Here is a 112,220-nt window from a genome sequence, read left to right as displayed (position 1 = left end):
TCAGGGCGGCCGTCGCCGACCTCGACCCGGTACAGTCGGTCGAGTTCGCCCCCATCGACGACGACACGTTCTACCTCTACGCCGAGATGGAGACGACGCCCGCCGACGTGGCCCTCTGGGAGACGTTCGAGGAGCGCCGGCTCGTCGTCGTCCCGCCGGTCGTGTATCTGGACACCGACGTCGTCCGGCTGACCGTCCTCGGCGACCCCGACGCCCTCCGCGGGGTCGTCGCCGACCTCCCCGACGAGGTCGGCGTCGAGGTCGACCGCCTGAGCGACCATCGCCACCCCGCGACCTCGCTCGCGGGGCGGCTCACGAACCGACAGTTCGAGGCCGTCCGGACCGCCCGCGAACTCGGGTACTACGAGGTCCCGCGCGAGGCGTCGCTCGCGGCGGTCGCCGACGCGCTCGACTGCTCGGAGAGCGCGGCGTCGACGCTGCTGCGGAAGGGTGAGCGGGCGCTCGTCGACGCGGCGTTCCCGGGGTAGAAGCGAAAAAGGGTGCGGTGAGGAGTTACTGGGACGCCTCGACCGTCTGCTGGTCGAACTGCTCGGTGAGTTCCGCGACCTCGTCCAGCGCCTGCTCTTCCTCGCGGAGGATGCTCTCGAGGGTATCGGCGGCGTCGTCGTGGCCGAGCTTCTCGGCCAGCGACGTGAGCGTCCCGTAGGAGGCGATTTCGTAGTGCTCCGACTTCTGTGCGGCGAGCATGTTGTAGCGGTCGAGCGCCTCGGCGTCCGGGTCGCCGTCGACGAACTCCTCGTGCTGCCGAATCATCGCGTCGACGACGGGGTCCTCGTGCGCCTCGGCCTCGTGGCCGATGGAGTCGAAGACCTCCTCCAGCCGCTCGACGTGACGCTGCGTCTCCTCGCGGTGCTCGGAGAAGGCGTTCTTCGCGTCTTCACTCGACGAACTGGACTCGAGGTCCTCCAGCGCGTCCGTAAGCTGCTGTTCCGTGTAGTACATCTCCTGCAGACCTTCGACGAACAGGTCCTCGATAGACTGAGCGGACATTGCGATAGAAACCGCGCGCGAAACGTGCTTGGACGCGGGGGCTGTGAGTATCGGGGATTTATCCGTCTCCCGACGCAGTCTGTCGATTTCGACTCGGCACCCCCGTCACTCCGTCCGCGACCGAACCCGGACCCGAACTGGCTCCTCGGGCCGCATCGTCCCCGCCGCGACGAAGTCGGGGTCCGGGTCCGAACGAAGGTCGAACGCCCATCGACGGACGAACGTCGCCAGTGCGAGTTTCATCTCCAGCGTGGCGAAGCGCATCCCGATGCAGTGGCGCGGCCCGCCGCCGAACGGGAAGTACGCGTACTCGGGGAGGTCGGCCTCCATCTCGTCGGTCCAGCGCTCGGGACGGAACGCGTCGGGGTCGTCGTACCAGCGCGGGTCGTTGTGGATGCGAAACGCCGGGAGCGTGAGCGTGGTGCCGGGGGCGACCCGGTAGCCGCCGACCGTCGTCGGCTCGACCGGTTCGCGGAACAGCACGGCGGCGGGCGGGTAGCGCCGCAGCGTCTCCGTCAGCACCCGGTCGGTGTAGTCGAGGTGACGAACGTCGGCGGCGCCGAGTCGGCCGTCGCCGGCGACCGTCTCGACCTCCTCGCGCAGTCGGTCGGCCTTCTCGGGGTGTTGTGAGAGCAAGAGAATCGCGTACGACAGCGCCAGCGAGGAGGTCTCGTGGCCGGCAAAGAGCATCGTGACGAGGTGGTCCCGGAGTTTCCGGTCGGACAGCCCCGACCCGTCCTCGAAGGAGACGGCGAGCAGGAGCGAGAGGAGGTCCTCGCCCGGCGGGTCGCCGGCCTCGTCGCTCGTCGAGGCGCGCCGTTCGGCGATTAGCTCCCCGACGAGGTCGTCGAACGCGGCCGTCGCGCGGTCGAACCGCCGGTTCGCGGGCGTCGGCACCCAGTTGGGGAGGAACGCCGTCAACGAAGAGGCGTCGGCGCGCTCCTGTACGGCGAGCGTCGCGTCGTGGATGACCTCGGCGCGTTCGTCCATCTCCACGTCGAACAGCGTCTTCGTCAGCACGTCGAGGGTGAACGCCGACAACTCCTCGGTCAGGTCGAGCACCTCGCCGTCTCGCCACGAGTCGGCGCGCCCCTCGGCGATTCGCGCCATCGACTCGCCGTAGGCCTCGATGCGCTCGCGGTAGAACGTCGGCTGCATCGCCGTGCGGTTCCGACGCCACTCCTCGCCGTCCTGCAGGAACAGTCCCTCCTCGATGAACGACCCGCCGGAGCGTCGCAGGAGGTCCGGCTTGCGGAACTCGGCCACGTCGTTCTCGAGGACGCGCTTGACGTACTCGGGACGCAGCAGGGTGACGAACTCGTTGCCGGCGATGCTGTAGCCGGCCACGTCCCCCTCGCGGGCGAGCGTCTCGTAGTAGCCGTACGGGTCGCGCAGGAACTGGAACGTGTTGCCGACGAGGGGCCACCCGTCGGGTCGAGGCGGACGCGGGGCCGACGGCGGGTCGAGGCGGTCCGAGTCCGCCGCATCCGGGGCGGGCCGTTTCGCGTCGCCGATGGTCGCGTCGTCGTCGCCGATGGTCGCGTCGTCGGCGGGAGCCACCTCGTCGGCCCTGGTGTCGGCGTCGGGGGCAGTCTCGTTCATACACGTGTGTTCGTCGCTCCGGCCCTTCGACGTTCGGTCGTGCATGTGGGGTTATTTATCAGCCACCTCCTATCACCGAGCCGTGAAGTACCTGCATCTCACGCTCCGGGAACCGCCGGAGACGCGTCACCCGATGCAGAGCTTCCTCGTCGAACACGACGGGATGGAGCGCGAGGACCTGCTCATCTGGAACTTCGGCGCCGACGAGGACCACGAGGACGCGCTGTTCTACGTGGTCGGCGATATCGACGCCTACGAGGCGGCCATCGACGACGTGGAGTCCGTGGCCGACTACGACCTCACGCCCGTCGACGACCGTTCCTTCTACTCGTACGTCCACCAGCGAACCCGCGAGAGCGACCTGGCCTTCCGGGAGGCGTTCGCCCGGCGCAACCTCGTGGTCGTCCCGCCCGTCGTGTACGCGAAGGACGGCGCGACGAAGTTCACCGTCGTCGGCGAGGGCGAGGACCTCTCGGCGGTCGTCGACGCTATCCCCGACTCGATGGCCGTCGAGGTCGACCGCGTCGGCGAGTACGACCGCCGACACGCCCGCGTCGGCGCCGCGCTCACCGACCACCAGCGCGAGGTCGTCGCGGCCGCGGTCGACCTGGGGTACTACGCCGTCCCGCGGGAGGCCACCCTGGAGGAGCTCGGGGCGGCGCTCTCGCTCTCGCCGAGCACCGTCTCGGACCACCTCCGGAAGGCCGAAGCCGCGGTGATGGAACGGTTGGTGGAGTAGCACGGCTCGGTCCGGTGTGTCGTCACGCGCCGAGGCGGTGGCACCCGGCGACTCACCGCTCCTGGCGGTGACGACGACCGGTGGAGCAGCCGGCAGGGCGGGAGTTTTCGAGAGCGCTCTCGTGGGCTATCGACCCGGCTCTCGTACTACCGACACGCTCTCAGTCGGACTCCGAAGCCACCGAGACGACCGAATCGCCGACGGCTATCTCGCCGCTCTCGACGATTCGGGCCCGCAATCCGCCCCGGTGGACCAGCGCGTCCTCGACGCCCCGCTTCGACAGACTCCGTTCGAGGTAGTTACAGGGCTCACAGAGTTCGACGCCCTCGCAGACGGCCTCGCCCACGCGGAAGCGTCGACCGACGAGGTGGTTGAGCGCGACGCCGCGGACGGTCACGTTCCGTCGGTGTTCGCCCGGTTCCAGCCCGATGTCGTAGTCGTCCTCGACCGCGTCGAGCGCCTCGGCCTCGATGAGGGTGACCGCGCGGTCGGCGGTGTCGTCGTCGCTCCCCTGCGAGAAGGCGCCCTCGGCGCCGAAGTAGCGGTCGCCGCGGAGGCCGCGACCAGCGACGGCCTCGACGCGCTCGCGCGACTCGACGGCGGCACCGCTCTCGGGTGCCAGGTGGACGTGCTCGACGATGCCGGTCATAGTGGTGTCTACTCGTGAGAGGCCGTTACGGGGTGATAAGACCTCGTGTCGTTCGAAGCGGTGGCCAGTCGAGCAGGCGGAGTACGACGGTCGATTTCGTCCTCCACGGAAGCCCCCGGTCCTCCACGGAAGCCCCCGGGTCCTTTCCGGAGCGCCGCCCGTGACGGTCGTCGGGTCCGTCGTCTGCCAGGTATCCGGCGGGTCGTCGCCGCCGCTCGGGGGGTCGCCGAATCCACCTCGGGTCGTCAACCCCGACTGGGTGTGAGTTGACGTGAACCCCTCCGCTCCCCCTCCACCCCCCACCGAGGACCGATAGAATCAGGTGGGCCATGCATGAATTGGATTCCAAGGAATGTTCAGCAAGGTTCTCGTCGCCAACCGAGGGGAGATCGCCGTCCGGGTGATGCGCGCCTGCGAGGAACTGGGCGTCAGAACTGTCGCCGTCTACAGCGACGCCGACAAGCACAGCGGCCACGTGCGCTACGCGGACGAGGCGTACAACGTCGGCCCCGCCCGCGCAGCCGACTCGTACCTCGACCACGAGGCCGTCATCGAGGCGGGCCGGAAGGCCGGCGCCGACGCCGTCCACCCGGGGTACGGGTTCCTCGCCGAGAACGCCGAGTTCGCCGCGAAGGTCGAGGAGTCCGAGATGACGTGGGTCGGCCCGTCCGCCGACGCGATGGAGCGCCTCGGCGAGAAGACCAAGGCACGGAAGCTGATGCAGGAGGCAGACGTGCCGGTCGTCCCCGGTACGACCGACCCCGTCGAGTCCGCCGAGGAGGTCAAGGAGATAGCCGACGAGTACGGCTACCCGGTCGCAATCAAGGCCGAGGGTGGCGGCGGCGGCCGCGGGCTGAAGGTCGTGCAGAACGAGGCGGAGGTCGAAGAGCAGTTGGAGACGGCCCAGCGCGAGGGTGAGGCGTACTTCGACAACGCCTCGGTCTACGTCGAGAAGTACCTCGAAGCGCCGAAACACATCGAGGTGCAGATTCTCGCCGACCACCACGACAACGCCCGCCACCTGGGTGAACGCGACTGCTCGCTCCAGCGCCGTCACCAGAAGGTCATCGAGGAGGCGCCGTCGCCCGCGCTCGACGAGGAACTCCGCGAGGAGATCGGTAACGCGGCTCGCCGCGGGGTGAAGGCCGCCGACTACACCAACGCGGGGACGGTCGAGTTCCTCGTCGAGGACGGGGAGTTCTACTTCATGGAGGTGAACACCCGCATCCAGGTCGAGCACACCTGTACCGAGCAGGTCACCGGCATCGACATCGTGAAGTGGCAGATTCGCGTCGCCAGCGGCGAGGAACTGGCCTTCTCGCAGGACGACGTGGAGATAGAGGGCCACTCGATGGAGTTCCGCATCAACGCGGAGAACGCGGCGAACAACTTCGCACCCGCACCGGGTGGCAAACTGGAGACGTACGACCCACCGGGCGGCATCGGCGTCCGCATGGACGACGCCATCAGACAGGGCGACGACCTGGTGACGGACTACGACTCGATGATCGCGAAACTCATCGTCACCGCCTCCGACCGCGAGGAGTGTCTCGCGCGTTCGGAGCGCGCGCTCGCCGAGTTCGAGATCGAAGGCTTCCACACGATCATCCCGTTCCACCGGTTGATGCTCACCGACGAGCGCTTCCGCGAGGGGAACCACACGACGAAGTACCTCGACGAGGAACTCGACAAGTCCCGCATTCAGGCGGCCGTCGACGAGTGGGGCCCACAGGGTGGGAGCGACGGCGACGACGAGGACGAGGAGGTCACGGAGCGTGACTTCACCGTCGAGGTGAACGGCAAGCGCTTCCAAGTCTCCCTGGAGGAGCGCGGCGCCCCCGCCATCCCGACGGGCAGCGGCGGTCGCTCGGGCGGCTCCGGCGGTCGGAAGCGCCCGCCGCAGGCGACGAGCGACGACGACGGCGGGAGCGACGCCGTCGAAATCGAGGGCGACGGCGAGACCGTCGAGGCCGAGATGCAGGGGACCATCCTCTCCGTCGAGGTCGGCGAGGGTGACGAGGTCGAATCCGGCGACGTGCTCTGCGTGCTGGAGGCGATGAAGATGGAGAACGACGTGGTCGCCGAGTCCGGCGGCACCGTCACGCAGGTGCTCGTCGAGGAGGGCGAGAGCGTCGACATGGGCGACGTGCTGGTCGTCATCGAGTAGTCGATTCCGACCCGACTCTCGTACTCCGGGACTCGTCGGTCACCTAGACTAAAACCGTTCTTTGACCGTACGCAGGGGCTATATCTTCGTCCGGCGTAGCGAAGCGTGCATGGTCGGCGGGCCTCCCCCCGCTCGTCGTCCGGTGCCCCGCCGACGTGCGGTCCGGCCCTCCCTCCGTTCTGCCCCGTCCGCTCACGGACGGGACCCCCTTCCCGAAACCACTACAAACCGACCTATCGAGTATCCGACCGATGGTCCCCTCCTCCCGACGACGGCTCCTTCGACTCTCCGGCGTCGCCGCGCTCCCGCTGCTCGCCGGCTGTACCGACACCCCGTTCGAACAGCCACGGGGCGCCCAGGTGGTCAACGACGACGACACCGACCACGAGGTCACGGTTACGGTCGTGGTCGACGGTGACACGAAGATAGACGAGCGCCTCGACGTGGCCGCCGGCGAGACGGCGACCGTCGACCGGCAGCTCCCCGGACCGGGCCTCCTGTTCGCTCGGCAGTTCGAGGCGGGCGCCCGGCTCGAAAACGGGGAGACCGCGAGCGCCTCCGCGGGGTTCTGCGGGAGCGACGGGTTCGACGAGGTGGAGGTGTACGTCGACGACGGGTCGGTGTCGGTCGAGTTCGCGGACGGCGTGTAGGCGCGTCGTCGCCGACGAGGCCCCATGGTCAGCGCACCAACTGCTATACCCCCGCCGCCCCGAGTCCCGACCATGACCGGCGTCTACGAACGTGCTCTCGGCGGCGAGGCCGAAGCCCTCCACCCCATGGTCCGCGACCGCTACGCCCTCGACTCCGACGACCCCGCCGTCTGCGTCGGCCGCGGGGAGATGGACATCAGTCGCGGCACGCACGTCCTCCCCGCGCTGTACGCCATGACCGCGGAGGACCTGCTCTTTCCCGAGGCCGGCCACGACGTGCCGTTCGCGGTGACGACGGCAGGCTATCGGAGCGAGGCGGGCCACGAGGTACTCACGACGCGCCGGGAGTTCGTCTTCCCCGGGCGGCGCCGGCGCTTCGACTCCTCGACGGTGTGGGACGCCGGGAACGACCGCCTGCTCGACTTCCTCGGCCGGATGGGGCGCATCGCCACCGAACTCCACCCCCGCGTGGAGGCCGGCGCGCTCGTCGTCGAGGCGGGGCGACAGTGGCTCCACGTCGGCGACCGGTACGTCCCGCTCCCGGAGGCCCTAGCCGCCTCGGTCGAGGTGCGCGACCGCTACGACGAGGCCGACGAGCGTTTCCACGTGCTCGCGACCGTCGAGAACCCGCTGGCCGGTCATATCCTCAGTTACCGGGGAAGCTTCACACAGGAGACGCGCGCGGTCGACTCGGTGCCCGACGACCTCAGACTCGACCCGGGACTCTCGACGCTGCCGCCGGCGTGAGGCGCCGTTCGCTTCGCACCGGCGGGACCGACGCTACCGCGAGTCGATTCGCGTCCCCGGCGAGCCGCCGTCGAGGAACTCGTCGATGGCGTCGGGGCCGAACACGTGGGCCGGGACGCCGGTCTCGAGGAGGGTGCGGACCTTGCCGGCCATCCCGCCGGTCACGTCGGTGGCGTCGCTCCCGCCGAGGTAGTCGTGGACGTCCTCGAAGGCGCCGATTTCGGGGACGACGGCGCCGTCGAGGTCGAGAACGCCCGGGACGGTCGAACAGAGGCCGACCCGGTCGGCGTCGAGGTCGGCCGCGAGTCGGACGACCAGTTCGTCGCCGGAGAGCACCGACACGCCCTCGCCCGCGTGGACGACGCCGTCGCCGTGGAGGACGGGGACGAACCCCTCGCCGAGCATCGTCTCGACGGTGTCGACGGCGTACGAGAGGGTTCCGTCCTCGTCGCGGGCCGCCGCCGAGAGCGGGTGGACGGGGAGCGCGGGGACGTTCCGGTCGTGGAGTCGGGAGAGCACGGCCTCGTTGAGCGTCAGCATCGCGCCGTGGATGTCCATGGCGGCGCGGAAGTCGCTCGTCCCCTCCGCGGTCGTCACGCCGTGTTCCTTGGCGTGTGGGTGACCGAAGCTCCCGCCGCCGTGGACGAGCACGAGGTCCGAAGTCGCCGGGTCGGGGCCGACGACCGCCGCGGCGACGGCGTCCGCCGCCTCGGTCAGCGTCCGCTCGTCGACCGTCTCCGGGCGCTCCTTTCGCGTGATGACGCTCCCGCCGAGTTTGAGGACGGTGACCATCCTACGGTGCCTCCACCCGGACGCCCTCCTCGGCGAGTTCGGCCCGGAAGGCGTCTTCACAGCCGGGAGTGAACTTCAGCGCCGTCTCGGTCTCCTCGGTCGGGTCGAGCGCGACGATACAGCCCCCGCCGCCGGCGCCGGTGAGCTTCGCGCCGTGGGCCTCCGCCGTCCGCGCGGCCCACACCATCGCGTCCAGCGAGCGCGAGGAGACGCCCAGGGCTTCGAGCAGGCCGTGGTTGAAGTCCATCAGCCCGCCGAGTTCGGCGAGCAGGTCGGCGCTCGCCGGCTCGTCCGGGTCGGCGTCGGCGAGGAGAGCCTCCCCTTCGCGGACGAGGTCGCCGATGGTTCTCACGGTGTCGGCGGCGAATCCGTACTCCTCGCGGAGTTCGCGCACGCCAGCCACCAGTTCGCCGGTGTCGCCCGCGCCGCCGTCGAAGCCGACGACGAGCGGGAGCGAGGGAGTGTCGATGGGGTCGCAGTCGTCGCCTTCGACTCGCACTGCGCCGCCCATCGCCGAGCAGAAGGTGTCGGCGCGGGAAGCCTGTCCTTCCTGCACCTCGTGTTCGGCGCGGTAGGCCCGGTCGGCGAGTTCGCGGTCGTCCAAGGGTTCGCCGCAGGCGCGGGTCGCGGCGTCGATGCCGGCGACGACGACGGCGGCGGAGGAGCCCAACCCGGCGCCGAGGGGGATGTCGCTCTCGACGGTGATGTCGAACCCCTTCTCGGGGGCGTCGAGCGCGTCGCGGGCCTGTGCGACTGCTTCGTCGACGTACCCCACCGCGGCCTCGACGAGGGGGGTCGGGACGTCGACGTCGGGACGCTCGCCGGTCGAGCCGGCGTACTCGACGGTGAACCCGTTGAGCGAGAGGTCGCGGGCCTCGACGCGGATGCGGTCGTCGTCGCGCGGTTCGACGGCGACGGTCGCCCGGCGCTCGATGGCACAGGGGACGGCGGGCTCCCCGTAGACGACGGCGTGCTCCCCGAAGAGGTAGACCTTGCCCGGGGCGCTGCAGACGGTCATTGTTCTATCCTATCGAGGAGACGGCGGGCGCTTAAGGGTACTGTACTGGGTGTTCTGATTCTTCGGCGTTCACGACGGAGTTGATGGCTTCCACGTCGCCGGAATCGCTGTACCGAAGAAGACCCACGAAAGCCCCCGCACGCTCGGCGGTTCTGTCTCGCTGCGCGCCTCGGTCGCTTCGCTCCCTGCGGTGCTTACTTCGGCAGAACCGCCGACCGCACGGCCCCTTTCGGAGCCCCACCCGACAGCAACCCCCCTCGTCCTCCCCAACCGCTTCCTTCGCTCACTTCGTTCGCTCAGTCAGCCCTCGCACGGGTGCGGCAGCCAACGCGAGACTCGCTTTGCTCGCCTCGCTGGCTCCCGTTTCGCCTTCGGCTCACGGGAACCACGGAGGGGCTGCCGGCGCGCGCCGACGCGACCCCCGTGTCGCGTCGGATTCGCGTGAGGGACCACGGCCGCGCTCCGTCGCGGCCGCTCGGAGGTTGGGGAGGCGTGAGGCTGTGCGGTGTGGTGGGCGGGGCTCCGAAAGGGGCCGGTCGCTGGTCGAAGCACGGCGACGTAAGCACCGCAGGGAGTGAACGAAGTGAGCGACCGAGGCGCGCAACGAGCCGCGCGAGGCCAGCGGCCGGGGGCTTTCGAGGGTCGTCTCCGACTCCGTCTCAACTGCCCCCGAGCTAGCTTCAGTCACGCCGAACCCACATCACCCTGAATACACGGACACAACCGACTTACGCACGGAATCCTACGACACCAACAGATACGTGATGAACGGACGGGAGCTGTTGGTCGACGCCGCCTCGGACCCCGACACCGACTTCGACTTCGACCCCGAGACGGTCGCCATCGACGACGAACCCGTCCTCGACCTGCTCGAACCCGCCACGCGGGAGTGGTGGGTCGACGAGTTCGGCGAGTACGTCGGCGGCAACGACGGCTTCTTTACCCCCCCGCAGCGCGAGGCCATTCCCCTCATCCACGAGGGGCAGAACGCGCTCGTCTGTGCGCCCACCGGCTCCGGCAAGACGCTGGCCTCCTTCACCGCCATCATCAACGAACTGTTCCGCCGGGACAGGGAACAGGAGGAGGGCCTCGACAACGCCGTCTACTGCCTCTACGTCTCCCCGCTGAAGTCCCTCGCCAACGACATCCACCGGAACCTGACGGTGCCCCTCGAAGGCATCTCCGAGCGCATGGCCGAGCGCGGCGTCGACACCGAGATTCGCCACGCCATCCGCCACGGCGACACCGCCTCCAGCGAGCGCCAGAAGATGCTTTCGACGACGCCACACATCCTCAACACGACGCCGGAGACGCTCGCCATCCTGCTCAACTCCCCGAAGTTCAAGGAGAAACTGCGCTCGGTGGAGTACGTCGTCGTCGACGAGATACACAGCCTCGCCGAGAACAAGCGCGGCACGCACCTCTCGGTGTCGCTCGAACGCCTCGAAGCGATGGCCGACGGCTCCCCGACCCGCATCGGCTGCTCGGCGACGGTCGAACCCCTCACGACCGTGGCGGAGTACCTCGTCGGCCGCGACGAGCGCGGCGACCCGCGAGAGTACGACATCGTCGACACGCGGTTCGTCCGGGACCTCGACGTGCGCCTCGAGTGCCCGACGGACGACCTCATCGGTACCCCGAGAGGGGAGGTGCAGGAGGAGTTCTACGACGGCCTCCACGAACAGATTCAGAATCACACGAACACGCTCGTGTTCACCAACACTCGCTCGGGCGCCGAGCGCGTCCTGCACAACCTCCGGGAGAATCATCCGGACGTCTACGACGAGTCGAACTCGGGCTGTCACCACGGCTCCCTGTCGAAGGAGCGCAGACAGGAGGTCGAGAGCCAACTCAAGGCGGGCGACCTCGACGTGGTCACGACCTCCACCTCGCTCGAACTCGGCATCGACATGCCCCACATCGACCTCGTCGTGCAGGTCGGCTCCCCGAAGTCCGTCGCCTCCCTCCTCCAGCGCGTCGGCCGCGCGGGCCACCAGCTCGGCCAGACCGTCGAGGGCCGCGTGGTGGCGCTCGACCGCGACGAACTCGTCGAGTGCGCGGTGATGCTCAAGAAGGCCACCGAAGGGTTCGTCGACCGCGTGTTCGTCCCCGAGAACGCCTACGACGTGGCCGCCCAGCAGGTGTACGGGATGGCCATCAACGCGATTCGACCCGAGTCCGAAGTCAGAGACATCCTCTCTCGGGCGTACCCCTACCGGAACTTCGACGACACCGACTTCGAGCGCCTCTTCTCGTACCTCACCGCCGACTACGAGGGGTTGGAGGAGAAGAACGTCTACGCGAAGATATGGCGCGACACCAACGACCCCCCTGACGGTGAGTTCCACTACGAGGAGTTCCCGGTCGGGGAACCCCTCGTCGGCAAGCGCGGCCGGATGGCCCGCGTCATCTACATGACGAACATCGGCACCATCCCGGACTCGTTCACCTGCGACGTCTACATCCGGGGGGAGAAGTCCTGGGTCGGTAACTTAGACGAGAACTACCTCGACACGCTCGAAAAGGGCGACGTGTTCGTCCTCGGGGGAGACAACTTCGAGTTCCGGTACCGGAGGGGGTCGAAGGTGTACGTCGACCGCACCGCGTCGCGCCCGACGGTCCCCTCGTGGTTCTCCGAGCGCCTCCCGCTCTCGTACGACCTCGGCCGCGAGATACTCGCGTTCCAGGGTGACCTCCTCGACCGCCTCGAATCGGGCGGCCAACCGGCAGTCCGCGACTGGCTCCGCGGGTTCCCGCTCGACGAGAACTCCGTCCGCGCCGTCTCCCGGACCTTCGACGAACAGGTCCGCTACACGGGTCTCGATTCGGTCTCCACCGACGGGCGACTCGCCGTCGAGGAGGAGTTGAACCGCGAGGAGTACCGCCGGCACTTCTACGTCCACTCGAACTACGGCCGGCGGTTCAACGACGGCCTCTCCCGACTCGTCGCGTACCACTGCGCCCGACAGGCGAACACGAACGTCCAGGTCGCCGTCGCCGACAACGGGTTCTCGGTGTCGATGCCGCTCAACAGGAAAGTCGACGTGGCGGGCGTCCTCCGGAGCCTCGACCCCGAACAGGTGAGCGCGGACCTCCGCTCCGCCCTCGGCGGCACCGACCTCCTCAAACGCTACTTCCGCATCAACGCGACGCGGTCGCTGATGATTCTCAAACGCTACAAGGGGTACGAGAAGTCCGCCGCCGAACAGCAGGTGTCCAGCGAGATGCTGCTCTCCTTCGCCGAGGGGCTCGACTCCTTCGCCGTGATGGAGGAGACCTACCGCGAGATTCTGGAGGACAAACTGAACGTCGCGGGTATCCGCGAGGTGCTCGAGGCCGTCGGCGACGGCGAAATCGAAGTCGTCCACCGCGAGGTCGACTCGCCCTCCCCCCGAGCGTTCGGCCTCGCCACGCTGATGGCGAGCGACGTGGTGCTCGCCGAGGACGAGTCGGCGGCCCTGCAGGAGTTCCACGCCCGCGTCGTGGCGGAAATCGGCGACGACGAGGAGGGTGAGGACCGGGCGTTCGCGAACGCGGAGTGAGCGGGTTCGGTTCGACGGGCGGCAGTCTGCCGCCCTCGGTCGAATCGGCGAGGACCGCCTCTCGGCACCTCCCGAGTCGGCACACTCAAGGGACGCTCCGGATACGGTGGGTCGTGAGACGCCCCACGTCGGACACGCTGCCCGCCCTCGGCGGGTGTGGGCTGTATCTCGCCGGTCTACCGCTCGGTGCGTCGATATGGGGCCGGGGGAACCTCATCTACCCGTTCCTGGCGCTCGCGATGGGACTGTCGCTCCTCGGCGTCGTACCCGCGATTCGGCTTCTGCCGGCCGCCCCTTCGAGCGAGCGGGCCGCCCGCGGACTGCTGGCCGTCTCGGGGGGGACTCTGGCCACGAACGGGCTGTATCTGGCCGGCGCGGCGCTTCTCGGGGGCGGCGAGTTGGCGCCGCTGGCTCTCTGGGGCGGCGTTCTCGTCGCCGCGGTCGGTGGTGCCGTTCTCGGATACCATCGAACCAGACCCGAACTGTGACGACGGCGACGGCTCCGAGGGGACGAATCGGCCGAGTGTCGGCGTCGTCGCCGGTCCCGTCCCGTCGAAGCAGTAGGTTCAGCCGGTACCCACACCCCCGGCGGACTCGGAGCCTGCGACGGCTCGCGGTCGATGCGGACGCGAGGTCCATGTGTTCCGACTCGGTCGGGTTACCGGCTCACGTCGACTGTCCCCTCCCGCGGGGAGTGGGAGTCGAGCGACGGACCGCTGATTGGGGTCGTAGTGCTTCGCTCCGTCACGAAGGTCGTCAACCCGTTCGGCGTCGGCGTCGCCGTGGTGATGCTGTTCGGGCAGTTCCTCGCGGTCGGACTGGAGCCACAGTTTGCTACCTGGGAGGTACTGACGGCGGCGTCGCTCCTTTCCGTTTCGAGTCGGGTGTCCGGCGACGTCGCCGAGAGCCATAGAGCGGCCGCACCGCCGGAACCCGACGACCGCCCTTCGACTCGACCGGACACGGTCGGACGGCCCTGCTCCCGCTCAGTTCAGTTCCCGTCGAGCGGGACGAACGGCAGCGAGGCGAGCGCCTCGGCGTCGTAGGCGAGCGCCGCCGACTGGCTCACGTCCTCGGGCGTGGCGAGGTCCATGATTCGCGGGGCGTTACCCACCGCACCGGCCTTCGCACCGCCGAAGACGAACCCGGACGCCTCGACGTCGACCGCGCGGAGGCCGCCGAAGTCCTCGGACTGGACCATCGGAATCGCTTCGAGGGCGGTCGTCTCGACGTCGCCGAAGGCGCTCCGGTCGAAGGTGAGGGTGACGGTTCCGGCCTCGGTGTCGGCGGCGACCCGCGGCGTCACGCGGTTCCCCTCGTCGTCGGTCACGGCGCCGCCGGCACTGTTCACGAGGTCGACGTTGAAGCCGTCGACGCGCAGACGGTAGTGCCACGGCTTCTCGAAGGTGACGTTCGCACCGAGGTCGTCGAGGCTCTCGGTCGACCCGCCGGCCTTCGTCGGGTCGCGGACCCAGACGACGAACATGTGCGGCGAGAAGCCGTTGGTACCGCCGAAGGTGTTGTAGAGGGTGTCCACTTCGAGGGTGAACTGGAGCAGCGACGCCGTCTCCTTGACCTCGGTCGACCGCAGGTCGAACGCGCCGGGTCGGAACGCCCCGTCCGTCGGGTACGTGTACTCGCCGGGGCCGAAGTCGTCACCCGCCGGGTCGGACAGGGTGGCGACGGTCGCCGGCGGGGTGATGGTCACCGTTCGACTGGCGAGCGTCCCGCCGCTCGCGCGTCGGACGGCCACCCGGTACTCGCCGGGCGAGTCGATGGCGAAGTCGAACTCGACGGTCACGTCGTCAGCGTTCGGCGGCAGGCGGACGTTCTGCTCCGCCTCGACTTCGCCGTCGACGAGGATTTCGACGTCGGTGCCGCCGACGAAGTCGCTGTCGTTCGACCCGGTCGCGGTCACGAACGGCTCCTGGACGAACGCCTCGCCGTCGATGTCCACGTCGAACTCCTGTGTCGGCCGCTCGTACTCGGGGAGGTCGTCGACCTCGCCCGACTCGGGCGGCCGGATGCGGACGGCGGTCCCGCCGCCCCGGACCATCGACGCCAGCAGCGTCGTCGAGGGGTCCACGACCGCCTCGTCGATGCGCACGTCGGTGAGGTTCCGCTCGCTCGCCCCGTCGAGACCGTCGGAGTAGATTTCGGCGACGTACTTCGGCCCGCTCGGGACGCGTCCGTCCGACGGCCCGGCGTCCTCGGGTGGCCCGGCCCGTTCGGGCCGTCCAGCGTGTTCTGGCGGCCCACCGTCCGACGGCGGCCCGGCGTCGCCGTTCGCCCCGGACTTCCCTCTCGGCTTGCGGTTCCCCTCGGGCGTCCCGTTGCCGTTCCCCGTGGGCGTTCCGTTGCGCTTCCCAGGGGAGTCGGGCGGCCCCTGCCCCTCGCCGGGTCGGTCGTCGCCGCCACGGTCGGGTGCGAGGAAGTCGAGGGGTACGTCGAGCGCCCGCCCGAACTCGTCGGTCATCGCGCCGACGAACCACTCGTCGTCCTTCCGGCGGGCGGTGACGACGTAGTCGCCGATGGCGGCCGAGAGGACGCTGGTGTCGTCCCAGCCGCCGGCCGGAACGTCGCTGATGAACGCGAACTCCGGTTCGGCGTCGAAGTTCTCGTTCTCGGGGGTGTACCCCTCGTACGCCGCGGGTACCGGGGACGGCTCGCCCGTCTCGGTGACGGCGACCGTGTTGACGTTCAGCCCGCCCACGTCGCCGGTGAACTCGCCCTCGTCGTCGTAGTCGAGTTCGATGGCGACCTCGTTGTCGCCGGCGTCGAGCGTCACGGACGTGGTGTACACCTGCCAGTCGTCCCAGTAGGACGTGAACTCGGGCGCCACCGTCCGCGTCTCGTCGTTCACGCGGAGCGTGAACTCCGGTCCGCCGGCCTCGACGACGCGCGGCGAGTTCTCCTCCGGGGCGCTCGCGTAACGCAGGTGGAGGTCGTACTCGCCGGCCGCGGGCACGTCCCGAACGGTGTAGGAGACCGACGACCCGGACGCCACGCGGTTCGGGTCGACGGGGACGTAGTGAGCACCGAAGGCGTTGCGCCACACGTCCGCGGTGATGAACCCGTCCAACTCGCCGGCCTGCGCCTGGAGACACTGGCCCACCTCGAACTCGGGGCTGATGTACGCCTCCAGTCGGTCGGCGGCCATCTGGATGCCGGCGAAGTAGTTCGGGTACATCGCCAACTGCTTCGCGCGGGTGGTCACGATGCGCCCGCCCGTCGAGTCGTTGAACGTGATGTCGAAGATGCCCGGCTGGTAGCTCATCGGACCCGCGAGCATCCGGGTGAACGGGAGGGTGACGTGGTGGTCGAAGTCGACGTCGGACCCCAGCGCGCCGAACCCGTCGTACTCCTGTGCCTTGACGACCTCGGCGGCCGCCAGGCTGGGGTACTGCCGACGCCTGCCCGTCGGCTTCACCGCCTCGTGGCGTTCGAGGAGCTGTCTGTTCGCGGTGGCCTCCTTCGTCACCAACTCGTGGTGGTTGACCGCGAGCTGGCTGTGCTGGTTGGTGTCGGGAGCGACGTCGCCCCGGACGTTGAGCCCCTGGTTCGAGACGTACCCGTTCTTGATGGAGCGGATGTGGTTCTCTTCGTACCCCTCGAAGATGTCGTCCTCGAGTATCTGCTCCTCGTAGTTGACGGCGTTGCCGGCCGTCTCGTTGTGGATGGTCATCTCGACCGGGGTGTCGAGGGACTGCCCGTAGTCCGTCACCGCCGGCACGTCGAAGTCCGGCGTGGAGCCGTCGACGGAGAAGTCGAATCCGGACCCGTCTCCCGGGTAGGTGTCCCACCCCTCGTTCCACCCCTCCACGAGCACGGAGTCGATGTTCTGCTGGCTCGCGAAGCTCATGTACCGCTTCATCCGCTCGGTCTTCGCGCCGTGGATGTACTGCGCCGGGTTGCCGCCGGCCGCGCGGACCTCCGCGTCCGTCTTGTACTCCCAGTTGGCGCTGCCCGCAATCATCAGCCACCAGATGCCAAGATACTTCTTCGGCTGCGCCCAGTCGGTCGAGGGTTCGCCGCCGACCGTCGGCAGGACGGACGTGTCGAGGTCGTCGTTGAGCAGCGGGAGCAGCGACGACTCCACAAGGTCGCCGGGGTCGCGACCGAGCTGAATCGTCCGCCACGGCGTCACGTGCGGCGCCCTCGCCGACACCTTCGTCCCGTCGGGAAGCGGCGCGAGCGTCGCCGAGAACGTCGTGCTCCCCGCCGACTGCGGCGACAGCGAGAGCGTCGCGTAGTCGACCAGGTCCGCCTCGTGGACGCTGAGATAGGCGTCCTCCGCGGCTCTCATCGTCAGCGGCGTGTGAGCACCCTCCTTCGTCGGCGTCCCGCTCGGAATCTGGGGTTCGGTCCCCGACGGAATCTCGCTCAGGGGGGTCTCCTGGTACTCCGCCTCGAACCGGCCCGGCTCCCCGTCGGGCTGTGCGAACCGGTTCTCTATCCACCAACTCGTGTAGTCGCCGGCGAAGTCGAACTCGGTGTTCTCGGACGTGACGACGAACCGGTCGTCGCTCGCCCCGAAGTCCTCGGTGAACCAGAACCGGAAGCCGAGACCGTCGTCGAAGACTCGGAGTTCGAGCGTCCCGCGGCGCCCGGGCGAGGCCGTCTCCTCGAGCCCGAGGCGGAGGTACGAGTAGTCCTCGGAGACGCGGTCGTACTGGTCCCACACCGGCGTCCAGCGCTCGGTCTCCACCCCGCTCTCGCTGCCGGTGACCCCGACGGGCGCTACGGTCCCGGACCCGGCGGTGGCGCCGAAGGCGGGTTGTCGACGGAAGTCGAATCCCAGCGCGGACGACCGTACCAGGGTTCGCCCGTCGAAGGTGAGGTCGTAGCTCGGGCGGCCGTCGGAGACGTCGACCGTCACCGCGACTGTCCCGTCGGGGGAGGTGACGGTCCGTGTCGGCGCGTCCTCGTCGTTCACGACGACCGACGCGTCCTCCGCGGATACGTCCCGAGAGAACGCCGCCGCCGCGAGCACCCCCGAGAGGCCACCGAGGAAGCCGCGACGACTCTGCTTCAGGAATGGTTCGTCATTGCGTGCCATTACGTGAGCACTTGAAGAAGCATTACATTAAACTTCATGGTTGTTCTCAGCATTCATCCACACACCGTCGAGGGCGCGACACGCTCCGGCGGAGACGAGGCGGCGTCCCGGCGCCACCGCGTCGGCAGTCGAGTCGGCGCCCGCGCCGGGCCGATCCCCCGCGTCGAACCCGTCCTCGGCGTCGAGTTCGGTGCCGCGGACCGCGAAGGTTCAAGTCACTCCGCCGACTCCCGACGGTCGTGTCCGGCACGCTCGCAGTCGACATCGAGACGGTCAGTCCCGGCCGCGAACCGCGGGGCGAGCAGTTCCGCGACTCGACGTTCTTCGAGTTACTCGCGGTCGGCCTCGGCCACCGACCCGCGCCCGGAGAGCCCGTCGAGACGACCGTCCGCTTCCGCGAGGACGACACCCCCGAGTCGGAACTCGCGCTCCTCGACGCGGTCTGTGACTGGGCGGAGAAACGCGACCCCGACTCCCTCCTCACCTACAACGGCACCGGGTTCGACTTCCTCCACCTCCCCGGTCGCGCCGACCTCGCAGGTGAGGAAGTCGGCGACGCCGGCCCCGGCGACCGCCTCGACGCGCTCCTCGCGCTCCCGCACGACGACCTGATGGACGACGTGCGCGAGGCGTGGGGCCACAGGCTGAAACTGGGCGACGCCTGCGCGGAGCTGGGAATCGACTGTCCGGAGACGCTGTGGGCCGACTACGAGACGGGACTCGACCCCGAGACATGGCGCTTCGGTCGGGCGCGCGGGGCGGCGTTCGTCACGAACTCCGACGTGCCGCAGGTGGGCGAGCGCTACCTCGCGCTGGCGAGCGTCGACGCCCGCGAGACGCTCACGTTCCGGGAACTCCACGGACTGCTCGAACACTACACCGTCGCTGACATCGAACCGCTGTACGAACTGGCTGACCGGCGGCCGTTCGCGGTCGAGTAGCTCAGTCTTCGTTCTCGGGTTCCCACTCGCCGCCGACCCGGTCGTACCCCATCATCTCGTCGCCGTCGTGCTCGGTGAAAGTGACCGTCATGTTCGGCTCGGGCACCTTCCAGCGGGCCTTCGCGGCGTCCATGACGGCGCGGGCGAACTCGCGGCGCCGGTCGGTGGGGCGCCCCCGCCGAACGTGGGCGTCGAGGAGGAGAATCGGCCCCGGCTCCGCCCGCCCCAGGTGGAGTTCCGCGTCTTCGCGGGCGCGGATGCTCACCACCACGTCCTCGCTCGTCGTCTCGAACAGCTCGGTGTACAACTCCGTCACCTCGTTCGCGAACGACCGCTTCTCGCCGGCCGTCATCGCAACCGACGTGTCGAACTGGAGGAGAGGCATGGTCGGGGGTCGACGCTCCGGACACGTGAATCCTGTCCCGGGGTCCGCGTCGCCTTCTCACCTCGTCGACCGAGTGGGTTCCACAGCGACCGGTGCGGGCGCGGGCCGGGAGAAGCTGTCGTCGAACGGAGAACGTCGGTCGGCGGCTACCCTTCCACTCGGCCGAGGCTCACGCCGTCCTCGGTCACGAAGCGTGCGGTCCCCCGCTCGACGAGGGAGGGGAACCGGTCCATGACCGCCATCCCGAGTCTGGTGGACCAGTCGGCCGCGACCACCGGCCCGGTGGATTCGATTTTCGCCGCCAGCTTCCGACCGACTTCGGCGGGCTCCTTGACCGCGTACGACGGGTAGCCGAGGCGGGCCGCGGAGCGGGTGTTCGTCGCCGGCGGGTACATCAGCGTGACCGAAATCGGCTCGTGGCGCAGTTCCAGCCGGAGCGACCGAACGAGCGCCTCTATCGCGGCCTTCGAGGAGGCGTACCCCGACAGCCCCGGGTGACCGGTGGAGCCGACGCCGGAGGACACGCAGTGGACGATGCCGCCGCCCTGCTTCCGCATCTGGGGGAGGACGGCTCGAATGGCGCGGAGGTAGCCGAAGTAGTTCACCTCGAACTCGCGTCTGGTGTCGTCCAGGCTCCGGTCCTCGACGGAGCCGAAGCTGAACACCGCGGCGTTGTTGAGGAGCACGTCGATACGACCCCACTCCGCGACCACGGCGTCGACCGCGCTCTGTACGTCTCCGTCGACCGTCACGTCACAGCGGTGGTAGCGCGCGTGGTCGGGGTAGGCGTCTTCGAGCGCCTCGAACCCCTCACCGTCGACGTCGAACCCGGCGACGCGGTACCCTCGTTCGAGCAACGCCGCCGACGTGTGGTAGCCGATGCCCTCGTTCGCGCCGGTGACGACGACGACGCGCCCCTTCCCGGAAGTTCCTCGCTTCATCGGCGGGCGTATACGCTCGCTGTAGCAATTAGGCTGTTGACACAAACGGGAGGGAAGAGCCAGGTTCGGCGGGAAGGGACGGTGAGCCGGGCGTGGTTCGGAACCGAAGTCGTCCGACAGTCAGATTTCGTACACCGGAATCGTCGCCATCCGGCCGTAGATGTAGCCGAGGACGGCGCCGTAGACGACGTGGGCGACGAAGGTCAGCGCGAGGTACAGCGCGAGCGCCGTCCCGGTCTGTCCGGAGTAGAACGCGATGGCGAACCCGGTCCAGACGATGACCGCGTGGACGACACCGCGCCGCGGGAGCGTCTCTCCGGGGAAAAACAGCGCCCACGCGACGAAGAGGAGCGGGAGCGTGGTCGCGCCGCCACCGAGGAAGATGAGCGCGCCCAGCGGGAAACTGGAGCCGAGGCCGACGATTTGGGCGAGGCCGGCGAACGCCGAGGGCTCCAGCGCGCCGAGCGCCCAGGCGAGCAGGAGGACGGGCGACATGGCGAGCATGCCGAGCAGACCCGCGAAGCCGGCGATGACCGCCCGCCCGACCGCGGAGGACTCCTTGCGGTCCGCGTCGAGGAGGGCCGATTGGAAGGTGGAGAGGTCCATACTCCAGTGTCGTCGGGAACTCCCATAGCCGCGGCGGCCTACCAGTAAGGTGGTCGGTCAGAGGTTCGCGGGGATGACCGCGAACTGGCCGTAGACGTAACCGAGGACGGCGCCGTACACCCAGTGAGCCACGAGCGTCAGAGCGAGGTAGACGAAGAGGAGCGTCCCCTGTTGGCCGGAGTAGAACGCCAACGCGAATCCGGTCCAGACGATGGTGGCGTACACCATTCCGCGGACGGCGAGGGTCCGGCCCGGGAGGAAGCCGGCCCACGCGAGGAAGACGAGCGCCAGCGGAATCGCCCCGCCGCCCAAGAAGATGAACGCGCCGACGGGGAGACTCGGCCCGAGGCCGACGAGGGTCGACAGCCCGGTGAACGCCACCGGGTCGAGTGCGCCGGCCCGCCACGCGAGCACGAACAGCGGAGCCATCGCGACCGTCGCGACGGCGCCGGCGCCGACCGCGATGGCGACTTCGCGAACGCCGTACTGCTCGACAGTCTCGAACGTTGCCGCCGTCTCCGACGGCTCGAACGAGTCTTCCACGTCGGCGACCCCAGGGACGACGCTCTCGGGTTCGGATGCCATGGGGTACGTTAGCGTCCTTCAGAGATATAGTTCGCTGCCGGTGATGGCGTCGGTCGCGGCGTCTCAGTCGACGTACGTCGGGCGTTCGGCGTACTCGATGGGGTCGCGGACGCCGACGGACTGGAACGCCTCCAGCCGGTAGGCACAGGAGTCACAGGTGCCACAGGCGGGCGCCTCGTCGCGGTAACAGCTCCAGGTGTGCTCGAAGGGGACCGACAGCGAGACGCCGCGCTCGACGATGTCGCGCTTCGCGTCCTCCACGAACGGCACCTCGATTCCGATTCCCGTCTCCGGCTTCGTCCCCTCGTCGACGACGCGCTCGAACGCCTCGAAGAACTCGGGGCGACAGTCGGGGTAGCCGGCGTAATCCTCGCTGTGGGCGCCGACGAAGACGGCGTCGGCGCCCTGCGCCTCGGCGTAGGAGACGGCCATCGACAGCAGGTTGGCGTTACGAAACGGGACGTACGTGTCCGGAATCTCGTCGCTCTCCGTGTCCGCATCTTCGACTTCGATGCCGTCGTCGGTGAGCGCGGAGGCGCCGATGTCGGCGAGGTGGCCGGTCTCGACGTGGAGGAAGTCGCGCACGTCGAGTTCCGCCGCCAGCCGCCGGGCGCACTCGTACTCCTTCGTCTCCGTGCGCTGGCCGTAGGAGGTGTGCAGGACGTAGAGGTCGTACCCCCTATCGGCGGCCTCGTAGGCGGTCGTCGCGCTGTCCATCCCGCCGGAGAGGAGGACGACGGCCGTCTTCGGTTCCGTCTCGTCGGTGGTGTCGTGGTCGGTGTGTTCGGTCATGGTTTTGCGGTTGTGATGGGGTCGCACCGCGAGGGCCGAAGGCCCGAGCGGACTCGGAACCCTCCCGTTGGTCGGGTTCCGGAGCTTTGGTCCAGGTTTTGCCAGCGAGGGCGCTTCGCGCCGCGAACGCAGCAAAACGCGGGTCTCAGGTGTTCGGCGCGTCGTTCCAGAGGTCGACGTGCAGGCGCGGCGTGTAGCGGTAGCCGTGTTCGAGGGCGAGGTCGGCGACGACCCGCCGGGTCGACTCCAACTCCTCGCGCGTCTGGCCCTCGGGCATCAGGAGCACGTCGGTGTCTCGCACCTCGGCGGTCGCCGCCTCGCGCACGTCGGCGACGAGCGACTCGATTTCGGGGAGGTCGTCGGGGCCGGTGACGACGAACTTCAACTGGGTCTCGTAGCGGTCGACGAGCGTCGCCAGCGCGTCGAGGTCGAGCCGGCGGGCCTCGTGACGTTCGGCCCACGTCTCGGCGTCGACGTTCTCGGCTCCGTCGCCACCATCGCCGCCGCCGGAGGGCGGCCGCTCGGGACCCGGCGTCGACGACGCCAGCTTCGGGCTGACGCTCGCGAGGTCGACGGGGACGGGACCGTCGTCGTCCTCGGGCAGAATCGTCCCGTTGGTCTCGACGGTGACGTGGTACCCTCGGTCGTCGAGCTCGCGCAGGAGCGTCGTGCTCGCGTCGTGAATCAACGGTTCGCCGCCGGTGAACACGACGTGGTTCGGGCCGCGAGCGTCGATTTCGTCGAGAATTTCGTCGACCCCGTACCACGCGCCGGTGGGTTCCCAGGACGTGTGATAGGAGTCACAGAACCAGCAGCGGAGGTTACAGCCGCTGGTGCGGACGAAGGTAGAGGGGACGCCGGCGAGGGTCCCTTCACCCTGGAGCGAGGTGAACAGCTCGTTGATGGGGAGGGCGGGCCCCTCGGGTCGCGACCCGGCGTCGTCGTCCGCTCCGGTTCGCTGGCCGTCGACCGACGAGGAGACCGGCATCAGTTGGTGCAGAGCTCGCTCGTCTCGCGCACGGAGACGGACACCTCGTGAACGGTGTCGGGCAGGGTGTCGGCGAGCTTCCGTTCGAGGACGACGGCCATCACCTCGGCCGTCGGCGGCGCGTCGAGGACGACCAGGGCGTCGCCGTCGCCGCTCGCCTCGAACGCCTCGACGAGAGGGTCGCCGCGTTCGAGCAGGAAACGGTGGTCCCACTCGTCGACGACCGCCGTCACGTCGCCCTTGTCGACGACCCACCCCTCCTCGGTGAGGTCGCCGACGACCGTCACGTCGACCTCGTAGTTGTGCCCGTGCGGGCGGCTACATTTCCCGTCGTGGTGTTGCAGCCGGTGGCCCGCACTGATGCGCAGCGGCCGGTCCCGACCCACGTGGAGGGTCCGCGACCCGACGTCGGCGAGGAGCGGTCGTTCCTCCTCGGATATGCTCTGGCTCATACTGAGGGATTATCGAGTCGGCACTTAGGTATGTCGGGCTCGCTGTCGGAGACGACTCTCCGGCGGGACAGTTTCCGCGCGGCCCCAATTCTCAACTCGAAATAATTTCGGGCGAGCTTTTATGTTTGGCCACTGCGGAGCTACGCGGAAATGCCGGCACGTGTCCTGATCGTCGACGACTCCGCGTTCATGCGCTCGCATCTCCGGCAGATTCTCGAAGTGGAGTACGAGGTCGTCGCGGAGGCCGAGACCGGCGAGGGAGCGGTGACGGCGTACGCCGAGCACGACCCGGACGTGGTGACGATGGACATCGTCATGCCCGAGGTGGACGGCATCGAGGCGACGCTCCGCATCAGGGACGCCGACCCGGAGGCGTGTGTCGTGATGTGTACGAGCGTCAGTCAGGCCGAGAAGATGCGTGCGGCCGTCGACGCCGGCGCCGCCAGCTACGTCACCAAACCGTTCGACGGCCCGGAGGTGCTCGACGCCGTGGGAGAGGTGGTGTGAGGGTTCTGGTCGTCGACGACTCGGGGTTCATGCGGACGCTCGTCCGCGAGGCGCTCGAAGAGGCCGGCCACGAGACACTGGAAGCCGAAGACGGACGCGACGCGCTCCGGACGGTGCTCCGGGCCGAACCGGACGCCGTCACGATGGACGTGGAGATGCCCCGGATGAACGGGCTGGAGGCCGTTCGAGCGATCATGTCGAGCCGGCCGACGCCGATTCTGATGCTCTCTTCGCACACCGAGCGGGGCGCGTCGGTCACCCTCGACGCCCTCTCGGCCGGGGCCGTCGACTTCCTCCCGAAGCCCGACGACGCGACCGCCCGGGAGGCCCTGGACGAACGGCTCGCCGCCAAGATTTCGGCCGTCGCGTCCGCCGACGTCTCGGTCGTCGGTGGAGGAGACGTCGGCGGGGTGGACGGGACCGGCGGCTTCGAGTTCGGACAGGGCACCGACGGGACGGGCGACACCGACGAGAGGGGTGGCGCCGCCGTGGCGGGTGACGCCGCCGTGACGAGCGGCGTCGACGTCGACGACGGAGGACCGGTCGACGGCGACGACCCGGCGGGCACCGACTCGACGACGGACACCGATTCGACGGCCGTCCGGGAGGCCGGCGCGGGCGACGTCGCCGCGGCGGTCTCGGCGGTCGAGTCGGGCGCAACTCCGGCGAGGCCGGGGACTTCAGGCGGCGCTCCCGCCCCGACACCCGCGGCGAGCGAGCGGTCGGTGCCGACGGTCGTGGTCGGCGCCGGCACCGGCGGCCCTCGGGTACTCGCGCGACTGCTGTACGACCTCCCGCACGGGCTCGACGCCCGACTCCTCGTCGTCCAGCAGATGCCGGCGGGGTTCACCGCCGGGTTGGCGGAGCGACTGGACGACGTGTCGGCCTACGACGTTCGTGAAGCGCAGGCCGGCGCGAGCGTCGGGCCGGGGGAGGCGGTGCTCGCGCGCGGTGGCGAACACCTCGTCGTCGCCGCCGACGCGGGCGGTCGACTCGCGGCCGACCCGACCGACGACCCGCCGGTCGCGGACGCCCGACCCGCCGTCGACGTGACGATGTCGAGTGCGGCCTCGGTCGTCGACGGGCCGCTCGTCGGCGTGCTCTGCACCGGGATGGGAACCGACGGGACCCGCGGACTGCGTGCGGTCTCCGAGGCCGGCGGCGCGACGGTCGCACAGGACGAAGCAAGTTCGACGCTGTCGGAGATGCCGACGGCGGCCGTCGAGGCCGGACACGTCGACGCCGTCGCCCCGGCGGCGGAGCTCGCGACGGCGGTCGAACGCGCGGTGGTAGCGCTCGCCGCCGACGAGCGGTGACCGGCGTGGGGTAGCGCGGGTTGCCGTGAGTATCGTCGCTACTGGGGCTGTCGAGACTCCTCGGTCGTCTTCAGCCGGTCGCCTTCGAACTCACGAATCAGCTCGCGCCACTCGTCGGGAACCGGCCGAGGTCGACCGTCGTCGCCGACGACGACCTGCGTCGTCTCGGCGGTCGCGGCCACCTGGTCGCCGTCGCGGACCGCGTAGCACATCCGGAGGCTGGAACGACCCATCGAGGCGACCCACACCGTGACGCGGAGGTCCGACTCGACCGTCAGCGAGCGCTCGTAGTCGACTTCGAGGCTCGCGACGACGTTGTCGAGGTCGTCGACCCCGAGGCCCACGACCTCCCGGAAGTAGTCGACGCGCGCCTGTTCGAGGTAGGTGACGTAGACGGCGTTGTTGACGTGGCCCATCTCGTCCACGTCGCGGTACCGGACGTCGAGGTCGGCGACGAAGGTGTCGTCCGAGTCGGGAACGTTCATCGGCCGATTCGGCGCGGCCCGACGGGTAAAGCCCCCCGGTTCCCGTCCGCGGTCGGCGTACTCGTTCCCCGTTCCGGCGCCGTCCGCCTGCTCCGTCCGCGCTGGCTACCGACCGCTCGCCCGCCGAGGCTCGGGTGCGCCGACGCGCCAGACGTTCGCCCGACCCTCGATGGGCGTCATGAGTACCCGGAGGGCCGACCCCTGTGGGAGCGCCGCGAGCGTGCGCTCGACTCGGTCGGTGTCGTACTCGACGATGTGTCGTGTCGAATGCTGGTCTGCGACCTCGACGGTCATCGACCGGTGGTCGTTCATCGGGCGAACGACCTTCGCGACGACGGTCCCCTCCTCGGAACGGACGCTGGATTCCGGCATGGGGAACGACTCGACGGGCAGACACTTAATATCTCGTGTCATTCATTATATTCGGACAGTTTCGACACACTTCGGTCGCTCGCCCGTTACGGCCTGCTGAACTGAAACGGCTCGGTGGATTTCGTGCCGCACGGCTCACTCGCTCCGCTCGTTCGCGTAGTCTACTGGAGAAGTCCGGGTTCCACGATTTGAACTCGTCGAGACGGTCCGACTCACTCCCTTCGGTCGTTCGTCGGCTGCGGCTCGCCTGCCCAAATCGGCCCACGTCTGATTCTGCGGTGGACGGCTCGGTCGCTTCGCTCCCTCGCGTGGTCCACTGCAAAAGTCCGGGTTCCCCGATTTGAACGGAGTCAGACGTTCCTGCTCGCTTCGCTGCGCGGGCTGCGACTGACAGGCTCAAATCGGCTCACAGAGGCTTCACAGTCGCCGCTGGCTCGGTCGCTACGCTCCCTCGCATAGCGGCGACAGAATCAGTCCGGGTTCCCCGATTTGAACGGGGGACAAGCCGATCTACAGTCGGCTGCTCTGCCAGGCTGAGCTAAACCCGGTACAGTACAACGTAGTCCCCGGTTCGGACTTAAAAATTCCCATTCGGTGACGGGGTGGGAGACGGAACCACGCCTCCCTCGGTCGCTCCACAGCGGTTTTCCCCGGGGACGCCGACGGGCGAGCTATGGGCGAGGACCGACAGGCCACGTTCGGCACCGACGGGGAGGTACGCGCCGACACGCCGCCGGAGGCGGCCGGGACCGACGACTTCGGCGAGGAGAAGGGCGCCGACGCGACCGACGGCGGCTACAACCGCTACGTCGTCTCGAGTCTGCTCCAGAAGGCCGTCCGCCGCTCCGACGAGGAGATAGCCGCGTGGGCGGCCTGGGAGCTGGCGCGCTCCGGCTACGGCTGGAACCTCTGGGAGCGGCTCAACCTCTTCGTCGTCGAGGACCTCCGCGCCGGCGAGGACGCCGCCCTGACGGTCGCCCGTTACGAGGAACTCGCCGACGAGTGGGGCGAGGAGTCCTGGCGCGGCCGCCTCTGTGCGATTCACGCCGCGCTGGCCTGCGCCCGCGCCCGCTCCTCGCGGGAGGCGGCCAACGCCGACGAGTACTTCCGCCGTGTCGCGGAGGGTCGCGCCGAGGCGAAGGCGGCGGGCGAGGAGCCGGCTCACGACTTCCCCGTCGGCGACCTCGAACCGGGCGGCCCCTACGACGTCATCTTCGATACGCACACCGCCGAGGGGAAGCGCCTCGGCCGCGACACCGAGTTCTTCAAGCGGTTCGGCGCCCGCGTCGGCCCCGAGGGAGAAGACGACCGGAGCGCCCGCTGGCAGCGACTCGCGATGCTCCTCGCCGACGAGGAGTACACCCAGGAGGAAATCGACCACGCGGTGGAGCCCGTCTCGGAAGACAGCCGCTGGGACGACCCCGAGGAGCCGACCGACCGACGCTGAGCGGGACCGGTCGCCCGACGCTCGCCGAACGGCCGGCACGGGTGGGGGTCCGGAAGGGCCGGCTTCCGTAGTGTTCTCTAGCGGGACTCGACCAGCGAGCGGTACGGTTCTCCCCGTGCGGTCACTTCCGGATACTCACTCCCAAAGCGCGTACATGCCGTCCTCGACCGCTTCCGCGCGCAACTCCCCGTCGAGGAGGACACCCGGTCCGTCCCCTCCGGCCACCGCTTCGACCCGCCCAACCTCCGCCGCCTCGATTCCTTCGCGCTCCAAGGCCGAGAGCGCCTCGTCGGCTTCGGCCTCGGGAACCGCCGCGAGCATCGCCCCGGACCCGAGCACCGAGAGCGGGTCGAGGCTCATCGCGTCACAACAGTCCCGGGTCTCCTCGCGGACGGGCACCGCCTCGCGCGCGATGTCGAGGACGACGCCCGAGGCGCGGGCGAGTTCGACGGCCCCGCCGAGTACGCCGCCCTCGGTCGGATCGTGCATCGCGGTCGCGACCGCCGAGAGCACGACAGACTCGGGGAGGACGCTCAGGTCGTCGAAGTACCCTTCCGCGCGGTCGACGACCGCGGCGTCGACACCGGCGTCGAGCAGGTCTCCACGGAAGTCACTCGCCAACACCGCCGTCGCCTCGACGCCGGCGCCCTTCGTCAGGAGGACGCGGTCGCCGGGCTCGGCACCCGAAGTCGGGACGTACCGCTCTGCCGGCCCCATGCAGGTCAACGAGAGGAGCGGGCGCTCCAGCCCGGAGACGGACTCGGTGTGCCCGCCGACGACCGTGATTCCCAGGCGGTCGGCCTCGGCGTCGACCTGCGCCGTAATCGTGTCGAGGCGCTCCGGGTCGAGGTCCGGGAGCAGAATCGTCGAGACGAGCCACTCCGGCATCCCGCCACAGGCGGCCACGTCGTTCGAGGCGACGACGACGCCGAGTTGGCCGATGCGCTCGGCCGCGAGCGAGATGGGGTCGCTGCTGACGACCATCGTTCCCTCGTCGACGCGGACGGCGGCGGCGTCCTCCCCGTACGCCGGTCCGACGAGCAGGTCCTCGTTGGTCGCCCCCGTCCGTGAGAAGACGTATCGGTCGAGGTCCGCGGGCGTGAGTTTGCTCATGGCCCGAGCGTCGGCGCGGCGGTGGTTGTAGGCTTCGCTCTCGGGTCGGAGGCCGACGGATTCTCTGGCGGGGTCGGTGGTCGAGGCCACCGGACTCATCCCGTCCCCCGGCGACGATACGGTGTGAGCTATCGCACGACCGCCGGCTGGTCACTCATCGTCTCCGGAATCGTCACGCTGGCCCTCGTCTATCTCCCCTACGACTCCTTCTACTGGGGAATCGGCTTCATCGTCGTCGGCCTGCTCGTGTTCGTCACGCGGCGAATCGTCTGAAGGAGAGTCGGCGACGGCCGCAGTCGCCCCGCTTACGGCTCGCGCGTCCAGACCACCGCCGTCGCGTTCGTCAGCGTCACCGGGTCGTCGGCGGTCGTCTCTTCCCCGGCTTCTACGTCGAGCGACGGTGCCGCGAGCGCGACGGTCCAGCCGTCCCGTGGGAGGTCCGGCACGTCGAGGCTCTCGGGCGAGACGTCGACCGGGACGCCCTCCATGTTCGCGGCGAACAGCAGCTGCTCGTCCCCGTCGGGCGATTCGCGCAGACCGAAGTAGAGCACCGTCCCGTCGGTCGGATGTCGATACGTGAAGAACTCCGACTCGGAGACGTCCTCGCGGAGCCACGGGCGCTCGTGGCGGAACCGTCGCGTCCGGAGACGGAACGCCGTTCGCTCCTCGTCCTGGTCGTCGGCCCAGTGTGCGAGGTTGGCGAAGTCGTGGACGTCCTGCATCCACGCGTAGGCGAACGCTTCGAGGTCGGTGGCGGTGGGGCCGCCGGTCCCGTCCTCACCCGTGAACGGCGTGTCGAGCGCCGACAGCATCTCGGCCATCGCGTCGAGGTCGTAGTCGGTGGCGTCGACCGCCGCCGAGAGGGCGTTCATGAACGTGCCCAACTGCTCCTCGTCCTCGAAGCCGAGTCCCTTCACGCGCGTGAAGTGCTCGGGGTCGTGGAACTCCTCCGGGCGCAGTTGCCAGTCGACGAAGCTCGACTCGTCGGAGACGACCTTCACGTTCCAGGTCTCGTCGGTGTCGCGGACGAACCCCCACGGGGCGCGGGCGTTGGCGTGGACGAAGTCCATCGGGACGCCGGGCGAGGCGCAGTAGAAGAACATCGCCGCCGCGGCGTTGTCGTACGCCTCGTCGAGGACGTTCGGCAGCGACTCGCCGAGGTAGGGGTTCACCGGCGACTGGTTGAACTCGACGTGGGGGTCGATTTGGGTGCCGCGCCGGATGGTGTCGTGGTTGGCGACGCCGGTGAGCCAGTGACCGCCGAAGTCGAGCACCTCGCGGACGCGCCACCACTTCGTCGCCCAGAACGTCAACAGCGCGGGCGTGTTGTGCGCGAACGTGATGGGCGACCACTGGAACGAGTGGGGGTGTTGCTCGATGAGCGACCGGTAGGTGGCGGCGAGTTCCCAGTCCTCACGGGGCCACGGCCGGCCGTCCTCGAACACCATCCACGGGCGGTACTCGGTGCCGGCGACCTCCTGGGTGACGGCGTCCATCTCCGCGAGGAACGCGTCGTCGTGGACGTTCTCGTCCAGCCCGGGGTCGTAGTAGGTGAAGTCCTGCGCGCCGTCGACGCGGATGCCGTCGGCGCCGAAGTCCATCTTCCGGCGCTGCATCTCGAGCAGCATCGCCCGGACGGTCGGATGCGGGTAGTTGAGGTGCTGGCCGTACATCCCCGGCCCCTCGAAGAACGGGGAGGGGAGGGTGTTCAGCCCGCCGTTGTCGGCGTGACCGAGCGCCACGTCGAAGACGACCCGGATGGGGTCCGGCATCGCGTGGCAGGCGGCGATGAAGTCCACCAGTTCGTCGGGGCGGCCGGTCTCCAGAATCGCGGGGTTCACCGCGGAGAACGCGGAGACGACGATGTCGTACCCCCAGTTTATCATGTCCGGATGGGAGACGGTCACCTCGACGGTCTCGGGGTCGTCGTCTGCAGTCCCCACCGGCGTCGGGTCGTTCGAGCTACTGCTGTCCCCCGCGGGTCGCCAGAAGTCGTGGATGTCGGGGTTCTCCGTGATTGGCTCGACCGGCATCAGCTGGATGCCGTCGTAGCCGACGAAGTTGCGGTCGGCGGGGTCGAGTTCGTCGCCGCGGTGGAGCTTCCCGCCGATGTCCTCGTAGCGTTCCGCCAGCCCCTTCAGCGAGCCCGACTCCGTGGCCGTGCCGGGGTGAATCTCCAGCATGCTGTTCGCCGGAGAGACTCGCGGGAGGCCGTCGTGTTCGGTCGTCTCGACGCGCTCCTCGTCGGTGCCGAGCGTTTCGAAGTAGGCGCGGTCGGGACGCTCGTCGTCCAGCCGCTCCATGTCGTAGAACTCGGCGGGCGCGAACGCGCCGAAGGGCACCGAGTACGCGAGGGGGTCCGGGACGGCGTGCCAGCCGTCGTCGTCCTCGTAGACGAGTTGGTACAGCGAGCCGACCACGTCCCGGGTGCCGGCGCGCATCCCGGCGACGACCCCCCAGTGGAACTCGCCCTTCCGGCGCAGGGGGACGCGCTCGCGCTGGAACTCGGCGGTCGTCTCCTCGGCGGCGAGGTCCACCGGCGTCGTCGAGGTGAGCACCTCGAGGTACACGTCGGTCTCGGGGACGCCGGCCTCGACGAGGTCGGGCGTCCAGAAGCCGACGGCGGCGGCGACTTCGCCGTCCTCCGTCTCGGTGACGTGCGCCCCGAGGCGGGTCGCGAGTTCCTTCGCCGCCTCGAAGTCGTCCTCGTGGGACTCGCGCACGTCGTCGTGCCACGCGAGCAGGTCGGCGGTCTGTTCGTCCAGCAGTCGGCACTCCTGTGTCGTGTCCATGTCTGTGGTCGGGTGGGTGTCCGTGTGGTCCGGTGTCGGCATCGTCGGCGTTGGCGGCGCCGACGGCGTCGGCGTCGGTCGGCATCGGTCGGTGTGCGGTTCGAAGGAGCCGGCGAAGCGGCGGGTGGCGCGAGTCGGCTCAGCCCGTAATCGGCAGGACGGCCACGTCCTCGACGGTCAGTTCGCCGTCACGCAGGACGCTCTCGCCGGAGACGAGGTCCGTCGTGTCGACCTCGGGGCCGGTCTCGAACGTCGCCGGGTCGTCGCCGAAGTTCAGTGCGACGAGGTGGCGGTCCCCCTCGTCGCCCCGAACGAAGCACGTGACGGCGTCCGAGTCGGACTCGTAGTCGACGCGCGCGAAGTCGCCCTCGTACTGGAGCGCCGGCGTCGACCCGCGGGCGTCGATGAGGCGTTCGTAGTGGTTCTGGATGGTCTCGTTCGCCTGGTCCCAGGCCAGCGGGTCGCGCCGGCCGAGTTGGCCGATCTCCTGGCCGCCGTACAGCATCGGGACGCCCGGGAGCGTGAACAGCGCGCCGGCGGAGGCGCGGGCGGCGGGCTCGCCGCACTCGACGACGAAGCGCGTCTCGTCGTGGTTCTCCTGGTACAGCATGAACGCCGCGTGGTCCGGGAAGCCGACCTCGGTGCGCTGTTCGATGGCGTCGAGGATGGCGTCGGCGGGCTGGTTCCCGTTGCCGACCTGCCGGAGCGTGAAGTACAGCGTCGTGTCGAAGTGCATGTCGAACATCCCGTCGTGGAAGTCCGCGATGTACGGGATGGTCTCGTCGAGCAGGAGGAACTCGGGGTCGGTCTCCTTCACCCGCTCGCGCATCTCCTGCCAGAACGACTTGGGGACGGCCCACGCCATGTCACAGCGGAACCCGTCGACGTACTCGGCCCACTTGTCGACCGCCTCGAGGAGGTGCTTGCGGACCCGCAGGTTGTCGAAGTTCCAGTTCGCGATGTACTCCCAGTCGAAGTACGTGCCCGGCTCGCCGCTGTCCTGCCACTCGTACCAGTCGTAGTACTCGGATTTGGGGTTCTTGTAGGCGTCCTGGAAGTACGGGTGGTCGCGCGCCGAGTGGTTGAGCACGAGGTCGAACAGCACCTTCATCCCGCGGTCGTGGGCGGCGGCGACGAACTCCTTGTAGGCCTCGTCGTCGCCGAGGTCCTCCGCGATGGAGAAGAAGTCGACGATGTTGTACCCGTGTGGCGCGTGGTCGTTCTGCAGGACGGGCGTGAGCCAGAGGCAGTCGACGCCGAGGTCGGCGAGGTAGTCGAGTCGCTTCGTCAGCGCCTCGAAGGTGTTCTCGGCCTCGTCGTCGTCGGAGGCGTAGCCGCGGACGTAAATCTCGTACAGCGTCACCGACTTCGCCCACTCGGGCGGGTCGTTGAGGCGGACGCTCTTGAGGTCGCCGCGTACCTCGCGCTCGGCGGTCGCGCCGCTCTCGGCGCCGTCGTCGGCGACGACGCCGCCGTCGGTCCGCGTTGCTTCCCTCCCTGCTCCCGACTCGCTCCGCTCGTCGGGACCGCCGTCGGTCCGCGGACTCCGTCCGCTCCTCGACGAGGTCCCGTTCGCGCCGCTCACGGGACCGCCGTCGGTCCTAAAATCCGAACCCCCGTCCGTGGCGAACCCCTCGCTCCCCTCGGCGTCGTCGGGTTCGATGGAGATGGCGTCGGGCACCGAGTACGAGTCGTCGATGGCGACGGCGTGGACCCGCACCCGCCCGCGGAGGTTCTTGTAGGGGATGCGCAGTTCGCGGTCGCCCTTCTGTACGTCGCCCTCGCTCACGTCGTCGCGGTCGTCGAGGAGGAACTCGACGCCGATGTCGTCGGGGTCGGTCGACGCGTTCGGGTTCGGCTTCACGTGCGCCTCGACGACGACGGCGTCGTCCTCGAACCGGGCGTGGAGCTGGATGCGCGGTCGGCCGCCGCCCTGGCCCTCGCGGCTGGCACCGAGCGTGCCGCTCCCCGAGCCGCTGACGCCGGAGAGCCCCGACATCCCGGAGACGCCCGAAACGCCCGAGACGCCGGACATCCCGGAGAAGCCGCTCATCCCGGAGACGCCGCCGGCGCCGGCGACCGGGCTCATCTCGCCGGGGAACACCCGAATCGTCAACTCGTGGAGCCCGTCGGGGGCGTCGAGCTCGACGGTGTAGCTCCCGGCCTCGTCGGGGGTGAAGTCGATTACGTTCTCGGTCCCGAGCGAGACGCGACTCGCGACGGGGGCGCTCTTGATTCGCCAGCTGTACGTCGCCTCGGGGTCGGGGTCCCGCGGCGCCAGTTCGACGGACTCGCCCGCGGCCATGAACCGCGGCGGGCCTGGGTGGTGCATAGAGGTAGCATTCCGCCCCACGACTTTGACTTTTCTCATTCGGCGACTTTTTACACTCGTCGTAGTAAACACGGGACGGCGTGGGGGACGAATGCCGACGCCCGGTGTCGCCTCGTCGACAACACAACGGCCGTCACGGACTGTCTCGTCGGCACTGAGGGCCGGTGGCGTAGATTGCGGAATCCGCCAATACTTATGTTCCCTCCGGCGGGGGTAGTGATATGAGACTACGGACGGCGTTGAACGACTACAAGCGGGCACGAGGCACCCGCTTTCCGGAGGAGTGTCCCACCCAGTGGGGTGCCTTCTCCGGCCACGGCGACCGCCTCGTCTACGTCGACCCCGGTGGGTACATCCGCGACTACTCCTCCTCGTTGTCGGGACTGTACGGCATCGACCGGTCGCGCTTCGGCATCGAAACCGAGGACCGGACGCTGTGGTTCGACGACCTCAACCCGGTGCGCCAGCACTACTACCGGGAGACGAACGTCGTCGAGACGGAGTACGACGCCGGGAAGTTCACCGTCCACCAGTACGACCTCACGCTCGGCCGGGCACACCTCACGCACGTCGAACTCCGCGGGGCCATCCCCGCCGACGCGCACCTGACGGCGTTTCTCACGTTCGCCCCCGGCGGCCGCGAGACCCGCGTCGGGCGGCTCATCCACGAGGGCGCCGGCCCGAACGGCTCGAAGGCCGTCGAGGTGTTCCACCGGAAGGAACACGACTACGTGACGGCGTCGACCGGGCTGACGGACGTTCGCGGGCAGATTCCCGAGCGCTTCGAGGAGATTCTCTCCGACGAGTACTTCGAGTTCCCGCGGGAGGCCGTCCTCCAGCGCTACGAGGACACCCACCTGAGCGGCGACGTGGTCGTCAGCGCGCCCCTCGAACGGAAGGGCCGGGCCGCCCAGACGACGCTCGTCACCCAGCTGTCGAACCACGACGAGGTCGGTCGGGGCGAGGCGCTCGCGGACCTCAAACACTGCGCCCAGCACAACGCCACGGCCGACGCCCTGCGCGACGCCGGCCGCGCCCGCGCCGAGGTGTCGGTGCCGGAGAACGCGCCCAACTCGGGTCTCGTCCGCTCTGACCTCCGGGTGCTCTCGCTGCTCACTGCGCCGACGGGCGCCCACATCGCCGGTCCCGAGTTCGACCCCTTCTTCTCGCACACCGGCGGGTACGGGTTCACCTGGTTCCGCGACGACTCCGAGGTGGCGACGTTCCTGCTCGAGTCCGACAACCTGCTCGACCTCGACATCGACGACCAGCTCCAGACGAGCGCGCAGTTCTACTGTGACACCCAGCTCGACGACGGCACGTGGCCCCACCGCGTCTGGGCCTCGGACGGCTCGCTCGCCCCCGGGTGGGCACACGCCCGCGTCGAGGGCGCGGAGAAGCCCGAGTACCAGGCCGACCAGACCGCGAGCGTCGTGACCTACCTCGCCACCCTCCTGCGCGACCGGGGGAACGGCCTACCCCACGCCCTCGCCAGCGACGTCCGCGGGACCATCCACGACGGCATCGGCGGGCTCGACGACACGCTGGAGTCGGACGGGCTCCCCGAGACCTGCCAGAACCTCTGGGAGAACATGAACGGCCGCTTCGTCCACACCGCCGCGACCTACCTCCGCGCTTACTCGGCGGTCGCCCGCGCGCCGGTCGAGGAAGGCCTGCGCGAACACGCGCTCTCGCAGGCAGAACAGGTCCGCGAGGGCCTCGACGCGCTGTGGGACGAGGGCGAGGGCGTGTACGGCCTCCGACTGACGGGGGGCGACCTCGACACCCGCGTCGACTCCGCGTCCTGTGCGCTCGCCGACGCCTACATCGAGTACGACGGCGTCGCCGACGGCGAGGACCTCACGGAGGAGGAGCTCGACCGCCTCGACTCGCACTTCGGCATCATGCTCGACCGGCTGTACCGGGACCCGCCGAACACCCCCACGGCCGGCCTCATCAGGTTCGAGGAGGACTTCTGGCGCTCGGGGAGTCAGGACTTCGAGAAGGTGTGGTCGGTGTCGACGGGCTGGGGGGCGAACGCCGCCGCGAAGCTCTCGACTCTGCTCGAACGCTACGGTCGCGACGGCTCCGACTACCTCGGCTGGGCCTCGGACCTCTACGACCTGCTGAAGGCCGACGGCCCGTACGCGACCAACGCCGGCTACCTCGCCGAGCAGATATTCGACGACGGAACGCCCGACAGCGCGACGCCGCTCGGCTGGTCGCACGCCATCCGCCTGCACACGACGGCGTACCTGCGCGAACTCGACGCGCTGCCGGCGACGAAGCCGGCGCCCTCCGGGCCGGAGACCCGCCCGCGCTGGACCACCGGCGAGAAGTACGGGGTCGGCACCGTCGCCGACCACACCTCCGACGACCCCTCGAAGGTGTGGTACACCCTCACCGAGGGTGCGCTGACGGAGGTCAGGTTCCCGCGCGTCGACCTGATGAACATGCGGACGCTCGACTTCCTCGTCGTCGACGCCGACGAGGACTCCTCGTACACGGCCCGGAGCCACAACGAGACGCGTCGCGACGACGACGCCGACACCGTTTCGCGCCGGACGGAGATGGTCGAGGACGACGCGCTCGTCTTCCGCCAGACCGTCGCGGAGCGGGGTGACGGCCGCGGCCACGAGTGGACGCTCACCGCCGAGTACGCGACCGACCCCGAACACGACGCGCTGCTCGCCGACCTGACGTTCGAGGCCGACGACGACAACGAGTACGAGGTGTACGTCGTCGGCGACGTGGCGCTCACGAACACCGGCACGCAGGACCGCGGGCTCCGCCTCGGTCGGGAAGAGGATTACCACCTCGTCGCCCGGGACTCGGAGGCCCACGACGCCGGTCACAGCGAGGACCCGCTGCTCGTCGACGAGGACGGGGAGCGATACAGCATCGCCGTGGCGCTGACGGCGAGCGACCGCTTCGAGTGGGCGACGGTCGGTGTCGGCGGTTCGGACTACCTCGGCGGGCTGTTCGGCGCCGGCGAGGTGCCCGACCCGAAGGAGCGCGTCGACGACGAGAACGTCGTCCTCATCGGCCGCGTCGGGGAGGGCACGAGCGTCTCCGAGACGCTCGCGCTTGGCTTCGCCCGGAACGCCGACACCGCGGCGGCGCTCGGGGAGGCCGTGGGGGCGCTCACCCGCGGCTACGAGACCGTACGCGAGGCGTACGTCGACTCGTGGGACGAGTTCCTCGCGGACAAGGAAGTCCCCGCCAGCGCCCGCGAGGAGCCGGCGCTCGAACGCCAGTACAAGGCGTCGCTGATGGGACTCCGCGCGGTGGAGGACAAGACGTTCCTCGGCGCCGGCATCGCCTCCCCCTCGGTGCCGTGGGGCGAGGCCGTCTCCGCCGAGGAGTCGAAGGGGTACGGCTACAACTTCGTCTGGTCGCGCGACCTGTATCAGGTGTTCACGGTGTTCGAGGCCGTCGACGACCTGGAGACCGCGACGGCGGCGCTGGAGTACGTCTACACTCTCCAGCAGGACGACCGCGGGTTCATCCCGCAGAACACCTACGTCAACGGGAAGACCCGCTGGGGCGGCGAGCAGATAGACAACATCTCGTTCCCGCAGGTGATGGCCTACCAGCTCTACGAGAAGGGCGTCACCTTCGACGAGGCCGACTACGGCTTCGAGAACGTGAAAGCCTCCGCGGACTACGTCGCCCGCAACGGCCCCGCGACGGCCCAGGAGCGCTGGGAGGAGGAGGCCGGCTACTCGCCCTCCTCCATCGCGGCCGAAATCGCCGGCTTGGGCTGTGCCGCCGCGCTCGCCCTCGAAGAGGGGTACGACGCCGACGCGCTCGTCTGGCTCGCGCTGGCCGACGACTGGACCCGCGGCGTCGAGGGGTGGACGGCGACGGAGACCGGCACCGACCTCCACACGAACACGCCGTACTACGTCCGCGTCACCCGCGACGGCGACCCCGAGGCGGGCCACCTCCGGACGCTCGCGAACAACGGGCCGACGCTCGACGAGCGAGAAATCATCGACGGCGGCTTCCTCGAACTCGTCCGCCTCGGCGTGCTCCCCCACGACGACGAGGTGATTCTGAACACCCTCGCCGAGGCCGACGACACCATCCGCGTCGACACGCCCCCCGGCCCCGCCTTCTACCGCTACAACGGCGACGGCTATGGCGAGCAGGACGGCGACAACGAGGGCGCGCCGTGGACCATCGAGACGAAGGGCAAAGGTCGTCTCTGGCCCATCTTCACCGGCGAGCGCGGCGAGTACGAACTCGTCGCCGGGACGGAAGACGGCGAACTCGCCCCCCGGAACCTCCTCCGGACGATGCAGGGGTTCGCCAACTCCGGGCGCATGCTCCCCGAGCAGGTGTGGGACCGCGAACACGAGACGAACTACAACTGGGAGTTCGGCAAGGGGACCGGCGCGGCGACCCCGCTCGCGTGGTCGTTCGCGCAGTACTGTCGGCTCGCTCACGGCATCGACGCCGGCCAGCCGGTCGAGATGCCGACGTTCGTCCGCGAACGCTACGTCGAGAGCGAGCGCCCCGACGGCCCGTCGCTCCGGGTGAACACCAACTTCGCCGGCGACCAACTCGTCGTCGACGGCGAGACCGAGGGCGTCCTCGTCGCCGTGCGCACGGAACAGGAGACGACGCTCGTCGAGCCCGAGGACGGCGCGTTCGAGACCCGCGTCGACATCGACTACGGCGAGAACCAGGTGACCGTCGCGGCCGCGACCCACGAGGACCTGACGCAGGCCGGGACGAGCGTGAAGCGGTTCACGCTGTAGCGGTCGGCGCCTCGGTCTCCTTCTCGCGGACGTAGATATAGAACAGGTAGAGGATAATGCCGGGGACGAACCACATGAGGAAGCCGCCCGTGACGGCCAACCCCCAGATGGGGGCGTGGTCCATCCCGTGTGCCTTCGCGTCGTTGTACACCCAGATGCCGACCCCGAGCGGGAGGAGGAAGACGAGGCCGAGAATCAGGAACTCGGGGCCGCCGGGAATCGCACCGAACAGCGGTCGGAGGGGAACCATACGAAACGCTGACGTGTTCGGCCGATAGCTCTTGTGGTGCGGGCGCCGGTCGTGTTTCGTTTGTGAGGACTTAGTGTCTGAGTAGCTGTGGCAGGGTTTCACGGAAGCCCCCGGTCGCTCGACTCGGGCGGCTGGCGAGACTCGTTCCACTCGTCTCGCTGCTTCCCGTTCGCAACGCTCACGGGAATCTCGCTGCGCTCCTCGGCTCGCTCACTGCGTTCGCTCGCCTGCGGTGCTTGCGTCGCCGTCCTTCGCCGAGCGACCGGCCCCTTCCGAAGTCCCTCCCAACACCGGCTGTTCGGCCGGTTGTCGCCCCTCTTTGCTCGGTGAGTCGCGTAACTAAACACGACCCGGACGCCGGGTCGGCGCCGTAGAGGGCTGGAGCGCCGGGTCGACGCCGACCGAGGTCGAGCCACCGCGCGACGAACCGGCGAGTGGCCTTTTGCTCCTCGCGTCCCTACGACCGAACAGATGGCGAACTACCACCGGCAGGTCCGGGTGGCGGCGCCGCTCGACGAGGTGTGGGCGTTTCACTCCCGCATCGAGGGACTCACCGAGCTGACGCCCGAGTGGATGAACATGCGCGTCGAGGGCGTCCGGGGGCCGGACGGCGACCCCGACCCCGAGGTGCTGGAGGCCGGGTCGCAGGCTCGGCTCTCGGTGCGGCCCCTCGGCATCGGTCCGCGCCAGCGCTGGACCTCGAAGATCGTCTACCGCGACGAAGACGAGGAGAGCGCCGTCTTCCGGGACACGATGGAGGACGGCCCGTTCCGGGAGTGGGTCCACACCCACCGGTTCGTCGCCGCCGGCGGCGACACGATTGTCCACGACGACGTGGAGTACCGGCTCCCGCTCGACGGGCTCGGCGACCTCGCGTCACCGTTCGCCGTGGTGGGCTTCGAGCCGATGTTCCGCTACCGGCACCGAAAGACGAAGGAGCACTTCGAGGGTGGTGGCCGTGGCTGAGGACGCCGACGAATTCGACGGTGCAAGCGCGGGCGACGGCGAGACCGGAGACGGGAGCGACGGTCTCGACCTCGACGTCGTCGACCTCGACCACGTCGCCCTCCGCGTCTCGGACCTCGACCGGGCGCTCTCCTTCTACCGCGACCTGCTCGGTCTTCCCGTGCGCGACCGCGAGCGTTACGAGGCCGGCGAGGTGCCCTACGTCGCAGTCGTCGCCGGGGGCCGGCACCTCCACCTCGTGCCGACCGACGAGCCGTTCGACGTCGACGGCGAACACGTCTGTCTCCTGCTCAGGGGGAGCGCGGTCGACACCGAGGACGAAGTTCGTGCGCTCCTCGACGACCTCCGCGAGCGGGGGGTCGAAGTGGAGGACGGCGAACCGTACAAGCGATACGGCGCCTACGGCCGGGCGTGGGCCGCCTACGTCCGCGACCCCGACGGCCGGCGGGTCGAGTTGAAACTGCACTGAGCGGGGACGTCGTCGCGCGGTCGACCGGGGTGGACGCTCGACCCGGCGGCCCGGTCGGCGGAACGACCGGCCCTCAGTCGTCCGTCGATTGCTCCGGCGCGTCCTCCGTCACGTGTGCGTCCCGCAGGTCGTCGGACCCGGCAGACCGCTCCGGCTCACCGGGTGCGTCCGGGCTCGCGACCCCCGAGCCTTCCGACCCCGCCGACTCCCGAGCGCCGCCGGTTCGCACCTCGAAGCGGGCGCCGCCGTGCTCGCTCGCCTCGACGGCGACGCTCCACCCGTGGGCTTCGACGACGCGGTCGACGATGGCGAGGCCGAAGCCCGTCCCGTCCTCGCTCCCGGTGTGGCCCCGGTCGAACACGCGTGCCCGGTCGGCGGGCGGGATGCCGTCCCCGTCGTCGGCGACGAAGAACCCGCCCGCCGAGAGCGAGCCGACGGTGACCGTGACCGTCGGGCCGGCGTGCTCGACCGCGTTGCGAAAGAGGTTCTCGAACACGGCCCTGAGTCGCGGCTCGTCGGCGGAGAGCCGACCGAGGTGAGGCTCCGCGTCGAGTGTCGCCTCCCGAGTGTCGACCGCGTTCCAGGCGCGCTGGACCGCTCCGTCCAGTTCCACGGCGCTCGTCTCGCCCACCGCCCGTCCCTGCCGAGCCAGCGAGAGGAGGTCGTCGACGAGGAGCTCCATGCGGTCGACCGCGGTCTCGACGCGGTCGAGGTGTGAGAGCTCCCCCGTCTCCTGTGCGAGCGAGAGGAAGCCGGCGGCGACGTTGAGCGGGTTCCGGAGGTCGTGTGAGACGCTGGAGGCGAACTCGTCGAGCTGTCGGTTCCGGCGTTCGAGCTCGCGCATCCGCCGCTGACGGGCGAGGGTGTGTGCCACCATGTCGGCGAGCCGGCGGAGCGTGTACACCTCGTGGTCGTGCCACGCGCGGTCGGCGTCGGTCACCTCGAAGGCGAGGGCGCCCACCAGCTCCCACTCGCTCACGAGCGGAACGACTAGGAAGGAGCCGATACCGGCTTCGGCACACCGGTCCCGGAGCGGCGCCGCCTCCGCCGGCAGGTCGGCCGTCCGCTCGACGCGGACGTTCTCGAAGCGTTCGAGCCGCGAGACGAGCCAGCCGAGCGCTCCCTCCGGGTGGGCGTCGATAGAGAGACCGCGGGGCTCGACGCCGGCGGCGGTCCACTGGTGGGTCGGGTCGAAGACGGCGTGGTCCGCGTCGTACTGGAGCACCCGGCAGCGGTCGGCGCCGACGAACTCGGCGACGGTCGCCAGCGTCCACTCGATCTTCGTGTCAACCTCGTCGGGCGCGGCGCTCATCAGCATCGTCGACGCACCGAGGACGCGGTCTTCGAGTCCCCTGCAGGCGCCGTGGTCGCCCGACTCGCGGTCGGTCACGACGGCCGCTCCGAGCCCGTCCGTCGGGTCGCCCGAGTCGCCCGAGTCGGTCGGGTCGCCCGGGTTGGTCGAGTCGGTCGGGTTGGTCGGGTCGCCTCCGTCGACCGCATCGAGGGTCTCGTCCGTCCCGGCGTAGAACCCCGCGACCGACTCCCGGACGCTGGTCGCGAGCGTCGCGTACCGGTCCTCCCCCGTTCCCTTCTGTACGTAGTCGGTCACACCGGCACGGAAGGCGTCGCGTGCGACCGTCTCGCTCCCGCGCCCCGTGAAGAGTACCACCGGAACCGACGGAACCCGGCTCCGGACCGCCCGGAGCAGTTCGACCCCGTCCGTGCCGGGCATCCCGTAGTCGGTGACGACACAGTCCGGTACACGGCTGCCGAGTCGGTCGAGCGCACCCCTCGGGTCGCTCGCAGCTTCCACGCGGAGCGGACGCCCGCCGTCGTCCGCCTCGAGTCGCCTCGCGGCCAGCGCGGCGAAGTCGTCGTCGTCGTCGACGAGGAGTACATCGATGACGTCCGACGACCGGTCCATACTCACTCTCCCCCGTCCCGCCCTATCAGTATTCGGACTGAATTATCAGTGGTGATACCCTCCGGCCGTTCGGCGTTTTCTCGTCCCGTCGGCGCCTCCGGGTCAGTCCTCGTCGACGCCGCGGTCGGTCGCTCCGGTCGCCCCTGTCGCGGACCGGTCGCTCGCCGTCGGGTCGGTCGCGGAGCTATCGCTCGTGGAAGCGTCGTCGGAGTCGCCGGACCGCGCGGCCGTGAGGCCGATACCGGCGAGGACGACGCAGCCGCCGACCACCGTCGCGGCCGTCGGCACCTCCGCGAGGAGGACGAGCGCGAGGAGCGTACTCCCGACAGGTTCTCCGAGTAGGGAGACGGAGACGACGCTCGACTCGACGTGGGCGAGCGCCCAGTTGATGACCGTGTGGCCGAACAGCCCGGGGCCGACGGCCATCCCGAGAAAGAGGAGCCACTCCGTCGCCGGGTAGCCCAACAGTGGGAGGCCGCGGGCGAGCGCGACACAGAGCAGGACGAGCGCGCAGACGCCGTAGACGACGGTGACGTAGGGCAGGAGCGCGACGCGCTGGCGCAGGGAACGCCCGGCGAGCACGTAGCCGGCGGCCGTGACGGCCCCGAGGAGCGCGAGCGCGTTGCCGTACAGCGTCACCTGCCCGTCGCCGGCGGCCGAGATGGCGGCCGCGGGGTCGGCGAGGAGGAACGCGGGCGAGGTCACCAGCGCGTCGCCGAAGGACATCGCCGCCATGCCGGCGACGGCGACGAGGATACCGACCACCGTGCGGGAACCGACGCGCTCGTCCAGTAGCGCCCACGCGCCGGCGGCGACGAACAGCGGCTGGGCCTGGACGAGCGTGACGCTCGCGGCGACGCTCGTGTGGTTCAGGCTCTCGAACCACGAGGCGAAGTGGAGCGCGAGGGCGGCGCCGGCGGCCACCGCGACGACCCCATCCCGAAGACGGATGCGCCGGAAGTCGGCCCCGTTCCGCGAGACGGCGAGCGGGGCGAGCAGCAGGGTCGTGAACAGGACGCGGTAGAACGCCTTGACGACGCTCGGCGCCTCGCTCCAGCGGACGAGGATGGCGCTGGTGCTGACGGCGAGGACGGCGACTATCAGCGCGGCCCGCGGGGGCGTCCGCTCCGCGAGAGTGGATTCGAGCGTGGCGAGGCGACGGGTGGCGTCCACGGGTTTCCGTATCGTGGTAGGGGTTTACGGGTTGCGGAGCGTCGGTGAGGGGTTCTTGGCGATGGGGGTTCGGCTCGGGTGGTCGCTTGTCGCTGGAGTTCTGTTGTGACTGGGCTTTCTGTGACTCCCGAAAGCCCACCCGACCGTACCGCGCCTCGTCCTCCCCAACCGCCTCCCTCCTTCACTTCGTTCGGTCGGTCAGCCCTCGCACGGCTGCAGCCGCCCACAGAGGGGCGGCTGGCGCGCGCCGCCGCGGCTCCGTCCGCGGCGGAGTCGCGCGAGGGACCGTGGCCGACCTCCGTGTCGGCCATGCGGAGGCTGGGGAGGTGTGAGGCTGTCGGGTGGGAATCGAAAAGGAGCGGCGTCGCCGGAAGCAGAGCTTCCGGCTGCTCGCGAGAGCTCTGCTCTCGCGTTGGGCTCGGTCAGCGAGCCGATGTAAGCACCGCAGGGAGCGAGCGAAGCGAGTGACCGAGGCGCGCAGCGGCCGAGCCCGTCGGGGCTTTTCAGAGTCGTGTCGTTGAATCGTGTCTTGCGAGTTGTTTTCACGGAATCACGGTGTGGCTCAGCTTCTGGAGTCGTGCCGCGTATCCAGCGAATCTTGATACACTAAGGAAGGAGCACCGATAGAGATAATTACCAGAGTTCGTGTTTCTGCAATATGAGTCCTGAACTTTGGTTCGTCCTCCTCCTCTTCGCTTTGGTGACTGTTCCGCTCTTTCTCGGTGCTATAACCCTCTTCAATCGCACGTCAAGTGGGGAAGACGAAAAAGAATTAGAGGGGTTGAAGCAGCGAGTCGAACAGCTTGAATCGGACCAGGACTAAACGAGACACACGCTCTGAGTTTAGGAGCTGAGTCACACCGACAGACGCTGGAAGAAACTCCCTTTGTTCCGACCTGGTTAGACGTGACTCAGCTTCTAGAGGCGTGCCGCGTATCTAGCAGAGCTTCCGAATGAGTCGCTAACAGTTATATGACATCTGACTAGATAGCATATGACCAAAAACAACAAATATGGAACTAATCAAGAGATGGGTCTCCGCATCAATCGCTGGAACTCTATCGATGCTAGTCGGGGGAGTCATCACCGTAGTTGGACTCTGGTACGTTGTAGTTCCCATTCTCATCGACATTTTCACACCCCCATCGCCGGGGCCGACGCCTGCTGGTGGCCATTCCGTATGGGCATTCGGATTGTTGATTATAGTGGTCGGAGCGGTGTTCTTGGTAATCGGGCTTCAACTAATCTACTACCGGGAATGAGAGACACGCTCTGTTTCTAGGAGCTGAGTCACCACGAACCTCTATGAAAGAAACCCCTCTCCACGGGACGCCCCCTCTACAAATCACACGGAAACCGTAACCCAAGCAGTTTTTACGACCGGGCAAAGAAGCCCTATACAACCGCTCCCGCGGGCAAGTGCGACCGGTCCCCCAGACGTACGACGGACCGGTCGCATAGCGGGGACCACCGACCGACGTGCTGTAAGACGCCGGGGCCGCTGGCCCCCGATTCGGAGACGCGGGCGGGTTTACGTACGAGAATCGCCGCTTCGCGGCGTTTCAGTGTTCAACAATGGAAATCGAAATCGCAACCATCGGCGGCTACGAGGAAGTCGGTCGACAGATGACGGCCGTTCGCGCGGGCGACGACATCGTCATCTTCGACATGGGGCTGAACCTCTCGCAGGTTCTCATCCACGACAACGTCGAGACCGAGAAGATGCACAGCCTCGACCTGATCGACATGGGCGCCATCCCCGACGACCGGGTGATGAGCGAACTCGAAGGTGACGTGCAGGCCATCGTGCCGACCCACGGCCACCTCGACCACATCGGCGCCATCTCGAAGCTGGCCCACCGCTACGACGCCCCCGTCGTCGCGACGCCCTTTACCATCGAGCTCGTCAAGCAGCAGCTCCAGGGCGAGTCGAAGTTCAACGTCGAGAACGACCTGCAGAAGATGTCCGCCGGTGAGACGATGTCCATCGGCGAGCGCTGCGAACTGGAGTTCGTCCACGTCACCCACTCCATCATCGACGCCATCAACCCCGTCCTCCACACGCCGGAGGGCGCGGTCGTCTACGGCCTCGACAAGCGCATGGACCACTCGCCGGTCGTCGAGGACCCCATCGACATGGAGCGCTTCCGCGAAATCGGTCGCGAGGGCGAGGGCGTCCTCTGTTACATCGAGGACTGCACGAACGCCGGTCGGAAGGGCCGCACGCCCTCCGAGTCCGTCGCGCGTCGCCACCTGAAGGACGTGATGACCTCGGTCGAGGACTACGACGGCGGCATCGTCGCCACGACGTTCTCCTCGCACATCTCCCGGGTCACCTCGCTCGTCGAGTTCGCGAAGGACATCGGCCGCCAGCCCGTCCTGCTCGGTCGCTCGATGGAGAAGTACTCCGGCACGGCCGAGCGCCTGAACTACGTCGACTTCCCGGACGACCTCGGGATGTACGGCCACCGCAAGTCCGTCGACCGCACGTTCAAGCGCATCATGAAGGAGGGGAAGGAGAAGTACCTCCCCATCGTGACGGGTCACCAGGGCGAGCCCCGTGCGATGCTCACCCGGATGGGTCGCGGCGAGACGCCGTACGAACTGGACGACGGCGACAAGGTCATCTTCTCGGCGCGGGTCATCCCGGAGCCGACCAACGAGGGCCAGCGCTACCAGTCCGAGCGCCTCCTGAAGATGCAGGGCGCGCGCATCTACGACGACATCCACGTCTCCGGCCACCTCCGCGAGGAGGGCCACTACCAGATGCTCGACGCGCTGCAGCCGAAGCACCTCATCCCGGCCCACCAGGACCTCAAAGGGTTCGCGCCGTACGTGAACCTCGCCAGCGGCATGGGGTACGAGGTCGGCCGCGACATCCACCTCACGCAGAACGGGAACGTCATCCAGCTGGTGGAGTGATGAACCAGGACGCGACGGAGCAGCGGGTGCTCGGGGCCGTCGGCGAGCGGCGCGAACTCGTCAACGCGGCCATCGACGAGGACCTGCCGATGGCCGAGCCGAAGCGGCTGTACGAGGCCGCCCGCTACCTGCTCGAGGCCGGCGGGAAGCGCCTCCGCCCGACGGTGACGCTGCTCGCGGCGGAGGCCGTCTCCGACGTCGAGCCGCTGTCGGCCGACTACCGCGCGTTCCCGTCGCTGTACGACGAGCCGGTCGACGTGATGGCCGCCGCGGTGAGCCTCGAGGTCATCCAGTCGTTCACGCTCATCCACGACGACATCATGGACGACGACGACCTCCGCCGGGGCGTCCCCGCCGTGCACAAGGCCTACGACACCGAGACGGCCATCCTCGCCGGCGACACCCTCTACTCGAAGGCGTTCGAAATCATGGCCGACACCGGCGCCCACGCCGAGAACGGCCTGGAGGCGGTGCGCATGCTCGCCTCGACCTGCACCCGCATCTGCGAGGGGCAGGCGCTCGACGTGCAGTTCGAGACGGAAGGCGACATCGACCCCGACCAGTACCTCGAGATGGTGGAGTTCAAGACCGCCGTCCTCTACGGCGCCGCGGCCGCCACGCCGGCCGTGTTGCTCGGCGCCGACGACGAGGTCGTCGAGGCCCTCTATCGGTACGGCATCGACTCCGGCAGCGCGTTCCAGATTCAGGACGACGTGCTCGACCTCACCGTCCCCAGCGACAAGCTGGGCAAGCAGCGCGGGTCGGACCTCGTCGAGGAGAAGGAGACGCTCATCGCACTCCACGCTCGCCAGCAGGGCGTCGACGTGGACGGGCTCGTCGCTGCCACGGACCCCGAGAACGTCACCGACGCCGAAATCGAGGACGCCGTCGCAGCGTTGGAGGCCGCCGGCAGCATCGACTACGCTCGCGAGACGGCCCGCGACCTCACCGAGCAGGCCAAGAGCCGCCTCGAAATCCTCCCCGACAACGAGGCTCGCTCCCTGCTCGAAGACATCGCGGACTACCTCATCACCCGAGGGTACTGAGCGGCGTCCCGGCCGCGACGGTGGCCGCCGCTCGCCCCGTCGTACTGCACCACCGACCCGGCGGTTTTATGTGTGCGAGGCGGCTCAGTGTCGACCCACGCGTTCCGCCGAACCCCGACGCCGTCGCCGGTGAACGGTAAACTCCGTAGCCGTTGCTTTCATCGGAAACGTGGTGTGTTCCGCACGTCGAGCCGTAGTGCGCGGCGCCGCCGGCCCGTCGGGTGGGCCGTCCGCTCAGGAGAGGTCGTTCAGAATCGTCATCGCGTGGTCCTCCGGGTCGACGCCCTCGTAGACCTCGACGACGTCGCCCTCGGGTCCGACGACGTACGTGTTGCGGAACACGCCGTCGAACGTCTTGCCGAACATGTTCTTCTCCCCGTAGGAGTCGTAGGCGCTCGCGACCTCGCCGGACTCGTCGGAGAGCAGGCGGAAGGGGAGGTCGTGTTTCTCCGCGAAGTCGGCGAGGTCGTCGACTGGGTCGTCGCTGATGCCGAGGACGGTGACGTCCCGGTTCTCGAATTCGTCGATGGCGTCGCGGAAGCCACAGGCCTCCGTCGTACAGCCCGGCGTGTCCGCGCGGGGGTAGAAGTAGACCACGACGTGCTCGCCGCGGTAGTCCGAGAGCGAGACGCGCTCGCCGTTCTGGTCTGGCAGTTCGAACTCGGGGGCTTCGTCGCCGACGCTGAGCATACGCGGGTCGTCGGGTGGGAGGGAGAAACCGTTTCGGTATCAGGTCAGTCCAGCCGCTCGGCGGCGTCGCGCTGGACGAGCGGCTCTGCGTTCGCGCTCGGGAGCGTCACCACGTCCTCCTCGGCGAGGTCGTACTCGCGCTCGTCGACGCCGAGGATGCTCCCCACGTCGCGGGTGATGCGGACGGTCGTCCGGTCGTCGTCCGCTCGGCCGGACGCCGGTTCGGTCTCGCTTCCCGTTTCCCCGTCCGTCCCCGTCCCCCCGCCGGGCGTGTCCGGCGGCGTCGGCGGCGTGTCGTCCCCGTCGGCGTTCTTCGGACCGTTTCCGGTGGCGTCGGCGACGCCGTCGCCGTCGGCCGGTACGGTGTCAGGGTCGCCGGCGTCGACACGGCCGGTCGAGGCGTCGGGTGCGGGTGCGACCGACTCGTCGTCGCCGACCGTGAGGTCGCGCTCCCCGTCCATCGCCTGCGAGAGGACGTCCGGCGTCGACTCCTCGTCGGCGGTCGCCGGCGTCCCGGCGTCCGTGTCGTCGGCCCCGGTCCCTCCGACCGGCGCGGCGTCGGGAGCCGTCGGGTCCGACTCGGACGCCCGGGAACCGCTCGCCTCTCTCACCTCGCTCGCCGACGCCGACCCGTTCCCGGAGAGGATGTCGAGCACCGTCGTCTTGTTCTGCTCGATGCGCGCGACGAGGTCCTCGAACAGCTCGCGCTCCTGTGTCGTCATCCCCTCCTCGTCGACCGGCATGTCGGCGGCCGCGAAGGAGGCGAGCTTCACCACCTTGCCGACGCGGCGCTCGTAGACGGCCTCGACGACCTCCTCTGCGGTCTCGATTTCGTCGGTGAGCCGGGAGACCTCCGGGGAGGAGAAGGGGTCGTCGGCGGTCGCCGCGACCTCCTTTCGCTCGGCCTTCAAATCGCTGATGTAGCCGGCGACGTCCTCGTAGAAGGCGTCGCGGAGATGCTGCAGACTGTCCTTCCGGCGTTCCTTCGACTGGACCGTCTGTAGCTCGTTGAGGTTCATTCTGTGGCTTTCTCCGCGGCGCCGCGCGTCATGAGGAAGACGCCGACGCACTCACGAACTGTGTTCTCACCGGCTGATATATTAGTCGTTTCGCCGCCGAGGTCGACGGTCGCCGACTCGGCCGCCTCGACGGTAATCTCGCGCCCGGTGAACCGGTCGGGGACGGCGTCGACGAGCGGGTCGAAGTCGGCGACCGACCGGCGCGGGATGCGCCGGACGGCGAGGCCGGTGCCGCCGTGGAGGCTCCCCGGAAGTCGGATGAGCCGCCGGAGGTCGGTCGTGACGGGTTCGTCGATGGGCGAGGTCTCGTCGGCGACGACCTCCGGGAGGAGCTTCTTCACCAGCCGCTTCGCCCCGCCGGCCTCCATGTTGCCCGCTTCGAGCGCCTCGCGGTTCTCCCGAAAGGCAGTCAGCAGGTTCCCGGCGGTCTTCTCGCCGACGCCGTCGAACTCGCGGAGGCGCTCCAGCGCCTCGTCGTCGTCCATCCCCTCGATTTCGTCGGCCAGCGCGAGGATTCGGCGGTGGACCCGTCGACCCCAGCCACCCTCCGCCCGGAGGGTGTCACGCAGGGTGCCCGTCTCGTTCGGGCGCGTCTCCATGAGTGCGTCCTCGTCGAGGTCGATGGCGCGTACGTAGTCGACGATTTCGCGCCGCGCCTCGCTGTCCAACTCTCGCACGGACTCGTCGCGGACGTGGACGTGGTATCCCCGCCCGCCCGAGAACACCACGTCGAGGTGGTCGAACGCGAAGTCGTCTTCGAGAAAGTCGAGGAGGTTCACCAGCGCCGCCTTCCCCTCGGCGAGCATGTCGGCGTAGGCCGTCTCCTCGGGGTCGACGCCCGGGAGGTGGTCGGCGTCGAGGTCGAAGACGAGGTCGGCCTCGTCCCACCCCTTCGCGTCCATCGTACTCGCACCGGGGTCGTCGTAGCGCGCCGCGGAGAAGTAGACGTGCCGCGGCGCCTCCCGCGCGAGGTAGCTCCCGAGGTCGCCCAGGTCCAGCAGCGACTGGTGGCGAATCATCGTCGTGCCGCTGCCGGCGGTCCAGGGGATGTGGCCCCACTCGCGCTCGCCGGCGGCGGGTGGCGGCGTGAGCTCCGCTCGGCGGTAGTAGTCGCCGAAGCGGCCGGTGAGGTACTCGCGCGTCCGTTCGTCCATCGCTCTCCGGTGGTATGCGAGTGGTCGGTTTAGTCGTTGTCGTTGACGGTCGTTCTCAGTTAGATACGTCGCCCCCGTCGACAGACGTGTCTCGGAGACTGCTCCCGGAAGCCCCCGGCGTCTCGGCTCGCGCGACTCGCTGCGCGCCTCAGTCGCTCGCTCGCTCCCTACGGTGCTTGCTTCGTCGTGCGTCCCCGAGACGCCGGCCCCTTCCGAAGTCCCACCCGGCGGTTGGCCGGCCGGTCGTCGTCCCTGCACGCCCGGTGAGGCGCCTACCCCTCGGCCGTCGAGCGCCGTACGAGTCTTCAAATACGAGACCGCGACCACTCCCCCGCGATGGAGTTCCTCGGCGTCCGGTTCGTGCTCGCCCCCGGGACGGCGTCGGCGACGCTCGCCTTCGCGCTCGGTGGCGTCCTCCTGGGAACCCTCAGCGGACTCACGCCGGGGCTCCACGCCAACAACTTCGCCATGCTACTCGCGGCGGTCGCTCCTGCCGTCCCCGCGTCGCCGACGCTCGTGGGCGGCGCGATGCTCGCCGCCGGCGTCGTCCACACGTTCCTCGACGTGGTGCCGGCACTGGCGCTCGGCGTCCCCGACGCCGCGATGGCCGCCTCGGCGCTCCCGGGTCACCAGCTCGTCGTCGACGGCCGCGGCCGCGAAGCCCTGCGACTCTCCGCCGCCGGGAGCCTCGCGGCCGTCGCGCTCGCGGCCCCGCTGGCCATCCCCATCACGGCGCTCGCGAGCGCCGGCTACCCCGCTCTCAGGGCGAACCTCCCGCTGGTCCTCGGCGCCGTCGTCTGCTACCTCGTCCTGACCGAACCCACCCGCCGCGGGATGGTGGGCGGTCTCGTCGCCTTCGGGCTGAGCGCCGCCCTCGGCGCGGCGACGCTCGACCTCTCACCCGCCGCGCCGCTCGCCGTCGGCGGCGTGCTCGCCCCGCTCTTTGGAGGGTTGTTCGGGGCTCCGGTGCTCCTCGACGCGCTCGGCGGGGCCGGCGTCCCGCCACAGGCCGACCCGGAAATCTCGATGGACCGCCGGCGCTTCGGCGGAACGGCGACCGCCGGCACCGTCGCGGGTGCGATGGTCGGCTTCGTCCCCGGCGTCTCCGCCGCGGTCGCCTCCGTCGTCGCGCTCCCGTTCGTCCCCGGCCGCGGCGGCGCCCGCGAGTTCGTCGTCGCCACAAGCGGCGCCAACACGGCGAACGCCGTCTTCGCGCTCGTCGCACTCGTCGTCCTCGGCACCCCCCGGACGGGTGTCACCGTCGCGATCGACGACGCGGGCGCGGTCGCCGGACCGGCCGCCCTCGCCCGACTCCTCCCGGTCGTCGGCGTCGCCGCCGTCGCCGGATTCGCCCTCGTCGTCGTCCTCGGCGACCGCTACCTCGCGTTCGTGGGCCGGGTCGACCAGACTCGACTCGTCCTCGTCGTCCTCGGTGGGCTGGTCGGCGTCTGCTATCTGTTCGCCGGCGTCGTCGGCGTCGGGCTCCTCCTCGTCGCCACGGTCGTCGGGCTCGTCCCCCCGCGGGTCGGCTGTCGCCGCGTTCACCTGATGGGGGTGCTGATCGGGCCGCTGGTGTTGGGTGTCTGAGCCGGCGAGACGGCCGAACGCGCCGGACCTTCGGGAGGCCGCCAGCGACGACCTCGCATCGAAAGACAACCGTTAAAAGTCGGCGCCGGGAATTCGAAGGTATGAGCCAGTCGGAACAGCGACAGGAGCGACAGTGTATCTCCTGTGGCATCAACATCTCCGGGATGAGCGCGGCGAAGTTCAAGTGTCCGGACTGCGGACACATGATTTACCGCTGTGCGACGTGCCGCAAGCAGAGCAACCTCTACGAGTGCCCCGACTGCGGGTTCCGGGGGCCGTAACGATGGGGAAGGTCGCCGCGAAGATGAAGGTCATGCCGCAGAGCCCCGAAATCGACCTCGACGAGCTTCAGGAACTGCTGGAGGACTCGCTCCCCGAGGGGGCGAAAATCAACGGCTTCGAGCGTGACGAGGTCGCCTTCGGCCTCGTCGCCCTCCTGCCGACGGTCATCGTCCCCGACGACGCCGGCGGCACCGAGGCCGTCGAGGAGCGCTTCATGAACGTCGACGGCGTCGAGTCGGTCGCCGTCGAGAACGTCGGTCGAATCTAAGGCACCGACCTTTTTCTTCGTCGGGTGGCCTCCGGCCACCGCTCTTCACGGGTCGCCGCCGGCGACCCGTGGAGAAGCGAGACGGCTCCGCCGTCTCGCCCATCCTCGAAAAAGCTCGACGAAAAAGAGCCGCTCGCTCGGCCTCCGGCCTCGCTCGCGGTCGACGACGCCGACGACCACCGTACTACAAGACCGGACTCCCGCACAGCGACGCCCTCGCACCGACACCGCATCGACACTGCCCCGACTACTCCGCGCCCATCTCCTCGTGAACGCGCCGAACCTCCGCCGCGTCGGCGTCGACGACCCCGCCGTGGTAGCAGACGATTCGGTCGATTTCGAAGTTCGCGAGCTTTCGAACCGACGTGCGGGCCTCCTCCCAGTCGGGCGTGAAGTGGGGAACCGGCGCGTCCAGCCGCCCGTCCTCGGCGGTGAGCGCGTCCCCGGCCAGCAGGAGGTCCCGGTCCGGGAAGAACAGCGAGACGTGTCCGGGTGTGTGTCCCGGCGTGTTGACGACGCGCATCGGGCCGGCGCGGGTTCGAACGCTCTCGTCGCCGACGAGTTCGAGGTCGACCGGGACGGGTTCGTAGCGCTCCCCGCCGCCGCCACCCTTCGAAATCGGCTCCTCCCGACCGTCGATTGCCGGCGCCTCGGCGGCGTGGGCGACGACGAGCGGGTCGAACCCTTCGGCGTCCGCGACGAGGTCGTGGAACCCGTCGACGTGGTCCGAGTCCTGGTGGGTGAAGAGGACGAGGTCGACGTCGGCGAGGTCGAAGCCGGCGTCGTCGAGGTGGGCCTCGACTCGGTCACGCGCGCCCGGGAGGCCGGCGTCGACGAGGAGGAGGCCGCGGTCGGTCTCGACGACCGTCGGATGAATCGTCATCGCCCGGTCGTCGAAGTCGTACTCGAGCGGGAGGACGTGGACGCCGTCTGTGACCTGCATAGAGACGGATGGGCGTCGACGTGGTTAGTTCTACGCGCCGCGGCGAGCCGCGGATTACTCGAACTCGCCGCCGCCGCCGTCCTGGCCATCGTCGTCGCCGAGGTTGTCGGACGCGGCGAAGGCGGCACCCAGAGCGGCACCCAACGCGATGCCTACGCCGACCCACAGACCCATATCGCCGGTCGCGGCGCCGACGGCGGCGCCGACGCCCGCACCGAGCGCGACTCCGAGACCGATGCTCACGCCGGTTCGTTCCCCGTCCGTCGACCGCTCCCCGTCCGACCGCCCGTCCTCAGTGGTGCCCATACGAGGGGGTCGGCGGCGACCGGGATAGTCCTGTGCCCGTCGCGCTCAGTCTATAGTAGCGTCTGCAAGTCACGGCACATCCGACCGCCCGCCGCCGTGCGGTCGAGTGTGCAGATAGTTGCAGACGCTACTATAGCGCCGCCGCGAACGCCGCGTCGAGGTCGGCCTTCAGGTCGTCGAGGTGCTCGATGCCGACGCTCACCCGAATCAGCCCGTCGGCGAGGCCGGCGGCGACGCGCTCCTCGCGCGGGATGGCCGCGTGGGTCATCGCCGCCGGCTGTTCGATGAGGCTCTCGACGCCGCCGAGGGATTCGGCGAGCGCGAACACCTCGGTCGACTCGACGACCGTCGACGCCTGCGAGAGCGTGCCGTCGAGTTCGAACGAGAGCATCCCGCCGAAGTCGTCCATCTGCTCGGCGGCGAGGTCGTGCTGTGGATGCGACGCCAGACCGGGGTAGTGGACGGTGTCGACGGCGTCGTGGTCGTCGAGCCACCGAGCGAGTTCGCGGGCGTTCTCGCAGTGGCGGTCCATCCGCACGGGCAGGGTCTTCGTCCCGCGGAGGACGAGGAAGCAGTCGAACGGGCTGGGCGTCGCCCCCACGGAGTTCTGGTAGAAGCCGAACTCCTCGTCGAGTTCCTCGCTGTCGGTGACGAGCGCGCCGCCGACCACGTCGGAATGGCCGCCGAGATACTTCGTCAGGGAGTGACAGACCGCGTCGGCGCCGTGTTCCAGCGGGCGCTGGAGAGCGGGCGTCGCGAACGTGTTGTCCACGACACAGAGCGCGTCGTCCTCGTGGGCGATTTCGGCGAGGGCGCCGATGTCGTTGACTCGCATCAGCGGGTTCGTGGGAGTCTCGACCCAGACGAGTTCGGTCTCGGGGCGCGTCGCCTCGCGGACGGCGTCGAGGTCGGTGGTGTCGACGAAGTCGAACTCGATATCGTACTTCTCGTACACCTGCGTGAAGATGCGGTGGGTGCCGCCGTACACGTCGTCGCCGGTGACGACGTGGTCGCCGGACTCGAGCAGGTTGAGCACGGTGTTGATGGCGCCCATCCCCGAGGAGAAACAGCGCCCGAACTCGGCGCCTTCCAGCGCCGCGAGGTTCTCCTCCAGGTCGGTGCGGGTGGGGTTGCCCGTCCGGGAGTACTCGTACCCGCGGTGTTCGCCGGGAGCGTCCTGTTCGTACGTCGAGTTGGCGAAGATGGGCGTCATCAGCGCCCCCGTCTCGGGGTCGGGCTCCTGCCCGGCGTGGATGGCACGGGTCTCGATGTGGCCGCCTTCTTCGGGGGTGGCGTCGGCCTCCTCGTCGTGCTCGTGGTCGTCCATGCGCGCCCATCTGTCGCAGTCGGCTAAAGGTTGGCTGAACGCGCGTCCCGCCCTCACGAGTCGCCGAAGCGGTCGACGATGCGCTCACCCTCGTAGCCGCTGCCGTGGCCGGCGGCAGGGAGGACCGTCTGTACACCGCGTGCCGTGTCCCCGACCCACGAGAACCCTTCCGGAGCTCTCGGCGGAGAACGCACCTTTTATAACGCTGAGCGAGGTACACCGCGTTACGACTATGCCGAGTTCCAACGGTCCGATGACGGGGACGCGGAACAAGCTGAAGAACAAGCCCCGAGAGCGCGGCACCTCGCCGCCCCAGCGTGCGATTCAGGAGTACGACGAGGGCCAGAAGGTCCACCTGAAGATCGACCCGTCGGTCCAGAAGGGTCGCTTCCACGCCCGCTTTAACGGCCAGACGGGGGAGGTCGTCGGCAAGCAGGGCTCCGCGTTCAAGGTCCAGATCGTCGACGGCGGCAAGGAGAAGGTCCTCATCGTCGGGGCCGCTCACCTGCGCGAGCAGAAGCAGCAGTAAGCGCCGATGACGATCTTCAAGGAGAAGGTCAGCGAGGAGTACATGACCACCCCCGAGGTCAAGGAGCTCCTCGCCGACGTGGAAGCCGACCGCGCGGCGGACGAAGAGCGCGAGCTGCGCTACGAACTCGCCCGCGCCATCGAGCACGTCAACCGCTTCGCCGTGCTCGACCCCGAGGAGTCCCGCGAACTCGTCGCCGAACTGGAGGAACTGGAGAAGGTCGACGAGAAGACCGCCTTCAAGATCGCCGACCTGCTTCCCCAGGACCGGACCGAACTGCGGGCCGTCTTCGCCAAGGAACGCTACGCCCTCGACGGCGACGAACTCGACGAAGTGCTGAACGTCGTCGCGAAGTACGTCTGAACCGGCCCGGTTTTTAAATACTCTGTAGCCATACTGTCGTGGTATGACTCCCGCTGAGAGCGACGATTCTTCCGGCGGTTCCGACACCCGGTACGCCGTCGTCCTCGACTACCTGCCCCACGGGCGGGCCGACGACGACCGGCCCCAGTACCAGAAGGAGCCACTGGCGTACGCCCTCGGTGAAACGGACTTCCGACTCGTCGAACTCACCTTCGGCGACGGCGCCGACGCCGGTATCGGCGACCGCGTCCCCATCGCCCCCGAGGAGGAGCGCGAGGACGCGGCGGTCGAGCGAATCCGCGACATCGAGTTCGACGACCTCTCGAACGGCGCCCGCACCGAGTTGGAGTACGTCGTCGAGGAGGTCATCGAGGCGAACGAGCGTCGGTTCGTCGACTTCTACAACGACGCCCAGCCCATCACCCTGCGGCTCCACCAGCTCAACCTCCTGCCGGGCATCGGGAAGAAACTCCGCAACAACATCCTCGACGAGCGAAAGCGCGGCCCCTTCGAGAGCTTCGAGGGGCTCGAAGAGCGCGTCTCGGGACTGCACCGCCCGAAGGAGGTGCTCGTCGAGCGCATCATCGAGGAGCTCCGCGACGACGACCTGAAGTACAAGGCGTTCGTCCGCCGCGAGGAGTAACCGACGGTCCTCGGCTCCCGGCGTCGTCGACCGCGGCCGACGGCGTGGCTACGGGCCGAGTCGACAAGCGAGACGTTTACCCGCCGTCGGCGTGAATCACGGACAATGACCGAGCCGGACGGCGCCGCCGGCGACACCGCGCCCGCGACCCAGTCGTTTCGCGACCCCGACCAGCTGATTCGCCGCGCGGGCCTCCGCGGCGACCCCGACCAGGACCAACACTTCCTCGTCGACGACCGCGTCCTGGACCGAATCCCGACGTATCTCCCGGAGGACGCCGACGCCTCGCACCTGCTCGAAATCGGCGCCGGGACGGGGGCGCTCACCGACCGCCTGCTCGCCCGCGGCGAGCGCGTGACGGTCGTCGAGCGCGACCGCCGCCTCGCCGCCTTCCTCCGCGAGGAGTTCGCCGACGCCGTCGGCGACGGGCGGCTCTCGGTTCTCGAGGGCGACGCCCTCGACGTGTCGCTTCCGGAGTTCTCGGCCTGCGTGTCGAACCTCCCCTACGGCGTCTCCTCGGAGATCGCCTTCCGCCTCCTCCCCGAGAAGAAACCCCTCGTGTTGATGTTCCAGCGGGAGTTCGCCGAGCGGATGGCCGCCGACCCCGGCACCGACGAGTACGGTCGGTTGTCGGTGTCGGCCCAGCACTACGCCGACGTGGAGTTGGTCGAACACGTTCCACCGGCGGCGTTCTCGCCGCAGCCACAGGTCGACAGTGCGGTCGTCCGGACGACGCCGCGGGAGCCGGAGTACGAGGTCCGAGACGAGGCGTTCTTCCTCGACTTCGTGAAGGCGCTGTTCACCCAGCGTCGCAAGACCATCAGGAACGGTATCCGGAACACGACCCACATCACCGGCATCGAGGACGCCGCGGCGGTCGTCGACGCGGTCGACGAGGACCTGCTCCGGCGGCGGGCCGGGAAGCTCACGCCGACGCAGTTCGCGGAGTTGGCGACCGTCGCCGACAGGGTGGGTCGCGGGGGCGACTGATCGGGATGGCCGGTAGTTGGTTGGCACAGCAGGGGAACGGCTCCGGCAACAACGGCTCCGGAGGCAACGGGTCGGGGGGGAACGTCACCGGAGACGGCCCTACCATCGACCCGCCGGCGTCCGTCAACGACAGCATCGACGTGCTGTCCGGGTTCTCCTTCGTCGAGCAGCTGCTCCTCACGCTCGTCATCGTCGTCGCCATCGTGGCCGTCCGATACTTCTCCAAGCGCTGGCACAGCACGCACGACCGCGAGGGGTGGCAACATCTCACCGTCTCCGGGACGGTCGCGGTCGTCACCGCGGTCGCCATCTTCCTGCTCGTCGACCTCTGGGACCAGGTGGGCGAACTGGGCCGGGCCATACAGAACTTCGGCGGCCAGGAGATGGCGGGGACGGTGCTCATCGCCGTCGTCATTCTCGGAGCGACGTACGCCATCACGAGCTTCGTCGGCCGCGCCATCCAGATAACGGCGACCCGTGCGGGCGGCGTGAGCGAGCACCAGCGTGAGGTGGTGTACCGGCTCTCACAGATAATCCTCTACACGCTGGGCATCCTCATCACCATCAGCCTGTTCACGAACCTCGGGAGCGTCCTGGTCGGGGCCGGCTTCCTCGGCATCATCGTCGGGATGGCCGCCCGGCAGACGCTCGGCGCCGTGCTCGCCGGCTTCGTGCTGATGTTCTCCCGCCCGTTCGAGATCGGCGACTGGGTGGAGTTCGACGAGACGGAGGGCGTCGTCACCGACATCGGCATCGTCAACACCCGCGTCCAGACGTTCGACGGCGAACTCGTCACCCTCCCGAACGACCAGGTGAGCGCGAACACCATCATCAACCGCACGCGGAAGGGGCGCTACCGCATCGAGGTGGAGGTCGGCGCCGACTACGACGACGAGCCGGAGCGAGCCGTCCAGACCGCCTTGGAGGCCGTCTCCGACCTCGACGAGGTACTCGACGTGCCTTCCCCGCAGGTGGTCACCAAGCGCTTCGGGGACTCGGCGGTCGTCTTCGGCGTGCGCTGTTGGATAGACAACCCGAGCAAGCGCCGGATGTGGCGCGCCCGGAGCGCGATGATCGACGCGATTTACACCGCCTTCAGCGACGCGGGCGTCAAGATTCCCTTCCCACAGCGCGAGCTGATGGCCCGCAACGAGGAGGGTGGCTTCCGGCTCACTCGTGAGACGGCCGCCCGGGAAGCTCCCGCAGGCGACGAGCCGACGCGCGAGGAGTCGGGGGACGACGAAGCGTCGACGAGCGACGAGGGGTCGGCGGACGAAGAGTCCTCGAGCGGCGAGGCGTCGACCGCGACGACCGACGGCGGCGACGCGGTCGCCACGGGGGAGGTCGAGGAGCCGAACGTCGAGCGGACCGCGGACGCGGCGGACGCGGAGGGCGGCGTGGAGCCGAAGGGCGTCGACCGGAACGCGGGCGGAGACGACACGGACGACGAGGAGGGCCGGGAGTGACCGACCCGGACGGCGGTGCCGACGACCGGACGCCCGACGCGGGCGGGTCGGCCGCCGAATCGACTGACTCCGCCGCCGAATCGGGCGAATCCGCCGACTCCCTGGCCGAGCGTCGCGGACTCGACGTCGACGTGTACCAGCCCGCCGAAGACTCCGGTCTGCTGGCCCGTGCGGCGACCGAGGACGGCCGACTCGGTCCCGACGACGTGGCGCTCGAGGTGGGCACCGGGTCGGGCTGGGTCGCGGCCACGGTGGCTGAGGAGACCGGCGCCCGCACCCTCGGGAGCGACGTGAACCCCCACGCCGCCGAGCAGGCGCGCGAGCGCGGGGTCGAGGCGCTCCGGGCCGACCTCGTCTCACCCGTCCGCGACGGTGCGCTCGACGCGGTGCTGTTCAACCCGCCGTACCTCCCGACCGACCCCGAGAACGAGTGGAGCGACTGGATGGAGCGGGCGCTCTCGGGCGGGGAGTCGGGTCGCGCGCTCATCGACCCCTTCCTCGACTCGGTCGGTCGGGTGCTCGCCCCGGACGGCGCGGTGTACCTGCTCGTCAGTAGCCTCACGGGGTTCGACGAGGTGGTCGCCCGCGCGGCGGAGAACGGGTTCGCCGTCGAAACGGTCGTCCAGGAGTCGTACCCCTTCGAGACCCTGTCGGTGCTCCGACTGACGTCCGAGTAGGCTCGTCGAATTACCGAGAAGCATTTTCGCATAACGGAAATATTAAGCACCGGCATTCCGTAGCCCCGGTCGATGACCGACCTAGTGGCCACGACACCGGGGCTGTACCCGCTCCCGGACGCGGCCAAACAGCGGCTGTCGGACCTGAAAGGACACCAGAAGGGCGACCTCGTCTCCGGCGACGAGGGGCCGGAAATCGCCGCCGCCTACGAGGAGGCGCGCGGCGAACTTATCGCCGACCAGCGCACGGCCGGCCTCGACCGAATCGTGGAGGGGCAGGCCCGCTGGGACGACATGCTCGCCCATCCCCTGACGGTCCACGAGAACGTCGAGACCGGAGGTATCGTCCGCTACTACGACAACAACAACTTCTACCGCGACCCGCAGGTGCGCGGCGACCTCACCGCGTCGGGCGACGTCGCGGCCGAACTCGACGCGGCGACGGAACTGCTCGGCGACGACGAGTCCCTGCAGGCAGTGCTTCCGGGGCCGTACTCGCTCGCGGACCTCGCGACCGACGAGCACTACGGGGACGAGGCGGAGTTCCTCGACGCCGTCGGCGACTTCCTCGCCGGCGAGGTCGAGGCGTTCCCCGCCCACGAGACGCTGTTCCTCCTCGAGCCGTCGCTGGTGACGAACCCGCCCGCGGACGACGGCACCGACGACCTCGCGAGCGAGGTCGTCGACCGCGTCGCCGGCGCGACCGACGGCGACGTGGTCGTACAGGGGTACTGGGGCGCCTTCGAGGAGAAGACGTACGCCCACCTGATGGACGCCGACGTGGACGCCTTCGGCTTCGACCTCGTCGCCGGCGACCGCGAGCAGGACCTCTACAACGTCAACGAGTACGGCGCGAAAGACGAGGTCTCTTTGGGGCTCGTCGACGGCCAGAACACGCTGGTCGAGAGCCCGGAGACCGTCCGCGAGCGCGTCGACTGGTTCCAGGACCAGGTGCCCGCGACCGACTTCGAGCGCGTCTACCTGACGACCAACACCGAGACGTTCTACCTCCCCGTCTCGAAACATAAGGAGAAGCTGGTGGCGCTCGCCGAGGCCGCCGTCGCCGAATCCGAGGTGACCCAATGAGCCGCAACCCCGAGAACCGCGAACAGTTCCGACCGGAGAACCACCCGTCCGACCACTTCCTGCTGACGACGGTCGTCGGCTCCTACCCGAAGCCCAAGTGGCTCAACCGCGCGGGCGAACTCGCCGAGGACGAGGAATCGAAGTTCGACGCCGACGACCTCCACGAGGCCCACGACGACGCCTGTCGGCTCATCACCGAGGAGCACGAGCGCGCCGGTCTCGACACGGTCGTCGACGGCGAGATGCGCCGCGAGGAGATGGTGGAGTTCTTCGCTCACCGAATCGACGGCTACGAGTTCCACGGCCCGGTGAAGGTGTGGGGGCACAACTACTTCGACAAGCCCTCCGTCGTCGACGCGGTCGAGTACGACGAGCCGTGGCTGGTCGACGAGTTCGAGTTCACCGCCGCCGCCGCGGAGAGGCCAGTCAAAGTGCCCATCACGGGACCCTACACGCTCGCCAACTGGGCGTTCAACGAGCACTACGACACGGAGGAGGACCTCGCGTACGCCCTCGCCGACCTCGTCAACGAGGAGGTCGAGAAGCTCGTCGAGGCCGGCGCGCGCTACGTCCAGATAGACGAACCCGCCCTCGCCACGACGCCGGACGACCACGCTATCGTCGGGGAGTGTCTGGAGCGTATCGTCGCCGGCATCGACGAGGAGGTCCGCATCGGCCTCCACGTCTGCTACGGCGACTACTCGCGCATCTACCCCGAAATCAACGACTACCCCATCGACGAGTTCGACGTCGAACTCTGCAACGGCGACTACGAACAGATCGAGACGTTCGCGGACGGGCAGTTCGCACCGGACCTCGCCCTCGGCGTCGTCGACGCCCACACCGCCGAAGTCGAGCCCGTCGAGGACATCAAGGAGAACATCCTGCAGGGGCTGAAGGTCGTGCCCCCGGAGAAGCTCACCGTCTCGCCCGACTGCGGGCTGAAGCTCCTCCCCCGCGATATCGCCTACGGGAAGATGGAGAACATGGTCGAGGCCGCCCGACAGGTCGAGGCCGAACTCGACGCCGGCGACATTTCGGTGGAGTCGGTGCGGGCGCCGGCCGACGACTGACGGATTGAGCGCCACGACGGGCGCGCGTTCGGGCGCGCCCGACTCGCCGACGCAGTCGTGTGACGATTAGTCCGTTTTCGTACGTCCGGGGACGTTCGTCGTCCGGACCGCAGGGTGACCGACGACCGCAGAGTGCCGACCCGAGCCGTTCGGGACGGAATCGTCGGCGTCGTCGACGACCGCTTCTGGACCGTCGTCGCGGCCGTCGCCGTCTGGGTCGAGCCGCCGTATTCGTCGCCGTGGAGTCGTGACGCTCGCGGGAGCGCTCCGGGCGTCGTTCCTCGTCGGGAGCGGTCTCCTGCTTCTGTGTCCCGTCCCGTTCCGCTGTTGGTAGCGACGGTTACTCGCCGGGTTCCGCCTCGACCATCACTTCGGTCGCCTTGACCACGGCGTTGACTTCCTTGCCCTCCTCGATGCCCAGTCGTTCGACGGAGCCGCTCGTGATGACTGCCGTGACCTCCTGTCCGTCGCCGAGTTCGACCGTCACTTCGGCCATCAGGCCGTCAGTTTCGACGCCGGTGACGGTGCCGGCGAGTCGGTTGCGCGCGCTGAGTGACATGACGCTAGAGACAGGGTTTCGTCCGACATAACCGTAGTGGCGACCGAGACACGGCGACTCCAGCGGCCCGTACCCCCCGGACGTTTTGTCGCTCCGGTCCCAACCCAGTGGGTATGTCCTCGGACGACACCGGGCCTCAGTCCTTCGCGGACCGCATCGACGACCTGCTCCACGCGGAGACGCAGGTCCACGACCGCGGCGTCGACCTCACCGCCGCCGAGATAGCGGTCGTCGACCTTCCCGGCCGCGTCGACTTCGGTGGGGGCGAGTTGGAGGCCGCGGCCACCTCGCCCGTGGAGACGCACTACCGGAGCGAGGACGACGATTACGCCTGGTGGCATCTCGACGCCGGCCAGTACCTCCTCTCGTTCAACGAATCGCTCTCGGGCGAGGGTGACGTACTGATGCAGACGCGCGACGCGATGCGACGCGCCGGGGTGTTCCACCCGACGCTCGTGGTTTCGGCGTTCGAGCCGGTTCCCCTGTCGGTCGGGGAGGGTGGCGTGCGCATCAAGGAGAACGCGCGGGTGACGACGGTGTTGGAGTCGGGTTCTATCTCCGAATCTCGGTGATTTGGTGACGAATGCGAGACGGAAATCTGATTTGTCATGACCGGGGCGTCGAAGCAAAGCCCTCCCGCTCTCGCCGCCTCTGACCCGCCGCGCTCCTCGCTCCGCTCGCTTCGCTGCGGTGCTCGCGCCGTCAGAAGTCGAGCGAGAGCGCTCGCCCTTTGCGAGTTGCTCACTGAGCGAAGCTCAGTGGCATCGCAGAAAGCTCCGTTTTCTGCAGACCGCCAGGCCGGCGACCGCACGGCACCGCACCTCACACCTCCCCAACCTCGGGGCGGCCGACACGGGGTCGGCCGCGGTCCCTCGCGCGACACCTCGTCGCGATGAAACGCGACTCGGCGCGCACCTTGCGCCGGTCCATCGGCACAAGCGCCGTGCGAGGTCTTCGCGAACGGAGTGAGCGAATCGGTTGGGGAAGGTGTGGCGGTGCGGTCGGGTGGGGCTCCGGAAGGGGCCGGCGTCTGGACGAAGGACGGCGAAGTAAGCACGCGAACGGAGTGAGCGCGCGCAGCGAGCCGCACGAGTCCAGACGCTAAGGGATTTCGAGGGGCTACTGCATCACGACACTTCCTCCAACCGCTCCCTCAAATCACCGAGAGTGAGCCACAGCCACCCACTCTCACCCCGACTTCCGCGCCTTCAGCGAGAAGGTAAAGGGCACGTCGTACTCCGGATGGCGCCACCAGCCGTCGTCGCCCTGCACCATCCCCTCCACCTGCCGGTGGTCGGTCCGGTCGAACTCGTGGAGGAACTCGACACGGAGACCGGCCTCGGCGACCGCGCTGACGATCTCGCCCATCGAGTGGGGCCACTGGTAGTTCACCTGGTTCTCCAGTTCGGCGTCGGGGTCGGCGTAGGTGCCCTGCTCGTCGATGCGGTGCGGGCCGTCGTTCCAGTAGGGCCACCCACCGTCCTCCGAGCCGTCCGATTCGACCTGCCACAGCGCGGAGACGAGCGGGTGACCGTCGACGAGGTAGAACGCGCCCCCGGGGGCGAGACAGTCGGCGGCCACCTCGGCGAGGCGCTCGAGGTCGGGGAGCCAACCTAGCACCCCGTAAGTGGCGACCACAAGGTCGTAGCTTCCGACGTCGGGCACCGTCTCGGCGGCGTCGTACACGTCGCTCTCGACGAACCGGGCGCGCTCGGGGTCGATGCCGGCGGCGTCCCGAATCTCGCGGGCCGTCGCAAGCGCCGTGGCCGAGAAGTCCAGTCCCACCACGTCGGCGCCTTCGCGGGCCCACGACAGCGTGTCGAGCCCGTTGTGACACATGAGGTGGAGCAGGCGCGTCCCCTCGACGGCCAACTCCTCGCGTTCGATGTCCTTCAGGCTCGACTCGCCGGCGAGGAACCCTTCGACGTCGTAGTAGTCGGCGTCCGGGTGAATCTCGGCGCGTTCGTCCCAGTTGCGCCGGTTGACCTCGCGGCGCTCCGAGTCGCCTCCCGCGTCGTCACGGTTGCCCTCCGTGTCGTCCATCAGGTCGTCGCCGTCGCTCACGTCCCGAGGAGCGCGCCCCACCGAAAAACGCGTTGTGGTGCCGTGCGGGAGGCTACCGAGGCTGACGTCGTCGCCGAGGCTACCGCAGGTCGTAGGCCATCATCACCTCGTCGACGTAGTCGTCGTCGATACGGTAGTGGTCCTCGCGGACGGCCTCCGTCTCCCACCCCTTCGATTCGAGAAACGCGATGGCGCTCTCGTTCACCGCGGGGACGCTGTTGTACAGCTTCTCGAACCCGTGGTCCGCGGCCCACGCGACCCCCCGGTCGAGGAGGGTCGAGCCGACGCCCTCACCCCGGAACTCCGGCCGAACGCCGACGGTGAGGACGGCGGTGTGACTCAGTTTCTCCGCGGTCGGGAGGTCGAGGTGGACCCAGCCGGCGACTGTGTCGCCGACGGTGGCGACGAAGAACATCCGCGAGCCGATGGCGTTGTGTCTGAGGACGACCTCCTCCTGGTCGACCATCGCCGCGACCGTCTCGGCCTCGATGTAGCGCCCCTCCTCGGTGACCGTCCGCATCGCGTCGGTGAGTCCCTCTCGGTCGGTCTCGTCGGCGGCCCGGATGGTGTACTCGACGTCCTCTCCCTCGTGGTGTGTCTCCTCCTCGTCGGTGTAGGCGACCTGGAGCTTGTTGCCGACCTTCCGGACGTAGCCGTCCCGCCGGAGAATGGTCACGTGGTGGCCCAGCGCCGCCGGGTCGAGGTTCAGCGCCCGCCTGACCTCGTCCTCCCGGACGGTTCCGTGACTCTCGACGTAGTCGTAGATGTCCTTGCGGTCCTTGTGGCTGAAGTTCAGACTCTCGGTTAGCTCCATGCAATGAGGTACCACACACCACTACTTAACGCTTTTTCGTGATGAACTCGGTGAACGACCCCGTCGCTGACAGGTAGGTTCGGGGAACGCTCGGCGACTTCGGCCGCTGTCGACGCATCGCGGTGGGCCCGGCGGGCCAGTGGGGCGGCGGGGCCGCGCTCCCCGTGCTCCCGACGTTCTCGCTGCACCGGCGCACTCAGGCCCCGGCTACTCGTTTCGCGGCTCCGGCGACGCGTTCGATTCGGGCGCGGCCCGCCGCTCGCTCGGGGGGACGCCCGCCGCGTCCTCGTACACCGCCCGGGTCCGGGCGGCGATGCCGTCCCAGTCGTACTCGCGGACCCGCTCGAAGTTCCGACGGCCGGCGTCCTCGAGGTCCGCTTCCCGGGCCTCGCTGAGCGCCTCGTACAGCGCGTCCGGCTCGTCGGGGTCGTACAGCAACTCGGGGGTCGCGGCGAGCACGTCCGGCAGACAGCCGATTCGCGGCGCGACGACCGCACGCCCGAACGACATTCCGAGGATGGCACTCCCGGAGGTGAGCACCTCGTCGAAGGGCAACACCAGCGCGTCGGCGGCGTTCATGTAGCGCTGGATGTCCGCCTCGGGGACGAACTGGAACACCGTCGAGATGCGGTCGTCCTCGGCGCACGCCGCTCTGAGACGGGCGTCGGCCGCGTCGTCGTCCAGCGCCCGCCCGACGACGAACAGCCTCGCGTCGCCGTCGAGACGCTTGAACGCCGCCACGAGGTCGTCGACGCCCTTGTACGGACGGACGTTCCCGAAGAAGAGGAACACGGGTTCGTCGCCGACGCCGAGCCACTCGCGGGCCGCCTCGCGGCTCACGTCGTTCTCGTAGCTGTCGACGAAGTGGCCGTGAGGAACGACGACGACGGCCGGACCGCCCCCGTCCATCGGCACGTCGTAGGCGTCGACGACCCGGCCCTGCGCACAGGCGCTGTGGAGCACGAGCGCGTCACAGAGTCGCGCCACGAGGCGCCGGAAGAACAGTTCGAGTCTCGGTTGGGGCTTCTCGTGGTGGAGGACGTTGTGGACCGTCCAGACGACACCGACACCGAGCAGACGACAGACGGCGAGTTCGAACAGCAGTCGGAGGCCCAGCAGTACCGAGAAGACGGGGTTGTGTGAGACGAGGAGGTTGTCGAGCCAGTGGAGGTGGACGACGTCCGGCCGGCCGTGCCGGAACCGGCCGAGGACGGGGAGGTACTCCGTGTGGTCGCCCGTCCGGACGCGCACCCCGTGGTCGGCCAGGGCGTCGCGAAGCTCCACCTGGTACGGGTTGTCGTCGAAGGCACAGAGAAACAACACCTCCATGTCGTTCGCTGGGGACGTCACAGGTCAGTCGGGCCGACGGCTCCGACCGTCATAAGTACTGTTGCAAGGCCGTAAACAGGTGGCTCGCGGTATCGAGAAACACGACATCCCGTCCCGGCCGATTCCGACGTGAACCACCAGTCCCGGTGTCGGTCGCCGGTCTCGATGCCGGCTATCGGTCCCCGTGTCGACCGCCGCCGCCGAACTCAGCGGCCGTCCGCTCGGTCCGGGACGCCGGTGAGCACCCGCGCCACGTCGTGCGCGCTGTGGGTCTCGAGTAGTATCTCGGCCGCCGACCGAACCGTCGCACCGTACTCCCCCTCGACGCCGTAGCAGCGGGCGTACAGCGCCAGCCAGTCGTCGAGGGTCCGACCCAGTAGGTCGAACTCCTCGGGGGGGAACCGAACCCGCCGGCCACCGGTCCGCGCCTCGAGATACACCGCAACGGTCGGCCCGACGCCCTCCCGGCAGTAGCGGACGGCCCGCTCCGCTCTCGCATCCGACGGCGGTGGCGTGAACCCCTCGCGCTCGTCCGCGGCCGCCTCGGCGAGGGTCTCGATGCGGGGTCGAAAGCGGGTCACCGTCGGCCCCTCACCCCTGCCTGAACTCGACGCCCTTCCCGCCGCGGGGGTGCTCCCACGCCGTGTCGGCGACGATGGCGCAGGTGCCACACTCGACGCAGGGCTGGGTGTCGAGGCTGACGACGGTCTCCTCGCTCCCGTTCGTCCGGACGGTTTCGGTCCGGTAACAGCCGCCGCCGAACCCCTCGGCGCTGACCGGGCAGGCCGAGACGGCGGCGCCGCTCGCCTCGTAGGAGGCGTCCCGCAGCCGGATGTGCGGGTGGCCGATGTCCGTGTCGTAGGTGAGGTCGCCGATGCGCTCCTCCAGGCTCGGCGGCTCGACGGTGTTTACGTCGGTGATGGGCTCGCCCAGCTCCTCCGCGATGGCGGTCGGGAGCGTGACGTACGGCGTCCGGGTGTCGGGGACCATCATCGAGAGGTACGGCGAGCCGTACAGCCGCTCCAGCCGTCCGCCGAGCGCGCGGAGCGCGCCGCGCCCCACACGCGAGTCGACGAGCCGGTCGGTGAGCCCAGACGCGCGGTCGTTCTCCCCGACGACCCGCGCCGCCTCGTAGCGTCGCGGACGGAGCTTGTCCATCACGCCCTCGGAGCGGAGCTTCTCGGCGTACAGCGTCCCGGCCGTCCGGGTGTCGCCGCGGGCCTTCGCCTCGGCGTACGCCTCCGCGGCGAGCGCGCCCGCCGTCACGGCGTGGTTCATCCCCTTGATGATGGGTCCCTGCGCCTGCATCTGGCCGGCGGCGTCGCCGACCAGCACGAGTCGGTCGCGGTGTGGCTCTCGGAGAGCGACCTTCTTCGAGTCCGGGACCAACTTCGCGGAGTACTCCAACTCCTCGTACTCGTCGCCGAGCCACTGCGCGAGCAAGGGGTGCGTGAGCAGCGCGTCGAGCAGTTCGTGGGGCTCCGCCTGCTCGGCGACGAGGCTGTCGAGGTGGAACACCGTCCCGATGGAGAGGGTGTCGCGGTTCGTGTAGAGGAAGCCGCCGCCGCGCACGTCGTCGAAGAGGTCCCCCGAGAACAGGTGGGCGACCCCCTCGTCGTCGTCGACGCCGAAGCGCTCCTCGATGGCCCCCTCCGGCATGTCGACGACCGCCTTGACGCCCTGGAACCACTCCTCGGGCTCCGCCCAGTCCATCAACCCGGCGTCGCGGGCGAGTTCGGAGTTGACGCCGTCGGCGGCGACGACGAGGTCCGCGCGGATGGGGTCCAGTTCGTCGCAGGTGACGCCGACGATTTCGCCCTGCTCGCGCAGGAGCCCGTTCACGCGCACCTCGGTGAGCAGGCCGCCGCCGGTCTCGCGGGTGAGTTCGTGGACGCGCTCGGCGAGCCACGAGTCCATCTTCCGGCGGAGGACGGCGTCACACCACTCCGTGTCGTGTTCGTGGAGGTCGGTGATGTCGAAGGACTTGACCCGGTCGCCGGCGACGTTGTGGAGGTGGTAGTCGGTGACGGGGCGCTCGGCCGCCTCCTCGCGGAACCCTTCGAACAGCCGGTCTATCGTGTACGGCGCGGACTCCTCGGCGTAGATGAGCCCGCCGGAGACGTTCTTCGAGCCGGCGTCGACGCCGCGTTCCAGAACGAGCGTCTCGACGCCGTAGCTGGCGAGCGCCGCCGCGGCGGCCGCCCCGCCGGGACCGGCGCCGACGACGACCGCCTCGTAGTGCTCGGCGTCGGCCGCGTCGGCGTCCGAGGGCGAGGAACTCACCGTCGTTCACCCCCATCCGCGGCGGCCTTCAGGTCCAACTCGCCCGCCTCCATCGCGTCGACGAGCCGCGGGAGCACCTCGAAGAGGTCGCCCTCGACGAAGTAGTCCGACCAGTCCCTGATTCTGGCTTCCGGGTCGGTGTTGATGGCGACGATGGTCTCTGCCTCGTCACAGCCCACCTTGTGCTGGACCGCCCCGGAGATGCCGGCGGCGATGTAGAGTTTGGGGGCGATGACCTGCCCCGTCTCGCCGATTTGGCGGTCCTCCTGCGTGTACTGCTCGACGTGGCCGTCGAACTGGTACGAGCCGGTGACGATGCCGCGGGAGACGCCCACGTCGGCGTCGTCGAACCCCTCGGCGAGTTCGAGCGCGAGTTCGATTCCCCTGGTAGGGTCGTCGCCGATGCCGCGGCCGACCGCGACGACGACCTCGCGGCCGGTGAGGTCGACGCCCTCGTCCAGTTGGTCGTACTCCGTGACGCGGACCCGGAACCAGTCGTCGTCGAGGTCGAACTCGTGGCGGACGACCTCGCCCTCGCGGGAGTCGTCGTACTCGGGGACCTCGAAGCTCCCCGGGATGACCGACGCGCCCTGCGGGTGGAACTCGCGGTTCGGGTTGTCGATACAGAGGATGGTGGAGTACTCGAAGCCGGAGAAGTCCGGACGCTTCATGTGAAGGATGCGCTCGAACTCCTTTTTCGACCCCGGCTCGCCGGTCTTGACGGGGTTTGAGATGACCGAGTTCTCGATGTAGAGGCCCGAACAGTCCGATGCCAGTCCGGAGTCCAACTCGGCTTGCACCTGCGCCGAGAGGTCCCGCCCGTTGTTCGTCGCCGGGAAGAGGACGTAGCGCGGCTCGTCGTAGTCGCGCCAGTCCGCCTCGTCGGGGTTCCCCTCGCCGGGGTCACCACCCCAGCGGGCCATGTCGGCGACGATTTCGGTGTAGGCCTTGTGCGAGAAGCGCTCGAGGCGCTCGTCCTCGTGGACCACGACGACGTCGGCGCCGAAGCCGATACAGCCCTGGGCGTGCTTCTCCACGTCGTCGCCGACGAGGACGGCGACGACCTTCTCCTCCTCGCCGTCCTCGTTGCCCCCGTACGTCTCGTTGTAGTCGTCCATCAGCTGGCGGGCCTTCCCGAGCATCTCCTTCGAGACGTCGATGAGCTCGCCCGCCTGCGTCTCACAGTACACCCACGTGTCGCCGTAGGCTCCGTCCTGCAGGGCGCGGACGTGGCGCTTGTCGGCCGTCGGGTGCGAGAGGTCCGGGTGGCGTTCCTCGGGGGTCTGTGCCTCCTCGGCCTCGTCCGCCTCCTCGTCCTCGTCGCTCCCCTGGACGGAGTCGATACGGTTCTGAATCAGTCGCTTCACGGAGTCGCGGTCTTCTCCGTTCTCCTCCTGCTCCAGCAGGGATTCGAGGCGCTCGACGGAGTCGAGTTTCATCACCGCGTTGCCCACGTCGGCGGTCGACAGTTCGGCGAGGTCCAACTCGTCGGTGTCGACCTCCCCCTCGTCCTCGTACTTCTCGATGCGGGACTCGATGAGCGTGACGACCTGCGGGCGATTCTGTCCGCGTTCCTCTCTGTCGAGGACGCCGCGGAGCTCCTCGAGGTCCTCGATGTCCTTCAGCTTGGGGCCGAGGTCGGCGATTTCGTAGTCGCCGGGGTCGAAGCCGTTCGGAGTGTCGCCGTTCTCCCCTGCCATCGTCACTCACCCCCCGTCTCGCCGTCGCTCGTGTCGCGGTCGTCGCTCCCGCCGGTTCGACCGCCGTCGGCGACCGCCTCGGCTCCGCCGCCACCCCCGCTCGCGCCGGCGGCGAACGGGAGCATCTCGTCGACGAGTTCGGTCATCCCGTCTGCGTCGTCCGGGGCGACGACGGTCGCCTCGCGTTCGGCAGGCTGTTTCGGGATGGGGTCGACCGAGGAGACGATGGTCGGCGACCCGTCCAGCCCGATGTAGTCCGGGTCGAGGTTCAGGTCCGAGTGGTCCCAGACGGTGAGGTGGTCCTCGAACGCCTCGGCCCGCCTCGCCGTCCGCTCGCGGAGGTCCTTCAGTTCGAGGCGGTGGGACGCGGTTCGATAGGAGGGGACGAACTCGGGGTCGGCGACGACGAAGCAGGGGAGTTCGGCCTCGACGGTCTCTATCTCCTCGATGTCGCCCTCGACGAGCCGCTTCGCGCGGAGCGTCCGCGCCTCGGGGTCGATGTCGAGCGAGACGACGTGGGTGACGACCGGCATGTCCAGACACCAGCAGGTCTGCGGACCGGTGTGGCCGGTCTCCCCGTCGGCGGTTTTGAACCCCGCGAACACGAGGTCGGGCATGGCGTCCTCGTCGCGACCGTCGCCCTCGTTCGTCCCCGCCGCCATCTTCTCGATGCCGGTCGCAAGCGTGATTGAAGTGGCCCAGGTGTCGGCGGCGGCCATCTCCCGGTCCGAGAGGAGGTAGAGGTCGTCGGCGTACACGTCCGCCATCGCCTCGCGGAGTACGTCCTTGTACCCCGGCGGCCCCATGCTCATCACGCTCACCCGACCACCGTGGCGAACCCGGGTCTGGAGGGCGGCCCTGAGTGCGAACTTGTCGTTGGGGTTCATCACCGTCGGCGTCTTCCCCCGCTCCAAGTGGCCGTTCTCGTCGAACGACACCTGGCCCTCCCGGAAGTCGGGGACGCCCTTCGTCAGGACGACTGTGTGTATTGGTGCCATGTACCTATGGTGGTCTGGTTCGTGTCCGTAATAGTCTTTTGTGCTAGTCGCGGTGCGGTCGCGTCTCGGACGGACGATATCGCCCGTCGGGGGTGGTACGAGGTGCCACGCCGCGGTGGCAATTTCTTTAGGTACCGGAGTTAGGCACGGTTGCCGCCTCGATACGGCGTATGGAGGCGGTCGACGACCTGGAAGAGCGGTATCGAGGCGACACCGTAGAGTACCGCGGGGCGAGGTGGCGAATCGAGTCGGTGTTCGCCACGCACAACGCCACCGGCCACCCGGCGGAGTGTGCGGCGTCCGGGCGGACCGTCCCGGTCGACGGGGCGCATCTCGTCGTCGGCGCCGAGCGCCTGGAGTACTCGTACGACTTCGACCACCGGACGGCGTTCGTCGTCGGCTGTCCGGAGACGCTCCGCTCCTGGGTCGGCACCGGTGTCGAGCGAACAAGCGGAGCCGACGGGGCCGACAGTACCGAGACCGACGCCGACGCCACCACGGACACGCCGGCCCCGGCGCCGAACTGAGCGCGGTCGTCGACCCCCGACGGCCGGTGACGAGGCTCCCGGCGAACGCTCCCCGTCGTCACAGGCTGACGGACTCGACCGTACCGACCACACGAATTCCGTGAGAAGCGACTGTCCGTCCCGCGCCGCCGCTGTCGCCGCCACGGGGAGAGACCGTCGGCCACGCCGGCGTTCGTCTCTCGGTGTCGGGAAAGTGGACCCGGTTCGCTCAGACGCGGCCCGCGCGGCCGGGGTCCACGTCGATGGCGTCGACCGGACAGACGTCGACACAGAGCATGCAGTCGATACACTGAGCCTCGTTGGCCGGGTCGGCCTTGATTTCGCTCTCGGGGTGACCCGGGGAGTCGACCCACTCGAAGACGTCGACGGGACAGTCCTCCAGACAGGCGCCGTCGGCGAGACAGATGTCGAAGTCGACGGCGACGTGGGTGCCGTGGATGCCGAGCGTCTCCGGTTCCTCGACCGGTCCCCACACGTCGTGGCCGTTGTGCTCCTCGACGACCTCCCGGTTCTGTTCGAAGTTCGAATCGATGGGCATTGCTAGCTTCGACCACTTCACCGAGCAATGTAAAACCATACGGCGCGGACCCGACCCCCACCGTCTCGGTCGGTCGCGCCTGCGCAGATGCCGCCACCGCCCGCCACCGCCGCGGGGTTTTTCGCCGACGGGAGCGACGGACGGCTATGGCCGACCTGCTCGTCCTGGTCGCGTTCGCCCTCCTCGTCCTCGGCGTCGTCGGGAGCGTGGTCCCGGGTCTCCCGGGGGCCCTCGCTTCGCTCGCCGGCGTCGGTCTCTACTGGTACACGAGGGGGTTCGCCGACCCGAGTCTCCCCGTCCTCGTCGTCCTCCTCGCCGTGGGTCTCGCCGCGGCCGTCGTGGAGTTCGCCGGCGGCGCCGTCGCGGCCCGGGCCGGCGGCGCGTCGACGCGGACCACCGTCCTCGCGACGCTCGTCGGACTCGTGCTCGCGCTCGTCACCGGCCCGGTCGGCCTCGTCGCCGGCGTCGCCGGCACCGTCTTCGCCGTCGAGTTCGCCCGCAACGACGACGCCGACGCGAGCGCCCGGACCGCGCTGTACGCCACGGTCGGCGTCCTCGCGTCGACGGCCGTACAGGCGCTGCTGACGCTGTCGATGCTCGGCGCGATGGTGCTGGTCTACGTGTACTGAACCGCCGTGGCTCCGTCCCGTCGAGCGTCACTCCGCCGTCACCGCCACCGCCCGCACCGGCGAGCCGTCGGCGTCGATGCCGAGGGGATACGCTCGGAGTTCGAACCGTTCGGGCACCCGGTCGAGTCCGGTCAGGTTCTCCACGACGAGCAAGCCGCGCCCGAGGAGCGCGCGGTGGGCCGGGACGCCGTCGGGTTCGTCGGCGGTGTCGACGTCCTCCACCGACAGCTCACCGTGGCCGACCGGTGTCGGGTCCGGACTCGCCGCGTCGAGACCGACGGCGACCCCGAGGTCGGCACAGCGTTCGGCGGCGGCCGGGCCCAGGTACGGATGGTCCCAGTAGCGCGCCTCGCCCCAGTGGGCGGCCCAGCCGGTCCGGAAGAGCAGTAGCTCCGCGTCCGTCGACTCCGGCACCGCCTCGGGCCCGATAGCCTCCCGCGAGTCACAGGGCCCACAGTCGACGAGCCGCGCGTCGAAGACGAAGTCGGCGGGGTCGAACGCGGCGAGGCTCGCGCCGTTCGGTTCGGTGTGGCTCGGCGCGTCGACGTGGGTGCCGGCGTGACTGCCGAGGCGGAGGTCGGTGACGCGGTAGCCGTCGGCCTCCACGGTCGCGTGCGGGTCGAGTTCGACCGGCGGGTCGCCCGGATACGTCGGCGTCCCGGCGTCGAGAGGATGGGTGAGGTCGTAGGTGGCCACGGGTTCGGTCCCGAATTCGTCCGCCGACACCTACCCTTTTCCGCCCGGCCGACCCACGCACCGGCATGCACCTGACCTTCCTCGGCACCGGGAGCGCGATGCCGACGCCCGACCGCGTCCAGACCGGCCTGCTCCTCGAACGCGCCGCCGAGGGGACGACACAGCGCCTCCTCGTCGACTGCGGGAGCGGCGTCCTCTCGCGGCTCGCCGGCACCGAGGCCGGCTACGAGAGTGTCGCCTCGGTGCTCCTCACACACCACCACCTCGACCACGTCGCTGACCTCCTCCCCCTGCTGAAGGCTCGGTGGCTCGCCGGCGAGGAGCACCTCGAAGTCGTCGGTCCGACGGGGACGAAGGCCCTCCTCGACGACCTGCTCGCCGTCCACGACTACCTCCAGGACCGGGTCGACCTCCGGGTGCGCGAGGTGACCGCCGACTCGACGTTCGAAGTCGCCGGCTTCGAAGTCGAGAGCTACGAGACCCGCCACTCGATGCCGTGTCTCGCCTACCGGTTCGCGGGCCACCGGGGCGACGGGAGCGACGGGGGCGACGGGGGCGACGGGAGTGGCGAAGCGGCGGACGCCGACGAACCCGGACGCGACGTGGTGTTCGGCGCCGACAGCGAGGCGTTCGCGGGGCTCGCGAACTTCGCCGACGGCGCCGGAGTGCTGATTCACGACTGCTCGTTCCCCGACGAGGTGGACGTGTCGAACCACCCGACGCCGACCCAACTGGGCGAGGCCCTCGCCGGCCACGACTACGGCCGAGTGTACCTCACGCACCTCTACCCCCACACGGAGGGCAAACACGAGGAGATGCTCGAATCCGTGGCACGAAACTACGACGGGGACGTGCGGTTCGCGAAGGACGGCCTGCGAATCGAGATGTGACGCGGACCACGGGGCTCGCCGGCCGGGTGCGGACCGGTCCGACGTTCAAGTCGCCGGGGCTCTACGGTGGGGTATGGTCTCCCGCGAGAACACAGTAATCGCCGGCTGCCTCGCCTTCGCCATCCTCCTGGCGCTGACTCTGGACACGTACACGTCGCTCCCGTTCTCGCTCGTCATGGGCGCGTTGTTGCTCTTCGGCGTCGTCGTCCCGACGGCGACCAACGAGTACCTCGACCGGCAGTCGACGGATTGACCGGGAAGTCACCGCAATCGATACGGCGACAGCCGTCGCTGGTCGGTCGAGCGGCGTCAAAAAACGCGGGACTGCGAAGAGAGGTTCGCGAGGTACGGCGCTGTTTACCCGAAGACTGCTCCGGTAGCGACTGACCGGTTCAGCCGAACAGCTCGCCGAGACCCTCGCCGCCGTCGTCGTCCTCGTCTTCCTCGTCGTCCTCGGCCTCTGCCTCGGCCTCGTCGTCCGTCGTGTCGAGCTCCTCGCTGTCGGCTTCGTCGTCGCCGGCGGAACCGCCGGACGCGCCGCCGGCCGCTGCGGCGGGCGCCGCGGCGGCCGTGTCGATGGCCTCCTCGATGTCGACGTCCTCCAGCGCGGCGACGAGGGCCTTGACGCGGGACTCCTCGACGTCGACGCCGGCGGCCTCGAGGACCGCGGTGACGTTGTCTTCGTTGATCTCCTCGCCCGATTCGTTCAGGATGAGTGCTGCGTAGACGTATTCCATTGTTGTGAGTCTCCGTTGAAGTGATTAACCGAACATCGCGCCGAGGCCCTCGCCACCGTCGTCGTCGCCGTCGTCGTCGTCGGCGGCGTCCTCGTCGGCGTCAGCCTCGGCTTCCGTGTCTTCGTCTGCCTGTTCCTCGGTGTCCTCGCTCTCCTCGGCGGCCGGGGCCGCCGGCTCGACGCCGCGGAGCTCCTCGGGGAGGGCCTCCTCGTCGTCGATGAGCGCGGCGAGCGCCCGAAGCTGGGAGTCGGCCTTGCGCACGAGGTCGGGCATGAGCTCCTCGTCCTCGATGGCCGCCTGCAGGCCGACCGACTTGGCCTCCATGGCGCCCTTCGAGAGGAGCTGACCCGCGGTCCGCGAGGTCGGGTAGACGGCGTTGACCGAGAGGTTGGTCGCCGCCGCGACGCCGGCCTTGAGGTCCGCCTCGTACTCCTCGACGTCGATGTCGAGGTCCTCGGGGTCGAACAGCGTTCCCTCGCTGTACACCGAGCGGAGGTCGAGACCGACCTCCTTCGGCTCGATTCCGAGTTCGTTGAGGACGTTCGCCAGCTGCGCGCTGACCTCCTCGCCGGCCTCGAGGACCGTCGAGTCCTCGGTGACCTTGATGGAGCCGTCCATGATGCGCGCCGACGCGCCGACCTGCTGGAGCTCGCCCACGAACGGACCCGGGTCGACCCCGGTGTCACCCTCGGGGATGACGACGTCGTTGGGGGCGACCTCGCCCGCGTTGATGGGTGCGGGGGTCTTCGAGGCCTCCAGCTTCTTGAACAGCGCGAACGGGTTGTCGTTGGTTCCGACGAACGCGACCTGCCCCGAGATGTGCTCGACGAGCTCCTCGAAGCCGGAGTCGACCTCCTCCAGCGCACGCGTCATGAGCGTGTTTCGGCTCATGCGCAGCGCGGCGCTGCCGTGGAGGTCGCGACGCATCGCCTGGAGCTGTCGGCTCGGGATGCCCGTGACGCTCACGACGCCGACCGAGTTGTAGCTCTCGACGAAGTCGACGAGCTCGTCGACCTCTTCCTCCTTCCACTGCGGGAGGTTCTCGGTCTTGCGAACGGACTCGCTCTCCGCGCTCATGCGGGCACCTCCACCGAGGGACCCATCGTCGTCTTGACGTACATGGAGTCGATGTTGAGCGGCCCCTTCTCGAGGCTCGCTTCCAGACGCCGGACGATGGTGTCGATGTTGGACGCGATTTCGTCCGCGGACATGTCGTTGGCGCCGACGCGCGTGTGGAACGTACGCCGGTCACGCGAACGAAGCTGGACCGTGTTCTTCATCCGGTTGACGGTCTCGACGACGTCGTCGTCCGGCTGGAGCGGGGTCGGCATCTTCCCGCGCGGCCCGAGGACGGTCCCCAGGTAGCGACCGATGTCCTGCATCAGGTTCGCTTCCGCGATGAAGAAGTCCGTTTCTCCCGCGAGGTCCTTGGCGGCGTCCGTGTCGTCGCCCAGGTCTTCGAGGTCTTCTTTGGAGAGTACCTTGTCTGCTACGTCCTCGGCGCGAAGCGCCGTCTCGCCGGATGCGAACACCACGATCTGGGTGTCCTGGCCGGTGCCGGACGGTAGCACGATACCCTCGTCGATTCGGTTCGACGGGTCGTTGAGGTCAAGGTCGCGCAGGTTGATCGCGAGGTCCACCGTCTCGCGGAAGTTCCGCTCAGGTGCGTCCTCGAGTGCGCGAGAGACCGCTTGCTCTATCGTATCTTCTGCCATCTTTCACCTCCGTAGTACGCAGGCTGCACTCCGGCTTCACGCCGGGTCGCGTGCTCCTACGGGTCAGTGAAACAGGCGGAGCCTGTCTCACGTGGAGTGTCGGTCATCCCGGCCTTAAACCCGTCGAACCTCTCGGCGGTACGAAAGGGCCTCTCACGGGGTCTTGGGCGCCAGATAGCGCCCTGTGAGTCCAGCAGTGAGCACGGCGCCCGCCGCGGTGACGGCCACGACGATGCCGCCCACGAGCCAGGGGTGTATCCACCCCGTTCGGACGGTCGACGAGACTGCGACCGCCACGAGACAGCCGAACCCGAGGCCACCGCCGAGGAGCGCGCCCGTCGATACGCGGGCCGGTGAGCGGCACAGACGGAACCCGCCGGCGGCCGCGAGTGACGACCCGAGCGCGAGGAGCGCGAGGAAGGCGACCTGGTCGACGAAGCCGAACGGGCCGTTCTGTGGCAGGAGGGCGTATCGCGTCCCTTCGTAGCTGATGAGGTACATTCCGTCCCCCCAGTTCGGAGCGTCGGTGTACACGAAGTCCGGCGGCCGGTTCGGCTCGCCGTAGACGACGCCGTCGCCGTCGAGTCCGTCGAGAAACGCTCGCTTCCCCTTCGGGCTGAGCGACTCGAACGGTCGCGGCGTCACGTCCGCCGGGACGTCGTACCCCGGGTCCGCGGAGTCGACGGAATCGACGGAGTGACCGTACCTCTCCGCGCCGGCGTGTGGATACGAGACACCGGCGACGACGAAGAGCGAGAGGGCGGCGGCGAGCAGAAGGAGGGCGGAGACGTCCGAGTGGTCGACCATCGACCGCGACTCGTCGGAGTCGTGATAAATGCTTTCCGCCGGGCCAGTGGCGGTGTGTCGGTCAGTCCCCGCCGCTCGCACGGTCGAGCGACGCTCGCGCTTCCGCCAGCAGCCACGCCAGGTCGTCGGTCCCGAACCGGTCGCGGTGGGACGCCCGCAGGGAGCGGTCGGACGACTCGAACTCGGCGGGCGTGAAGAAGCGAGCGTCGGTCGCGTCGGACCCGGCGTCGAGCGTGCCCGTCGTCTCCGAGCGCCACACCGCGAAGTCGACGTTTGCCATGTACTGTTCCGGCACCGGCTCGCCGGCGTTGTCGGCGAAGTAGACGAGGTCGTCGGGGTCGACGACGAGCCCCGTCTCCTCCGCCAGTTCGCGGGCGACCCCCTCGCGCGGCGACTCGCCGCACTCGATTCGGCCCTCCGGAAGCTTCCACTCGTCCGTGCTCCGGAAGTCCTCGACGAGGAGGATGCGGTCCGCGTCGTCGGCGTCGCCGCCTCGGCTGTCGTCGTTGTCACCGCCGCTCGTCCGGTCGACGACCGCGGCGCCGCCGCCCGGACAGGGGTTGTGGAACACGCGGTCGTCACACGCCGCACACCGAAAGACCGTCGGCGGGTCGACCGGATCGAGCGCCGTCCCGCAGTACGGACAGTAGTCGGGCGGGCGGTTGCTCATGCCCGTGACTCTCTCGTGACGTGTGTTAACACTTTTCTCGGCGGGCGGTGACGGAGTTCGAGAATCGGAGTCGTCACTCGTCGGTCGGAGAGCGACCCGCAGAGCGGGCCGGAGAGAACTGGTCGGCCCGAGTCAGGCCGCCGCTTCTTCGGCGAAGTAGTCGTCGTACTCGCCGTCGTCGAGGCGCTTCTTGAACTCGCGGGGGTCGTTCCCCTCGATGGTGACGCCGAGCGACGTGCAGGTCCCGACGACCTCCTTCGCGGCGTTCTTCAGGTCGTAGGCGAGCAGGTCCGAGGACTTCTGCTCCGCGACCTTCTTCACCTGGTCGATGCTCATGTCGGCGACGAACTCCGACTGGGGCGTACCGCTGCCCGTGTCGAACCCGGCCTCGTCCTTGACGAGGGCGGCCGTCGGCGGGACGCCGACCTCGATGGTGAACGAGCCGTCGTCCTCGTACTCGACCGTCACGGGGACTTCCATCCCGTCGAACGCGGCGGTCTGTTCGTTTATCTCGTTGACGACGTCCTGGACGTTCACCGGCGTCGGACCGAGCTCCGGCCCGAGGGGCGGGCCAGGGTTGGCCTGCCCGCCGGGAACGAGGGCTTCGATAGTTCCGGCCATGCACGAAGCATCCCTTCGGCGACTTTTAACGGTTGTCTTTCGACCGGACCGTGTGGGACGCTCCCCCGGTCTCCGGGACCCCGAACCCGACCTCACGCTGTCGGAGTCGCGTGGCCCCTTGCCCCCCCGAGCGACGCTGCCGACGGACGGTCCGGCGTTCCGGCTCGACGGGCCGTCTCGTCGGCGGACGCGGCCCCGACGAGACGACCCGTAGCGGTCGCTCCGGGACCGTGTCGAGTTCGGAGAACGGTGTCGTCGTCGGTCGTGTCCGTCGTGTCAGTCGTCGGCCGGCGCGATGCCCGACCCGCCGGTGTCCGGGAACGTCACCCGACCGCCGTGGCCGTAGTCGTGGATGCGGGCGCGGTACTGGATGCCCTCGGCCAGCGTCGCGGCCTGCACGTAGCTCGTTCCCCGGTCGCAGACGACCGCCCAGTCTCCGGTGACCCCCGAGATGTCCCGCGATTCGACGCCGTGGAGCTGTGCGACGACCTCGTCGTCGTACTCGTCCAACTCGACCTCGGCGGTCAGGTGGTCGCCCTCGGTGGTCAGTATCTTGATCCGGGTCCCATCTACGCTCGGTGCCAGCATACTCGCAGACAATACATTCCCTTACTTTAACTTATCGACGGGAGGGGGTGTTCGCAATAGTTAGGTGTCGAAATCCGGCAGTGCGGGTCACGAGAACCCGCAGTATCGATATACAGTCGGCACCGACACCACCGTCTCGGCGGACGCCGTCGCCGTCCGCCGTATCCGTTCAGACGTCGACGCCGAACGACGTTCGCTCGGCCGCCCGGTCGACGAACGCACCGAGTAAGTCGGCGACGGCGACGAGGTCCCCGGTGTCGACGACCTCGACCGGGGTGTGCATGTAGCGGTTCGGCACCCCGACCGAGAGCGACGGGGTGCCGCCCCGGGCCGTGTAGAACGCGTCGGTGTCGGTGCCGGTTCGCACGCCGGCCGCCTCCAACTGGACCTCGATGTCTGCCTCGCTCGCGGCCGCGCGTGCGAGGTCGACGAGCACCGGATGGTTCGAACTGCCGCGCTTGAGCGCCGGGCCCGCGCCGAGTTCGACCGGGCCGCTCGGCCGGAGCGCGAAGTCGGGGGAGTCCGTCGCGTGGGTCACGTCGACGGCGACGACGGCGTCCGGGTCGAGGTCGAAGGCGACCATCTCCGCGCCGCGCAGGCCGACCTCCTCCTGGACCGTCGAGACGGCGTACACCGTCGCCTCCGTCTCCGACTCGACCGCTCGTCGGAACCCCTCCGCGGCGGCCCACGTGCCGACCCGGTTGTCCATCCCTCGAGCGGCGAGGCGACCGCTCGCCAGCTCCCGCACCCGCGTCTCCACCGTGACCGGGTCGCCGACCTCGACCAGGTCGCGGGCGCCCGCGTCGCTCTCGGCGCCCACGTCGACGAACTGCTCGTCGAGGTCGTCGTACTCCTCCTCGCCGACGTCGCGGAGGTGGATGGCCCGCTGGCCGACGACGCCCGACACGGGGCCGTCGTCGGTGTGGATGGTGACGCCCTGTCCTTTCGTCACCGTCCGGTCGGCGCCGCCGATGGGGCCGATGCGGAGGAACCCCTCGTCGGTCACGTCGCGCACGATGAGGCCGATTTCGTCGGCGTGGCCCGCGAGCGCGATGTCAGGGCCGTCGCCGCTCCCCTCGTGGACCGCCACCGCGTTACCGTAGTCGTCGACGCGTACCCCGTCGGCGAACGCCTCGACGTAGTCGAGCCACACCCGCTGGCCGGCCGTCTCGTAGCCGGAGGGGCTGGGTGTCGTGAGCAGGTCGTCGAGGAAGCGCCGTCGGTCGTCGTCCATCGGGCCGTTCATGATTGCGTTGTGGGACCTCGACACAAGAAGCCGCGTGAGACGGCGACCCGGGCCGCTTTTCGAGTAGCGCCGACGGCCGACGGCGAACGGCCGACTCCCCTCACTTTTGGCACAACGGATAAGGGACGCCTCGTCGTACCTCGGACATGGTCAACTTCACGCTGATCGAAGTCCACCTCGACGACGGCAACCTCCAGCTCGGCCCCTCGGGCGTCGGCTACGTCCCCGACGAGGACGCCGAATTCGACGAAGGCGAGGCCACCGAAATCGAGGTCGACGGCGACGAGGAGTCCTCCGGCGGCCGCGGACTCCTCTCGTACCTGCTCGTGCTCGCCGTCCTCGCCGGCGTCGCGTTCGCCGCGAAGCAGTTCCTCGGCGGCGGTGCCGACGAGGGGTTCGAGGAGCTAGAGGAGCTCGACGACCTCGCCGACGAGGCCTGAGCCGCGCCGGCGGTTCACCCGAGTCGCGACCGCGCGAGACCGAACAACGCAACGCCCTTTGTTCGACCCCGCGAACCCGGAGCCGATGAGTGACGACCCTCGTAGTCCGGTCGAGACGGTCGCCCGCGACCTCCGGGCCGCCGCCGTCCGCGACCGCCAGCGCCGACTGCTGGTGTTCGCCGGCGACCGCGACGCCGGCATCGACGCCGCCTACGACGCCCTCGCGGCGGCCGGGTTCGACGAGGCCGCCGATGGTGACGGCGACGCGAACGAGGCCACAGACGGTAACGACGACACGGACGAGGACACAGACCGAGACGGAGACGACGAAGACGCCGTCACCATCGTGACGACGCGCGAGGGGTTTCGCTACGACCGGGTCGACCCGGTTCACGCCGGCGAACTGCTGGGGACGACCCGCGACGCCGTCGTTCTCGACTGCCACGAGGGGTTCTCGCCGAACGCGCTCGGCCGGGTCGTCGGCGCCGTCGACGCCGGGGGTCTGCTCGTCCTCCTGACGCCACCGCTCGACGAGTGGCCCGACCGGCGGGACGAGTTCGACGAGGGGCTCGCCGTCCCGCCGTTCTCTGTCGACGACGTGGACGGCCGATTCCGGCGCCGGCTCGTCGCGACGCTCCGGAACCACCCCGGCGTCGCTGTCGTCGACGTGGACGAGGGGGCTGTCGAGCGGGCGCCCGCGGACGACCCGGGTCTCACGCTCGACTACGGCGGGCGCCGACCCGCCCCGCCGACCGACGCCGCCTTCCCGGCCGCCGCGTACCGCGCCTGCCTGACCGCGGACCAGGGCCACGCGGTCGCCGAGTTGGAGGCCCTACTCGACCCGGGACACGCGGTCGTCGTCGAGGCCGACCGGGGTCGGGGGAAGTCGAGCGCCGCCGGCATCGCGGCCGGCGCGCTCGCCGCCGCCGGGAAGGACGTACTCGTGACCGCGCCGAGGTACCGCAACGCTCGGGAGGTGTTCGCCCGCGCCCGCGCGTTGCTCGCCGCCCCCGACCTCGACGCACTGGCCGGGGCCGGTCCCGACCCGGAGCACCCGCGAACACTCACCTCGACCTCGGGCGGGCGGGTTCGCTTCGCTCCACCGCCGGCGGCCGCGACGCTCCCGGAGGACCCGGACGTCGTAATCGTCGACGAGGCCGCGGCGCTCCCGGTCCGACTGCTCGCGCGCTTCCTCGACGCCCCGTCGGTCGCCTTCGCGACGACGGTCCACGGCTACGAGGGCGCGGGACGCGGCTTCTCCGTGCGCTTTCGCGACCGCCTCGGCGACTCGGGGCTCGCCGTCTCGGAGACGCACCTCGACAAGCCCATCCGCTACGCCGCCGGCGACCCGGTCGAGTCGTGGGCGTTCCGGGCGCTCCTGCTCGACGCACGACCGCCGGTGAAACCGCTCGTCGTCGACGCGACGCTCGACTCGGTCAGCTACCGAGAACTCGACCCCGAGACCCTCCTCGCGGACGAACACCGCCTGCGCGAGGCGTTCGGCCTGCTCGTCTTGGCGCACTACCGGACCGAACCCGACGACCTCGCGCGCCTCCTCGACGCCCCGAACCTCACCTGCCGGGCGCTGTGTCACGACGGCCACGTCGTGAGCGTCGCCCTGCTCGCCCGCGAGGGTGCGCTCGACGCCGACACCCGGAGGCGGATGTACGACGGCGGGCGGATTCGCGGGAACATGCTCCCGGACGTGTTCACGAGCCAACTCCGCGACGAGGCCGCGGGGGTGCCGGTCGGCTACCGGGTGATGCGCATCGCCACCCACCACGCCGTCCGCTCGCGCGGGTTCGGCTCGCGCCTGCTCGACGAAGTCGAAGCCGAACTCGGAACCGAAACCGACTGGCTCGGTGTCGGCTACGGCGCCACCCCCGAACTGCTCCGGTTCTGGGACCGCAACGGGTTCGACACGGTCCACCTCTCGACCTCCCGCAACGACACCAGCGGGGAGTACTCGGCGCTGATGCTCCGGCCGACGAGCGACGCCGGTCGCGACCTCCGGGAGCGCCACGACCGCTGGTTCCGCGGGCGGGTGGCCGGGGTGCTCTCGGACCCGCTCCGGGACCTCGACGCCGACGTGGCCCGCGCGGCGCTCGGTGCGACCGCCGGCGTCTCGGCGCCCGACCTTGACGACCGCGGCTGGCGAATCGTCGTCGACTCCTCCTACGGCCCCGGCCTCTACTCGACACATCCCGAGGCGTTCCGCCGGGTCGCCCTCGCCCACCTCACCGACCCCGGCTCGACCGGGCTCGACCCCCGAGAGGAGCGTCTGCTCGTCCGGAAGGTGCTCCAAGGGGAGTCGTGGGACGCGGTCGCCGACGAACTCGACTACGTCTCCACGGGCCAGTGCATGCGGGCGCTCGGCGACGCCTTCCGGCCCCTCGTGGACCGCTACGGCACGGCGTTCGCCCACGACCTGCGCGGGCGGTACGAGAAGTAGCGACCGGCGACACACCGATTACTCCGGCCGCGCTATCGATGCGCATGAGCGAGTGCGCCGAGGACGGCTGTCCGAACGAGGCGGCCGTCCGAGTGTACGTCCCGTGGGAGGCGGACCGTGACGTGTGTACGGCCCACGCGCGGTCCATCGTCCAGCAGGACGGCGTGGTGGCCGAACCGCTGGAGGGGTCCGAGAAGAACTGGCGCTGAGCCGTCGTCGTCGGGTCGGCGACCGTCGGCTCTCCCGCTACTTCCACGGGTTCGAGACGAGGTCGGCCGCCACGTCGGTGCCGACCTCGACCTCGGAGTCGGCCCGCGGTTCGGCGATACAGAGCAGGGCGTACCCGGCGTCGAGATGTCGTCCTTTGAGCGCTCGCGGCGGTCGTCGATGCGCCAGTTCGCCCGCGACGACCTGCCCGGTACAGGTCCCGCACGCGCCGGTCCGACAGCCGAACGGGAGCGCCACGTCGGCGGCGTCGGCCGCGTCGAGCACCGTCTCGTCGGCGTCGACGGCGATGCGCTCCTCGCGACCCGAACGCCACCGGAGGTCGACGGTGAACCGTTCGGCGTCGCTCCCGCTCACAGCCACACGTCGCTCGTGCAGTCGCCGTCGGGCCACCGTATCTCGTGGGCGCGCGCGGGCCCGTCCGGGAGGTCGCCGAAGTCGACGAGGAAGTCGGGGTCGAGCGACATCGTCCCCTTTCTGGGGTCCACGTCGGCTTTGAGCATCACCGACCCCAGTTCGCCCTCCTCGGGGTAGAACTGCGCGTCCCACGAGGAGAACAGCGAGGTCGTCCAGTAGAGGCGGGTGCCGTCGAGGCTCAACTGGAGCATCTGTGGGCCGCCGACCACGGCGCGCTCCCCGTCGATGGGGTGACGCGGCCCGAAGTGGCCGCCGGCCCACAGCTGGTCGGCGAGCCGCGGGTTGGCGGGGTCGCTCACGTCGTACATCCGCACGTCGCCGTGGAGCCAGTTCGAGAAGAACAGGTAGCGGTCGTCCATGGAGACGAGCAGGTCGGTGACGAGCCCCGGAACGGGCATCTCCCAGTCCTCGTGCTCGCGGGACTCCACGTCGATGGCCTTGTCCGCGCGCCACTCACCGTCGCGCTCGTACACGTGGAAGACGTTCGAGGACAGCGCCGCGCCGACGTAGGCGTGGGTCGACTCGGGGCTGTGGAGGAAGCGAACTTCGAGCGGGATGTGGCCCTCCTCCCCGAGGTCGAGCGTCTGGACGACCTCCCGCTCCGACCAGTTCCAGACGTTGAGTTTACGGCCGTACTTCCCGGCCTCCACGTCCTCGAGGTCGAACCCGGGGAGAAACGTCTTCGGCGCGGCCCACTCGCTCGATATCATCACGTCGTGGCGCGGCTGGTACCAGTAGTCGTAGTTCATGCCGATTTCGCCCGGCGGGTCCCAGCGGCCGGTCACCTCGAAGTCGTCGTTCAACAGGAGGAACCCGCCCGGGAGGTCGCCGTCCGCGTCCCCGAGCATCGAAATCAGTATCTCCCCGTCCGGGATGCAGTGGACGGTGTGAGGCGTCGACAGGTCGTGTTCGAACACCTCTTCGGGTTCGATGACCTTCACTATCTCCGGGTTCCGGCGGTTCTTCGTGTCGACGACGTGGAGACGCGAAGAGCGCACGCCGGGAACCACGAGGTGGCGCCGTTCCAACCCCTCGACGTGACAGGAGGACGAACAGGCGTTCCAGCCGAAGTGGTGGAGCTCGTCGCCGCGGTTCGGCATCTCGACGCGGTCGATTATCTCGCAGTAGGTGTCGGAGGCGGGGTCGACGTCGACGACGGCGACGAAGTCCGGCGCGTCCACGTCGGTGCCGGTGTAGAGCCCCATCACGTACGCCACCGTCTCGGGCTCCGACTCCTCGATTGCGGCCTGTGGGGTGCTGTATCCGGGCCCCTCGTGGCCGTGGTGCTCGTGGTCCGCGTGGTCGTGGCTGGCATCATCGTGAGGTGTGTCAGCGTCGCTCATGGCCGGAAGAAGAGAGGTGACGTGCCTGCTTTTAGATTCGGTTCGGTCGGGTATCGGGACGGTCGGTCGACCCGGCCAGTTCGCGCCGAGTTTCCCCACCGAGTCGGTGCTGGGTCTGCTCAGTGCATCAGCGCTCGAAGTCGCTCGAGCGTCGCCCCCGGCTCGGCGAGGGCGCCGACGTAGTCCAGTCCCCGCACCTCGTCGGGGGCGAGCTCCGGCGACGAGGCGGCGACGCTGTCGACGCCCGCGCTGTCGAGCAGGCGCGCCATCGCGGAGGTGGCGACGGTCCACGCTTCGACTTTCATCCCGGCCGCGTGGGCGCGCTCGACGACGTCGGTCCCGAGAGCGAGCGACCAGTGCGGGCTGACGTACTCACAGTCGAGCAGCCGGGCCGTCGTCATGTTCCGGTCGGCGCGTACGTCGAACAGGTACGAGAGTGGAATCTCGTCGTCGATGTCGCGGGCCTCCCAGAGCGCGTCGGCGTAGAACGAGGAGAGTAGAACGTCGTTGTCGACGGCGCGCGCGAGGTCGACGACGTCCTCTCCGAGCGCCGGTCCCTTGAGGTCGAGTCGGAGCGGGGTGTCGTCCGGAACCGCCGCCGCGATGTCCGCGACCAGCGGGACGCCCTCGCCGGAGCCGCCGACGGACAGCGCGGCCAACTCGTCGACCGAGAGCTCCCCCACCCGCCCGCTCCCGTCGGTCGTGAACCCGACCCGGTCGAAGTGGGTGGCGACGAGTTCGCCCGAGCCACAGCGCCGGACGTCGACCTCGACGCGGTCGGCGTCCGCGGCGGCTCGGCTCGCGGCCTCGACGGTGTTCTCCGGGTACGCCTCCTCGAACCCGCGGTGCGCCGTTATCTCCATCGTGTCGGGCCGAGGGCCAGCAGGGGGATAGTACCGACGGCCCGGGAGGCGGATGTCGGCCCGACCGGCGGGGGTCGACACGACCGGTGGCTATCGACCCTACCGGCGGGTGTCGACCCCGGCCGACTACCGACCCAGCCCCCGGAGCCGTTCGAGCACCGACGAGACCTCGGTGAGCACTCTCGCCCGTTCCAGTCTCCCCACGTCGTCGGGCGTCAGCGTCGGCGAGGTCACCGCGAGGCTGTCGACGCCCTCCGTCCCCAGAAAGTCGGCGACGGCGGACGACGCGACGGCCCACGGCTCGACTTTCATCCCCTCGTCGTGAGCGCGGTCGACGACGTCGGTCCCGAGGGCGAGCGACCAGTGCGGGCTGACGTACTCGCAGTCGAGCAGACGGGCCGTCGTCATGTTCCGGTCGAGCCGCACGTCGAAGTGATACGAGAGTGGAATCCCGCTGTCGACGTCGCGGGCCTCCCAGAGCGCGTCGGCGTAAAACGAGGCGACAACCACGTCGTTGTCGATACGCTCGGCCAGTCCGATAGTGTCGCTCGCGACTCCCGGCTGCTTGAGGTCGAAGGCGATGGCAGTGTCCGAGGGTACCGCGGCGGCGACGTCTTCGAGCTCCCGAATCCCCTCGTCGGAGCCTTGGACGGACAGCGCGGCCAGTTCGCCGACCGAGAGGTTCCGGACCCGACCGGTGCCGTCGGAGACGACCCGTACCCGGTCGAAGTGGCTCGCGACGAGTTCGCCCGACCCACAGCGTCGCACGTCGATTTCCACGCGGTCCGCCAGCTCTCCGGCGCGCTCGGCCGCCTTCACCGTGTTCTCGGGGTACGCCTCCCCGAATCCGCGGTGCGCCGTGACTTCCATATAGGGGTTACGACGTGCGGCAGGCGCAAAGGAGCGGTGGCCTGGCTCCACGTGGAACCAGAATCAGCGGGGTCAGCGACGGTGTGGTGGCGGCGCAGTAGCGAGGCGGTGGGGCCGCGCAACGGTGATGCGGCCGCTGTACGGAGCGGTAGCTGTGCGGGGTGGAGGCTGTACGGGAGCGGAAGCTGTATGTGGCAATCGTCTCCAGGCCGCAGAACCGCGAGCGAGGCTCGAAGAGCCGAGCGAGCGGCCTTTTTTCGTCCAGGTTTTTTGTCGGGGTTCGAGCGCGGCGAAGCCGCGCGAGGACCCCGATAAAAAAGGTGGGTGCTTAGTGGTCTTCGTCTTCGTAGACCCACTCGGCGTCGGAGCGCTCGTAGTCGACGAGCTCCTCTTCGTCGAAGAAGAGGTCGATCTCGCGCTCGTTGGCGCCCTCGTCCTCGTGGTCCGAGCCGTGGATGACGTTCTGACCGAGGTCGAGCCCGTAGTCGCCACGGATAGTGCCGGGTGCGGACTCGGCGGGGTCGGTCTCGCCCATCATCTTGCGGACCTGCTGGGTGGCGTCCGCGCCCTCCCAGACCATCGCGAAGACCGGTCCGGAGGTGATGAACTCGACGAGGCCGTCGAAGAACGGCTTGCCCTCGTGCTCGCCGTAGTGTTCGTGGGCGAGCTCCTCGTCGATCTGCATGAACTTGCCGGCGACCATCTTGAGACCGCGTTCCTCGAAGCGGGAGACGATGTCCCCGATGAGGCCGCGCTGGACGCCGTCGGGCTTTACCATCACGAAGGTGCGTTCGTCGTGGTGGCTCATCTATTCCTCACTCCGTGCGCGTCGGGAGCCGCCCTCCTCGGTCCACTCGAGGTCGCGGGCCTCGCGGCCGAGGTCGGCGTTCTTCTCACACTTCGACGAGCAGAAGTGGATGACGGTACCGTTCGTGCGGACAAACATCGTGCCCGTGCCGGGCTCGATGTCGGCGCCGCAGTAGTCACAGTCTCGAGTCTGGGGCATTATCGGCCTCCGATGGAGTCCGCGTCACGCTGGGTCTCGCGGAGCTGGAGGACGTCCCCCTCGCGGATGGGACCCAGCACGTTGCGCGTGATGATTCGGCCCTGGTTCGAGCCTTCCTGGATGCGGCACTTGACCTGCATGGCCTCGCCGTGCATCCCTGTCTTGCCGACGACCTCGATGACCTCGGCGGAGGTGGAGTCGTCGGTGCTCTCTTCGGCTGACATGGTCGCTTACTGCAGGTCCTCGACCTTCTGGGAGATGTCTTCGACGTCGTCCTCGGCGTCGCCGGCGTCGACGATGGCGGCGGCCGCGGAGCCGACCTCGAGGCCGGCGGCGTGACCGACGTCGTCCTGCGTCTCCACGTAGACGAACGGGATGCCCTTCTCCTCGCAGAGCTCGGGGAGGTGCATGACGATCTCCTCGGGGGAGACGTCCTCCGCGATGTAGACGAGTTGGGCGTTGCCGCGCTCGATGGACTTGGTCGTCTCGTTCGTTCCCTTCTTCACCGTGCCGGTGTCTCGGGCGACCTCGAGGGCCTCGATGGCTCGCTCCTGAAGGTCGGCCGGGACTTCGAATTCTACGTATACGGGCATTGTTGGTCTCCTCCTGCTCGCGGGCTCGACTGCCTCGCCGGGCGCCGACCACGCTGGCCGTGGCGCATATCCATGCCGACGAGGAGTATCATCAACCCCGGGCAGGCTCTACGCCTTCGTTGTCCGTGACCCCATAAAAGCGCTTTCAATGGAGACACGGCGTGTGAGGCCGCCGCATGGGCGTCGTGGCGGGGTTCCGTCAGTTGGGTCACGCGTTCGGCCAGCGTCCGATGGCCTCTCTCGTCGGCGTCGAACCACCGACTCCGGCCCCGGAGTGGGACCATCTGGCACGCCCGCGACACGCTTTTTCGCCCGGGCTTCGCGGATAGGGTATGGACGTGGTGGGCCTGGTCGCAGACACGAACACGCCGACGCCCGGGGGTCGGTGAACGCGTGACGGGCGCCGACCAGGGAGGCTCCGGCGAGTCCGACCCGGCCCGGGGCGCCGGTCGGGCCGACCGCGGCTGGCTCGTCGTCGCCGGCCTGTTCACCCTCTCGGCCGCCGCCGCCGCCTTCGAAATCGCCCCCGCGAGCGTTACCCCGCTGCTGATGGACGGCATGTCCGTCGGGCCGACCGCCGCCGGGTGGCTGGTGAGCGTGATGTACGCCACGGCGGTCGTCGCGAGCGTCCCGGTCGGCGTCGGCCTCGACCGGACCGACGCCCGACTCGCCGTCGGCGCCGCGGCGCTCGCCCTGCTCGTCGCCGGCGCCTGGAGCTACGTCGCGGCGACGGGCGATGCGTACGCCTCCCTCGTCGCGGCGCGGGTGGTCGGCGGACTCTCCTACGTCACCCTCTGGAACGCGGGTGCGACCCTCTCGGGCGTCGTGGTCGACGCCGACCGTCGGGCGACGGCGGTCGGAATCTTCACCGCCAGCGCGCCGCTCGGGTTCGCGCTCGGGCAGTTCGGCGGGCCGCTCGTCGCCGAAGTGGCCGGCTGGGCGGCGACGTTCCCCGCCTTCGCCGCGCTCGGCGCCGTCGGGTTCGCGCTGTTCGCGGCCGGCGGCCCGCCGCGGCAGGCGGGCGTCGGCGACCCGCCGGACCGCGCCGCGCTCGGTCGCGTCCTCGCGAACCGGGCGGTGTGGACGGTGAGCCTCCTCGGGACGCTCGCATACGGGCTGTACCTCTTTCTCAACAGCTGGATGCCGACGTACCTCACCGAGACGACCGCGCTGACGCTCGGTCAGAGCGGGGCTCTCGTCGCGGTCTTCCCCGCGGTCGGGCTCGTCGCCCGCTCGGGGAGCGGCGTCCTCTCGGACCGGGCCTTCGGTGGGCGCCGCCGACCGGTCGTCCTCGGGGCGTACCTCCTCGTCCTCTCGGCGACGGCCGGGTTCCTCGTCGTCGAGGGCGTCCCGGCGCTGTTCGCCTGCCTGCTGCTCGCCGGGTTCGGCGTCCAACTCGCCATCGGCCTCGTGTTCACCTACGTCCGCGAACTCGTCGACCCGAGCGTCGCCGGGACGGCCGTCTCGCTCGTCACCGCCGTCGCGCTGGCCGGAGCGTTCGCCGCCCCGCTCCTCGCCGGCGCGGCCGTCGAACGCACGGGGTCGTTCCGGCTCGCGTTCGTCGGGGCGCTCGTCCTCGCCGTGGCTGGCGTCGGGTTGGCGACGGTCGCCCCCGAGCCCCGCGAGTCGGCGTGAGGGCGAGTAGGTCCGAGACCCACCCGGAGCGCCGTGCCGGACCGTCGCTCGGACGGGCGTTCGTACGTCCGTGAAATCGGTAGAATCGGACGGTAGAACCCTCCGAGACGCGAAGACCCGATGATGTGCCGTCACCAGCAAGTTTTTCGGCGCCCTCTCCCTGAATGGACACAATGGTCGAATCTACGCTTTCGGAGAGTGCCCCGGCACCCGGCCCCCCACTGGAGTGGTGTCACGGCGTCGTCGACGACGTGTCGCGGACGTTCGCCATCTCCATCAACATGCTCGACGAGCCCATGTCCAGCTACATCTGCGTGGGCTACCTCCTCTGTCGGGTGCCCGACACCGTCGAGGACGCAAAGCACATCCCGAACGACGCCAAAGCCCGCCTACTCACGCAGTACGACGCCGCCCTCGACCCGGAGGACGACACCTCCCCGGAGGCGTTCGTCGACGCCGTCGAGGAGTGGGTGCCCGATGAACCCGCCGACCCGGCCGACTGGGACGTGGTCGAGAACGTCGCCCGCGTGTTCGGGGCCTACGAGGCGTTCGACGCCGACGCGCGGGAGGCGATGCGTCCGCCCATCCGCGAGCTCGTCGAGGGGATGGCGACGTTCGTCGAGCGCTCCGACGACGACCGCGGCCTGCGCATCGCCGACCGCGAGGAGCTCGACCGATACTGCTACTTCGTCGCCGGGACGGTCGGTCACCTCATCACCAACCTCACCGCCCTCGAGACCGACGACGGTACCGAGAGCTACCTCCGCGAGCGCGCCGAGAGCTTCGGGCTCCTTCTCCAGCTCGTCAACATCGCGAAGGACGTCCACACCGACTTCCGCGACGAGGACAACGTGTACGTCCCCGCCGAGTGGCTCCGCGCCCACGGCGTCCCGCAGGACCGCATCCTCGCCCCCGAGTACCGCGCCGGCGCCGGCGTCGCCGTCAAGCGCGTCATCGACCACGCTCGCTCGTTCCGCGGCGAAGCCCGCGAGTACCTCCACCGGCTCGGCCGCACGACCGAGGGCCACCTCTCGGCGTGGGCGCTCCCGTACCTCCTCGCGGTCGCCACGCTCCGCGACCTCGACGCCAACCTCGACCAAGTGTTCACCGAGTCGTCGGTGAAGGTGTCTCGCGAGGAGGTCACCCGCCTCATCGCCGCGTTCACCACCTCGTCGCCGGACGTGGACCTCCTGCGCGACCTCGAACAGTCCATCGACGCCGAGTAACTCTCCGGCCACGGCGGTCTCTCCCTTTTCGGCCCACAGCGCGCACGTCCGTCGCTTTCACGAGTTCCTCGAGAAACGCCTCGCTCACCGTACATTCGAATCACAGGAACGGAGGTGCGAGGAGAGGTGTGGTACGGTCGATGGGGATGACAGACTTCCTCCCCTCGCTCCTCACTACGCCCGTGATAGTGCATAGCGTGTGGGTTTGGGCAACACTCTCCACAGTCGATAGTCGGCGCCGGCGCCGCGACTCGTCGCGAGGAATGTCTCTCCTGTGATTATAGCCGCCGAACCGAGAACGACCGAACTGTCGACTGACAATCGTCTCGTGAATCGAACGTCGAAGCCCGCCCGGAGTGTACGATTGTTTGCTTCCCGGGCGACCGTAGCGGCCGGCCGCGGATTCGCGCGTCTGAAAAACCCAGAGGGCGTTTATCGGCGTTTCCGGGGTGAGGGGCCGTCACGAACGTGGAACCGGTGACCGAATATAAACGGACGGAATCATCGAGCCACGGGGGAGTCGAGCAGGGTACGACGGCCGGCTGAATCCGAGTCACAGCAGGTCGAGTATCCACCGAGTGAGGTTGATTGCCACGAGCGCCGCACCCTCGAGCCGTCCGAGTTGTCCCCTCGTCCCGAGGAGCACGGCGGCGAGGACCGAGAGTCCGAGGAGCCACGTCGTGGTTCCGATGGCGGTGTCGACGACCTGGAGCGGCGTCAGCGTGGACGCGATACCCAGGATGAACAGGGCGTTGAACACGTTGCTCCCGATGAGGTTGCCCGCGGCGATGTCGCCCATCCCCTTCCGCGCGGCGGCGACGGACGCGACGACCTCCGGCGTTGAGGTGCCGACCGCGACGACGGTCTCGCCGATGACCCACTCGGAGAGCCCTCCGGCGCGGGCGATGGCGACGGCCGACTCGACGAGGAAGTGCGCGCCGCCGACGATGACGCCGAGTCCGGTCAGCAGGAGTACCGCCGCTCGTACTCCCACCGTCTCGGTCCCGCCGTTCGACTCGACGCCGTCGACGGGCCGGAGGAACAGCCAGGCGAGGTAGCCCGCGAACGCGAGGAGTAGTACCGCGCCCTCGAGACGGGTCAGCCGGAGGTCGAGGAGGAAGAGGAGCACCAGCACGGTCGACCCGACCATCACGGCCCCGTCGCGGCGGACCATCTGGCGAGAGCTCCGGACGCCTACGGCTGCCGCGATGCCCCCGAGGACGATGCCGATGTTGAAGAGGTTCGACCCGACGACGTTGGCGACGGCGATGTCGCCGGTCCCGACGAGCGCGGCGTCGACGCTGACGGCGACCTCCGGGGCCGACGTCCCGAGTGCGACGACGGTGAGTCCGACGACCAGCTCCGAGAGGCCGAATCGCCGGGCGATACGCGCCGCGTTCGTGACGAACAGCTCCGCACCGAGCCAGAGCGCCGCGACGCTGAGGAGGAAGACGACCGACGCGGCGAGGGTTCCATCGACCATCGGGTTCGGCTTCGTCTCAGCACGGTAAGTGGGTTTGGCCCGACAGCGGCCCGCTCAGGTCCGCAGTCGCCCCGGCTACAGCCCTACCGACGTGCCGACCTTCGTGTACCGGTCCCGGACGTCGGCCGAATTCCGGTTTCGGGGTGCCTGGCGTCTCGTCACGGCTCCCGGTCACGTCTCGCGGTTCACTCGGGCGAGAGATACGCCACGGGAGGCGTAGTCGAGTCGTGGCGACCGAAAGACGGTGTCCACTCCGTTCCCACTCCGTTCCGACAGTCCGCGCGACGGCCGCTCCCGAGCGCGACTCAGGCGGCGCTCTGAGCGTCGTCGCGCATCTCGGCGGGGTTGCTCATCCCCTCCTTGACGCCGTACTTCACGAGCACGACGTTGACCGGCCAGGCGACGAGGAAGCCGATGGAGAGCGAGAACGCGAGGGCCGTCCAGAACAGAATCTCGCCCATGTGGGTCTGGCTGGCGAGCAGGAGTTCGGTGCCGATGGCGAAAATCTCCATCAGGGTAATCGACGGTGTCTCGCTCAGCAGCGCGTCCCACGTCGCCTCCCCGAGTCCGACCCCGTCCTGCATCAGCGGGCCGATGGTGAGCGCGTAGCCGAACAGGTACGCGAACGCGAAGGTGACGGCCGCAACCCAGCCGACGGTGAGTGCGAGGATTCCCTGTGCGAGCGTGATGCCCACGACCTCTCCGGCGCCACACCCCGAATAGCAGTGGCTCGTCGACCGAAAGCCGCGCCGCCAGACCGAGTCGTTGGGAATCTGCGTTCGACCCGAGTACCAGTAGATGGCGAGACCGAACGGCCCCGAGTAGAGCACACAGAGCGTCCAGACGCCCTTCATCATGGAGCCGAGCATCTCGTTGTTGGTCCGGAGGTCCCACCGCAGAGTACCGGCCGAGGCGAGTACGAGCACCAGCCACACGCCGGCGACGAGCGGGTCGGAGAGGAATGGCACGAGTACCTCCCGTGCAGGCTCGAACGCCCGCTCTATCGCGCCGACGAGTTCGGCGACTCCTCCGGGCGACTGGAGCGGCGATACACCGATGTCGAGACCGGCGGTCTCTGACATTCTCGGTGCGTGTTTTCGGGCGGCTCTACTAACCCGGTTCCGGCTGTGATTCGGAAGTCACCTCCCCGCAGAACGTTCGACTCTTCGACTGAGGTGCCCCTCGACACACGAATCACTAGCCCTGGCGGAGCGCACACCCGATACTGTTCGCTCACGCGCCGAGGTTCGCTCGGCAGCGGTAACTAAAAAAAGCGGAAGGGCGGGAGTCGTCCGGCGTTACGCCATCGAGCGGCAGGTCTCCGCGCACTCGCGGAGCGGCTCGACGCAGGCCTGACAGTGGTCGTGGTCGTGACCCTCACACTCGTCGGCGCAGGCCTCACAGACCTCCGCGCAAATCTCGGCGACCTGGGAGTTGAACTGCGAGTCGCGGGCGCACAGCTTCGCGCACGTCGAGGCGATCTCGGCGACGTCGCGGCAGAGTCGGATACACTCCGCCATGTCCTCGCCGTGGCCGGCACAGGCGTCGGCGCAGTTCTCACAGACCTTCACCGCTTCGTGACAGTTGTCGATACACTCCTCCATCGAACCCTCGAACTGCTCGCTGACTGATGACATTGCATACAATACAACGGCCGTCTCCCTCTACCCTATTGTGGCTCTGATTCGGTCCCGACTCCCCCGCCGTACTTTCGATTGTTAAGGTGCAGGCCGGTCCACGATACGAACCGAAGCCTGGCGCCTCAGCGGTCGGAGTGCGACACTGCTTCGGTGCGTTCGTCTGTCGACTGTGGTCCCAGGCGACGAAGGCCAACGTACCGATGACGGCGGTTTTGCCGTCCGCTGTCGGCTCTCCCCCTTCAGGACCGCAACCGGGTGACCTCTCGAATCCAAGCCAATAGTGGGATAAGCACACAATACCAACTCGAAGCGAGGACTACGTTCCCCGTCGAAAACAGTTGCCGGTTGGTGAATCGACGAACCCGGCTCCCGTCGTCGACGACCGAACCAGTCCCCACAGATACCGAAATGAGACGAACGCCGCCTTCCCCCACGTGGACCCGACGCGAGTTGCTCGGCTCGTTGACCGCCGGTTCGCTCGCCGCGCTCGCTGGCTGTAGTGCGAGTACCCCGCTCGGGAGTAACGACGGAACCACGACCGACAGCGCGTCGGAATCGACTGCCGCTCCCGACTCCCGGATGGAACCCGACCGGACGGTCCAGTTGCGAGCGACCGGCGGGTCACACTCGGTCACCGCCGACCGTTCGTGGAACACGTGGGCGTACGGTGACGGCGTCCCCGGCCCCGAACTCAGGGTCGCGGAAGGGGACGTGCTCAGAGCGACCGTCACTAACGACCTGCAGGAGGAGACGACGGTCCACTGGCACGGCGTTCCGGTCAGGAACGCGATGGACGGTGTCCCCGGCCTCACCCAGCCCCCCATCGACCCTGGGTCGTCGTTCGAGTACACGTTCCGAGCCGAACCGGCGGGGACGTACTTCTACCACAGCCACGTCGGACTACAGCTGGACAGGGGACTCTACGGGCCGCTGATTATCGAGGAGTCGGACCCCCACGTCGAGTACGACCGTGAGTTCGTCCTCGTCCTCGACGATTTCCTCCCCGGTGAGCCGCGATTACCAGAGGGGTTCGGTGGCGGCATGGGCGGTTCTGGTGGGATGGGCGGGTCCGGTGGCATGATGGGCGACACGCGACCGCCGTACGAAGGACTCCTCGTCAACGGGCACCTCCCTTCGGACCCGCCCGAGTTCACCGTCGAGGAGAGTGAACGGGTTCGACTCCGGTTCATCAACGCCTCCAGCGCGACGGTGTTCCAGGTCGGTGTCGCGGGTCACGACCTCTCGGTTTCCCACGCGGACGGGCGGCCGGTCGAACCGGTCAGTGCCGGGTCGTTCGTCTTCGGTGCCGGGGAGCGTTACGACGCCATCGCCGAGGTGGCCGAACCGGGCTCGTGGGAGATTCGCGCCTCGGCGGTCGACGGGAACGAACCCCCGGCGAGAGCGGTTCTCCGAGCCGGTGACGGCGATAGCTCGCCGACGGCACTGCAGTCGTTCGGCAGTCGGCTTCGCTACTCGGACCTCCGTGCGCTCTCACCCGTCGAGGGCGTCGACGGCCGACCGGACCGGACGTTCGACCTGACGCTCTCGGCTGGCGGTGGCGGGTCGTATTCGTGGGCCATCGGTGGGCAGACGTACCCGGACGCGGACCCGCTCCGAATCGCCGAGGGTGACCACGTCCGCGTCCGGATGGCGAACCGAAGTCCGGTGCTCCACCCGATGCATCTCCACGGGCACTTCTTCCAGGTCGGAGATGCGGTCAAGGATACCGTGCTCGTCCCCGGTCACATGGGGGAGGTCACGTTCGACTTCGTCGCCGACAACCCCGGCGAGTGGCTGTTCCACTGCCACAACCTGTACCACCTCCACGCGGGGATGGCACGGGTGTTCGAGTATCGGTAACCGGAGCCGAAGCGACCGACGAGCCACCTGTCGGCCGCGTTCCTAACGCGTGGGAATTGCGCCGCGCAGTTATCCCCGACCGGATGCTATCGCTAGATAGGTGAGTAGACGATGGTAACTGCAAAGCAGCTCTTCACCTGGACCGCTGGCGGGCTCGCCCTCCTAACTGTGTTCGTGCTCGGCATGGCGGCCGCCGCCGGGAACCAGTTCAGTGGTGGCCGGTGGATGCCCCACATGTGGGGCGGCTGGATGGGGATGGGCGCCTGGGGGTTCGGCATGATGTTCGTCGGCCTCCTCTGGATGGCCCTCCTCGTCGCGCTCCCCGTGGCGCTCGTCTACTGGCTGCTCACCACGCGTGAAGCGTCCCATCCCGACTCGGCGATGGAGACCCTCCGCGAGGAGTACGCGCGAGGGGAGATAGACGAGGAGGAGTTCGAGTCTCGGCGTCGTCGGCTGTCCGGGCAGTAACGTCCCGGACTATCGGCGCCGGGCAGGAGTCGGGGGCGTGTCAGGGGTACCCCGATTCGCCCCCTGCAAAGGGAGCGACGGAGGCGTTTCGCTGTGCGACCCACGCGAGTCGGAGGACGAAGGCGAACAGCACCGCGAGCGGGGCGAACCCGGCGACCAGCGTGACGACGACGACCGGAAGCAACCCGTTCGGCTGGAGAATTCCGACTTCGACGCCGCCGTAGATGGCGAGCATCGCCGCCGTCGCGACCTCGGCCGGAATCCCGACGTACAGCATCACTCGGGAGAAGTACGACAGCTCCTTCTCGGTGTAGACGGTCCGGAAGTACTTCCGGGCGACGTCGATGTAGAGCAGGAGCTCCCGGAGCGCGTCGAGGTGCTCGCGCTGCCGGTTCGTCAGAGCGTCCCGTTCCGAGGTGAGCAAGCGGTCGATTCGACGGAGTTGACCCGCGTGATTGGTTCCGAGCGTCGCGGCGACGACCTCGAAGACGCGACTCGAGGCCGAGCGTCCATCCCCGCCCTCGCTCGAGTCGATGGTGCTAACGACGTCGTTCGCGTCTGATTCGAGGTCACCGGCCAGTTCCTCGACTTTACGGGCCAGCTCGTCGGTTCGGCCGTCGTCTCGTGTCGCCTCGGAGAGCGCCTCGGCCATCTCTGCCAGCGACTCGTGGAGACGGAGGAGGAAGTCGGCCGGCGCGACCGGACTCGCCGCGTCTCCGGTAATCCGCTCGACGTCTTCCCGGAACGCGTCCGCCTTCTCTATCCGTTCCCGGAGGTCGCCGGGCGCACCCAGTTCCCGAGAGAGGACGAGCTGGTTGATGGAGATGACCACCGTGATGAGCGTGAGGTTCCCGCCCAGTATCGCGCTGTAGAGGAAGTACATCGGGCTCGAAGGGACCGGCGTCAGAAAGCCGACCGCAGCGAGTACGAGAGAGAGGAGAGTAATCCCTCCGAGCACGTACGCCGCAACCCACAGGCGACTCGCGTCGACGAGTAGCCAACGGAAGAACCGACCCGAGAGTCCTCCGCCGTTTGTGTTCACCGTCACGACTACTCCTGCTGGTCTCGCCGTCTCAGGCGAAACTGTAGAGCGTCATCCGAACGAGCACGAAGTACGAGGTGTATCGTCGTCTCCGACACGGTACTACCCTGTACTGTTTGGACCGTCTCACGGTTTGTGGCTCAGATTCCAAAGCGGTCACTCGCCGGCGGAGACCTCGAACGCGGCCGTAATCAGCTCCCCGTCCGGCCTCGCCTGAGGGAAGCGACGGTACCGACCGTCGCTCGGGAACCGTGCGCCGAACTTCACCTCCCCGTGTCGATGCGTAGTCGTCACGTCGAAAACGAAGGCTACGTGTGAGAATGGGGTTGTCTCGGAACAGTCGTTCTTCGAGGTAGTTCGGGCCGTTCGCTCGCCCCGTCAGCCAGCCGGCCTCGCGTCGACGGCGAGACTCGGGTCGTGAGTCACGCTCTGGCTCGACTCCGCCAACTCGGTCCGGCGGAGCGTCTGTGCGTTGACCGCGACGATAACGGTCGACAGCGACATCAGCAACGCGCCGACGGCCGGGGAGAGCAGGATGCCCCACGGAGCGAGGACGCCGGCCGCGAGCGGGATGGCGAACACGTTGTAGCCGGCCGCCCACACCAGGTTCTGCTGCATCTTCCGGTAGCTCGCCCGCGAGAGGCGGATGAGGCCGACCACGTCCCGCGGGTCGTTCTGCACGAGGACGACGTCAGCGGATTCGACCGCGACGTCGGTGCCGCTCCCGATGGCGATGCCGACGTTGGCGCGAGTGAGTGCGGGCGCGTCGTTGACGCCGTCGCCGACCATCGCGACGCGCTTCCCCCGTGACTGTAGCTCGGCGATCTTCGAGTCTTTGTCCTCGGGAAGCACCTCGGCGAAGTACGTGTCGATGCCGAGGTCGGACGCGACCGCCCGGGCGACGTCCTCGGAGTCGCCGGTGAGCATCGCCACCTCGACGCCGAGGTCGTGAAGTGCCTCGATTGCGGCGCGGCTCTCCTCGCGAACGACGTCCGCGAGCGCGACCGCCGCGACAGCCTCCCCTTCGCGGACGAGGTAGACGACCGTCTGTGCGTTCGCACCCGCCTCCGAGGCGAACCGGGCGAGTTCCGGGGCCGGTTCGACGTCGAGCGCTACGAGGAGGTTCGGTCCGCCGACGTGGACCGTCTCGCCGTCGACGGTCGCGCGGACGCCTCGGCCTTTGATGGCCTCGAACGAAGTCGGTTCGGGAAGTGGGAGGCCGCGCTCGTGAGCGGCCGTCCGAATCGCTCGCGCGATGACGTGCTCCGAATCACCCTCCACGGCGGCCGTGAGCGCGAGTGCTTCGTCTTCGTCGACGCCTCCCACGGTCTCGACGGCGACGACGCCCTGTTCGCCGCGCGTGAGCGTCCCGGTCTTGTCGAACACCACGATGTCGAGTTTTCGGGCTTCCTCCATCGCGATGCGGTCGCGGACGAGCATCCCGTTCTGCGCCGCCAGCGAAGTGTTGATGGCGATGACGAGCGGAACAGCGAGACCAAGCGCGTGGGGGCAGGCGATGACCAGCACCGTCACGACGCGCTCGACGACCTCGACGTCGAACGAGACGGCGACGGTCCAGGTGACGGCGGTGACGGCAGCGGCCGCGATGGCCGCGTAGAACAGCCAGCCCGCCGCACGGTCGGCCAGTACCTGGGTTCGAGATTTGCTCGACTGTGCCTCCGCGACGAGTCGCATGATACCCGAGAGGGCGGTGTCGTCGCCGACGGCTGTGACCCGGACACGGAGGCTCCCCTCGCCGTTGATGGTGCCGGCGATGACCTCGTCGCCGCCCTCCTTCGAGACCGGCTTGGACTCGCCGGTGACCATCGCCTCGTTCACGTCGGAGTCGCCGTCCTCAACGACACCGTCGGCGGGGACGCTCCCACCGGGGCGGACCAGTACGAGGTCACCCGTCCTGAGGTCGTCGACGCGGACCTCCTCGACGCTTCCGTCCTCACCGATTCGTTCGGCGGTGTCGGGAAGCAGCGCGGCGAGTTCGTCGAGCGCACCGGAGGCCTGCCGAACCGAGCGCATCTCGATCCAGTGGCCTAGCAGCATGATGTCGACGAGCGTCGCCAGCTCCCAGAAGAAGTCCATCCCGATGGGCGTCACGACGGTCGCGAGACTGTAGGTGAACGCGACGGTGATGGCCATCGAGACGAGCGTCATCATCCCTGGCTCACGCGCCCGGACTTCGGGCACGGCCATTCGGAGGAAGGGCACCCCACCGTACGCGAAGATAACCGTGGCGAACAGCGGGCTCACCCACTCGCTCCCGGGGAACGCGGGTGCGGAGAACCCGAGCAGGCGCTGAAGCCCCTCACTGTACAGTAGGACAGGTATCGAGAGGACTACCGAGACGAAGAAGCGCCGACGGAACATCGCTTCGTGACCGGCGTGTATCCCGCCGCGTCCATCGTGTTCACCCCGGTCACCGTGGACGGCGCGTTCGTGGGAACCCTGGCCGTGGGTCGGGGCAGGGTAGCCCTCGTTCCCATCCGGTCGGCGCTGGGCCGCTGTGATTTCGCGTTCGTCCGGTCCGCCCTTGCTCGGGTCGATGCGGTCGTCGCCTGCCTCTTGATGTCGGTCGCCGCTCGTGTGGTGTGAATCGTGATTCGACGGGTCGCTCATGTGAGCACGCTCCGTCACCGCCAGCCCTCATGTCCCGGCTCGGAAACGTTCTCGCAGACGAGAACGCGCCCGTGAGCGAGTCTCCGGGACTGGTCAGTGTCGGACTTGTATACGTCTGCGCAGTTCATCTCCGTACCGGGCTCGAATCGAAAACGGATGGCTCGCGGAGTTACGAACCGAGTCCTCCGGGATGAAGCGGACTCCCGATTCGGAAGCGATGACGCTTCGACCCCCGTCGGTCAGTGTGAGCGGTCCGTAGAATCGTTCGGAGGCGAGTCGGTGTCCGTCGACACCGGTTCGGTGTCCCGAGGCGTGCGCTACGACGTGCTGCGGCCTCTCCGGACTCGCCGCCGAGGGAGTCCGAGTTACCCGAAGACTGCCGTCGAAGGCGGCGTCCGAAGTCGTCTATACAGCGACTCTGTTTCGTACTTACTTGTGCGCGAAGTACGCCACGCTCTCGTCCTCGCCGTGGTCGTCGACCCGAGCGAAGCCGATGCGCTCGAACTGCACCATCTCGTCGGCGTCGACCTCGGCGAACGCCGGTTCGGCCTCGCCTTCCACGTCGCCGTCGGGGGTGCGGAGGCGGGTCGGCACGCTCCCCTCGGCGGGCACCCAGTGGACGACCTGCACGCCCTCTTCGCGCACCGCGCTGATGTCGTCGCCGGTGTACTCGAAGGCGTCGCGGGTGTGACGCACGCAGCCGTACCCTTTGAGCCAGACACGCTCGCCGTTGGTGGGTACGTCCTCGGGTTCGACCCGCACGCCGCCGGTCACCGGGATGACGCGCGGGCCGCGGTCCTGGTGGTCGGGATGCAGCGGCGGCTTCCCTTCCTCGGGACCGCCGACGACCTGCTTGTCGACGCCGTCGCGGACGAAGAAGTAGCGATTCGCCCCGTCGTCGACCAGTTCGCGGTTGTTCGCGTAGATGGCCGACATCGATAGCTCGACGTTGCTCGTCGACGTGCCGAGTTCGATCATGGCGTCGACGATGGCCGACCCGCGGATACCCCGCCGTCGCAGGCTCTTGATGGTCGGCGCGCGCGGGTCGTCCCAGCCGGCGAGCTCCCCGCCCTCGACGAGCTCCTTGATGGTCGACGTCGACATCTTCACGTCGTACTCGTCGACCTGGACGTGACCCCAGTGGATGACCTCCGGGTACTCCCAGTCGAAGTAGTCGTAGACGAACTGCTGACGCTTCGCGGAGTCCTGCAGGTCGATGCCCCGGATGATGTGGGTGACGCCCGTGAGGTGGTCGTCGACGCCGGACTGGAAGTCGAGCATCGGCCAGCAGCGGTACTCCGCCGCTTCCTCGCGCGGGTGGGGCGTGTCTATCATCCGGAAGGCGACCCAGTCCCGGAGGGCGGGGTTCTTGTGCTCGATGTCTGTCCGGACGCGGAGCACCATCTCGCCGGCGCCGTACTCGCCGTCGACCATGGCCTCGAACTCCTCACGCGTCGTCTCCGCGTCCTTGTCGCGGTGCGGGCAGGCCTCGGCGCTGTTCTTCAGGTCCGAGAACTCCTCGCCGGAACAGGAGCAGGTGTACGCCCCGCCGAGGTCGATGAGTTCGCGCGCGTGGTCGTAGTACGTCTCCACGCGGTCGGAGGCGCGGATGACCTCGTCGGGCTCGAAGCCGAGGTACTCGATGTCCGAGAGGATGGCGTCGTAGGCGTCGAGGTCCGGGCGCTTGGTCTCCGGGTCGGTGTCGTCGAAGCGGACGACGAACGACCCGTCGTAGCGCTCCTTGTACGTCCCGATGACGGAGGGCATCCGCGCGTGGCCGATGTGCCACGGGCCGTTCGGGTTCGGCGCCTGGCGCATCCGAATCTCCTCGTACTCGCCGGCGTTCGGCAGGTCGGGGAGCGTGTGCTCGTCCTCCTGCTCCTCTTCTTCCAACTCGGCGACGAGTTCGGGGTCGAGTTCGAGGAGGCGCTCCAGCCGCTCCTCCCCGTCCATCGCGTTCACGTCGGCGACGACGCCGCCGACGACGCCCGGAATCTCGTCGCCGTGTGGCCGAAAGTCGGGGTTCTCACCCATCAGCGGCCCCATCACGGCGCCCACGTCGGCCTCGCTCTCGTACTTCACCGCGTTGAACAGCGCGTGTTTCTCCGCCTCGGTCCGCACGCGCTCGCGAAGGTCGTCGTCCATTACCCGGTCCTTTCCGGCGCGCCCTAAAAACGGGTGTGGATTCCGCGGTGGGCCCGACCCGGAACTCAGCCGTCGCTCCCGAGCGCCCGTATCGCGTCGGCGTCGTGGACGCCTCGACACGTCGGGTCGAGCGCGGCACGCAACGCCGCACGACCGACGGTCTCGACCGGGAGCGGACGGTGTTCGACCCGCCGGCCCAGCGTGTCGACCCGGTCGACGAGTGCGAACGCGCGGTCGAGGAGCCACGGGAAGTGGGGGTCGCCGGCGCCGTACACGGCACCGGAACGGAGCGCCACCGTCCGCAGGTCGAGGTCGGCGACCGACCGCTCCGCTCGGCGCTTCGCGTCGAGATACGCGTCACGCGTCCGGGGCGGTTTCGTCGCCGCCGAGAGCAGGACGAGCGCGTCGGCGCCGGCTCGCTCCGCTTCGAGGCCGACGACGACTCCGGCGTCGCCGTTGATACGCTCGAAGGTGACTCCTTCCTTCGGAGACTCCTCGACGATGCCGACCGAGTGGACGACGCTGTCGGCGTCGCGGAGCGCCCACCGCCAGCCCGCCGGGTCGAGGGCGTCACCGGCGACCCAGCGCACGCCGTCGACCCACTCACCGGCGTCCGCGGGCCGGCCGCTCCGCGAGACGCTGGTGACGCGCTCGACGGCCGAGTGGTCGACCGCGGCGCGACACGTCCGGCGGCCGATCAACCCGTTCCCGCCGACGACGAGGAGGTGCATACCGGCCGGTAGGACCGGGTCGGAAGATAGGTTTCGGCCGTCTTGCCTCGACGCGGCCCGACCGCGTACTCCCTCGCAACCCTCCGTTCCGGCCGTGACTGTCGACACCGACCGCTGGACGGAGCTAGAGGGCGCACAGCCGACGGGTACGATGCCGCGTCGTACTACCGGCCCGCGGCGCCCGAACGATAACCCTGCCGTCGGTCGCAGGTCGGGCACCGACGCGGACTGCGCCCGGATTCGTCCGGGAGCGGCGCCGCTCGCTCGGTCGCGGCGCGACCGGCAACAGCACCTACGTCGGTCGACTCCTTCGTTCGACTCGCATGAGCGATTCCGATGCAGACGGAGGCGACGTCGAAGAGATGGTGCGCAACGTCGACGGGGAGATGGCCGACCTCGCGAAGGCCGTCTCCGACGACGTACAGGAACTGCTGGACGTGGAGACGGAGTACGTCTCCTCGGAGTACGACTACGACCACGAGACCCACGAGAAAACTGCGACCGTGCGTGTCGACGTGGGGCTCGCCGACGAACTGCGCGAGCGCTACCCCGGCGTGAAACTCGGCGACAGCGGGCAGGTCGAACTCCACCTGACGGTCGACGCCGACCGGGCGTAGGCTCACCTGGTGGGGGTCACTGGAGCGAACAGCCGACACCGTTCCCGCCCGCGCGACGGCGTGCCGGACACCCGCCGTCCGTCGCGCGGCGACGCTCAGGTCACGCCGCGAGGTGGTCCCGTCCTCACTGATAACCGTTCGTCCCGGAGCGACACGACACGGTCGTCGCGGCGGGACTGAGAGCGGAAGTAGAACGGGAGGTGTCGGAGAAGTAGCCGCCGGACGTTACTGCGACAGGACTCGCGCTGACGTCGTACCGCGAGCGAGGGCCGGCAGGCCCGAACGAGCGGGTTCTCCCTCACGAAGCTCTTCTACCGGCGTGTCCGAGCGAGTGTGCATCAGCGCGCTCGCGGAGCCCTCGGCGAAGAAAGGCTCACTGGAAGGTCCGGCCGATCGCTTCCTCGCCCTCCTTCTGGACCTCGCTCTTCTTGAAGCGCTCTTCGATCTCCTCGTAGCGCTGCTTGGTCTCCTCGGTGACGCTCGCGACGACCTCGTCGAGGGCGTCCTCGAAGTGGTCCATCGTGATGCGGACGTTGCCGACGCCGCCCTCGATGTCCTCGGGGGAGACCGACTCGATGAACTCGCGGGAGGCGTTCATCGCGGCTTCGCGGGCCAGCGCCTCGATGTCGGCGCCGACGTACCCCTCGGTGCGGCGAGCGAGCTTCTCGAGGTCCACGTCGTCCGCGAGCGGCTTGTTCCGCGTGTGGACTTCGAATATCTTCCGGCGGGCCTCCTCGTCGGGCACGGGCACGTGGACGTGGCGGTCCAGCCGACCGGGCCGCAGCAGGGCGGAATCGATGAGGTCGGGACGGTTCGTGGTGGCGATGACGACCACGTCTTCGAGGGCTTCGAGTCCGTCCAACTCGGTCAGGAGCTGGGAGACGACGCGCTCGGAGACGCCCGAGTCGCCCGAGTTGCGCCCGCGCTCGGTGGCGATGGCGTCTATCTCGTCGAAGAAGATGACGGTCGGCGCGTTCTGGCGGGCCTTCTTGAATATCTCGCGGACGCCTTTCTCTGACTCCCCGACGAACTTGTTGAGCAGTTCGGGCCCCTTCACCGAGATGAAGTTGGACTCGGACTCGTTGGCGACGGCCTTCGCCAGCAGGGTCTTCCCCGTGCCGGGCGGGCCGTACATCAGCACGCCCTTCGCGGCGTCCATGTCCATCGCCTGGAACACCTCGGGGTAGTCGAGCGGCCACTGGATGGTCTCGCGGAGGCGTTTCTTCGTCCCTTCGAGGCCGCCGACGTCCTCCCAAGTGACGTTCGGCACCTCGACGAACACCTCGCGGAGCGCGGAGGGCTCGATACCCTTCATCGCCTCCTTGAAGTCGTCGTCGGTGACCTGCAGGGCGTCGAGTACGTCGGCGTCGATTTCGTCGGCCTCGAGGTCGATTTCGGGGCGGATACGCCGCAGGGCGTTCATCGCCCCCTCCTTGGCGAGGGACTCGAGGTCGGCGCCGACGAACCCGTGCGTGCTGTCGGCGTACTCGTCGAGGTTCACCGAGTCCGCGAGCGGCATGTTCCGCGTGTGGACCTGCATGATTTCCTTGCGGCCCTCACGGTCGGGGACGCCGATTTCGATTTCGCGGTCGAAGCGGCCGCCGCGACGGAGCGCGGGGTCGATGGCGTCGATGCGGTTGGTCGCGCCGATGACGACGACCTGCCCGCGCTCCTCCAGCCCGTCCATCAGGCTGAGTAGTTGGGCGACGACCCGGCGCTCCACGTCGCCGCCGGCCTCTTCGCGCTTGGCGGCGATGGAGTCCAGCTCGTCCATGAAGACGATGGCCGGGGCGTTCTCCGTGGCCTCCTCGAAGATATCGCGGAGTTGCTCCTCGGACTCCCCGTAGTACTTCGACATGATCTCGGGGCCCGAGATGGTGTGGAAGGAGGCGTCTATCTCGTTGGCGACGGCCTTCGCGATGAGCGTCTTCCCCGTGCCGGGCGGCCCGTGGAGGAGGACGCCCTTCGGCGGCTCGATGCCGAGGCGCTTGAACAGTTCCGGGTGGCGCATCGGCAGTTCGATCATCTCGCGGACCTGCTCGAGTTCGCCTTCGAGGCCGCCGATGTCCTCGTAGGTCACGTCGGGACCGTCGCCGGTGGCGCCGCTCGGGGCGCCGCGAATCTGCTCGGCGGGCTTCTCGCTGATCTGCACGTCGGTGGAGTCGTTGATGACGACCGTTCCGCTGGGTTTCGTCTTCGCGATTTTGAGGGGGACGGACTGGCTCTGGGAGGCCATGAAGCCGAAGCCGAACGGAATCTGGACGGACTGGCCCTTCGTGACGGGCTGACCCGAGAGCTTGTCGCGGATGTGCGGACCGACGTTGCCCGAGATGCGGAGGTTCTGCGGGAGGGCGATGACGACCTCCTCGGCGGGCTTGACGTCGGCCTTCTCGACGGACACCTTGTCGTCGATGCCGACGTTCGCCTGCTGACGGAGTCGGCCGTCGATGCGGACGACGCCGCTGCCGTCGTCTTCGGGGTAGCCCGGCCAGACGCGGGCGATGGCGGTGCCTTCCTTGCCTTCGATGCGGATGAAGTCGCCTCCGGTCAGACCGAGTTCGTCGGCGGCCTGCCGGTCGATCGCGGCCAGTCCGCGGCCGGCGTCCTTCTGTTTGAGGGGTTTGACGGTGAGTTTCATGACTGAATAATCGGAATCCGGGTCGGAGACGCGACGGGACGTTTACAGGTCAGGTCGGTCGTCGCCGACGTCGTGGTTATCTGCTACCGGTTATGGTGAGCACGCCGTTTCGCATAAGCACTTCCGCCTCGGCACCGGGGAGTTCGAACTCGAACTCGGCCTCGGCCTCGTCTTCGCGCTCGACGACGACGATCGCCGTCGACCCGACCACGTCGACATCGACACGGTCGTCCGCGACGCCGAGGTCGCCCGCGACGACCCACTGGTCGTCGTACTCGTAGCGACGGAGGAAACGCTCGTCGGGATTGGCGAACTGCTGGAGACTCATACTATACCTAACCCTAAGTTAGGGTCCGAAGAATATAAATCTTCGCTAGCGTAATCGGGTGACGGCGTCCGGTCAGACTTCGTTCGGTAGAATAGCGGTTCGGGGTTGGCTGGTGGGTTCAGTCGCTCGGTTCGGTGACCCGTGGTCTCTTTGCACTCCCACCCCGTCGGTCGTGGCATGGACGGGGTCACACACCACGGACGGCGGACGGTCTACCGACGGTTCGACAGATCGGGAGGGGACGATGGGGACGGCGAGGACACGGGCGACCGGGACGGGAACGGCGGGAGCGAACCGGGGGCGATGCTCTGCATCCACGGGAGCGGCGGGTCGAGCGGGGTCTGGAAGGCCCAGTCGCGGCTGGCCGACCGGCGGCCGGTCGTCGCGCTGGACCTGAGCGGTCACGGCGAGAGCGAGGACGTGGACGCCGACCCCGGGTACGGCTGTCTCTCCGCTTACGCCGACGACGTCGTCGCGGTCGCCCGCGAGACCGACGCGCGCGTACTCGTCGGCAACTCCCTCGGCGGAGCGGTCGCGATGACCGTCGCGCTCGAACGCGGCGGCGATCTCGACCTCGACGGACTCGTCCTCGCCGGCACCGGCGCGCGACTGGCCGTCCTCGACGACCTGCTCCACTGGCTGGAGGGCGACTTCGAACGCGCCGTCGAGTTCCTACACGCGCCCGACCGGCTGTTCCACGACCCCGACGAGCGGTATCTGTCGGAGTCCCGAGAGGCGATGTTGGAGGCCGGGCAGGCTGTGACGAGTCGGGACTTCCACACCTGCCACGTGTTCGACGTTCGGGACCGCCTCGGCGACGTCGACGTGCCGGCCCTGGCGGTCGTCGGCGAGCACGACCAACTCACGCCGCCGTACTACCACGAGTTCCTCGCCGAGGAGATGCCGGACTGCGACCTCGCCGTCGTCGAGGACGCCGCCCACCTCGCCATGGTCGAACAGCCGGAGGCGTTCAACGCCGCGCTGGAGGAGTTCTTCGAGCGGTTGTGACGGACCGAGCGCAGAGAGCGGTCATCCGCCGCTGGCGACCTACCGACCATCCGATAGGGTGGGGCTCCGGAAGGGGCCGGCTTCTGGACGACGCACGCCGACGCAAGGACCGCAGGAGCGAACGCAGTGAGCGACGAGGACCACAGCGAGACGCGCGAGTCCAGAAGTCGGGGCTTCCGAGACACTGCACCGTCCGGCTCGCAGTCGCACCGGAACCGGTGATGGTCCAGAAGTAATGGAAGCCGAAACCGGCACGCCTTAGCCGCCGGCGCCGAACACGCATCCGTGCAACCCGTCGAGCGAACCGACCCGGACGGCGTCGACTTCGGCTGGGTGATGCAGACGACGTTCGTCCTCACCATCGTCGTCGGCGCCCCCGTCGTCGCCCTCCTCTCGATGGCCGTCGAGCTCTCCTCGTGGGGCCAGTGGGCCTCCTTCGCGGTCCGCGTCGGCGCCGCGGTCTGGTTCGTCACCGCCGTCGCGACCTACCTCTACGCGCGGCGCCGGGAGGCCCGAGAGGATGCCCCCGACGCGGCAGAGGTCGCCGACGCCGGCGACGACTGACTCGCCTTTCTTCTCGCGCACCGCCAATCAACCGAGGTCGACGTCCTCGACCAGCCCCGCGAGCGTCGCCGAGTCGAGGTGTTCGTGGCCGACCGACAGCGGCGAGACGCTGACCGCGCCGTCCATCATCGCGACGCGGTCGCCGTCCTCCGGGTAGCGGTGGCGGTGTTCCTCCGCGCCGGGGAAGGGGTTCTCGAACCCCTCGATGTGGGGCCAGGAGCGATCGACGAGTCGGACGGCACGTTCGTCTTCGTCGCTCGCGCTCCCCCTGTCCTCCTCGCTCTCCGACACCGACTCCCCGCCGTCTGCAGCCTCGAAGCTCACGCGCTGGCCGTAGTCGGCGACGGGCCGGGTGACCCGCGTCCCGGTCGGCTCGGCGTCGACGGGTGCGTTGAGGTTCAACACGTCCACCTCGTCGAAGACGCCCGATTCGAGCCCCCTCTCGACGAACCGGCGGGCGACCCGAGCCGGTCGGTTGAAGTCGTACTGCTCCGCGTCGGGGTGGAACAGCTCGGTGTGGTAGGCGGAGACGGCGACGGCGGGGACGCCGAGGAAAGCGGCCTCGATGCCGGCGCCGACCGTCCCGGAGCGGCCGACGACGTAGTTGCCGGCGTTCGGGCCGTCGTTGACGCCGGAGACGACCACGTCGAAGGGGTGCGTCGCGGTGCCGTCGACGTCGACGCCGGGCGCCTCGATGTCGTCGTCGGCCAGGCCGCCGCCGAGACCGAACGCGACGCAGTCGGCTGGCGTCCCCGCCAGCGCGTACCCCCACGGGTGCTCGCGGACGGTGGCGCGGCCGTTGCGCGTGCGGCCGACGCCGCTCTGGTTCGTCGCGGGCGCGACGACCGTCACCTCGCCGAGCGCGGAGAGTTCCTCGTACAGCGATGCGATGCCCGGAGCGTCGATTCCGTCGTCGTTGGTGACGAGGATGCGCGGCTCGCTCGTGTCGCTCATTCGTCCGGTGGTGGGCGGTGGGTCGGCTAAGTGCTGTCGGATACGTTCCTGGGAGAGGCTCGGTGCGATACTGACTCATCCGAGTCTGTGACCCTCGGAAGCCCCCGACCTCTCGACTCCGGGGCCTCGCGGTGCTCCTCGGCTCACTCGCTCCGCTCGCTCGCCTGTGGTGCTTGCGTCGGCCGCGTTCGTCGGGAGGTCGGCCCCTTCCGGAGTCCCGCCCTGGCGGCTGGTTCGCCGTCGTCGCTAGTGGTCGCTCGGCTGTCGTCGTCGTGACGACTGTTCGGCCGGTCGTCAGTCTATCGAAAACAGCCGAAATCGAGCCGCCGTCAGACGCCGAACGTCGCGCGGAGCATGTCCCGGGTGCCGGGGCCGAGACCGACGGCGACGATGGCGACCAGCATGAGGATGGTGTAGCGCGGCGACTCCTCGAAGACGGTGTCGTCGAACAGCCAGACGACCGCGGTGGCGGCCACGAGCTTGATGAGCAGGAACGGCCACGCGTCGCCCGTCACCGCGAGAATCGACTGGGGGAGGACGGAGCCGGTGAAGTCCACGACGAACTGGTTGACGGGGTGTTTCGGCACGAGGTTCCGGCCGGCGTTCAGCGCCGGCATGAAGTCGAGGCCGACCACGTTGGCGACGCCGTCGACGGCGTGGCCCCAGAGGACGACGAAGCCGATGAGGCCGGTGCCGGCGTTTATCTCGGGTTTGAACTCCTCGATGAGCCACCACGTCGCCGCGGCGGAGGCGGTCGCCCCGAGGAGGACGACGACGAGCACCTGCGGGTAGAACTCGACGCCCTGCGCGTCCGTGACCGCGAGCACGAGCAGGTAGCCCACACAGAGGCCGACGAGGGCGGTTCCGACGCCGGCGAGCGGGCGGACGTAGTCGTCGATGGCGCCGTTCCGGTCCGCCCACACCGTCGCGACGACCGCCGCGAGGGTGATGAAGAAGACGGTGAAGTAGATGACCGGACTGATGACGAACGTGTTCAGCGGGTAGGATATCAGCGCCTCGCCCGCCGGAATCGCGTCGTTCGCGTCCTCGACGACGCGCAGGGCGCCCCCGAAGAACATGAACGGGACGAGCGCGAAGAAGAACGGGCGGTCCTCGCCGATCTCCAGTTTGCGCAGGAGGAGCACGACGCCCATCAACGCGATGAGGAGTGTGACGACGTAGCCCGCCTCGGAGACGAGGGTGTAGCCCGGGTAGGCGACCGGCTCCGCGGCGGCCGCACAGGCGTCCGCGCTCCGGAGGTACGACACCTGTCCGGCGTCGATGACCGCGCAGGTCGCCGAGTTGGCGTCGGCCTGCACGGGGCCCCAGAAGTAGTGCCAGAGGAATCCGTCCCAGACGATACGCGGGAAGAGTACCGAGCCACCGACGAGGGCGGCGAGGAGGGCGAGCACCGTCACGCCCCAGAGCCGCTCGGGCTCCATGCCGACGCGCTCAGCGACCGTTGCCATACCCCGAACGCCGTCTGCGGAGCGTTTTATCGTTCCGGTCTCGTGCGTCGGTGTCGGCCACCCCGCGTCCGGGACGCTGTCGACGGCCAGCGCCGCCGTACGTATTGATATCGCCGGCCGGCGTCAGTAGCTCGATCTACGATGACTTCCAGCCGCGTCGGCCTCGGCCTTCTCAACCTCCTCGGCGGACTCCTCACGGCGGGCATCGCCGT

The 112,220-nt window shown here is 69.0% G+C and carries 108 protein-coding genes and 1 tRNA gene (2 of these 109 running past the window's edge); 44 read left to right on the top strand and 65 right to left on the bottom strand.

Annotation, left to right across the window (positions count from 1 at the left end):
- On the top strand, positions 1-488 hold the 3' portion of the coding sequence (locus N5095_RS22365) for a helix-turn-helix domain-containing protein (protein WP_267622717.1). 163 nt of this gene lie to the left of the window's left edge; the window shows 488 of its 651 coding nt (coding positions 164-651); the start codon falls outside the window, past its left edge; its stop codon occupies positions 486-488.
- A 25-nt stretch (positions 489-513) separates the two neighbouring features.
- Here N5095_RS22365 and N5095_RS10290 read toward each other — a convergent pair whose 3' ends face one another.
- Positions 514-1,011: a YciE/YciF ferroxidase family protein gene (locus N5095_RS10290; protein ID WP_267622715.1), complete on the bottom strand. Its 498-nt coding sequence runs from the start codon at positions 1,009-1,011 to the stop codon at positions 514-516.
- Between the two features lie 105 nt (positions 1,012-1,116).
- Positions 1,117-2,613 carry a cytochrome P450 gene (locus N5095_RS10285; protein WP_267622714.1) on the bottom strand — a complete coding sequence of 499 codons (1,497 nt, stop codon included), beginning with the start codon at positions 2,611-2,613 and terminating at the stop codon, positions 1,117-1,119.
- An 82-nt stretch (positions 2,614-2,695) separates the two neighbouring features.
- Between N5095_RS10285 and N5095_RS10280 the strand changes: the two genes are divergently transcribed.
- Positions 2,696-3,352, top strand: a complete 657-nt coding sequence (locus tag N5095_RS10280; RefSeq protein WP_267622713.1) for a helix-turn-helix domain-containing protein — start codon at positions 2,696-2,698, stop codon at positions 3,350-3,352.
- 160 nt (positions 3,353-3,512) lie between these two features.
- On the opposite strand, the gene N5095_RS10275 is transcribed toward N5095_RS10280, so the two are convergent.
- The gene (locus N5095_RS10275) at positions 3,513-4,001 is read right to left on the bottom strand and encodes an MOSC domain-containing protein (protein ID WP_267622712.1); all 489 of its coding nucleotides are present in this window, start codon (positions 3,999-4,001) and stop codon (positions 3,513-3,515) included.
- 352 nt (positions 4,002-4,353) lie between these two features.
- Here N5095_RS10275 and N5095_RS10270 point away from each other — a divergent pair, with 352 nt between their 5' ends.
- The 3 genes from N5095_RS10270 to N5095_RS10260 all read left to right on the top strand — a co-directional run bounded on the left by N5095_RS10270 (position 4,354) and on the right by N5095_RS10260 (position 7,565).
- Positions 4,354-6,168 carry an acetyl-CoA carboxylase biotin carboxylase subunit gene (locus N5095_RS10270; protein WP_267622711.1) on the top strand — a complete coding sequence of 605 codons (1,815 nt, stop codon included), beginning with the start codon at positions 4,354-4,356 and terminating at the stop codon, positions 6,166-6,168.
- A 251-nt stretch (positions 6,169-6,419) separates the two neighbouring features.
- The gene (locus tag N5095_RS10265) at positions 6,420-6,818 is read left to right on the top strand and encodes an Ig-like domain-containing protein (protein ID WP_267622710.1); all 399 of its coding nucleotides are present in this window, start codon (positions 6,420-6,422) and stop codon (positions 6,816-6,818) included.
- Positions 6,819-6,890: 72 nt separating this feature from the next.
- Entirely contained in the window at positions 6,891-7,565 is a 675-nt protein-coding gene (locus N5095_RS10260; protein WP_267622709.1) for a DUF4166 domain-containing protein, read from the top strand.
- Positions 7,566-7,598: 33 nt separating this feature from the next.
- Here the strand turns inward: N5095_RS10260 and N5095_RS10255 are convergent, their stop codons facing one another.
- A complete protein-coding gene (locus tag N5095_RS10255; RefSeq protein ID WP_267622708.1) occupies positions 7,599-8,357 on the bottom strand; it encodes an isopentenyl phosphate kinase in 759 nt (252 codons plus the stop codon).
- A gap of 1 nt (position 8,358) precedes the next feature.
- Positions 8,359-9,375 carry a mevalonate kinase gene (mvk, locus tag N5095_RS10250; protein WP_267622707.1) on the bottom strand — a complete coding sequence of 339 codons (1,017 nt, stop codon included), beginning with the start codon at positions 9,373-9,375 and terminating at the stop codon, positions 8,359-8,361.
- Between the two features lie 764 nt (positions 9,376-10,139).
- Here mvk and N5095_RS10245 point away from each other — a divergent pair.
- Together N5095_RS10245 and N5095_RS10240 are read left to right on the top strand one after the other, a co-directional pair.
- On the top strand, positions 10,140-12,917 hold the full coding sequence (locus N5095_RS10245) for an ATP-dependent helicase (RefSeq protein WP_267622706.1): 2,778 nt from the start codon (positions 10,140-10,142) through the stop codon (positions 12,915-12,917).
- A 113-nt stretch (positions 12,918-13,030) separates the two neighbouring features.
- Positions 13,031-13,405 (top strand): hypothetical protein, encoded by a 375-nt coding sequence (locus N5095_RS10240; RefSeq protein WP_267622704.1) that lies wholly within the window; start codon positions 13,031-13,033, stop codon positions 13,403-13,405.
- Positions 13,406-13,908: 503 nt separating this feature from the next.
- Here the strand turns inward: N5095_RS10240 and N5095_RS10235 are convergent.
- The gene (locus N5095_RS10235) at positions 13,909-17,976 is read right to left on the bottom strand and encodes a glycoside hydrolase family 97 N-terminal domain-containing protein (protein ID WP_267622703.1); all 4,068 of its coding nucleotides are present in this window, start codon (positions 17,974-17,976) and stop codon (positions 13,909-13,911) included.
- Positions 17,977-18,215: 239 nt separating this feature from the next.
- On the opposite strand from N5095_RS10235, the gene N5095_RS10230 reads away from it, so the two are divergent.
- Positions 18,216-18,917, top strand: coding sequence for a 3'-5' exonuclease family protein (locus N5095_RS10230; protein ID WP_267622701.1), 702 nt, complete (start codon positions 18,216-18,218; stop codon positions 18,915-18,917).
- Between the two features lies 1 nt (position 18,918).
- Here N5095_RS10230 and N5095_RS10225 read toward each other — a convergent pair whose 3' ends face one another.
- From N5095_RS10225 to N5095_RS10195, 7 genes are all read right to left on the bottom strand, one after another.
- Complete coding sequence (locus N5095_RS10225; protein WP_267622699.1) at positions 18,919-19,302, bottom strand: tautomerase; 384 nt, start codon at positions 19,300-19,302, stop codon at positions 18,919-18,921.
- A 146-nt stretch (positions 19,303-19,448) separates the two neighbouring features.
- Entirely contained in the window at positions 19,449-20,243 is a 795-nt protein-coding gene (locus N5095_RS10220) for an SDR family NAD(P)-dependent oxidoreductase (protein WP_267622698.1), read from the bottom strand.
- Between the two features lie 120 nt (positions 20,244-20,363).
- Positions 20,364-20,849 (bottom strand): DUF6789 family protein, encoded by a 486-nt coding sequence (locus tag N5095_RS10215; protein WP_267622697.1) that lies wholly within the window; start codon positions 20,847-20,849, stop codon positions 20,364-20,366.
- Between the two features lie 57 nt (positions 20,850-20,906).
- Entirely contained in the window at positions 20,907-21,434 is a 528-nt protein-coding gene (locus N5095_RS10210; RefSeq protein ID WP_267622696.1) for a DUF6789 family protein, read from the bottom strand.
- Between the two features lie 63 nt (positions 21,435-21,497).
- On the bottom strand, positions 21,498-22,226 hold the full coding sequence (queC, locus tag N5095_RS10205; protein WP_267622695.1) for a 7-cyano-7-deazaguanine synthase QueC: 729 nt from the start codon (positions 22,224-22,226) through the stop codon (positions 21,498-21,500).
- 145 nt (positions 22,227-22,371) lie between these two features.
- Positions 22,372-23,214, bottom strand: coding sequence for a 7-carboxy-7-deazaguanine synthase QueE (locus N5095_RS10200; protein WP_267622694.1), 843 nt, complete (start codon positions 23,212-23,214; stop codon positions 22,372-22,374).
- Positions 23,214-23,666 carry a 6-pyruvoyl trahydropterin synthase family protein gene (locus N5095_RS10195; protein ID WP_267622693.1) on the bottom strand — a complete coding sequence of 151 codons (453 nt, stop codon included), beginning with the start codon at positions 23,664-23,666 and terminating at the stop codon, positions 23,214-23,216. The genes N5095_RS10200 and N5095_RS10195 overlap by 1 nt, the downstream gene beginning before the upstream one ends.
- 150 nt (positions 23,667-23,816) lie before the next feature.
- Here N5095_RS10195 and N5095_RS10190 point away from each other — a divergent pair, with 150 nt between their 5' ends.
- Positions 23,817-24,173, top strand: a complete 357-nt coding sequence (locus N5095_RS10190; RefSeq protein WP_267622692.1) for a response regulator — start codon at positions 23,817-23,819, stop codon at positions 24,171-24,173.
- Complete coding sequence (gene cheB / locus N5095_RS10185) at positions 24,170-25,489, top strand: chemotaxis-specific protein-glutamate methyltransferase CheB (RefSeq protein ID WP_267622691.1); 1,320 nt, start codon at positions 24,170-24,172, stop codon at positions 25,487-25,489. Before N5095_RS10190 ends, cheB begins: the two co-directional genes overlap by 4 nt.
- A 38-nt stretch (positions 25,490-25,527) precedes the next feature.
- On the opposite strand, the gene N5095_RS10180 is transcribed toward cheB, so the two are convergent.
- The 3 genes from N5095_RS10180 to N5095_RS10170 all read right to left on the bottom strand — a co-directional run bounded on the left by N5095_RS10180 (position 25,528) and on the right by N5095_RS10170 (position 26,894).
- A complete protein-coding gene (locus N5095_RS10180) occupies positions 25,528-25,974 on the bottom strand; it encodes an acyl-CoA thioesterase (RefSeq protein ID WP_267622690.1) in 447 nt (148 codons plus the stop codon).
- A gap of 105 nt (positions 25,975-26,079) precedes the next feature.
- Entirely contained in the window at positions 26,080-26,346 is a 267-nt protein-coding gene (locus N5095_RS10175; RefSeq protein WP_267622689.1) for a DUF7999 family protein, read from the bottom strand.
- A gap of 474 nt (positions 26,347-26,820) precedes the next feature.
- A tRNA-Tyr gene (locus tag N5095_RS10170) sits at positions 26,821-26,894 on the bottom strand.
- 125 nt (positions 26,895-27,019) lie between these two features.
- On the opposite strand from N5095_RS10170, the gene N5095_RS10165 reads away from it, so the two are divergent.
- Entirely contained in the window at positions 27,020-27,793 is a 774-nt protein-coding gene (locus N5095_RS10165) for a hypothetical protein (RefSeq protein ID WP_267622688.1), read from the top strand.
- Between the two features lie 135 nt (positions 27,794-27,928).
- On the opposite strand, the gene N5095_RS10160 is transcribed toward N5095_RS10165, so the two are convergent.
- Positions 27,929-28,906 (bottom strand): AIR synthase family protein, encoded by a 978-nt coding sequence (locus tag N5095_RS10160; protein ID WP_267623033.1) that lies wholly within the window; start codon positions 28,904-28,906, stop codon positions 27,929-27,931.
- 123 nt (positions 28,907-29,029) lie between these two features.
- Here N5095_RS10160 and N5095_RS10155 point away from each other — a divergent pair, with 123 nt between their 5' ends.
- Positions 29,030-29,179, top strand: coding sequence for a hypothetical protein (locus tag N5095_RS10155; protein ID WP_267622687.1), 150 nt, complete (start codon positions 29,030-29,032; stop codon positions 29,177-29,179).
- Between the two features lie 32 nt (positions 29,180-29,211).
- Here N5095_RS10155 and gghA read toward each other — a convergent pair whose 3' ends face one another.
- The gene (gghA, locus tag N5095_RS10150) at positions 29,212-31,698 is read right to left on the bottom strand and encodes a glucosylglycerol hydrolase (protein ID WP_267623032.1); all 2,487 of its coding nucleotides are present in this window, start codon (positions 31,696-31,698) and stop codon (positions 29,212-29,214) included.
- A 139-nt stretch (positions 31,699-31,837) separates the two neighbouring features.
- Positions 31,838-34,030, bottom strand: coding sequence for an alpha-amylase family glycosyl hydrolase (locus N5095_RS10145; protein WP_267622686.1), 2,193 nt, complete (start codon positions 34,028-34,030; stop codon positions 31,838-31,840).
- Positions 34,031-34,251: 221 nt separating this feature from the next.
- On the opposite strand from N5095_RS10145, the gene N5095_RS10140 reads away from it, so the two are divergent.
- Positions 34,252-38,796, top strand: coding sequence for a DUF7997 domain-containing protein (locus N5095_RS10140; protein WP_267622685.1), 4,545 nt, complete (start codon positions 34,252-34,254; stop codon positions 38,794-38,796).
- Here the strand turns inward: N5095_RS10140 and N5095_RS10135 are convergent.
- Positions 38,786-39,046 (bottom strand): hypothetical protein, encoded by a 261-nt coding sequence (locus tag N5095_RS10135; protein ID WP_267622683.1) that lies wholly within the window; start codon positions 39,044-39,046, stop codon positions 38,786-38,788. The genes N5095_RS10140 and N5095_RS10135 overlap by 11 nt on opposite strands.
- Before the next feature lie 471 nt (positions 39,047-39,517).
- Here N5095_RS10135 and N5095_RS10130 point away from each other — a divergent pair, with 471 nt between their 5' ends.
- Together N5095_RS10130 and N5095_RS10125 are read left to right on the top strand one after the other, a co-directional pair.
- A complete protein-coding gene (locus N5095_RS10130) occupies positions 39,518-40,012 on the top strand; it encodes an SRPBCC family protein (protein ID WP_267622681.1) in 495 nt (164 codons plus the stop codon).
- Entirely contained in the window at positions 40,005-40,481 is a 477-nt protein-coding gene (locus N5095_RS10125; protein ID WP_267622680.1) for a VOC family protein, read from the top strand. The genes N5095_RS10130 and N5095_RS10125 overlap by 8 nt, the downstream gene beginning before the upstream one ends.
- A gap of 73 nt (positions 40,482-40,554) precedes the next feature.
- On the opposite strand, the gene N5095_RS10120 is transcribed toward N5095_RS10125, so the two are convergent.
- Together N5095_RS10120 and N5095_RS10115 are read right to left on the bottom strand one after the other, a co-directional pair.
- Positions 40,555-42,405 carry a sensor histidine kinase gene (locus tag N5095_RS10120; RefSeq protein WP_267622679.1) on the bottom strand — a complete coding sequence of 617 codons (1,851 nt, stop codon included), beginning with the start codon at positions 42,403-42,405 and terminating at the stop codon, positions 40,555-40,557.
- Between the two features lie 102 nt (positions 42,406-42,507).
- Entirely contained in the window at positions 42,508-43,578 is a 1,071-nt protein-coding gene (locus N5095_RS10115) for a DMT family transporter (RefSeq protein WP_267622678.1), read from the bottom strand.
- Positions 43,579-45,153: 1,575 nt separating this feature from the next.
- On the opposite strand from N5095_RS10115, the gene N5095_RS10110 reads away from it, so the two are divergent.
- Together N5095_RS10110 and idsA3 are read left to right on the top strand one after the other, a co-directional pair.
- Positions 45,154-46,500, top strand: coding sequence for a ribonuclease J (locus tag N5095_RS10110; RefSeq protein ID WP_267622677.1), 1,347 nt, complete (start codon positions 45,154-45,156; stop codon positions 46,498-46,500).
- Entirely contained in the window at positions 46,500-47,546 is a 1,047-nt protein-coding gene (gene idsA3 / locus N5095_RS10105) for a geranylfarnesyl diphosphate synthase (protein ID WP_267622676.1), read from the top strand. The genes N5095_RS10110 and idsA3 overlap by 1 nt, the downstream gene beginning before the upstream one ends.
- Positions 47,547-47,780: 234 nt before the next feature.
- On the opposite strand, the gene bcp is transcribed toward idsA3, so the two are convergent.
- From bcp to priS, 3 genes are read right to left on the bottom strand one after another with little or no spacing between them, the layout of a single operon-like run.
- A complete protein-coding gene (gene bcp, locus N5095_RS10100; protein ID WP_267622675.1) occupies positions 47,781-48,236 on the bottom strand; it encodes a thioredoxin-dependent thiol peroxidase in 456 nt (151 codons plus the stop codon).
- Between the two features lie 44 nt (positions 48,237-48,280).
- Complete coding sequence (locus tag N5095_RS10095; RefSeq protein WP_267622673.1) at positions 48,281-49,255, bottom strand: DNA replication complex subunit Gins51; 975 nt, start codon at positions 49,253-49,255, stop codon at positions 48,281-48,283.
- Positions 49,252-50,409, bottom strand: a complete 1,158-nt coding sequence (gene priS / locus N5095_RS10090; RefSeq protein ID WP_267622671.1) for a DNA primase small subunit PriS — start codon at positions 50,407-50,409, stop codon at positions 49,252-49,254. The genes N5095_RS10095 and priS overlap by 4 nt, the downstream gene beginning before the upstream one ends.
- A 336-nt stretch (positions 50,410-50,745) precedes the next feature.
- Here priS and N5095_RS10085 point away from each other — a divergent pair, with 336 nt between their 5' ends.
- From N5095_RS10085 to N5095_RS10075, 3 genes are all read left to right on the top strand, one after another.
- Positions 50,746-51,996, top strand: coding sequence for a tripartite tricarboxylate transporter permease (locus N5095_RS10085; RefSeq protein ID WP_267622669.1), 1,251 nt, complete (start codon positions 50,746-50,748; stop codon positions 51,994-51,996).
- 101 nt (positions 51,997-52,097) lie between these two features.
- Positions 52,098-52,277, top strand: coding sequence for an HVO_2753 family zinc finger protein (locus N5095_RS10080; protein ID WP_267622667.1), 180 nt, complete (start codon positions 52,098-52,100; stop codon positions 52,275-52,277).
- A 2-nt stretch (positions 52,278-52,279) separates the two neighbouring features.
- Entirely contained in the window at positions 52,280-52,546 is a 267-nt protein-coding gene (locus tag N5095_RS10075; RefSeq protein ID WP_267622665.1) for an elongation factor 1-beta, read from the top strand.
- 247 nt (positions 52,547-52,793) lie between these two features.
- On the opposite strand, the gene N5095_RS10070 is transcribed toward N5095_RS10075, so the two are convergent.
- The 3 genes from N5095_RS10070 to N5095_RS10060 form a co-directional block, all read right to left on the bottom strand.
- The gene (locus tag N5095_RS10070; RefSeq protein ID WP_267622663.1) at positions 52,794-53,489 is read right to left on the bottom strand and encodes an MBL fold metallo-hydrolase; all 696 of its coding nucleotides are present in this window, start codon (positions 53,487-53,489) and stop codon (positions 52,794-52,796) included.
- Positions 53,490-53,543: 54 nt separating this feature from the next.
- On the bottom strand, positions 53,544-53,795 hold the full coding sequence (locus tag N5095_RS10065; protein ID WP_267622661.1) for a glycine zipper domain-containing protein: 252 nt from the start codon (positions 53,793-53,795) through the stop codon (positions 53,544-53,546).
- 130 nt (positions 53,796-53,925) lie between these two features.
- Positions 53,926-55,122, bottom strand: coding sequence for a cystathionine gamma-synthase (locus N5095_RS10060; protein WP_267622659.1), 1,197 nt, complete (start codon positions 55,120-55,122; stop codon positions 53,926-53,928).
- A gap of 232 nt (positions 55,123-55,354) precedes the next feature.
- Here N5095_RS10060 and N5095_RS10055 point away from each other — a divergent pair, with 232 nt between their 5' ends.
- From N5095_RS10055 to N5095_RS10020, 8 genes are all read left to right on the top strand, one after another.
- Positions 55,355-55,651, top strand: a complete 297-nt coding sequence (locus N5095_RS10055; RefSeq protein ID WP_267622658.1) for a 50S ribosomal protein L21e — start codon at positions 55,355-55,357, stop codon at positions 55,649-55,651.
- Positions 55,652-55,657: 6 nt separating this feature from the next.
- Positions 55,658-56,014, top strand: a complete 357-nt coding sequence (locus N5095_RS10050; protein ID WP_267622657.1) for an RNA polymerase Rpb4 family protein — start codon at positions 55,658-55,660, stop codon at positions 56,012-56,014.
- A 43-nt stretch (positions 56,015-56,057) separates the two neighbouring features.
- Positions 56,058-56,657, top strand: a complete 600-nt coding sequence (locus N5095_RS10045) for a DUF655 domain-containing protein (RefSeq protein ID WP_267622656.1) — start codon at positions 56,058-56,060, stop codon at positions 56,655-56,657.
- 105 nt (positions 56,658-56,762) lie between these two features.
- A complete protein-coding gene (locus tag N5095_RS10040) occupies positions 56,763-57,647 on the top strand; it encodes a 16S ribosomal RNA methyltransferase A (protein WP_267622655.1) in 885 nt (294 codons plus the stop codon).
- A gap of 5 nt (positions 57,648-57,652) precedes the next feature.
- Entirely contained in the window at positions 57,653-59,113 is a 1,461-nt protein-coding gene (locus N5095_RS10035; protein WP_267622654.1) for a mechanosensitive ion channel domain-containing protein, read from the top strand.
- Between the two features lie 101 nt (positions 59,114-59,214).
- Complete coding sequence (locus N5095_RS10030) at positions 59,215-59,790, top strand: HemK2/MTQ2 family protein methyltransferase (RefSeq protein WP_267623031.1); 576 nt, start codon at positions 59,215-59,217, stop codon at positions 59,788-59,790.
- Positions 59,791-59,862: 72 nt separating this feature from the next.
- The gene (locus tag N5095_RS10025; protein ID WP_267622653.1) at positions 59,863-60,876 is read left to right on the top strand and encodes a 5-methyltetrahydropteroyltriglutamate--homocysteine methyltransferase; all 1,014 of its coding nucleotides are present in this window, start codon (positions 59,863-59,865) and stop codon (positions 60,874-60,876) included.
- On the top strand, positions 60,873-61,949 hold the full coding sequence (locus N5095_RS10020; RefSeq protein WP_267622652.1) for a methionine synthase: 1,077 nt from the start codon (positions 60,873-60,875) through the stop codon (positions 61,947-61,949). Before N5095_RS10025 ends, N5095_RS10020 begins: the two co-directional genes overlap by 4 nt.
- Positions 61,950-62,289: 340 nt before the next feature.
- Here N5095_RS10020 and N5095_RS10015 read toward each other — a convergent pair whose 3' ends face one another.
- Positions 62,290-62,508, bottom strand: coding sequence for a TOBE domain-containing protein (locus tag N5095_RS10015; protein ID WP_267622651.1), 219 nt, complete (start codon positions 62,506-62,508; stop codon positions 62,290-62,292).
- 113 nt (positions 62,509-62,621) lie between these two features.
- Here N5095_RS10015 and N5095_RS10010 point away from each other — a divergent pair, with 113 nt between their 5' ends.
- On the top strand, positions 62,622-63,080 hold the full coding sequence (locus tag N5095_RS10010) for a dCTP deaminase/dUTPase family protein (protein WP_267622650.1): 459 nt from the start codon (positions 62,622-62,624) through the stop codon (positions 63,078-63,080).
- Positions 63,081-63,696: 616 nt separating this feature from the next.
- Here N5095_RS10010 and N5095_RS10005 read toward each other — a convergent pair.
- The 7 genes from N5095_RS10005 to N5095_RS09975 form a co-directional block, all read right to left on the bottom strand.
- On the bottom strand, positions 63,697-64,572 hold the full coding sequence (locus N5095_RS10005) for a class I SAM-dependent methyltransferase (protein WP_267622649.1): 876 nt from the start codon (positions 64,570-64,572) through the stop codon (positions 63,697-63,699).
- A gap of 79 nt (positions 64,573-64,651) precedes the next feature.
- On the bottom strand, positions 64,652-65,386 hold the full coding sequence (locus N5095_RS10000; protein ID WP_267622648.1) for a bifunctional helix-turn-helix transcriptional regulator/GNAT family N-acetyltransferase: 735 nt from the start codon (positions 65,384-65,386) through the stop codon (positions 64,652-64,654).
- 207 nt (positions 65,387-65,593) lie between these two features.
- On the bottom strand, positions 65,594-66,736 hold the full coding sequence (locus N5095_RS22360; protein ID WP_267622647.1) for a glycosyltransferase: 1,143 nt from the start codon (positions 66,734-66,736) through the stop codon (positions 65,594-65,596).
- A 185-nt stretch (positions 66,737-66,921) separates the two neighbouring features.
- Positions 66,922-67,296: a DUF8055 family protein gene (locus tag N5095_RS09990; RefSeq protein ID WP_267622646.1), complete on the bottom strand. Its 375-nt coding sequence runs from the start codon at positions 67,294-67,296 to the stop codon at positions 66,922-66,924.
- A 10-nt stretch (positions 67,297-67,306) separates the two neighbouring features.
- Complete coding sequence (locus tag N5095_RS09985) at positions 67,307-68,998, bottom strand: FAD-dependent monooxygenase (protein WP_267622645.1); 1,692 nt, start codon at positions 68,996-68,998, stop codon at positions 67,307-67,309.
- The gene (locus N5095_RS09980; RefSeq protein WP_267622644.1) at positions 68,995-70,698 is read right to left on the bottom strand and encodes an electron transfer flavoprotein subunit alpha/FixB family protein; all 1,704 of its coding nucleotides are present in this window, start codon (positions 70,696-70,698) and stop codon (positions 68,995-68,997) included. The genes N5095_RS09985 and N5095_RS09980 overlap by 4 nt, the downstream gene beginning before the upstream one ends.
- Before the next feature lie 2 nt (positions 70,699-70,700).
- Complete coding sequence (locus N5095_RS09975) at positions 70,701-71,687, bottom strand: electron transfer flavoprotein subunit beta/FixA family protein (protein ID WP_390203054.1); 987 nt, start codon at positions 71,685-71,687, stop codon at positions 70,701-70,703.
- Positions 71,688-71,866: 179 nt separating this feature from the next.
- Between N5095_RS09975 and N5095_RS09970 the strand changes: the two genes are divergently transcribed.
- The gene (locus tag N5095_RS09970) at positions 71,867-72,223 is read left to right on the top strand and encodes a hypothetical protein (RefSeq protein WP_267622642.1); all 357 of its coding nucleotides are present in this window, start codon (positions 71,867-71,869) and stop codon (positions 72,221-72,223) included.
- Positions 72,224-72,431: 208 nt separating this feature from the next.
- Here the strand turns inward: N5095_RS09970 and N5095_RS09965 are convergent, their stop codons facing one another.
- A complete protein-coding gene (locus N5095_RS09965) occupies positions 72,432-72,761 on the bottom strand; it encodes a 4Fe-4S dicluster domain-containing protein (RefSeq protein WP_267622641.1) in 330 nt (109 codons plus the stop codon).
- 146 nt (positions 72,762-72,907) lie between these two features.
- Here N5095_RS09965 and N5095_RS09960 point away from each other — a divergent pair, with 146 nt between their 5' ends.
- Positions 72,908-73,390: a DUF456 domain-containing protein gene (locus N5095_RS09960; protein WP_267622640.1), complete on the top strand. Its 483-nt coding sequence runs from the start codon at positions 72,908-72,910 to the stop codon at positions 73,388-73,390.
- Positions 73,391-73,417: 27 nt separating this feature from the next.
- Here N5095_RS09960 and N5095_RS09955 read toward each other — a convergent pair whose 3' ends face one another.
- Entirely contained in the window at positions 73,418-74,116 is a 699-nt protein-coding gene (locus N5095_RS09955) for a cyclase family protein (RefSeq protein ID WP_267622639.1), read from the bottom strand.
- Positions 74,117-74,151: 35 nt separating this feature from the next.
- Here N5095_RS09955 and N5095_RS09950 point away from each other — a divergent pair, with 35 nt between their 5' ends.
- Positions 74,152-74,976 carry an MBL fold metallo-hydrolase gene (locus N5095_RS09950; protein WP_267622638.1) on the top strand — a complete coding sequence of 275 codons (825 nt, stop codon included), beginning with the start codon at positions 74,152-74,154 and terminating at the stop codon, positions 74,974-74,976.
- Positions 74,977-75,049: 73 nt separating this feature from the next.
- The gene (locus tag N5095_RS09945) at positions 75,050-75,229 is read left to right on the top strand and encodes a DUF7987 family protein (RefSeq protein ID WP_267622636.1); all 180 of its coding nucleotides are present in this window, start codon (positions 75,050-75,052) and stop codon (positions 75,227-75,229) included.
- A gap of 139 nt (positions 75,230-75,368) precedes the next feature.
- On the opposite strand, the gene rpl12p is transcribed toward N5095_RS09945, so the two are convergent.
- From rpl12p to N5095_RS09905, 8 genes are all read right to left on the bottom strand, one after another.
- Positions 75,369-75,713: a 50S ribosomal protein P1 gene (rpl12p, locus tag N5095_RS09940; protein WP_267622634.1), complete on the bottom strand. Its 345-nt coding sequence runs from the start codon at positions 75,711-75,713 to the stop codon at positions 75,369-75,371.
- A gap of 24 nt (positions 75,714-75,737) precedes the next feature.
- Positions 75,738-76,790 carry a 50S ribosomal protein L10 gene (locus N5095_RS09935; protein ID WP_267622633.1) on the bottom strand — a complete coding sequence of 351 codons (1,053 nt, stop codon included), beginning with the start codon at positions 76,788-76,790 and terminating at the stop codon, positions 75,738-75,740.
- Positions 76,787-77,428, bottom strand: coding sequence for a 50S ribosomal protein L1 (locus tag N5095_RS09930; RefSeq protein WP_267622632.1), 642 nt, complete (start codon positions 77,426-77,428; stop codon positions 76,787-76,789). The genes N5095_RS09935 and N5095_RS09930 overlap by 4 nt, the downstream gene beginning before the upstream one ends.
- Positions 77,429-77,581: 153 nt before the next feature.
- The gene (locus tag N5095_RS09925) at positions 77,582-78,235 is read right to left on the bottom strand and encodes a DUF7979 domain-containing protein (protein ID WP_267622631.1); all 654 of its coding nucleotides are present in this window, start codon (positions 78,233-78,235) and stop codon (positions 77,582-77,584) included.
- Between the two features lie 61 nt (positions 78,236-78,296).
- On the bottom strand, positions 78,297-78,905 hold the full coding sequence (locus N5095_RS09920; protein ID WP_267622630.1) for an NUDIX hydrolase: 609 nt from the start codon (positions 78,903-78,905) through the stop codon (positions 78,297-78,299).
- 132 nt (positions 78,906-79,037) lie between these two features.
- On the bottom strand, positions 79,038-79,526 hold the full coding sequence (locus tag N5095_RS09915; protein WP_267622629.1) for a 50S ribosomal protein L11: 489 nt from the start codon (positions 79,524-79,526) through the stop codon (positions 79,038-79,040).
- 276 nt (positions 79,527-79,802) lie between these two features.
- On the bottom strand, positions 79,803-80,114 hold the full coding sequence (locus N5095_RS09910; RefSeq protein ID WP_267622628.1) for a hypothetical protein: 312 nt from the start codon (positions 80,112-80,114) through the stop codon (positions 79,803-79,805).
- 169 nt (positions 80,115-80,283) lie between these two features.
- A complete protein-coding gene (locus N5095_RS09905; protein WP_267623030.1) occupies positions 80,284-81,348 on the bottom strand; it encodes a M20/M25/M40 family metallo-hydrolase in 1,065 nt (354 codons plus the stop codon).
- A 158-nt stretch (positions 81,349-81,506) separates the two neighbouring features.
- Here N5095_RS09905 and N5095_RS09900 point away from each other — a divergent pair, with 158 nt between their 5' ends.
- From N5095_RS09900 to N5095_RS09890, 3 genes are all read left to right on the top strand, one after another.
- The gene (locus N5095_RS09900) at positions 81,507-81,800 is read left to right on the top strand and encodes a hypothetical protein (RefSeq protein WP_267622627.1); all 294 of its coding nucleotides are present in this window, start codon (positions 81,507-81,509) and stop codon (positions 81,798-81,800) included.
- An 85-nt stretch (positions 81,801-81,885) separates the two neighbouring features.
- On the top strand, positions 81,886-84,252 hold the full coding sequence (gene tmcA, locus N5095_RS09895; RefSeq protein WP_267622626.1) for a tRNA(Met) cytidine acetyltransferase TmcA: 2,367 nt from the start codon (positions 81,886-81,888) through the stop codon (positions 84,250-84,252).
- 44 nt (positions 84,253-84,296) lie between these two features.
- Positions 84,297-84,461 carry a DUF8014 family protein gene (locus tag N5095_RS09890; RefSeq protein ID WP_267622625.1) on the top strand — a complete coding sequence of 55 codons (165 nt, stop codon included), beginning with the start codon at positions 84,297-84,299 and terminating at the stop codon, positions 84,459-84,461.
- Between the two features lie 37 nt (positions 84,462-84,498).
- Here the strand turns inward: N5095_RS09890 and N5095_RS09885 are convergent, their stop codons facing one another.
- The 8 genes from N5095_RS09885 to rpl7ae all read right to left on the bottom strand — a co-directional run bounded on the left by N5095_RS09885 (position 84,499) and on the right by rpl7ae (position 89,569).
- A complete protein-coding gene (locus tag N5095_RS09885; protein WP_267622624.1) occupies positions 84,499-84,834 on the bottom strand; it encodes a 2Fe-2S iron-sulfur cluster-binding protein in 336 nt (111 codons plus the stop codon).
- On the bottom strand, positions 84,831-86,237 hold the full coding sequence (locus N5095_RS09880) for a selenium-binding protein SBP56-related protein (protein ID WP_267622623.1): 1,407 nt from the start codon (positions 86,235-86,237) through the stop codon (positions 84,831-84,833). The genes N5095_RS09885 and N5095_RS09880 overlap by 4 nt, the downstream gene beginning before the upstream one ends.
- A 119-nt stretch (positions 86,238-86,356) precedes the next feature.
- Entirely contained in the window at positions 86,357-87,100 is a 744-nt protein-coding gene (locus tag N5095_RS09875; RefSeq protein ID WP_267622622.1) for a glycerophosphodiester phosphodiesterase, read from the bottom strand.
- A gap of 126 nt (positions 87,101-87,226) precedes the next feature.
- The gene (locus tag N5095_RS09870; RefSeq protein WP_267622620.1) at positions 87,227-87,970 is read right to left on the bottom strand and encodes a glycerophosphodiester phosphodiesterase; all 744 of its coding nucleotides are present in this window, start codon (positions 87,968-87,970) and stop codon (positions 87,227-87,229) included.
- A 328-nt stretch (positions 87,971-88,298) separates the two neighbouring features.
- The gene (ndk, locus tag N5095_RS09865; protein WP_267622618.1) at positions 88,299-88,778 is read right to left on the bottom strand and encodes a nucleoside-diphosphate kinase; all 480 of its coding nucleotides are present in this window, start codon (positions 88,776-88,778) and stop codon (positions 88,299-88,301) included.
- Positions 88,779-88,976: a 50S ribosomal protein L24e gene (locus tag N5095_RS09860; RefSeq protein WP_267622617.1), complete on the bottom strand. Its 198-nt coding sequence runs from the start codon at positions 88,974-88,976 to the stop codon at positions 88,779-88,781.
- On the bottom strand, positions 88,976-89,200 hold the full coding sequence (locus N5095_RS09855) for a 30S ribosomal protein S28e (protein WP_267622616.1): 225 nt from the start codon (positions 89,198-89,200) through the stop codon (positions 88,976-88,978). The genes N5095_RS09860 and N5095_RS09855 overlap by 1 nt, the downstream gene beginning before the upstream one ends.
- A 6-nt stretch (positions 89,201-89,206) precedes the next feature.
- Positions 89,207-89,569, bottom strand: a complete 363-nt coding sequence (gene rpl7ae, locus N5095_RS09850; RefSeq protein WP_267622615.1) for a 50S ribosomal protein L7Ae — start codon at positions 89,567-89,569, stop codon at positions 89,207-89,209.
- 393 nt (positions 89,570-89,962) lie between these two features.
- On the opposite strand from rpl7ae, the gene N5095_RS09845 reads away from it, so the two are divergent.
- Together N5095_RS09845 and N5095_RS09840 are read left to right on the top strand one after the other, a co-directional pair.
- Entirely contained in the window at positions 89,963-91,204 is a 1,242-nt protein-coding gene (locus N5095_RS09845; protein ID WP_308203532.1) for an MFS transporter, read from the top strand.
- A gap of 173 nt (positions 91,205-91,377) precedes the next feature.
- On the top strand, positions 91,378-92,430 hold the full coding sequence (locus N5095_RS09840) for a phytoene/squalene synthase family protein (protein WP_267622614.1): 1,053 nt from the start codon (positions 91,378-91,380) through the stop codon (positions 92,428-92,430).
- A gap of 553 nt (positions 92,431-92,983) precedes the next feature.
- Here the strand turns inward: N5095_RS09840 and N5095_RS09835 are convergent.
- The 3 genes from N5095_RS09835 to N5095_RS09825 all read right to left on the bottom strand — a co-directional run bounded on the left by N5095_RS09835 (position 92,984) and on the right by N5095_RS09825 (position 95,550).
- A complete protein-coding gene (locus N5095_RS09835; RefSeq protein ID WP_267622613.1) occupies positions 92,984-93,913 on the bottom strand; it encodes a calcium/sodium antiporter in 930 nt (309 codons plus the stop codon).
- A 305-nt stretch (positions 93,914-94,218) separates the two neighbouring features.
- Positions 94,219-94,995: a DUF4396 domain-containing protein gene (locus tag N5095_RS09830; RefSeq protein ID WP_267622611.1), complete on the bottom strand. Its 777-nt coding sequence runs from the start codon at positions 94,993-94,995 to the stop codon at positions 94,219-94,221.
- A gap of 216 nt (positions 94,996-95,211) precedes the next feature.
- Positions 95,212-95,550 (bottom strand): four-helix bundle copper-binding protein, encoded by a 339-nt coding sequence (locus N5095_RS09825; protein WP_267622609.1) that lies wholly within the window; start codon positions 95,548-95,550, stop codon positions 95,212-95,214.
- A gap of 582 nt (positions 95,551-96,132) precedes the next feature.
- On the opposite strand from N5095_RS09825, the gene N5095_RS09820 reads away from it, so the two are divergent.
- Both N5095_RS09820 and N5095_RS09815 read left to right on the top strand, forming a co-directional pair.
- Positions 96,133-97,413: a multicopper oxidase family protein gene (locus N5095_RS09820; RefSeq protein ID WP_267622607.1), complete on the top strand. Its 1,281-nt coding sequence runs from the start codon at positions 96,133-96,135 to the stop codon at positions 97,411-97,413.
- A 111-nt stretch (positions 97,414-97,524) separates the two neighbouring features.
- Positions 97,525-97,881: an SHOCT domain-containing protein gene (locus N5095_RS09815; protein WP_267622605.1), complete on the top strand. Its 357-nt coding sequence runs from the start codon at positions 97,525-97,527 to the stop codon at positions 97,879-97,881.
- Between the two features lie 40 nt (positions 97,882-97,921).
- On the opposite strand, the gene N5095_RS09810 is transcribed toward N5095_RS09815, so the two are convergent.
- From N5095_RS09810 to N5095_RS09795, 4 genes are all read right to left on the bottom strand, one after another.
- Positions 97,922-98,929, bottom strand: coding sequence for a DUF7972 family membrane protein (locus N5095_RS09810; protein ID WP_267622603.1), 1,008 nt, complete (start codon positions 98,927-98,929; stop codon positions 97,922-97,924).
- A 372-nt stretch (positions 98,930-99,301) separates the two neighbouring features.
- Complete coding sequence (locus tag N5095_RS09805) at positions 99,302-101,554, bottom strand: copper-translocating P-type ATPase (RefSeq protein ID WP_267622602.1); 2,253 nt, start codon at positions 101,552-101,554, stop codon at positions 99,302-99,304.
- Positions 101,555-101,983: 429 nt separating this feature from the next.
- Positions 101,984-103,699, bottom strand: a complete 1,716-nt coding sequence (locus N5095_RS09800; RefSeq protein WP_267622601.1) for a glutamate--tRNA ligase — start codon at positions 103,697-103,699, stop codon at positions 101,984-101,986.
- Positions 103,700-103,764: 65 nt separating this feature from the next.
- Positions 103,765-104,430, bottom strand: coding sequence for an SDR family oxidoreductase (locus N5095_RS09795; RefSeq protein ID WP_267622599.1), 666 nt, complete (start codon positions 104,428-104,430; stop codon positions 103,765-103,767).
- A gap of 323 nt (positions 104,431-104,753) precedes the next feature.
- On the opposite strand from N5095_RS09795, the gene N5095_RS09790 reads away from it, so the two are divergent.
- Complete coding sequence (locus tag N5095_RS09790; protein WP_267622597.1) at positions 104,754-105,047, top strand: hypothetical protein; 294 nt, start codon at positions 104,754-104,756, stop codon at positions 105,045-105,047.
- A gap of 373 nt (positions 105,048-105,420) precedes the next feature.
- On the opposite strand, the gene N5095_RS09785 is transcribed toward N5095_RS09790, so the two are convergent.
- Both N5095_RS09785 and N5095_RS09780 read right to left on the bottom strand, forming a co-directional pair.
- A complete protein-coding gene (locus tag N5095_RS09785) occupies positions 105,421-107,685 on the bottom strand; it encodes a CDC48 family AAA ATPase (protein WP_267622596.1) in 2,265 nt (754 codons plus the stop codon).
- Positions 107,686-107,761: 76 nt separating this feature from the next.
- Positions 107,762-108,013, bottom strand: coding sequence for a DUF7127 family protein (locus N5095_RS09780; protein WP_267622595.1), 252 nt, complete (start codon positions 108,011-108,013; stop codon positions 107,762-107,764).
- A 177-nt stretch (positions 108,014-108,190) separates the two neighbouring features.
- Here N5095_RS09780 and N5095_RS09775 point away from each other — a divergent pair, with 177 nt between their 5' ends.
- Positions 108,191-109,021, top strand: coding sequence for an alpha/beta fold hydrolase (locus N5095_RS09775; protein WP_267622594.1), 831 nt, complete (start codon positions 108,191-108,193; stop codon positions 109,019-109,021).
- Between the two features lie 285 nt (positions 109,022-109,306).
- The gene (locus tag N5095_RS09770) at positions 109,307-109,585 is read left to right on the top strand and encodes a DUF5822 domain-containing protein (RefSeq protein ID WP_267622592.1); all 279 of its coding nucleotides are present in this window, start codon (positions 109,307-109,309) and stop codon (positions 109,583-109,585) included.
- 27 nt (positions 109,586-109,612) lie between these two features.
- Here the strand turns inward: N5095_RS09770 and surE are convergent, their stop codons facing one another.
- Together surE and N5095_RS09760 are read right to left on the bottom strand one after the other, a co-directional pair.
- Positions 109,613-110,539, bottom strand: a complete 927-nt coding sequence (gene surE / locus N5095_RS09765) for a 5'/3'-nucleotidase SurE (protein ID WP_267622590.1) — start codon at positions 110,537-110,539, stop codon at positions 109,613-109,615.
- 329 nt (positions 110,540-110,868) lie between these two features.
- Positions 110,869-112,008, bottom strand: a complete 1,140-nt coding sequence (locus tag N5095_RS09760; RefSeq protein ID WP_267622588.1) for a DUF63 family protein — start codon at positions 112,006-112,008, stop codon at positions 110,869-110,871.
- A 141-nt stretch (positions 112,009-112,149) separates the two neighbouring features.
- On the opposite strand from N5095_RS09760, the gene N5095_RS09755 reads away from it, so the two are divergent.
- On the top strand, positions 112,150-112,220 hold the 5' portion of the coding sequence (locus N5095_RS09755; RefSeq protein ID WP_267622587.1) for a hypothetical protein. The gene runs 439 nt beyond the window's last position; only the first 71 of its 510 coding nucleotides appear in the window; the start codon lies at positions 112,150-112,152; its stop codon lies beyond the right edge, outside the window.

The sequence above is a fragment of the Halobium salinum genome, assembly GCF_026586625.1.
GTDB classification, from domain to species: Archaea; Halobacteriota; Halobacteria; order Halobacteriales; family Haloferacaceae; genus Halobium; species Halobium salinum.
The sequence above is the reverse complement of the archived record's forward strand: the minus strand, read 5'-3'. Positions and strand labels throughout refer to the sequence as shown.

Excerpts from the sequence above, each read along its gene's own strand:
- N5095_RS10290 (WP_267622715.1), bottom strand. The coding sequence starts at position 1,011 with ATGTCCGCTCAGTCTATCGAGGACCTGTTCGTCGAAGGTCTGCAGGAG.
- N5095_RS10285 (WP_267622714.1), bottom strand. The coding sequence starts at position 2,613 with ATGAACGAGACTGCCCCCGACGCCGACACCAGGGCCGACGAGGTGGCT.
- N5095_RS10275 (WP_267622712.1), bottom strand. The coding sequence starts at position 4,001 with ATGACCGGCATCGTCGAGCACGTCCACCTGGCACCCGAGAGCGGTGCC.
- N5095_RS10270 (WP_267622711.1), top strand. The coding sequence starts at position 4,354 with ATGTTCAGCAAGGTTCTCGTCGCCAACCGAGGGGAGATCGCCGTCCGG.
- N5095_RS10265 (WP_267622710.1), top strand. The coding sequence starts at position 6,420 with ATGGTCCCCTCCTCCCGACGACGGCTCCTTCGACTCTCCGGCGTCGCC.
- N5095_RS10260 (WP_267622709.1), top strand. The coding sequence starts at position 6,891 with ATGACCGGCGTCTACGAACGTGCTCTCGGCGGCGAGGCCGAAGCCCTC.
- N5095_RS10255 (WP_267622708.1), bottom strand. The coding sequence starts at position 8,357 with ATGGTCACCGTCCTCAAACTCGGCGGGAGCGTCATCACGCGAAAGGAG.
- mvk (WP_267622707.1), bottom strand. The coding sequence starts at position 9,375 with ATGACCGTCTGCAGCGCCCCGGGCAAGGTCTACCTCTTCGGGGAGCAC.
- N5095_RS10245 (WP_267622706.1), top strand. The coding sequence starts at position 10,140 with ATGAACGGACGGGAGCTGTTGGTCGACGCCGCCTCGGACCCCGACACC.
- N5095_RS10235 (WP_267622703.1), bottom strand. The coding sequence starts at position 17,976 with ATGGCACGCAATGACGAACCATTCCTGAAGCAGAGTCGTCGCGGCTTC.
- N5095_RS10225 (WP_267622699.1), bottom strand. The coding sequence starts at position 19,302 with ATGCCTCTCCTCCAGTTCGACACGTCGGTTGCGATGACGGCCGGCGAG.
- N5095_RS10220 (WP_267622698.1), bottom strand. The coding sequence starts at position 20,243 with ATGAAGCGAGGAACTTCCGGGAAGGGGCGCGTCGTCGTCGTCACCGGC.
- N5095_RS10215 (WP_267622697.1), bottom strand. The coding sequence starts at position 20,849 with ATGGACCTCTCCACCTTCCAATCGGCCCTCCTCGACGCGGACCGCAAG.
- N5095_RS10210 (WP_267622696.1), bottom strand. The coding sequence starts at position 21,434 with ATGGCATCCGAACCCGAGAGCGTCGTCCCTGGGGTCGCCGACGTGGAA.
- queC (WP_267622695.1), bottom strand. The coding sequence starts at position 22,226 with ATGACCGAACACACCGACCACGACACCACCGACGAGACGGAACCGAAG.
- N5095_RS10200 (WP_267622694.1), bottom strand. The coding sequence starts at position 23,214 with ATGCCGGTCTCCTCGTCGGTCGACGGCCAGCGAACCGGAGCGGACGAC.
- N5095_RS10195 (WP_267622693.1), bottom strand. The coding sequence starts at position 23,666 with ATGAGCCAGAGCATATCCGAGGAGGAACGACCGCTCCTCGCCGACGTC.
- N5095_RS10190 (WP_267622692.1), top strand. The coding sequence starts at position 23,817 with ATGCCGGCACGTGTCCTGATCGTCGACGACTCCGCGTTCATGCGCTCG.
- N5095_RS10180 (WP_267622690.1), bottom strand. The coding sequence starts at position 25,974 with ATGAACGTTCCCGACTCGGACGACACCTTCGTCGCCGACCTCGACGTC.
- N5095_RS10175 (WP_267622689.1), bottom strand. The coding sequence starts at position 26,346 with ATGCCGGAATCCAGCGTCCGTTCCGAGGAGGGGACCGTCGTCGCGAAG.
- N5095_RS10165 (WP_267622688.1), top strand. The coding sequence starts at position 27,020 with ATGGGCGAGGACCGACAGGCCACGTTCGGCACCGACGGGGAGGTACGC.
- N5095_RS10160 (WP_267623033.1), bottom strand. The coding sequence starts at position 28,906 with ATGAGCAAACTCACGCCCGCGGACCTCGACCGATACGTCTTCTCACGG.
- gghA (WP_267623032.1), bottom strand. The coding sequence starts at position 31,698 with ATGGACACGACACAGGAGTGCCGACTGCTGGACGAACAGACCGCCGAC.
- N5095_RS10145 (WP_267622686.1), bottom strand. The coding sequence starts at position 34,030 with ATGCACCACCCAGGCCCGCCGCGGTTCATGGCCGCGGGCGAGTCCGTC.
- N5095_RS10140 (WP_267622685.1), top strand. The coding sequence starts at position 34,252 with ATGAGACTACGGACGGCGTTGAACGACTACAAGCGGGCACGAGGCACC.
- N5095_RS10135 (WP_267622683.1), bottom strand. The coding sequence starts at position 39,046 with ATGGTTCCCCTCCGACCGCTGTTCGGTGCGATTCCCGGCGGCCCCGAG.
- N5095_RS10130 (WP_267622681.1), top strand. The coding sequence starts at position 39,518 with ATGGCGAACTACCACCGGCAGGTCCGGGTGGCGGCGCCGCTCGACGAG.
- N5095_RS10120 (WP_267622679.1), bottom strand. The coding sequence starts at position 42,405 with ATGGACCGGTCGTCGGACGTCATCGATGTACTCCTCGTCGACGACGAC.
- N5095_RS10110 (WP_267622677.1), top strand. The coding sequence starts at position 45,154 with ATGGAAATCGAAATCGCAACCATCGGCGGCTACGAGGAAGTCGGTCGA.
- idsA3 (WP_267622676.1), top strand. The coding sequence starts at position 46,500 with ATGAACCAGGACGCGACGGAGCAGCGGGTGCTCGGGGCCGTCGGCGAG.
- bcp (WP_267622675.1), bottom strand. The coding sequence starts at position 48,236 with ATGCTCAGCGTCGGCGACGAAGCCCCCGAGTTCGAACTGCCAGACCAG.
- N5095_RS10095 (WP_267622673.1), bottom strand. The coding sequence starts at position 49,255 with ATGAACCTCAACGAGCTACAGACGGTCCAGTCGAAGGAACGCCGGAAG.
- priS (WP_267622671.1), bottom strand. The coding sequence starts at position 50,409 with ATGGACGAACGGACGCGCGAGTACCTCACCGGCCGCTTCGGCGACTAC.
- N5095_RS10085 (WP_267622669.1), top strand. The coding sequence starts at position 50,746 with ATGGAGTTCCTCGGCGTCCGGTTCGTGCTCGCCCCCGGGACGGCGTCG.
- N5095_RS10080 (WP_267622667.1), top strand. The coding sequence starts at position 52,098 with ATGAGCCAGTCGGAACAGCGACAGGAGCGACAGTGTATCTCCTGTGGC.
- N5095_RS10075 (WP_267622665.1), top strand. The coding sequence starts at position 52,280 with ATGGGGAAGGTCGCCGCGAAGATGAAGGTCATGCCGCAGAGCCCCGAA.
- N5095_RS10070 (WP_267622663.1), bottom strand. The coding sequence starts at position 53,489 with ATGCAGGTCACAGACGGCGTCCACGTCCTCCCGCTCGAGTACGACTTC.
- N5095_RS10065 (WP_267622661.1), bottom strand. The coding sequence starts at position 53,795 with ATGGGCACCACTGAGGACGGGCGGTCGGACGGGGAGCGGTCGACGGAC.
- N5095_RS10060 (WP_267622659.1), bottom strand. The coding sequence starts at position 55,122 with ATGGACGACCACGAGCACGACGAGGAGGCCGACGCCACCCCCGAAGAA.
- N5095_RS10055 (WP_267622658.1), top strand. The coding sequence starts at position 55,355 with ATGCCGAGTTCCAACGGTCCGATGACGGGGACGCGGAACAAGCTGAAG.
- N5095_RS10050 (WP_267622657.1), top strand. The coding sequence starts at position 55,658 with ATGACGATCTTCAAGGAGAAGGTCAGCGAGGAGTACATGACCACCCCC.
- N5095_RS10045 (WP_267622656.1), top strand. The coding sequence starts at position 56,058 with ATGACTCCCGCTGAGAGCGACGATTCTTCCGGCGGTTCCGACACCCGG.
- N5095_RS10040 (WP_267622655.1), top strand. The coding sequence starts at position 56,763 with ATGACCGAGCCGGACGGCGCCGCCGGCGACACCGCGCCCGCGACCCAG.
- N5095_RS10035 (WP_267622654.1), top strand. The coding sequence starts at position 57,653 with ATGGCCGGTAGTTGGTTGGCACAGCAGGGGAACGGCTCCGGCAACAAC.
- N5095_RS10025 (WP_267622653.1), top strand. The coding sequence starts at position 59,863 with ATGACCGACCTAGTGGCCACGACACCGGGGCTGTACCCGCTCCCGGAC.
- N5095_RS10020 (WP_267622652.1), top strand. The coding sequence starts at position 60,873 with ATGAGCCGCAACCCCGAGAACCGCGAACAGTTCCGACCGGAGAACCAC.
- N5095_RS10015 (WP_267622651.1), bottom strand. The coding sequence starts at position 62,508 with ATGTCACTCAGCGCGCGCAACCGACTCGCCGGCACCGTCACCGGCGTC.
- N5095_RS10010 (WP_267622650.1), top strand. The coding sequence starts at position 62,622 with ATGTCCTCGGACGACACCGGGCCTCAGTCCTTCGCGGACCGCATCGAC.
- N5095_RS10000 (WP_267622648.1), bottom strand. The coding sequence starts at position 65,386 with ATGGAGCTAACCGAGAGTCTGAACTTCAGCCACAAGGACCGCAAGGAC.
- N5095_RS09980 (WP_267622644.1), bottom strand. The coding sequence starts at position 70,698 with ATGGCAGGGGAGAACGGCGACACTCCGAACGGCTTCGACCCCGGCGAC.
- N5095_RS09970 (WP_267622642.1), top strand. The coding sequence starts at position 71,867 with ATGGAGGCGGTCGACGACCTGGAAGAGCGGTATCGAGGCGACACCGTA.
- N5095_RS09965 (WP_267622641.1), bottom strand. The coding sequence starts at position 72,761 with ATGCCCATCGATTCGAACTTCGAACAGAACCGGGAGGTCGTCGAGGAG.
- N5095_RS09960 (WP_267622640.1), top strand. The coding sequence starts at position 72,908 with ATGGCCGACCTGCTCGTCCTGGTCGCGTTCGCCCTCCTCGTCCTCGGC.
- N5095_RS09950 (WP_267622638.1), top strand. The coding sequence starts at position 74,152 with ATGCACCTGACCTTCCTCGGCACCGGGAGCGCGATGCCGACGCCCGAC.
- N5095_RS09945 (WP_267622636.1), top strand. The coding sequence starts at position 75,050 with ATGGTCTCCCGCGAGAACACAGTAATCGCCGGCTGCCTCGCCTTCGCC.
- rpl12p (WP_267622634.1), bottom strand. The coding sequence starts at position 75,713 with ATGGAATACGTCTACGCAGCACTCATCCTGAACGAATCGGGCGAGGAG.
- N5095_RS09935 (WP_267622633.1), bottom strand. The coding sequence starts at position 76,790 with ATGAGCGCGGAGAGCGAGTCCGTTCGCAAGACCGAGAACCTCCCGCAG.
- N5095_RS09930 (WP_267622632.1), bottom strand. The coding sequence starts at position 77,428 with ATGGCAGAAGATACGATAGAGCAAGCGGTCTCTCGCGCACTCGAGGAC.
- N5095_RS09925 (WP_267622631.1), bottom strand. The coding sequence starts at position 78,235 with ATGGTCGACCACTCGGACGTCTCCGCCCTCCTTCTGCTCGCCGCCGCC.
- N5095_RS09920 (WP_267622630.1), bottom strand. The coding sequence starts at position 78,905 with ATGAGCAACCGCCCGCCCGACTACTGTCCGTACTGCGGGACGGCGCTC.
- N5095_RS09915 (WP_267622629.1), bottom strand. The coding sequence starts at position 79,526 with ATGGCCGGAACTATCGAAGCCCTCGTTCCCGGCGGGCAGGCCAACCCT.
- N5095_RS09910 (WP_267622628.1), bottom strand. The coding sequence starts at position 80,114 with ATGCTGGCACCGAGCGTAGATGGGACCCGGATCAAGATACTGACCACC.
- N5095_RS09905 (WP_267623030.1), bottom strand. The coding sequence starts at position 81,348 with ATGGACGACGACCGACGGCGCTTCCTCGACGACCTGCTCACGACACCC.
- N5095_RS09900 (WP_267622627.1), top strand. The coding sequence starts at position 81,507 with ATGGTCAACTTCACGCTGATCGAAGTCCACCTCGACGACGGCAACCTC.
- tmcA (WP_267622626.1), top strand. The coding sequence starts at position 81,886 with ATGAGTGACGACCCTCGTAGTCCGGTCGAGACGGTCGCCCGCGACCTC.
- N5095_RS09890 (WP_267622625.1), top strand. The coding sequence starts at position 84,297 with ATGAGCGAGTGCGCCGAGGACGGCTGTCCGAACGAGGCGGCCGTCCGA.
- N5095_RS09880 (WP_267622623.1), bottom strand. The coding sequence starts at position 86,237 with ATGAGCGACGCTGACACACCTCACGATGATGCCAGCCACGACCACGCG.
- N5095_RS09875 (WP_267622622.1), bottom strand. The coding sequence starts at position 87,100 with ATGGAGATAACGGCGCACCGCGGGTTCGAGGAGGCGTACCCGGAGAAC.
- N5095_RS09870 (WP_267622620.1), bottom strand. The coding sequence starts at position 87,970 with ATGGAAGTCACGGCGCACCGCGGATTCGGGGAGGCGTACCCCGAGAAC.
- ndk (WP_267622618.1), bottom strand. The coding sequence starts at position 88,778 with ATGAGCCACCACGACGAACGCACCTTCGTGATGGTAAAGCCCGACGGC.
- N5095_RS09860 (WP_267622617.1), bottom strand. The coding sequence starts at position 88,976 with ATGCCCCAGACTCGAGACTGTGACTACTGCGGCGCCGACATCGAGCCC.
- N5095_RS09855 (WP_267622616.1), bottom strand. The coding sequence starts at position 89,200 with ATGTCAGCCGAAGAGAGCACCGACGACTCCACCTCCGCCGAGGTCATC.
- rpl7ae (WP_267622615.1), bottom strand. The coding sequence starts at position 89,569 with ATGCCCGTATACGTAGAATTCGAAGTCCCGGCCGACCTTCAGGAGCGA.
- N5095_RS09840 (WP_267622614.1), top strand. The coding sequence starts at position 91,378 with ATGGTCGAATCTACGCTTTCGGAGAGTGCCCCGGCACCCGGCCCCCCA.
- N5095_RS09835 (WP_267622613.1), bottom strand. The coding sequence starts at position 93,913 with ATGGTCGATGGAACCCTCGCCGCGTCGGTCGTCTTCCTCCTCAGCGTC.
- N5095_RS09830 (WP_267622611.1), bottom strand. The coding sequence starts at position 94,995 with ATGTCAGAGACCGCCGGTCTCGACATCGGTGTATCGCCGCTCCAGTCG.
- N5095_RS09825 (WP_267622609.1), bottom strand. The coding sequence starts at position 95,550 with ATGTCATCAGTCAGCGAGCAGTTCGAGGGTTCGATGGAGGAGTGTATC.
- N5095_RS09820 (WP_267622607.1), top strand. The coding sequence starts at position 96,133 with ATGGAACCCGACCGGACGGTCCAGTTGCGAGCGACCGGCGGGTCACAC.
- N5095_RS09815 (WP_267622605.1), top strand. The coding sequence starts at position 97,525 with ATGGTAACTGCAAAGCAGCTCTTCACCTGGACCGCTGGCGGGCTCGCC.
- N5095_RS09805 (WP_267622602.1), bottom strand. The coding sequence starts at position 101,554 with ATGAGCGACCCGTCGAATCACGATTCACACCACACGAGCGGCGACCGA.
- N5095_RS09800 (WP_267622601.1), bottom strand. The coding sequence starts at position 103,699 with ATGGACGACGACCTTCGCGAGCGCGTGCGGACCGAGGCGGAGAAACAC.
- N5095_RS09795 (WP_267622599.1), bottom strand. The coding sequence starts at position 104,430 with ATGCACCTCCTCGTCGTCGGCGGGAACGGGTTGATCGGCCGCCGGACG.
- N5095_RS09790 (WP_267622597.1), top strand. The coding sequence starts at position 104,754 with ATGAGCGATTCCGATGCAGACGGAGGCGACGTCGAAGAGATGGTGCGC.
- N5095_RS09785 (WP_267622596.1), bottom strand. The coding sequence starts at position 107,685 with ATGAAACTCACCGTCAAACCCCTCAAACAGAAGGACGCCGGCCGCGGA.
- N5095_RS09780 (WP_267622595.1), bottom strand. The coding sequence starts at position 108,013 with ATGAGTCTCCAGCAGTTCGCCAATCCCGACGAGCGTTTCCTCCGTCGC.
- N5095_RS09775 (WP_267622594.1), top strand. The coding sequence starts at position 108,191 with ATGGACGGGGTCACACACCACGGACGGCGGACGGTCTACCGACGGTTC.
- surE (WP_267622590.1), bottom strand. The coding sequence starts at position 110,539 with ATGAGCGACACGAGCGAGCCGCGCATCCTCGTCACCAACGACGACGGA.
- N5095_RS09760 (WP_267622588.1), bottom strand. The coding sequence starts at position 112,008 with ATGGCAACGGTCGCTGAGCGCGTCGGCATGGAGCCCGAGCGGCTCTGG.